This window comes from Paenibacillus nuruki (genome assembly GCF_963311185.1).
Taxonomy (GTDB): domain Bacteria; phylum Bacillota; class Bacilli; order Paenibacillales; family Paenibacillaceae; genus Saccharibacillus; species Saccharibacillus nuruki.
This window is the reverse complement of sequence record NZ_OY725677.1, coordinates 2,809,703-2,925,045: the sequence shown is the minus strand read 5'-3', so window position 1 is coordinate 2,925,045 and position 115,343 is coordinate 2,809,703. Positions and strand designations below refer to the sequence as shown.

Sequence of the window (115,343 nt, the reverse complement as noted above, 5' to 3'; positions counted from 1 at the left end):
GAATGACGATGGTTGTAGTTACTCATGAAATGGGATTTGCTCGCGAAGTCGCAGACCGCGTCATCTTTATGGATCAAGGCAAAATTGTAGAAGAAGCCACGCCGGAAGAATTCTTTTCCGCTCCCAAAGAAGAACGTGCTCAATTGTTCTTGAGTCGTTTATTGAATCACTAATTCTGTTATTTATATCCACCAATATAAAAAAAGAAAAGGGGATTTACTTATGAAAAATCAAAAAAGATACAATGTTAAAAAATTAGCGATGTTGTTAGCATGTATGGTAGCTATTGTTACAGTACTGGGAGCATGTAGCGTAACCAAGCCAACGTCCTCTTCTACAGCAAGTTCTAACGCATTATTAGATCAAATTAAAGAACGTGATAAATTGATCGTAGGCGTAAAATACGATACTAAATTATTCGGTCTCAAAAACCCATCTACAGGTGATGTAGAAGGATTCGATATTGATATAGCTCATGCTTTAGCAAAAAGTATTTTAGGTGATGCAAGCAAAGTGGAGTTCAAAGAAGTAACATCCAAAACACGTATTCCGATGCTTAATAATGGTGATATCGATATGGTTATTGCAACGATGACGATTACCGATGAGCGTAAAAAAGAAGTTGATTTCTCGGATGTTTATTTCCAAGCGGGACAATCATTGTTAGTGAAAAAAGGTAGCCCGATCAAAGGCATTGAAGATGTAACCGCAGATACAACAGTACTTGCTTCTAAAGGTGCAACATCAATCAAAAATATTGAAGAAAAAGTACCGGGTGTCAAAGTATTGGAATTTGATAATTATCAAGATGCATTTAATGCACTTAAAGCAGGTAAAGGTGATGCTTTAACTACCGATGATGCGATTCTATATGGTATGTCTGCACAAGATCCTGGTTATGAAGTTGTGGGTAAACCATTTACAGATGAGCCTTACGGTATCGCTGTGAAAAAAGGGGAAACCAAAGTTGTTGAAGCGATCAACAAAGCACTGACAGATATGAAAGCTGACAAATCATATAATGAGATTTATAAAAAATGGATTGGTAAAGAGCCAACAACCTAAATCGTGATCTGTTCAAGCGATCATTAGTAATGCATACAGAAGGTGGGCAACCGGCAATCGTTGCCTACCTTTTTTGTTTGATCATGTATACACAGGCTAAGGAGGTACAGAAAATATGTTGGACTTTTCGATTCTCACCGAGTATTTCCCTTTATATTTGGAAGGTTTTCTAAATACAATCAAAGCGAGCGTATTGGCATTGATCGGTAGCTTTTTATTAGGAACAGTAATTGCTATTTTCCGAATTAGCGGTGTAAAGCTATTGCAATGGTTCGGTACAGCATATGTTGAATTTATACGAAATATTCCTATTTTGATCGTCGTTTTATTTTTCTCATGGGGACTTCCTTCGATCGGTGTCAAATTAGATGGTTTTGCCGCAGGAACATTAGGCTTAACGGTATACACATCAGCCTTTATAGCTGAAGCAATCCGGGCAGGAATTCAATCGGTTCCTAAAGGGCAATCCGAAGCTGCACGATCTGCGGGAATGACGTATATCCAGACGATGATTCATGTGATTTTGCCACAAGCGATTAAGCTAGTCATTCCGCCGCTTAGCAATCAGTTTATCAATTTGATCAAAAACTCTTCAGTACTTACAATCGTAGCGGGTCTTGATCTGATGTACTTCTCAGACAAAATCAGTAGCGAAACGTATGTCATCTTCAGTACTTATATCTTTGCAGCGATGTTCTATCTTGTACTGACATTACCAATGAGTTATGGGGCTTCTGTATTGGAACGTAAATGGGCGAAAAATTCATAATTTCTTCTACCCTAATCGAATGAAGATAGACCTCAGAAGTCAGAGTCAGATGAACCAAAGGAGGGCAATTGATGGATTTCATAGGAGCATATTCACCGGATAACTTGCGCTTTCTTATGGAAGGGCTGAAAATAACACTTTTTGTCGCCTTTATCGCGATTATACTTAGCTTTGTGATTGGTTGTATTGTAGGAACGATTCGCTATGCAAGAGTCCCCATTTTATCACCGATATTAATGGTTATTGTTGAAGTCTTGCGTAATTTGCCATTATTGCTTATTATTTTGTTTGTACAGTTCGGTTTGCCAGAGATTGGGATCAAAATGACGATTACCTTTGGTGCTATTGTAGCGCTGACTGCCTTCGAAGCTTCGATGATCTCAGAGATTGTTCGTGCAGGGCTAACATCGGTTCCCAAAGGACAAGTAGAAGCTGCACGTTCTTCAGGGCTTACGCAAATGCAAACGTTATGGCATATTGTATTGCCTCAAGGATTACGTAAAATGGTTCCACCATTAGTGAGTCAATTTATCTCGCTTCTCAAAGATACCTCATTAGCAGTTATTATTTCGTTAGCCGAATTGGTACACAATGCACAGATTATTATGGGACAAAACTCTAATTATCCGATTCCGATCTTATTATTGATCGCTGTGATCTACTTTGTGATCAATTATGCACTATCGCTAATTTCCAAACGATTAGAAACAAAAACAGCTTAAATTCGGCAAAGATATCGACGATGTAAATCACCGGTTTCCGCAGGGAAGCCGGTTTTTGGTATGTGAAATCAAGATTTGTTATCGATTTGTAAAAGTATACAGCCTGAAAGGGAAAATGTATGATACCATATAAACAATTTCATAAACCTTTTTACCGAATGTGGAACAAACTTAAGTATGCATTGTCCTATCATCAAGTCGCAGCAGAAACCAGTTCCAGAGGAGCGGAAGGACGGATGGCGACTTTTTTTAAAAATGAAAAAATCCAGATGCTTACTGTAGCGATCGGTACAGCAGTGGCCGGTGAATTCAAAATCAATCCAGTACAAGGTGATCTATTTCGGATTGGTCTAGGTGGTAGTGCTTTTCTATTATTGATGCTACTCATGAATCGGCTTCCGTATTTGCGAACAGGGATATTTACAGCTTTAACAGTGGTTGTTTTTCGTATGATGTTGGACTTTATTTCGGCTCCGCATCTATTCTCTATAGATGAGAGTGCACGTGTGCATACATCAGCAGGTTTGTATTATATGACGTTTGCGATTGGTATGTTTTGTATTCAAAGTCGATTAACCCGAATGAACCTATTGCTGCTAAGTGGAGTAACCGCTTGTATTGATTTTGGCTCTAATACGATTGAGATGATCTGTCGCTGGATTCTTACAGGTAGTGAGATTATGATTCCAGCAACATGGGGCTATATTTTTCTAGTCGCTGTGATTCGTGGCTTTTTTACAACAGGATTATATAGCAGTATCTCGGTGAGCCAGATTCGTGCTCTTCATAGTGAACAGAAAAAGCGAATGGAACAGATGTTAGCTGTAAATGCGGGTCTATATGGTGAAGTGTTTTATTTACGCAAATCGATGGATACGATCGAGCATCTAACCAGCAGTAGTTACCGCTTATATATGGATATGAAGCGTGAAGGTCTAACCGAGTATAGTCAAAGGCAACTGAGCATTACCCAGGAAATACATGAAGTCAAAAAAGACTCTCAACGTATAGCCGCTGGATTGCTCAAATTATTTGATCAAAAATCACAGACTGCTTTATCCCTATTTGAAATACTGGATTATACCATAAGAGGTAATCGCAAATATGCGACAATGTTAGCAAAAAAAGTGACGTTTACAGCTCGCTTAGAATTGAATTATATTACTTCTGAATATATTCCATTACTGACGATACTGAATAATTTGACATCCAATGCTGTTGAAGCGTTAGGCGGAACTGGTTCGATCGAAGTGAGTGTGTGGGAACAAGGGCAAGATACGATACTCACTGTCTATGATTCGGGTAAAGGGATCGACCAGCAAGCACGTGAATTGATTTTTGAACCTGGTTTTACGACCAAGTTCGCTCAAGGTGGAAGCGCAGCTACAGGAATAGGGCTTTCTCATGTGCATGATATTGTATGTTCGCTAGGAGGAACGATCCAACTACAAGAAGCAGAAAATACAGTTTGGCAGACGATTTTTGAAGTGAAATTACCAACGTTATTGTTGAAAAAGGGGGAATAAGATGGCTTTATCTTTTTGTATTGTAGATGATGATCCAGCAACTCGTGCTATGCTTGAGAATATCATCAAAGAAAGTCAGCTTGGCGAAGTGATCGGTACAGCGCGAGGTGGAGAAGAAGGTACACGTATTATTTTGGAGACACATCCTGATGTGGTCTTAATCGATTGGTTGATGCCCGATCAAGATGGATTAGAAACGATTATGCAATTGAAGCGTCAAGGTTATCATGGCAAATACGTGATGATCTCACAGATCGAAAATCAAGAAATGGTTGGCGAAGCTTATCAATCTGGGATTGAATTTTTTATTCGAAAGCCTATTAACCGTATTGAAGTTGAATCTGTTCTTTCCCGAGTGACCGAGCATACAGAGATTAAGCACTATTTGAATGAGTTAAAATCTTCTTTGTCCAAACTCGATACACTCAGTCAGCTCTCGCCCAATACGGCGTCTTCCACATCAATAAAACCACGAACTGTAGATGATATGGTGCGACCGATTTATATGAATCTAGGCATTGTTGGCGAATCCGGTTGTGGTGATTTGACAGCGATTATGGAAATATTACTTGAACAGCAGGGAAAACCGGGTTCATTCCCACCGCTGCGACAATTGTATGAAGCCGCAGCTGGCCGTTATAAGCATACGCCGCGTGAAGTGGATAAAGAAGCTAAGGCGATTGAGCAACGTATCAGAAGAACAGTCACGACTGCACTTAATCATTTAGCATCAATAGGGCTGACCGACTACGGCAATCCTAAGTTTGAACATTATGCTCCGCTTTATTTTGACTTTGAAGATATTCGTGCCAAAATGAAAGAGATTGATGAAGAACGGGATGATGGTAAAAGCAAAGTCAGTATCAAAAAGTTTTTGCAAGTCTTGTATCTGGAAGCATTGGATCAGATGAAAAATAGATAAATGAAGAGTATGTAAAAAAGCACCTTCCGAAGAGTATAGGATTATCTAGCATATATTACGCAGATGATCCTATACTCCTTGGCAAGGTGCTTCTTTGGTAGCTATTACAGATTAAGCGTTAAGAATAAATTTCTCAATCACTTCTTTAACACCGTCTTCGTTATTGCTAGCTGAAATATAATCAGCGATATCTTTGAGCGGTTGAATGGCATTACCCATCGCTACACCTAGACCTGCAACTTCTAACATTTCATGATCGTTCCATGAATCGCCTACAGCAATTGCATCTTTTAGATCACAATTGAAATAATCAGCAAGGAAAGTAAGCGCTGCGCCTTTGGTTCCTTCTTTGTGCATAATTTCAAGGAATTGAGGTTTGGACTTGGTAATATGAACATTATCGCCAAGCAATTCACGTAAGATCGGTTGTAATTCGTCCAAGAATGCAGGATCATCAATAATTAGCATCTTAGGTGTAGGTTGCTCGATCAATTTGTTGAAATCCGGTTCGATATGATACTGAGTACCATTCAAAGTTGCATAATCAATCAAATGTTGATTCACTTCACGAGCATATAATTTATCATCAATATAGGTTTGCAAATGCAAATTATGTTCGATGCAATATTCGAATAATTTACGAGCAGCTTCGATCGGCACATAACGCTCATACAGTACTTTTTCATCCATCAAGTTTTTGACTAAAGCCCCTTGATACGTAATGATCGGTACATTAAGACCTGTTTGACGAGCGATAGCTTGAGCAGATGCATACGCACGACCTGTTGCTAGTGTAACAACCACATCTTTAGCGACAGCTTGTTCTAGGGCCGTCTGTGTAGCCGGTGTAACTTCTTTATTATCGTTGATCAGTGTATCATCAATATCGATGGCGATTAATTTATACATGTAGGTAACTCTCCTTTTATCTATCTCATTCTAGTCTTGCAAAAATACCAATCCCACAAACTCTTCTAATTCAATATTTCCAAAATAGTGCTTAATATCTGTACCTGCCAAAGCAGTCTGAACGGCACTCTCTTCATAACGCTGACCACGTAATTTGTTTTCAATATCAGCCACATCACCTATACCGAAAAAGTCACCATAGATTTTGATCTCATGAATATGACCATCTTTGATATCCATACGTAGATCAATAATCCCTACAGGGAATTTGCGAGTGTGCTTGATATTGGATTCTGGTGATTGACCATAATTCCAATCCCAATTACGATAACGTTCCGCCGAGATTTCATGGATTTTTTTCCAATCGTCTTCTGTCAGTACATATTGAGGAACTTCTGAAGGTTCTACACCAAAAATATGACGCAAAATATCGTCACGGAATTGATCCATGGTTAAAGGTCTTTCCAAAAATTCAGTAATATTAGCGACACGACTGCGTACTGACTTGGTGCTTTTTGATTTGAACTTTTCTGGATTCACTTTAAGCGCAGATTGCACATTATCCAGTTCTGAATCAAACATCAGTGTACCATGGCTAAACATCCGTCCACGTGTCGAAAATTGAGCATTTCCCGAAATTTTGCGTTCGCCCACTTGAAGATCGTTACGTCCTGATAATTCGGCATTTACGCCAAATTGGTGCAATGCTTCGACAACAGGCTGGGTAAATTTACGGAAATTATGGAACGATTGACCGTCATCTTTGGTCAAAAAGCTAAAACTTAAGTTGCCTAGATCGTGATACACTGCTCCACCACCGGAAAGACGACGTACCACATGAATATTGTTTTCTTTGACATATTCAGCGTTAATCTCTTCGATCGTGTTCTGATGTTTACCGATAATGATCGAGGGTTCGTTAATATAAAAAAGCAGGTAGCTATCATCCATTGGCAAATGTTTCAGTACAAATTCTTCGATTGCCAGATTGATGGTTGGATCGTGAATTCCCTGATTATCAATAAAAAGCATGATTCTTCCTCCGTTTGTACTCATCATTAACAGATTTTTATCAAAAAAGATGATAAATAGCCTGCTTTCTTATTGTAAACCAAACATTATGAAAATATAAGGGGGAAGGATTGAAGGGGGAGTGGTGGGAGAGCTGCGGGGATCGGTTCTTCTTGTCGTCGCTGTTGTAAAGGAATCCCTTGAATAACCGCTGGGCGGTAGGTATTCCTTTACAAAGGCGAGCGCTACGCTCTTTCAGAAGAACCGATCCCCTCCGCAACTGTGGTTAGGGAGGCAATCCTAGTCCCAGGGGAGGGAGGAGTAGAAAAGAGTAGTTAGTAAGAAGTGCGAGAAGAGATTAGATTGGTTAGGAAGTTTAAGGATGATGAAGTGGTGGATTGGCGAAGGGAAAGGTGAATAGTAAAAAAGATAAATTTAAGAGGTAAGGATACAAGAGATTGTGGTAGGGATTAGTAAAGGAATAGGAAGGATGTGACTTTTTGAGGAGAGTAGTGAAAGCAGGAGAATTATGAAAAAAAGTAGGTAGCGGTATTAGTATGAAGAAAGCCAGTATAGACTCGGGTGAGCTATACTGGCTTGGGAATGTTTTAAGTATGGAATGGGATATGAGATGGAGTTAGATTTTGAATTTGCTGACGATGTTTTGTAGGGATAGGGCTTCGTTGTTGAGTTCGCGCATGATTTCGACGTAGGCTAGCATTTCGCCGGATTGGCGGTCAGCGTTTTTGGCGATTGCTTTGACGTTGGTCAGGGATTTGTGAGTGATTTCGGCAGTTTCATCTACAGAAGCACTGACTTCTTCAGAACCGGCTGAGATTTCTTGAGTTGCCGCTGAAGCAGATTGAACCGTTTGGTTCGCTAGTTGCATCATTTCAACAAAACGATTGAATGCATCACCTGCTTGTTGTACTAATTCTGTTCCTGATTTCACTTCATTAGTCACACTATCCATCGATTCGGTGGATTTTTGAGATTCTTGACGAATTGATTCGAGTGCTTCTTCGATCTCGTAGGTAGATGCACGAGATTGTTCAGCAAGCTTGCCTACTTCTTGAGCGACGACTGCGAAGCCACGACCATGTTCGCCTGCACGAGCTGCTTCAATCGAAGCATTCAGGGAAAGCATACGGATTTGTTTGGTGATATCGCTCATTGCTACCAGAATCTCACTGATCGATTCCGAACGTTCGATTAATGTTTGTACAGATAATTTGGTGTCCATAACGGCTTTTTCAACAGATCCCATTTGAGTGACTGCTTGTTGAGCCATTTGGTTACCAGTGATTGCACTATCTGAAGCATCACCGATTTGTTCTGAAATTTCAGCTGTAGATGAAGCGATATGCTGGATACCGGTTGTGATTTCTTCCATCGCTCGTGCATTTTCAGAAGTCGTATTAGCAATCATTTCACTACCGGATTCAATACTAGTCACGGATTGAACCGATTGATCGACCATATGTTGCATTTTATTTAATCGTGTAGTTAACGCTTCTGTACCGACAGCTACTTTATCTGAGCTATCTAAGACTTGATGCACCATCGTACGTAAATTTTCGGTCATTAAGCGGAATCCACGAGCTAATTGAGCAATCTCATCATTACCTGTCATTTTGATATCTTGTTGTAAATTACCTTCTGCAACGAGGCGAGTATGACGAACAAGACGTGCAAGTGGAAGGGTGATTTTACGGCTAAATTTGTAAGCGACCCATAGACATACGGCAAGAGCAACAATAGCTACAATCACTGTAGTCCAGATCAGATTCGAAATAATGCTATTTACAAAGCTAGCATCCATACTCGCTGCTACAATTACCGAACTACCGGGTACACGATAATAGTAGGTAACTGTAGAACCAGCATCGGTCTGATAAAGATCTGTTAACAGTTTGCCATCAGTCATCGCTTTATTGATATTGTCGCTTAGTTGAACTTCTTGTTTATCTTTGAAATTTTTGGAGCTATTGGCTACTGCTTCTACAACAGCTTTGGTATCTTCAATTCGAAGTAAGTATAGGTTATCTAGTTGGTAAGCTTGAAGTTGGGTTTCTAAGTATGTTTCGATTTTCATAATTTCGCCACTGTTTCCCTGAGCGGCTTGCATAGCTTGTGTGCTGTCCATGCCTTTGATAATACCATCCATCGCAATATTCAAGACCTGACGGAATTGAGGAACTACATTTTGATTAATTACTCTTTGAGTCATAAAGAAAAAGAAAAGACTGAGTACAATACATACTGCTACTATCAGTGCAGCGAACGTCACCATAATTTTACGACTGATAAATTGATTGATTCTAAACATGCAAACTTGCCCCTTCCCATACTTGAAAAACAGTTACTTTTCTCTCATCCAACATGTAGCTATCTACAGATATAATCAAACTTTTAGCGACGTGACAAAATGTGACACAGAGTCTTATCTGATTCCCATCGAAATACGAAGCAACGTGTACAGTATTTTGAATATTTTAAGCAAAAAGAACTATATTTATTCGACTCCTCCCGGTATTCATCCTATTTCAACAGGTTTTCCTGTAAATATGACATGAATAATTGCGTATATGATCTTAAAGTACTGAGTAAAAAGATTCAAATAATTATCTATATTATATCAATCGACCACTGTTTGAATAGGTATTTTTTCATTTAATTAGTCATAAACCTAATTTTTTTCTATAAAAAGTGCAAAAAATGTAGAAAATACATATTAAAACTATCTTACAAATAACCCTACCTGTTTACTCGACATTATGCTAAAATGAAATGCGACTCAATATTCAGGTCACTACATATATATCAAAAGGGGTGTCAAAATGAATGTTTTGCTAGTTATTGTGAATATAGCTGTTCTGGTATTACTGATTGTTTTATTAGGTTGGATGCAGAAAAAGCATATTTCATTTACAAAGAGAGTATTTACTGGCTTGATTCTGGGGATTGCATACGGCGTAGTATTGCAATGGATTTATAGCCCGGATTCAGAAGTCATTTCAGATTCGATGGAATGGTTCGATCTGATAGGTAGTGGCTATGTTGGGTTACTTCAAATGGTTGTTATTCCACTGATTATGGTCTCGATCATTATGGCGATCCTGAAGCTAAGTGGTAAGCAAAATCTTGGTAAAATCAGTGGTTCTATTATAGGTGTATTGTTATTTACGACAGCGATTGCTTCAGCGATAGGAATTACAGTAGCACTTGGATTCAATCTAACGGCTCTGGATATTCCAGCAGGTGAAGCTGAACAACAACGTGGCGTGATATTGCAAGAACGTCTAGGTGATGTCGAAGATATGTCATTGCCTGCACAGTTACTAGAATTTATTCCGACTAATCCTTTTGCAGATATGACAGGATCTCGTCGTTCTTCTACATTAGCAGTCGTCATTTTCTCCGCTTTTGTTGGAGTTGCAGCACTGGGTCTTATACGCAAAAATCCAAAACAAGGTGAAATGTTCCAGAGTATGATGGGAGCGATCTACGGAGTAGTGATGCAAATGGTCACCATTATTCTACGCTTAACCCCTTATGGTATTCTAGCGCTTATCGCCAAAATGGTTGCCACGACAAGTGGTCAAGAAATACTGAAATTGATTAACTTTGTACTGGCTTCTTATGTGGCTTTGATTGCAATGTTTGTTGTTCATCTCATCATTCTAGCGATCTCAGGTCTTAATCCAATTCAATATGTGAAAAAAATTATTCCAACACTTACTTTTGCATTTACTTCTCGCTCTAGTGCAGCGACGATCCCGATGAATGTAGAAACGCAAACAAAAAAGTTAGGTGTATCGGAAGGGATTGCTAACTTATCTGCGAGCTTTGGAGCTACTATCGGGCAAAATGGTTGCGCAGGTATTTATCCATCAATGCTTGCGATTATGATTGCACCAATGGCAGGCGTGAATCCGTTAGACTGGCAGTTTATTTTGACATTAATTGCAGTGGTAACGGTTAGTTCTTTGGGTGTAGCTGGGGTTGGTGGTGGAGCGACATTTGCAGCGTTGATCGTATTATCTACCATGAATCTACCAGTAGCTTTAGCAGGATTGTTGATTTCTGTAGAGCCTTTAATCGATATGGGACGTACAGCACTGAATGTTAGTGGTTCGATGACTTCAGGTGTACTCAGCAGTAAATGGTTGAAAGAACAAAACAAAGACGTTTACAACCAACCAGATCGTGATCTCGATACTGCGGAAGCTTCATAATTCATAAATATTAATCTATTGAAGTGTACATTGAATAACAGATAAACATTCAAAAGTCTATTCCTTATCATTATGAATAAGGAGTAGACTTTTTGGGCTTTATTGGAGTGTTTGCGTTGATATGACGACTGTTATTTTCAATTCAAAAGAAGATCCATATCGATAATGACATATCATTTATGGAAAAATTAGTGATAATAGTTGGCAGCTTGCTTGCTCATATGATAAAGTAAAACAGGTTTTCAGTGATTGATCCGCGGTTCGTAACCATCCCGCGTTATCAAAACTAGGGGGAAAAGGTCATGTTTAATATATGGTGGGGTATTTTATTTGTTATCGTTAATTATGGTTTGTTTACATTATGTTATCGATTATTTGGGATTAAAGGGATGTATGCTTGGATCGGGGTTGCTACAGTATTAGCGAATATTCAAGTTATTAAAACGATTGAATTATTCGGGATAGCAACAACACTAGGTAATACGATGTATGTCAGTATGTATCTAGCAAGTGATCTATTGAACGAACGATTTGGACCGAAAGTAGCGCGCAAAGCGGTTTGGTTTGGATTTTTCACTTTAATTATGACGACGATTGTTATGAAAATGGCTTTGACTTTCAAAGTTTCTGGAATTGAAGATGCAGATAATGCACAAGTCGCCTTAACGACTATTTTCGATCAATTACCTACATTGGTAGTAGCCAGTCTATCTGCTTATCTAATCAGTCAATTTCTAGATGTACGTCTGTATACGTGGTTGCGTCAATTATTTCCTGCACCGCATCAATTATGGATACGTAATAACGGAAGTACGATGATTAGTTCGTTTGTAGATACGCTTGTATTTTGCAGTATTGCTTTCTTAGGTGTATACGACTGGCAAGTGTGGATTGAAATTTTCTTAACGACATATATTCTTAAATTTGTACTGACAGCAGCAGGAACACCATTTTTATACCTTGCGCGCAGTATGAAAGTAGCCGAAGAAGATAAGCCATTAATGATTAGTTATCAAATTGCCAAAGATAAAGAAGAACAAACCCAAGAACAAGAATGAACAAAATAAGCTCATAGCAAAAGACACGCATACCAGATCAAGTCATACGATCTGTAGCGTGTCTTTTTTGAATAGAACGTGTTAGTTAACGATCTTAATATTGAAAATAAATAGTACTCATTATACGTATTGAATAGATTAAGAGTAGCTGTCGCTTACCCGAGAACGGTTAATTCTTTAGGGAACGAGCTAAGGACTTCAACACCATCAGCAGTTACAATAACATCATCTTCGATGCGTACGCCACCAAGACCCGGAATATAGATACCTGGTTCTACAGTGAACAATACACATTCTTGTAATAGATTTTCATTTTGCCCGTGTACTGAAGGATATTCATGTGTATCCATACCCAGTCCATGACCCAGGCGATGAACAAAACGATCACCGTATCCTGCTTCAGTAATGACATCACGAGCCGCTTTATCAATTGAGGCAAAAGTAACACCGGGCTTGATCGCTTGAATAGCTGCTTCATTCGCCGCTAGAACGGTATGATAGACTTTGTTCAGTTCAGCATCCAGTTCCCCAATAGCGAATGTACGCGTGATATCAGATGCATATCCGTCTGCAAATAATCCTAGATCGAACATTAACAGTTCATTGGCTGCGATTTTACGAGTACCGGGTACACCGTGAGGAAGAGCGGTATTGGAACCAGAAAGAACCATCGTATCAAAAGCAGGCTTTTCTGCACCTACTTTTTTCATCTGGTATTCAAGTTCTGCAACCAATTCAATCTCGGTCACTCCAATACGTACGCTAGACAGACCACGACGTAATACTTCTTCAATCAATTGGATCGAATGTTTCATTCGTTTGACTTCATCCGGTGATTTACGTGATCTCATTGCATTGAGCATACTACCAATATCCTGATACGAAGTCGCTTCTAATACTTCAGACAATTGTTCATATCTCGCTACCGATAAGTTTTCTTTTTCGATACCTAGATTGCCGATACTGCCTTTGACACATTCTTTCAAACGTACATAGGGATTATCTGTATCGGTATGAGTCTCTATGCGTGATACGCTAGAAGCGCTACGAGCTTTGTCCTCATCCAGTGCAGGTAATAATAAAAAGGCTTCGTCTCCATCGGGAATAAAAAGCCCTAAAAAGCGTTCATGTGGATCACTGGCGAATCCAGTGAGATAGTATACGTGTTTGGGATCAGTAATCAATAAGCTATCTAATCCGTTCGTTTGCATATGGCCACGAATTTTGGCGATTCTGTCGTCCATGAGTGTAGTCTCCTTATCGTCTATAGAATGCATTACCAGACTATATCTATTTTAACGTGGAATATCCATTAGGACAAATAGACACAGCATTCACTTCCTTTTAATCAAATAAATAAGATCAATCCTAGACCGTTATTATTGAATGTGAAAATAGTGAATGTAAAAAAGCCTTCTCCATTATAGAGAAGGCTTTGTGTATATATTTAGTATGAAGGAAAAGTAAATTAGTGATATTGAGATAACTCTGCTTCGATTTCTCGCATTTGTTCTAAATGTCGTTGTTCATGAAGTCCAATAAATTCAGTCCATTGTTGTAAAGTCAGTGGCCCGAATATAGGATGATCCATAGTGCGATGTTCCAGCATCACTGGATCTATACTTTCGATCAATTCAGTAAACAGTTCTCGTGAACGCACCAGTCTTGTCTGCAATTCGATTAAGGTACAATGTTTATCTGCGGGTACAAGTGCTAATGGGGCAGGTGTATGACGATTACGATCCAGCGTAAGATGAAACGGAATCGACGGCATAGAAGAAGGAGCAGGATTTTCTTCATCTACTTTTATTCGCAATCGAGCAGTGATTGCCATTTCCATCAGATATAAATGTTCTAACACCTGTGCTATCGTCCATTTATCAGGCTGACTGTGCTCATTCATCACATTTTCATTTAAGGAATGGGCAAAATCCCAGATGTCTTGTCTTACTTTAATGGTGTTGGGATGAATCATATTCATGACCTCCTTGGCTATTAACCTATAAGTATATTTAAACATACTTGAGACTTTACAATCCAATCTTGCCAAATCATAGGTTTACGTTAACCCATAGGAATTGTATGATAAGAGGCGAACATAAGATGATAACTAAATCGTTAAATAAGTGCGCCGTCTACATAAAATTAGGTTAATACTAGTTAAGCGAGCGATTGAGCGAAAGGAGAAAGAATAAACCATGAGTACACACGAATACGATGATAACGAACAAAATGAACAAGCCGATGAGGATTTTGGATTTTTTGATATATATTCTGCCCAACTATTATATCGTACGAAGCCAGCTATTGATCGAGACACCTTGTATGCCAAAGTACAAGAATATACAGGCCCACTGCATACCGTTTTAGATGACCAAGGAGAAGAGCAGGAGGCACTGGCTGTATGGGAAGCAAATCCTACAGATGATCCCAATGCAGAAGCCGATCCGAGAGATCATTATCACTTTTTTCATCTCAATCATATGGTTCACTATGAAGATGGAGATTTACCAGCACAGACCGTATTGATGCCTTCTGAAATGGAGCCTCAAGCTGAATTATATACCACTGCACTGCAACAATCATGGCATTGGCCAGAAGCTTCAGAAGTGCTTCAAGCCTGTGATTATGAACTCATGTTAACGGATATGATGGCAAGAGGGCTAACACATCAGCAACGGCTACAGCTATTTAATCAAGTATTACGTGCTATACTTGAAGTTGCTCCATGTGATGCAATTTACTGGCGTAGTAGTGATAAATTGATGGAACCTACAGCTTTTTTAGCGGCTCTACAAGAAGGACAAGATTTGTATGGAGCATTGAATATTAGATTGTATAATATTCAATCTGAGCAAGAACGTCAAGAGATGGTAATGGATAGTTGTGGATTAGCTGCATTAGGTGTACCGGATGTGCAGTGCCACTTTTATGATATGAATCCAAATGAAGTTGCTGGTTTCTTAATGGATATTTCGCATTATCTATATGAACAAGGCGATATTATTACGGATGGAGAAACGATTGGACAAGATGAAGAACAGCGATGGACCTGTGAGCATCAATTTTCATTGATAGCGCCACGTAGAGTGGTGATTGATCTGAATCCGGGTAATCTCTATTATGCGGGAGTACAGGAATCCAGTCGTTCCCAAAGTCAGGAGTAGATCAAGGTTATGGAATATTACCGTTTGAGCTATGAAGAGAATGATGAGAACTATTATTTTGAGATTAATGAAGAACAGACGGTACTGCGTGAAGTAATCGAAGATGAAGAACGTTGGATTGTATCGAGTCAACGAGATGAAGAATTGCATTTCTGCCTGTATGATCAGCAGTTTGATCAAGATCTGGATCAAGGCGAGCGCAAAGATATCTCTGCTGCTGAATTTGAAGAAGTATGGCAGGAAGCAATGAAACCGTATATGAAAGATTGGGAAAAGACACAACAGATGTTTAAAGTAGGCGATCATGTTAAAGGGATTGTCGAAGTGATCTATCCGCAAGGCATTATTTTGAGCTTACCTAATGATGCACTGGGAATTATTAATGTAGGCGATTGTGTCAAAGGAATCCCGGCAGAAAGCTTATATCCAGGTCATCTGTTAAAAGCAGTCGTTGCTGGATTTGATCATGTGAATCTATGGATCAAGTTAGAGCAAGGGACGGTTGTATAGCGATCGAACCAAAGGAGGCTACTGATGGACAAACAATCGATAGAAACGTTGCAAACCAAACTGCATCAAGGATCATTACTATCTGCTTCATTTCTGCAAGATTTAGATGCTGAGTCTTATCTTGCATATCGAGATCGTGCTGATTTTGATACCGAATGGATAGGAGCATATCAGAAATTACAACGGGACAGTCTGACAGAAGCCGAGCAAGTACAGCTCACTGAATGGAGTCGATTAGCTTTTGTCCATGTGATGCAAGAAGGCGGCGATGCTGATCTAGCGGCTTATGTGAGTGACGATATGGATATGATTTTTACCGCATTTACATTAGAAGTAGAAGATCATTTTATCGATAGATTAGTCGAATCGTATATAGATGAGCGTTTACCTGTATAGTGTCAGTAGACTTGGACTGTATATGGAACGTTGTATATAGATGAGTATAAAAAATACGCCGGGATCTATTTGATCACGCGGCGTATCATTTGATTCAATACTTCGGATAACACAAGACCAAGAGCAATAGCGCCTGATATCATAGCCGCTTGAGCTGCTAATTCCATAGCGACTGAATAATCATTTTCGACGAACTTACGCATCGCATTGTAAGCAAGCCCTCCCGGAACGAGTGGAATAATACCCGCTACACTAAAAATAATGACAGGTGTTTTGTAAATGCGAGCAAAAACCTGACTGATTCCACCTACAATTACCGTCGCAATCAATGAAGCAGACACTGGAGTCAACGATTCATACAGTAGCATATAGACCATCCAGCCTAACATTCCTGATATACCACATTGTAGTAAAGAAGCTCGGGGAGCATTGAAAATAATGCCAAATCCTGCCGAAGCAATAAAGCTGGTGATTAACTGCGCCAGCATAATTCATATAACCTTCTCTCATTCTAAATTCAATAAATAAATGTCAGCACAATCGCTACCCCTGAGCCAGTGGCAAAAGCAGTTAATAGCGCATCGGCTCCTTTGGAAATACCGGATACCAAATGACCTGCCATCAGATCACGAATCGCATTGGTAATAAGAAGACCGGGCACAAGTGGCATAATCGAACCGATAATAATCTTATCCAATTGATTACCCCAACCCCAGTTGATAAAGATAGCCGCCAGTAATCCGATCAGAAAAGCCGCAGATAACTCGGCAAAAAATTTCACTTGTACCCAGCGATGTAAATATAGCGAAGCCGCATAGCCCACACCACCTGCAACCACCGCAGGTAAGAAATCAGCCCAGCTTCCTTGAAACATAATGCTAAAACATCCACTGGCAATTGCAGCAGCGATAATCCGCATACGAACACTATACTCACCGGGTGCCGCCTCGATCACTTTTAACAATTCATAAGCTTCATGTACATTCAGCTCGCCACTACTAATGCGGCGTGATACCAGATTCACCTGTGCAATCTTGTGCAGGTCTGTTGTACGTTCTGCAATTCGTATTAACTTCGCAGGGTCTGTTCCATTTGTAGAAAACATAATCACCGTCGGCGTAACATAACTATGAGATCCAGGAATCCCCAGCGTCTCGGCAATCCGAATCATTGTATCTTCTACACGATACGTTTCCGCACCACTTTGTAACATAATTTTACCGGCAAGCAAACAGGTATCCATAATTTCAAAAATCGCCCGACTGATCGTTGATGGTTGATCCAAAGCTATTCTCCGTTCTCAGCGCTTGGCAGTATAAGCGCGATTCTTCTATTCAAATCAAAAGTGATTTTTGCAGAGCAAAATATCTTACGTCCAGCGCTTGGCAATATAAGCGCGATTTTTCTATTCAAATCAAAAGTGATTTTTGCAGAGCAAAATATCTTACGTCCAGCGCTTGGCAATATAAGCGCGATTCTTCTATTTCAATCAAAAGTGATTTTTGCAGAGCAAAATATCTTACGTCCAGCGCTTGGCAGTATAAGCGCGATTCTTCTATTTCAATCAAAAGTGATTTTTGCAGAGCAAAATATCTTACATCCAGCGCTTGGCAGTATAAGCGCGATTCTTCTATTTCAATCAAAAGTGATTTTTGCAGAGCAAAATATCTTACATCAGCGCTTGGCAGTACAATCACAATTCTTCTATTATTTCATGTTACAGCATCGTATCATATTATGCTTGATTCTACACAATCATTCAATGGAAAATGTGAGGTTTATGCGAGTAATGCAGATATCATGGACAATATCCAAAATTTTTAAGCGAAAATTCAAATTTTTTGCAGAGAACATGTACCGTATTCTTTAAATAGGAGTATAATGGAAAATAATCTACATCTGATTGGAGGAAAAGAAGATGGGCGAGGTTCTTAAAGAAAGTAAGGTGCTGGAAGAAGTTTTCAAAGACGGATTTGCCTTAGAACAAGTCAAATTATGGAGAGGCCAGAGACGTAATCTTGCTTTTTATACCAAGTCTATCGGGGAACTGCGTGTGATAACCGGCAAGATTGTAGCCGATGATCCATACAGCTTGATCGAATCGACACCTTTTGTACAGACTTTCCCCACAGGTTCTTTTCCAATAGAATTATCGATTGCACGTATTACCGATCCTACAGATCGGCATAAAGATCATGTAGATGAACGCATTGCATTTGCACGCATTACCTTTAATTCCAATCCTGTAGCAAGATGGGTAGGCGCAGAGCGTGAAGTTCAAGCCGATGCTAATTTGTATCAGCTCGATGAACATGCACGTTGGGGATATGCAGTCGATTCAGGCACAGGTAGCTTTTTGGATGCTGAAGCGTATGCATGGCTTGCTTTTCAACAAGAACAAGAAAATCCTGAAGTGGCTCAAGAGTTGATGGAAGCATGGGAACTTGCAGCCGAAGAATCATATCTTCATACACGAAGCTGGCTTGTTCAAGAACTGGACAATGGACACAATATTGCACTGTTTTCTAGCGGGTTTGGCAATGGAATTTATCATAGTTATATCGGTTATGATAGTGAAGGCAATTGTGTACAATTGTTAACAGACTTTAATGTATATCCTGATTAAATCATAAAGTGAAGCCGGGTGAAGTGATTCATCCGGCTATACGTGTGTAATAAATAACATGGGTGATATGAAAGTAACCATAAAAAAGGATGTGAATGTCAATGAGTCATTTAGATCGTGCTATTATTCTTGCAACCCGAGCGCATTCCGGACAAATAGACAAATCAGGACTACCTTATATTTTACATCCATTGCGTGTGATGTTAAAAATGACTACAGAAGAAGAACGAATTATTGCTGTATTACATGATGTGTTAGAAGATACAGATGTAACCGCTCATGATCTATCTGCTGAAGGCTTTTCCGATGAAATTGTAGAAGCTGTACAAGCGTTAAGTCGTAGCGAAGACGAGGACTATCATGAATTTGTAAAGCGTGCCAAAAAAAATTCGTTAGCTCGTCCAGTAAAAATTGCTGATATTGAAGATAATATGGACCCATCTCGTATTTTGAGTTCAACCGACAAAGATATGGAACGGATCAGTAAGTATGGCAAAGCACTGGATGAATTAATGACCGAGGAGAATCCGACCCATTGAATCCACAACAAATAGGTATCTTTTTTGACGTTGATGATACATTATACGATCATTTGCAACCGCTGTTCGAAGCGTTGCAACAGGTGATTCCACAGCAACAGGAATCGTTGTCGTATAGTGATGTATATCAACGTTTTCGTTATTATAGTGAAGTATTAGTATCGCCTCAGAATCCTCAGGCGCTTCCTTTAGAAGAAATGCGTTACCAGCGCTTTATATTGACGTTAAAGGAATTTGAAATTGAGATTACGGAAGAACAAGCGAAGCAAATGCAGGCTGTATATATAGGCTCACAGTATAATATTCGTCCTTACGACGGAGTTGTAGAGTTGATTCATGAATTGATGGATCAAGGCTATACAGTTGGTCTATTAACCAACGGTCCTGCGGAGCATCAATGGAAAAAGATTTGCGCATTACATATGGATCAAGTTTTTGCGCGTGATCGAATATTTATTTCAGGTGAAGTGGGTCTAGAAAAACCAGATCCAGCTATATTTAATTATGTTAATCGGTTGACGGATACCACGCCTGAACATAGTTTCTTTATTGGCGATTCGTGGCGTAATGATGTTGTGGGTGCAGTAAGTGCTCACTGGCATATGATCTGGTTCAATGCCCGTCATGCTGCTCGTGAATCAAATCATCAACCGGATACAGAAGCCGTAAATTATACTGAAATTCGTACACAATTGTTAGCGATGATTGCCAAGCAGTTCGATTCATCGTCAATAGATTGAATTTGAAATAAGTAAATTTAAAAAAAGCAAAGACATAGATCATGTCTTTGCTTTTTTTATCTTATTCTGTTAGTTAAGAACTATTTGGAATCAGCAGGGAAGATCAGACCAAGTTGGCGACGAGCTTCGTCCATAATTTCAAACGTAATCAACGAATGTTCCCATGAATTAATACTCGATTGTTGTCTACCTTCTATAATCAGGTTCAAGAATTCACGAATCTCGTAATACATTGGTGGCTCGGATTGACTCACATTAATCTCTTCTTCATATCCTCCACGATACGTAATCGTAATTTGTTGAGGCTCACTGATCTTGTCGATGCGTACACTACCTAATTCGCCTTGAATTTCAGACGGAAGCGAAGAATCGGTGATTTTGGAATACATGACTACAGCATCCATTTCATCATAAGACAAAATAATACTGCCTTCACCATCTACACCGGATTCTAACATGACACCTGTCGCTTTCACTTCATTCGGACGACCGAACATCACTGCAAGCGGATACAGACAATAAACCCCGAGATCCATTAAAGCGCCATTGGAGAATTCAGGTTTGAACGCATTTTGGATATTTCCTTCTTTGTAAGCATCGTAACGAGAAGAATATTGACCATAATTAGCAAAATAACGGCGGACTTGCCCGATACGATACAAATTATCATGAATCGCAATATGATTCGGCATCATCGTTGATTTCATGGCTTCCATCAAAGTAACGTTATTTTGCTTCGCTGCTTCGATCATAGCAGTCACTTCCGTTACATTAGACGCCAGTGGCTTTTCACATAGGACATGCTTGCCATGATTCATACATAGAATCGCTTGCTCGGCATGAAAAGAATTAGGGCTAGCAATATAGACGGCATCTACCTGTCCACTTTCTAGCATAGCTGTAATATCTGTAAACACATGTGGAATATCATGTTTACCACCAAATTGTTCTGCTCGTTCAAGCGTACGTGAGTAAAGGGAAGTAATCTGCAAGTCATCATTACGTTGTGCAGCATCAATAAATCGCTCTGTTATAAAATTAGTGCCTATAATACCAAACCGGATCATGGAATCGTCCTCTCTATTCGTCATATATGGGTACCCCGAAATATGTACGGATACATGTATTCAATATACAATATTATACCCGAGTCACCCGTGATATGACAAAGCATGTTTGAAAAAGAAACAAGATTCATTAGAAGTATCTTATCTAGTTGCTTGATCTGAGTAAATAAACAGTGATATTGATCTTATTCGCCAATCTTTTTGTCGCATAGTAAATGAATCGTCGCCAAACAGGGTAAAATACATCATAAGATGATTTTATCAGGAGGGCATATCAGTGAATACAGAAGTGAATAAAGTATCTTGGGATCAGTCTTTACGTGAAGTGATGGAACAATTAGGTAAAGCAGAACCCACACCCGGTGGAGGTAGTGTATCTGCGATTGTAGCAGCACTAGGTGCAGCAATGACTTCGATGACCGCCCACTTTTCACAAGGCGAAGGATATGAAGACGTGCAAGTAGAAGTGGAACAAGCATTACAAGATATGGCGAAGATCAGAAGTGCTTGTGAACACTTGATGGATGAAGATATGGAATCGTTTGGACAATATATTGAAGCATTGCGACTCCCACATCGTACGGAAAAAGAACAGCATGACCGCAAAGAAACACTTCAGACGATGAAAATCCAATCGATCGATATTCCACTTCAATTAATGGAATGCTGTCTGTATGGTCTATATAGCGCTTCACCGCTGATTGAGATCTGTAATCGAACAGTGCTCTCTGATGTAGGCATTAGTCTTATTTTGTTCGAAGCGGCAGCACAGTCTTTATCGTTAACTGTACAGATTAATCTGGTGACGCTTTCCAATGAAGAACAACAACGTTATTATGAGCAACGTGCAGACCTGTTAATGCAGAAAATAAACAAACTTAAACAAACATTATTAGTACAAGTGCAACAACGTATCGTTAGTGATCATGCATAGACGATCCAAATCATCAAATGGATTTCAAATGTTAAAAAAAGCTCCAAACGGACTCACTGTACCGAAAGGGAGTCGTTTGGAGCTTTTGATGTTTTGTTACAGATTATCGTAATTGTTACCATAGGCAAAGTTAAGTTCATAATTCTGATAATAAGATAATTCTTGCCACGCATCAGGAACTTCGCAACTACCTACATACAAAATCTGCTGATCTCGAATCAACCATTCTAAGCCATGTTCTACTTCCCAATCACAATTGAGCTCTATACGAATAATCGTTTCTGTCCGTTCTGGATCGATCTCTATCGTCAGATCAACAGGTTCGATATACTGTAAAATGTCCTCTGGTTGTTGAATAGACGGACACTCTTGATCGCCTACATAATCGCAGAAGCTTTTGCAATAATCCCATGAGAATTGAAATAACTTAGCAAGGATATCCTTATCTAAATGATTGAACGTTTGAACGACTTTTTCTACGGCTTCTGTAGAAATCTCTAGATCACGAACATAGACGTTCATGTATTGCCCGAAGAGAGGGGCATAGAATTCTGCGTCCCAATCTTCTTTATGATATTGGATCTTTCGTAGAATAGCTTCACTCATAGTGACTAGACCGAACGATCTGTATTCATATTTTTAGCGTAATAGATTTCGTCCATTTCCATTTTGAGACGTTGAGTGATTTGATCTTGATCTTCTTCAGTCAATGTTTCTTTGGTATAGCCGAACAAATAATTATCCAGATCGAATTTTTTTAATTTACATTTCGTATGGAAAATATTTTCTTGATAGACGTTCACATCGATCATATCGTATGTGTCTTTGATCTCAGATGGAATGTAGTTCTGAATAGAACTAATATCATGATCGATAAAGAGTTTATGTCCATGAATATCGCGCGTAAATCCGCGTACCCGATAATCCATTGTCATAATATCAGTATCAAAAGAGTGAATGAGGAAGTTTAGCGCTTTAAGTGGTGAAATCTCGCCACAAGTAGATACATCAACATCCGCACGGAACGTACTGATACCTTCATCAGGATGATATTCAGGATACGTATGCACGGTAATATGACTTTTATCCAGATGCATGAGTACATGCTCTGGTAATGGACCAGGTGATTCTTCGAAAGAAGCGTTAGGTGCTGTCTCTACCGGACCTTCAGAGATCAACATCGTTACACTTGCACCTTGTGGAATATAATCTTGCTTCGCCACATTCAGCACATGAGCTCCAATAATATCACATACATTCGTTAAGATTTTGCCCAAACGATCTGCATTGTATTGTTCATCAATATAAGCCAAATATGCTTCACGCTCTTCTTTCGTGCGTGTATAACAAATATCGTACATATTAAAGCTTAATGATTTAGTCAAGTTGTTAAAATTATGAAGCTGAATTCGCTGTTGCGGTGTCAATCCCATTTGTATTCCCCCTCAGTGTTGATCTCCATAGAAATGGCGATAAAATGCTATTTTAACGATGATTCTATATGTCTTATTAGTATATACAGTGATGTTGTACTTTTAATAAGGAAAGAATCAAATACTTTTACTATACCCAATCTGTACATATAAAAACAGCAGGCACTAAAACCTATATTATAACATAACACTCCATATGGATATATCTGCACTAGAAAAACCGATTTTATTTTCTCTGTCAATGAAGTGTGTAAAGTGTAGAATAAAAGTAGAACGTACATCAAGCCTATATTTAGAGCGTTCTATAACAACTTTAATAACAAAAAGACCATTTCCTTTAACGTACAAAGAAAATGGTCTTTTGCTGTAACGTAAACATTCACTATCAAAATTAAGCTTGAGTCTGTGGCTTAAATCCTTCGTCTTTGAGATAGTTGCCTGCTTCACTACGAGATTCGAAAGCCATATCTAAATTCAGACCTGAATACACGCACCACATCTCATCTTCATATTTCAGCGTTAAAATATGTCCATCTTCATCGATCCATGTACCGCCTGTAGAAGTGGTAGTAGCTAATTTGAAAGAAGCTGTAGCTTCTGCTTGCTCTTTCGATTCTACTGCTTTGTGGTTATATGACATCGCTTTGATCGTTTCATCTAATAATGTGCGTAATTGTTCTTCTGAATAATCACGGATATTGACGAATCCTTTATCATCAGTTTGGTAGTTATGCAGTAGACCCGCATAAATGTAACCATTACCGTTCGGATGAATATGGAAAGCGACAATCTTTTTCTCATAGGCACTGTCTTCATAATGGAAATTCACACGACCGAGAGAAACATCTTTGCGTTGCAATTGCGGATACGATTGTAGCAGTTCAAGCTTTTGTTCAAAATTAAGCATAATTGCCTCCTGTGAGTGTTGAGTAGTGGTGATTATAACATAGATAAAAAGCGATAAGCATTAAAAAACAGGTGCAATTCAGCACCTGTTTTCGTAACAGCATACATGATGACTTATTTGGATTCAGGTGCATCTTTAAAAGGATGCTTGAAGCTTTTAGGAATATCCGTTTCGAAGCGCATCGTTTCACCTGTTACTGGATGAATAAAGGAGAGTACGCGTGCATGGAGTCCAAGACGACCCACACCTTGAGCACGAGCACCGTACTTTTTGTCACCTACGATAGGATGTCCTAGATCTTCCATATGAACACGAATCTGATTTTTGCGTCCTGTTTCTAAGCGAACTTCTAATAAGGAGTATTCTCTTGTTTTTTGCAATCGTTTGAAATGAGTGACTGCATGTTGCCCACCATTATCATGCGAGTTGGAGAACATTTTGAGCGTTTTGCTTTCTTTCAGCCAAGAGGAGATCGTTCCTTCAGGCTTTTTCACTTCGCCTTCAACAAGAGCCACATAAGTACGTTCTTCTACGCTCTCACGCCATGTGTTCTGCAATTGTTGTTGAACATCATGAGATTTGGCAAACATCATGACACCGGATGTATCTCGATCTAACCGATGAACCACAAAGATACGTTGCTCAGGATCAGTCGCACGAACATGCTCGGTTAATTGACGATAAGCAGTGACATCTTTTTCTTTATCTGATGCAATCGAGAGTAGTCCAGCATCTTTGTGAATCACAATTAAATGCTCATCTTCAAACATAATCGATAGACCGACCATAGCAGGTGCGGCAACCGGTGGTTCTTTATGAACCATCACTTCTTGACCGGGACGAAGCATATGATTGTACGCTGTAACGGTTCTTTCATTAATAATGACCTGACCACGCGCCAATATCGATTTCACCGAGTTACGGCTGATATTTGTAAGATTGTCCAGTAAAAAAGGAAGAAGTTCTGTCGCTTCTTTGACTGTATAGATCGTAGGTGGAATCGGTTTACTGCGATAGGAACCATTGCGAGAAGACGCGCTTTTCGCTTTGGATGCATGAGCGGTCGGTTTACCTTTATGACCGGATTTTGTTGGTTTTGAGCGATTTGAAGATGAATTTGAACGGGAATTATTCTTTTGCATAAGCTGTAAGCCTCCTGTAATTAACCCCTTCACTATATCATGGAGAAAGTGATCTTGCACCCGTATTTGTTAATTCTGTGCTTTTGGGCAAGATTAAGCTAAATCTAGCGCCTCCAAGTGGGGAAGAAGTGCATACGAGCTCTGCTTGTAAATGGGAAGAAATTTGCTGACAGATCGCCAGTCCTAGACCGGTCACTCCACTTTTACCTGTATAAAAGCGTTGAAAAATCTGTTGTTGCTCTTCGCTGGATAATCCTTCACCATCATCGTCGATATGAATACGACAGATCTCATGATCATCAGACACTTCAATCGTCAATTGTACTTGTGTAGCGGTATGACGAATAGCATTTTGAAGCAAATTCAGCAAGATCTGAAATACCTGTTCCGCAGCAATAGTGATCATCAGCGAAGGGCCTATTAATTGTAGCTGTATATTACGCGGTTGCGCCGCTGGTAATAGTAAATGAATCGCTTCTTCTGCCATCGTTTTGAGATCAATCGTAGTCTGTTGCCATACTTCATCGACACTTTCGAGTCGAGATAATTGCAGTAATTTCTCAACCATATGAATTAATCGCTTCGATTGAGTGGTGATAATCTCTAACCCTTGCTCTGTGGTAACCACTTGATCCTGAATCGCATACACATATCCTTGAATCGACATCAATGGTGTTTTGAGTTCATGTGATACATTTTGCAGAAATTCAATCTGATATTGATGCTGTCGTTGTAATCGATTGGCCATCAATTGAAAAGTACTGATTAATTCGCCAATTTCGGTATGATCAGCTTGTAAAAAGTGCTCGTTCGGCTGTAAATGAGGTTCATACCGACTTACCGCTTCTTTTAAACGATTCAGTGGTTGTACCATACGCCAGACAGCGAACAAAGCGATAAACAAAATAACGATAAAACTAGCGCCTATTGATAACAAAGTCGTGCGTAGTAAAGGGATATATAGTGCACGTACTGATGATAAAGGAGAATATAGAATCACGCGAAAAGGCTGATGGTTTAATTGAGCTTCGCTATACAACACTTTGCTACCATTTAACTGCATATATCCTTGATGATTGCTGGAAAAGTTTTTGAGGATTTTCCCATTGTTTTGAGTGTCGCTGGAAGTAACAATTTTATTGTTTTTATCAAGTACAAAATAGTCTGCGTAAAACAAAATGTCTTTAATAAAAAAGCGGAAATCTGTGCTATCCAATCCGTCAATATCTTGATCTTTCAAAATATGTGCTGCTTTGATCGTCTGAGCAGATAACTGCTGTTTCACTTGATTGAGTAAAATATCATCCATTAATTGCACGAAGAAAAAGACGGTAATGGCTACCGTCATCAGCATACCTACACAGAGGGACAGCAACATTTTGCCACGAATCGTTTTCATTATTCATGAATAGCGGCTTTGTAGCCGAATCCCCATACGGTATCAATCGTAAGTGTCGATTGGTATTGGACTAGCTTTTTGCGTATCCGTTTGACCAGATCATCAACCACCCGTAATTCGCCGAAAAAATCATAATTCCATACTTGCTGAATCAATTGCTCTCTACTGAATGGACGCTGTACATGGGTCGCCAAAAATAATAACAATTCAAATTCGCGTGAGGTAAAATACAATTCATTATTTTGAATGAGTACTTGCCGAAATTCTTCTGAAATGGATAGATTGCCTGCATAGACATAAGAGGTAGACGTGTCAGGTACGGTTGGGGGAGTCATATCTGCAACATTAGATAGACTGATCGAGTTGCTTGTACGTTTGCCAGTGTCGATTAAGCGTAGCATTGCTTTTACACGGGCAACCAATTCGCGTGGATTGAAAGGTTTGCTCAAAAAGTCATTGCAACCTAACTCCAATCCATTGATTCGATCCACTTCTTCACCCCGCGCTGAGATCATAATAATAGGAATACCTGTAAATGTACGAAGTTCTGTTAATAAGGTAAGCCCATCAATACCGGGCATCATAATATCCAAAATCAAACAGTCCGGATGTTCATGCTGTACATGTTCAATTAATTGTTGTCCATGCGCATACGAGAACACTTCATACTGTTCTTTGCGTAAATATTCAGAAATTAATTGCAAAATAGACGGATCATCATCGACAACAAATAGTTTGGTCATAGGGGGAACTCCTTATCATTCCAGAAATATAAATGTTCTTATTCTTAATGTAGCAGAGCGGTATATATAATATCAAAGTTCGCTAAAGCAAAAAGACAGGATCTGCTAGGCAGTCCCCGTCTTTAAGAGTGAGTTTTAGTCATAACTTATCAAGCTTGTGTTCATGAATGAAAAGAACGAGCGCTATCTAATGCATTATTTTACTTGTGTGTCGTTGTTTTAGCAGAAGATGTAGAGGCAGTTACAGGCGCTTTTTTAGCAGTAGATTTAGTAGTCGTAGCTTTGTGAGCAACGGCTTTTTTATGAGTGACTTTATGATGTGTTACTTTTTTATGATTTACTTTTTTAGCATGGTGTTTGGTAGCTACCGATTGGCTAACATGACGAGCAGCTTTGTGTTTTGGAGCTGTTGTTACTACTTTGTGTGTAGTGCCTGCTTTTTTATGAGTGACTTTATGGTGTGTTACTTTTTTATGATTTACTTTTTTAGCATGGTGTTTGGTAGCTACTGATTGGCTAACATGACGAGTAGCTTTGTGTTTTGGAGTTGTTGTTACTACTTTATGTTTGGTAGTACCGGCTGTTTTGTGTGCAGTCGCTTTTTTATGAGCGGCTTTGGTTGCTCTATGTTTGGCTTTTGTTGCTTTGTGAGTTACTTTATGAGCCGCTTTTGTCGCTTTATGCTTAGCTTTGGTCGCTTTGTGTTTGGCTTTCATCGCTTTGGCTGTTGTAGGCGTCGCTTTGGTAGTCGTTGTTACTTTTTTAGCTGGAGTTGCTGTAGTCATTGTAGAAGGTGCTGCTTTGTGAGTGGCAGTGACAGGTGTAGTGTTTTTCGGTGTAGTTGAAGTTGCTGTTGTTGGTGTAGCTGCGAATGCGCTTGTTGCGCCTCCTAATACACTAATTGTTGTTAATAATACTGCTGCATTTTTTGTCCATTTTTTCATTGGAATCACCTCTTCTTAGAATGTAAATTTATCTTATCAAGAGGTTATGTGAGAATCGTGGAATAGATGTGTGAAAAGTGTATGAAATGATAATACAGCGATAATCGTTTCTTTTTCAAAAATATAATAAAATAAAAATATACATTAAACCCATATTGTGCTATTAATTAGACACTTACTTGTATACATAACCCGTTGATAACAGCATCTGTAGTTCATAACGATCAAAAAAGGAGGGTAATAATGCAAAATCAATCTCAGTGGCGTAAAGGATGGCTATATGTATGTATCTTTAGTTTGCTTGTTATTTGTGTTCCTCAAGCGAAGACAGCGGAAGCGGCATTAGATGGAAGTGAAGGACTGGTAGGTAATCGGATTCCTGTGGGTACAACGTATACATCAAGTACGTATGATCCTACATTTGATCCTCAGAATATTGGAGATGGTGATTGGTACAGTATATGGAAAGTATCTGCAAATACAGGAATAATACAAATGAAGTTTGCCGAGGCAGTGAATCTCAAAAGTGTACAAGTCTCTACAGGTGGAATCGGAGATCGTTATGAAACGTATACGATTCGAGGTCTACAAAATGGATACTGGCGTAATATCGCTACGCGTACCTTTCATGTCACTACAGGCGGCAATCAAGCATTAACCCCTATTTCCGTACAAATAGGCTGGTATGATGGGATTAGTATTGCCGTTAGTTCTACACGTAATTGGGTGATGATGAGTGAAGTTCATCTTGTACCTACAACAACAAGTACTCCTCCAGCACAACTCCCAGCCCTCAACAAAAATGAACAAGTCTCTCTTTCTTGGAAACCGATTGCAGATGTAGATCATTATCAAATACGTTACGGTACTACTTCTGGTCAATATACAGATACAGTTACCGTAGCCTCAGACACATATAACAACTTTACCGTTCCTAACCTAGCTACAGGAGTCACTTATTATTTTGCGGTAGCAGGAGTACGCAATGGCATCCGAACGAATTATTCCAATGAAGTCGGTGGAATGCGTATACGTGGCAATCCTTTTCCAGAAAATACAGGTAAGGGTGCAAGTAGCGAATACTATCGTAATCCGGTTGAATATACCATGGATGGGGATATACTATCCAAATGGAAAACACAAAATAACAGTAAAAATGCAACGTTAAGTTATGGGATACGCTATCCATTGTATATTGACGAATTACAATTTGTGATCACTGCTCCTGTTGAAAGTGATATCACATACAAAATATATGAACAAGGACGAAATGGTAATACCTTGATCGGGCAAAAAACAGTGCATGTAGCGGGTTCTTTATCACCTGTACGTATCGAGAGTATTCCGATTGAACCGGATTGGTATCAATTACTTAAAATCGAAATCAGTTCAACCGCCGCACCAGTAGAGGTCAACGAGTTATTATATATCAGCGATCGATCTTCGATGACAGGATTACAAGCTACACCCCAAAATGGACAGGTACATCTGACATGGGATGCGGTTCCCGAAGCGGATGAATATCGAATTACGTATATGAAGCAGTACCCTGATGTGTTAAATGGTCAGACGATTACCGTTCAAGCAGATACGTATCAAGATTATACAGTGACAGGGCTTGATAATAACAGTGTACCTTATTATTTTGTTGTGAATGCTGTAATCGATGGGCAAAATCAGAACTATTCCAATCTCGTCCATGCCACACCGATGAGTTATGCGACAGGTGATCCTGTACCCAAAGGAACCATCGTCACAACTCTCGGTTATTACGATAACAAACCACCTGAAAATACGATAGATGGCGATCTATCGACCTACTGGATACCGAATACAGGTGATCATAAGAGTGGGACGATTAACTACCGTTTCCCTAAGCCTGTTCAATTAAGTGCGATTCAGTTAGTCAGTATGCTGAATGTACCGGGTAAACAAGCATTTACTATCTATGGTCTACAAGGCAACAATTGGAATCTATTATATGATGGCAAAATCCAAGCTTACTTTAATCCTTTCGGTGGAGTTCTGCCAGCTATTCCTGTACCACCCGGCAAATATGAAGGAATTATGATTTTAACTGAAACGAAAACGACATGGGTGACTTTTCAAGAATTGTTATTATTCTATGGCGCTAATACCAACGGTACGGTGCTGACTGATACGTATAGTTCTGTATCTATACCTACGGTAAGTACAGATACGTATTAATTGGAAGTCACACAGACATTCTAAAAAGGAATAGTCAATTGAAGTCAGGAATCCCAACAGTACAATAGTAATCTATCCAAAAAAAGCTGTTTTGTAGGCAATTGCGTACAAAACAGCTTTTTATTATTCGATATCGGATTTCAACTCTTTATCCAAAATGATCGTTTTGTGTAATGAATATCTAGATCGTACCCAAACGGTGATTCCGAAAAGTAAAGTGATGGCGACTGGATACAGAATCGCCCAGCCTGTAAATGGAAAAATTATGGCTGTGGCTACAAAAGAAATCCAGCTAATGATAACGCCAAATCGACTTTCACGTAATAATCGAATCCCTGCCGCACATCCTCCTAAATAGGTCAGAATAAAAGTAGCATTAGGTAATTGAATCAGTGTGGTTAAAGAGACAGTGTGGCTAGCATATAGAACAGTGATTAATGCAAAACAAACACTTAGAAAAAGAATCCCACCTACAGGTGTATTGTATCGGGCAGATAGTAGACTCATCCATTTGGGAGCATGATGTTGTCTGGATAATGCAAAAGCGACCCTAGAAGAAGCACCTACATAAGCAATAATCGTCGCTGTGCAAATAAAAATTCCTGTAACCCCTGCTAACACAGCGCCCCACGAACCTAGCAAACGACTGATTACCCACACAAGGGAAGCATCAGACCCGCCTAACAAATAACTTTGTGTCCCCACTGTCGCTAGTGCAGTCAGAAAATATAAAATTCCTACTACAATCGCAGCAATCACAACGCCACGCACAGCGGCTTTCCGTGGATCTTTAAATTCTTCGGACATATGAGAAACAGCTTCCCAGCCGATAAAGCACCAGAACAGAATGGCAGCCGCTTGACCAATACTTTTCCAACCGTGAGGCATAAATGGAGTAAAATGAACCACTTGGATCTCAGGTACAGCCGCTATAATCGCAAATGTAAGTACAGCTACAATCGAAATCACAACCGCAATCTGTATTTTGCCAGCGACTTGCATCCCGAACCAGTTCGTAATGAGCCCTGCTAATAACATCAATACAGCGATCAAAATTCGAACCGAATCACTCCATCCGATCGCAGCAGTCATATACCCTGCTCCAGTTAGGGCGGCTACAGGAGCCCCGATCGGAACCGACATTAAGAAAAACCACCCGACTAGAGCACCTGCACGTGGACCAAAGGCTAGACTGACAAAATGAGAAACGCCTCCAGCGTTAGGGAACTTGGCAGACAATAATCCCATCGACAAAGCCATCGGCAAAATCAATAAGGTCATAAATCCCCATGCTATTAGTGAAGCAGGGCCAGCCATCTGAGCGGCAAGTCCGGGAACAAGCAATACACCTGATCCTAGAACAGCTCCAATATATAGAGCAACCGCTTGAGGGAGCCCTATTGTGCGTTGCAAACCCGATGAATGAGACGTTGTCATTTTATTTTCCCGCTTTCCTTGTCATTTGCTATAGCGTAGCAGATAATAGTGTTATCGGAAAAACAGAAATTTTAAATGTGATCCATCTAAAAAACCGATGGGAGATCAAATAATGGAATCTAGACATTTATTTACGTTTCTAGTTGTGGTTGAAGTCGGAAGTTTCACACGTGCAGCCCAGCGACTAGATTATGCGCAATCCAGTATTACTGCGCAGATTCAAGCGCTTGAAGCAGAGCTGGGTACGCCTTTATTTGATCGTATGAACAAAAAGATTTTGCTCACAGATGCAGGTCGACGCTTGTTACCTTATGCACAAGAAATATCCAAAATGCATGCTCTTGCTAAAGATGCAATTCGTTCGGATGCCGATCTGTCGGGTACATTAACGATAGGTGCTCCAGAATCGCTGGCTGCTTTTCGCTTGCCGAATATTATTCGTGAATATCGCAAGCATCATCCATTGGTCAAAATTATTCTCAAACCAGGTGCCTGCGCAGAATTGCTAGAGATGATTCGTAGTGGAAGTTTAGATATCGCATTTCTATTGCAACCTGAGATGGAAGATCGTGAACTGCATATGGAGACACTGACGCATGAGAAAATGGCGATGATTGCGCCAATCGATCATCTGCTTGTAGGCAAAAAGCATATTGTACCTGAAGACTTACGCCATGAGACGATTTTGCATACAGAATCAGGGTGTACGTATCGCACATTATTCGAACAATATTTAAATAGTCATGGCATTTTTCCTGATCCTAGTCTAGAATTTTGGAGTCTGGAAGCGATTAAGCAGTGCGTGATGGCTGGATTAGGTATTTCTTTTTTACCATTAGTAGCTGTTGAGCGTGAATTGCGAGAGAACAAATTAGCACAATTAGATTGGGATGATCGTGAACAACAAGTGTACACACAACTGAGTTATCATTTGAAAAAGTGGCAATCGCCTGCTTTAGATGCTTTCTTGGAGATCGTTCATCGTCATGCAGAGAGCTGGCAAGAAGAGGCTTTTATTCATACAAGTTAAATACAGATGATTTCGAATTATGAAGGAGAGTAATCAATTATGCATAAAGTAGAACATTTAGATCATTTGGAAAAAGGGATACGCACACTGGTAGAAGAGTTTGTAGAAGCAGGTCGTCCTTCGGTTCTTCATCAAAGTATCGAAGAACGTCGTGCAGGATATCTGAGTACAATTGCTTTAGCAGGAGACAAAGCAGATATTTATGCGGTTCACGATATTACGATAGATGAGATTACTTTCCGCATCTATCAATCCGTCGATCAGTCTAATCTACCGGTATTGATCTATTATCATGGTGGATGTTTTGTCAGTGGAGACTTGGAGACACATGATCAGCAGATGCGTCAATTGGCGCTAGAGAGTCAATCGTTGGTGATTGCAGTGGATTATCGTTTAGCACCAGAACATACATATCCAACAGCACATGATGATGCGCTACACGCTGTGCATATTATTCGTGAACATCTAGCAGAGTGGGGCGGAGATACAGATCGAATCACAATCGCTGGTGATAGTGCAGGTGGACATTTGGCACTTGTGACCTGTTTACGATTGAAAGAACAGGGTGATTGGTTGCCTCAGCGTCAGATTCTAATCTATCCTATGCTGGACGCAAGCGGTACAAGCACCACGTATGCACAATATGGCAATGATTATATCATAACAAGAGATGTGTTAATTAGTGGATATGAAGCTTATTTTGGCGATTTACCTTTGGATCATCCTGAAGTCAGTCCATTATATGCAGAGAATCTGACCGGACTGCCAGAAACGTATATGTTAACTGCTGAATTCGATCCGTTATTATTTGAAAATGAAACCTTTTATCGTAAATTGTTAGAGGCAGATGTACAAGCACATTGTCGTCGTTACCTAGGTGTGAATCATGGGTTTTTCCAATTAGCCGGAATCAGTATCGCAGCCAGACAATCCTTACACGATGTAGCGACGATGATTTACCGTTAACACAAGATTCATGTGATGATCAAAAGCAGACCTGACATCGATCAGGTCTGCTTTCTTTGTGTACTTAAATATCTAGATATAAAGCTTAACGCCTTCTTGAGCAAACATAAATCGAATCATCGGACTGATCAAAGGATGCAACACGGACATATGCCCTTCACCCTCAAATACGATATGTTTTAGACGAATATCATGTGTGTTTTGGTAAGGCTTTATCTTTTCATAAAATAAGCGAGTATCATCAAGCATACTTTGATGCTCATCTGTTCCTATCGCCAGCATAAGATGGATGTTCACGTTTTGTTCGGCAAAAGTATTCTCCAGTGCAGGCAATAGATCAAATAAAATGCGATCTTTCCACCAGAAGGAAGGGCTTCCTGCAATATACGTCTGGAATAAGGATGGACGTGTGATCAATGTATATAAGGTAAAGAATCCGCCTAATGAATGTCCAAATAATCCCTGATTTTGCGGATTTACTGGATAATGGCGCTGAATCTCAGGCATTAATTCCTGTTCGATAAAGTCTAGAAAATCATCGGCTCCTCCATTGCAAGGCCATGGTGTGCCATCCGGTCGTAAGCCAGATTGAATATCAGGTACCGTCAGATCACGAAAGCGACGTTCAGATACAAAAGGTTCATCTGTAACATAACCAATACTGACAATCATGCCTGAGGGTAGTCCGCGTGGGTGACGTGTCTGCAAGCGCATCGCTTCTGCAATCGAACCGAAATAAGCATTTCCATCCACCGTATAAAGAACCGCATACCCTTCAGCAGAAGGAGGTTTTACGGGCAGATAGACAAAAATCTGATACTCTAATCCTGTCTGCTTGGAACGCATCACAAAAGTAGTTGTTCCCGGTATAGCGTAGCGATCAGACGGTGTAAGCTGTTGTGCTAGAGTAGTAGCAGAAGAAGCCGAATACATAACAGAATCATCGGAAGATTGAGGAAAAAGAAACTGTAATGCTTTGACAAAATATTGCGTCATAAACATAAGATCATGTGTACCACCGTCCTCAATATCTAACAAAAGGTGCTGATCAGGGAAACGTTTATCTTGCCATAATTGACATACCCGCAGAATATTTTTGACCATCGCTTGTTGCTCATTGTGCTTATAAAATCCTTCACGATTGCCTACAGATACATATAATCTGGACTGTGAAGCAGGTGCAGGTTGTGCTTCGATATAGTCCATTAACCCTTTGTACCAGCAGGAAGGAGAAAGCATACCCAGACGACCGAATACATCAGCTCTCCAGTACGCCGTACACATGGTCACCAATCCTCCCAAAGAACCACCGATCATCCCGGTAGATTCAGCTTCTGGCAAAGTACGATACCGCTGATCCAAATGAGGCTTGACCTGATCTGCAAGTTCATGGATATAGACCTTACCTTGCCCACCAAAATCAGGGAAGGAGGGCTTTAACGCAGGGGCAACCCATGGCGTATATTCATACGTACGTCGATCTGTATGTACTCCTACTAAAATCAATTCGGTAAGTAATCCTTCGCGAAATAAACGATCTAGATAGTTCTGACAGTTAGCGATCAGTTGACCGCCATCATGCACATACACGACAGGATAATGACGTTCAGACAAATGGTACGAAGGAGGCAAGTATACCGTCACTTTGCGTCCTAGAATATCAAGTTCATCTTTATGTTTCATAGCGTCGTATTCCTTTCTATGATGAATTTATGAAGGTGGTCTTAGACTTTACGCCGCCGACTTAACAACCAGACAAAATAAGGAGCTCCAATAATAGAAAGCACAATCCCGACAGGCAATTGAGCAGGTGAAAATAACGTCCGTCCGATAAAGTCCGCAATCAATACTAATAATGCTCCGATCACACCACTAAGTGGAAGCGCACGCCGATGAGCCAGTCCAACAAGTTGAGTTGCCATATGCGGAGCAATCAAGCCTACAAAGCCAATACTTCCAGACACAGCCACACCTGAGGCGACAAGCCCTACGCTGATAAACATCAATATCGTTCGCTTTTGACGCAAAGGAATACCCAGACTTAATAAGGTATGATCACCCAGACGCATCACATCCAGTAGACGTGTCTGATACAGTAACCATGGAAGTAATATCATCATCCATGGAAATAGAGAGATCACAAATAACCAATTAGCAGAGTTCAGACTACCTGATAACCATGAAGCCGCTTTTTCAAAATCTTGCGGGTCCATTTTGAGTGAAGCATATAAAGTAATCGCCGAGAATCCAGTGGTAATCGCTATGCCGACCAGAATAAGTCGTTGCGGATTTAACCCATTTTGATCTTTGGCTAGCAAAAAGATAAGCAGTGCAGACAAAAGACCGCCTGCAATCCCGAATAAAGGCATAAGCATAATCGCTAGATTGCCTGTCAGATCAATCTGATCGCGAAGCAAAAACATAAATAGCACAATAAACATGCCCGCTCCTGCATTAATACCTAGAATCCCCGGATCAGCCAGTGGATTACGAGTTAGACTTTGAACAACCGTACCTGCGATACCCAGCGAGATACCGATCAACAGCCCTAATACAATACGAGGTAAGCGAAATTGAAAAATGACTACGGTATAAGAAGGATCGTTTGATGTATGAAACAAAGTCGATATAACATCGATCAGTGAGAGTTTCATTTCACCATACGTTAGCCCGATACAGATCATAAGCAAGATCGCTATTATACCTACACCCATTAGGATGAGATACCGTTTTTGAGCGAACTTATCCATGGCTTTTTCCTCCTTTGCGACGAATCAAATACAGGAAAAAAGGAACACCGAACAAAGCGGTGATCACACCAATCGGTGTCTCAAATGGATAATTCACAAATCGAGATAAAATATCACAACAAGCAAGAAAAATACCTCCAAGAACGCCGGATAGTGGAATAATACGTCGATAATCAGTACCGCCGATCATTTTAGCGATATGAGGAACGATTAGTCCGATAAATGCAATTTTTCCAGCTAAAGCGACAGAGATACCAGATAGCAAAGCAACAGCGATAAAAGCAGCAAACTTAACGAGTTTGACCCGTTGCCCGAGACCTTTAGAGATCTCATCACCCAGCGATAGTGCCGAAATTGAGCGAGCGAGTAACAGCATGATAACGAAACCTACGATAGCAAATGGAATCGACAACTGAATCAGTTCAGGATCAATCTGATACAAGCGAGCGTTATACCAATAACTGATTCGTTGAGCCACATGAAAGTACATTGCTATCGCATCAGCCAATCCATTCAAAAACATACCGGTCAATGTTCCAAGAATCGCGAGTACAATTGGTGATTGTGCGCCTGGAATCAATGAGGACATCCCGAATACCAGCAACATACCAAAAGCTGAACCCAGCATAGATACGACAATCAGACTGCTTCCATGCACAGAAGGAGCAAAGATCATACATAATGTAATCGCAAATACAGACCCATCAAGTACACCGAGTAACGATGGGGAAGCCAGATCATTACGAGTAATACCCTGCATAACCGCTCCAGACATCGCCAGAAAAGCCCCGATCAATAGTGCACCGATGGCTCGAGGTAATCGAGAATGACGTATAATCTGATGATCTACATTACCAGCATCGAAATGAAATATAGCATTCCAGACATCCAGTGATGAGATATTTTTGGCTCCATATAGAATAGATAAGATCATCATTAAAATAGTAACTACCGGAGCAAGTGTGAAAATCACTGCCGGTAGTTTGTTTATTTTGTACATATTAGATTCATTACTTTCTTATTTGGATTGTAACTTGTCGACAAATGCTTGCAGAAATTGAATTTTGCTATAGGCAGTTCCACCTTGAGCCAGTGGATCGACTACATTGACAAATACATTGCCATCTTTAACCGCTTGAATACTTTGGAAAATCGGGTTATTCTGCAAATCTTCCAGTGCGCCTGTAGCATCTGGATTCTCGTCTTCAGAGAATTGGATAAACAATACATCTGGATTCATCTGAGCAAATTGTTCGATCGATATCGCTTCTTGTGATTGTGCAGATGCAACTTCAGTTGGGATAGCCAATCCTAGATCACTGTACAATACAGGATTAAAATACAAGTCAGGTCCATATAAGCAGACCGATCCTTCACGGATACGAACGAGCAAGACTTGCTTATCTTGTAGTGTAGGTTGTAACGATGTTTTAGCCTTTTCTAAGTTGGCTTTGTATTCATTAATTTCTTGAGTAGCTTGTTGTTGCTTGCCACTAATGTCACCCAAAAGATTCAAGTTCGCTTCCCAATTGGTAGCGACATGCGAATATGGAATAGTCGGTGCGATCTGTTTTAATTTTTCCAGTACCGCAGGATCGAATTTGGTCGTTCCCAGAATAATATCTGGTTTGAGTGACAAAATCTTTTCAAAGTTAGGATCAACTTTTTCACCTATCGATTCAGCTTGATCTGTAATCGAAGCGAATAAAGGCGGGAATTTTCCAGAAATAGAAATAGCCCCAACTGGATGAATATCAAGTAAAATCGAATCTTCCATCGCTTCCAAAGAACCTGTAATCACGATTCGTTTGGCTTGGGCTGGAATCGTATACGACTGATTCAAATACGTTATCGTTCGTGTAGCTGTAGAAGTGGCATCGGTAGAAGCTGTTGTAGCGTTCGCTCCTGCTGGTGTTGCTGTGGTGTTGGCACTATTGCCACATGCGGCCAATAACACAAACATGACCATCATAAGTATAGATATAGATATTTTTTTCATCATAATAGTATAACTCCCCTCGTTATCAGTGAGAAAGATTCTCAATAGCTATGATAGAGGTTATGTTTCTTCTTTTCCATAGACAATTAGCGGATCGTACATGGACTTTTGGCGGACAGATACTGGATCAGTTCTTCACGTATTCTGGTCAAAGCTATCGGAGAATATTCACGCCATGGACTGGAACTTAGAATATGCAATCGATGTTGACGAACAGCAGGAAGATCCAGCCAACGGGAAGATTGACGTAACCGATGCCAGTGTTCTAAGGTCTCCGAGTCTTGACGAATTAAAATACAGATATGCTCTACATCGCTTGCTTGTAGCTGTTCCCATGTCACTAAATCGTCTTCATTATTGTCTGTAGGTGCATCTTGAGGACGCTGTACCCCCAATTCGTGATAAACATAATCTAATAATCCTGCTGAACCTAGACTGTATAACTGCTCACGAAGCATACGAACAAATAACACAGAAGGTCTGGAATCATCTGAACGTGTGAGTAACGAGCGGGCATGAGCCGTACGCTGATCGAAGGTATGAATCCATTGCTTTGCTTCTGCATGCATATTGAGTTGATCAGCCAGTTTATACAGTCCTGTTCGCCATGATCCTTGTTGTTCTTCAGGCAATGTTATTACTTTTGCATATTGACTTAACCGATGATATTCCCATGGTTGAATAGCATGGGAGCATAGTATCCAATCAGGGTTCACTTCTTCGATTCGCCTCATTACAGCATGATCCTGCGGATCTGCATGACCATATTCCAGATGATAAGGGATATCTGCACCATATCGTTCTAGATAATAGCCTGACCATTTCGGATGTAAAGGTGCGGCATACGGCACAATATCAAGTGGCAACAAGTACCCAAGTGTAGAAACACAAGCATAAGCGGCTACTTTTTGCTTCCGCTTGTTTATGTATTGTGAAGGAGAGACTCCAGTTTCTTTTTTAAATACACGGCTAAAATAAAACTCATCTCGATAACCAACTTCATGAGCGATATCTTTGAGCTTGTAACCTGAACGAAGCATCAGTTGTTTGGCTTGCGTAAGCCGAATTTCTGTTATATAGTCATGAGCACTTTGCCCGTATGTTTTTTTGAAAACATCAGAGAAATGCTTGGCACTCAGTCCAGCGATCTGACTTAATTGTTCCAAAGTCAGCGTCTGTTCAGGATGTTCTGCTATATAGTTGCGAGCACGTACCAGCCCATCTTCAGGTTGTGAGTGATACACTGGATTGGCATGGACCGCCGTCACCATTTCAAATAGCAATTCAGTCGCATCGATCTGTGCTCGCCAACGATGTAACGCATGAGTCGAACGGAAAGCAGAGCAGATCTGCTGACATTTCGCACTAGCATATAGAAATGTAGCTTCTTCGGGTAAAGAAAGAGATTGCATATCACGAGCTAATAGTAATTGCTTCGAATCGTCTGGATGTGGAAAATACAGTTCGATATGGAGCATGGCTACCTGTGTATGGAGGTGTTCTGAAGATAAAGCAAATGTACTTCCAGCATGGCAGATATAGACAGTATCTTGTCTCATAGGATAAGGATGATTTTCACGTTTTAAGACACATTCTCCTTCAATCAGCACAAGAATAGTAAGATGTGTCGCCATAATCTGTGTCAAAGCTAATGAAGACTGAGGCTGTATATGATGAATATCTGCATGATGCAGTTGTAATAGATAAGGATGTGGTGGAGCTGTTAACGATAGTAAATCTGGAAAGTTCAATGTTGATTCTCCTTTACATATGAAAATGATAATCATTATCATAATTATTATATCAGATTGTATAAGTTGCTGAGAATTATCATGAATTCTCTGTTAAAATAGAAGGATAGATTTGAAGCAGAAGAAAGTTATATCATCACTACAGAATTAGGATAAGGAGTTTTGGCAATGAGCGTGCAAGCGCCTGTGATGCAGGAAGCACAGACTTTGTTACAGAAGTATTTTGGATATGAAGACTTTAGAGAAGGTCAACGGAAGATAGTAAATAGTCTGTTACAACGTCAAGATACCCTTGGAATTATGCCAACAGGTGGCGGTAAGTCGATCTGTTATCAGATTCCAGCGATGGTCAATGATGGAGTAACACTGGTGATCTCACCGCTGATCTCATTAATGAAAGATCAGGTCGATGCGCTGACAGCAGCAGGGATTCCTGCGGCTTATATTAATAGTACGTTAACAGGTAAAGAAGTGAATGAACGGATTCGTGCTTCACGTCGCGGAGACCTGAAGTTACTATATGTAGCACCTGAGCGATTAGAACTGGATTGGTTCCGTGAAGAAATGAACGGTGTCAATATTACATGTATCGCTGTTGATGAAGCACACTGTGTATCTCAGTGGGGTCATGATTTTCGTACCAGTTATCTTGAAATTTCACCGTTTGTGAATCAATTGCCACAGCGTCCCATCGTTGCTGCTTTTACAGCAACAGCTACACCGGAAGTGCGTGACGATATTTTGCGTTTATTGAGATTAGATGATCCGCAAGTTTTTATCACAGGGCTGGGTCGAGATAATCTAGCAATGGCGGTTATGCGTGGTACACAGCGTCGTGATTTTGTCATTGATTATGCCAAGTCTCATGATAATGAATCCGGTATTATTTATGCAGCTACTCGTAAAGATGTAGATGATCTGTACAGTCGTCTGCTTAGTAGTGGTGTAGCAGCTGGACGTTATCATGCAGGAATGAGCGACGATGAACGGGATCAGAGTCAGGAAGCTTTTATTTATGATGATATTCGTGTGATCGTAGCTACGAATGCATTCGGGATGGGTATTGATAAGTCTAACGTTCGGTATGTTATTCATTATAATATGCCCAAAAATATGGAAGCTTATATTCAAGAAGCCGGTCGTGCCGGTCGTGATGGCGATCCTAGTGAATGTATTTTGCTATTTAGTCCGCAAGATATCATGACACAGAAATTTCTACTCGAACAAAATATGCATGAAGGAGATCGCAAGCATAACGATTATCGCAAAATGCAACAGATGGTGGATTACTGTTATACGACCAAATGTCTGCGTAATGCGATGCTTGATTACTTTCATGAAGAACATTCCGGTGAACCTTGCGGACAATGTAGTTCTTGCCGTGATGCGCGCGAGTTAGTCGATATGACGATAGATGCGCAGAAAATATTTTCGTGTATTCATCGTTTACGTGAGCGATTCGGTGTATCTGTGGTTGCGCAAGTCCTTAAAGGTTCACGCAATAAAAAAGTACTGCAATACCAGTTCGATCAATTGCCCACCCATGGATTAATGTCCCATTTGTCGGAAAAAGAAATCTCAGAACGTATCAATGTACTGGCGGCAGAAGGGTATCTACTCCTAACAGAAGGACAATATCCAGTGGTGAAATTACAACCGATCGCAGCCGAAGTTCTTAAAGGACAGCGTAAAGTGATGCAACGTGCGCCACGTCCAATGGCGGGTTCTGCTTCTAGCAGTTCAAGTTCTAGCCGTAGCCGTACAACAAGCCGTAATAATGATGCTTCAGCAGTGAATGAGACGATCTTCGAGCAATTGCGCCTGATTCGCCGTGAACTGGCATCACGCGAAGGTGTACCATCTTATATCATTTTCAATGATGCTACTTTACGTGAAATGAGTGTCGTCGAACCACAAAGCGAAGGCGAAATGCTGGAGATTAAAGGTGTCGGTGAAGTGAAATTCCGTAAGTATGGTGAACCATTCCTTGCTTTTTTCCAGAAGGAAAGTTTGGAACTGGATCAAGGGCGTTACGATATGGAAGAATTCTAAATTAAACATCCAACAACCGATACTTTGTCTGGTTCAGTTTCTTTTCACAACGTATATTGAAAAGAGCTTAATCGTAACAAGTATCGGTTTTTTTGCTACATATATGTACTAAAACGAAATAGATCAAAATACATCGTAGAATCAATGATTCGGAGGAATAGACGTGCCTTTATTTGACAAATATATCGGAATAGATTACTCCGGTGCAGATAAGCCCAGATCCAAAATTAAAGGATTAGCGGTAGTGCAATCCAGTCAAGGATCAGCTGCGTCTTTAGTCTATCCATCTACTGCTCAGCATTCAGCTTCAGACAAAGAACGTTTGTGGTCGAGAGAAGAAGTCTATTTCTGGCTACGGAATCAGCTACTCTCTAGCCAAGAACGAATGATTATTGGAATCGATCATGGGCTGTCCTATCCTTTATCTGTGTTGCAACAACTAGAATTGGATCAGTGGGATGATTTTCTCAAATGGAGCAATCAGACATGGCAGACAACCAGACTTACAATGAAGCAAAGTAAAGACCAAGCTCATTACACCAATTCGACCGCTAAGCGATTAGTTGAACGCGAATTTGTACCTTCTACCAAAAGTGTCGTCGATCTGGATCGAGTCTCGGGGATGCAAGGTGCAGTCTCTTATTCCACCCATACCGGATTACCATGGATCTATAGGCTACGATACTGGCAAAAAAGACATGGAATGAACATCCACTTCTGGCCATTTGATGGTAAAATAATACCGGAACACCATCATGTGATCGTCGAAGCCTATCCATCGTTATATAAAAGAAGAATGATAACAGAACCTCATCTATTCAATGTTTCGACTTACAGTGAACATGAACGGGATGCTTATTATATTGCAGAGTGGATGCGCGAACGTGATCAAGAAGATACGTTAGCACCTTATCTTGCATTGCCTACATTAAGCCCAGCAGAGGATCAACTAAGTCTATTAGAAGGATGGGTACTGGGCTGTTTGTAGCAGACGTGATCTACATTCAACATCAGTATGGCAACTCACTGCATCGCGATATCCAAACAACCTTATGGAGGTATACACATGAATAATGCAATTCGTTTATTTACGTTAGCTTATGCAGGTGGCAACGCCTATATCTATAATTCATGGAAAAAATCATTGCAACCGCAGATTGAATTGATCCCGATAGAGCTTCCCGGTCATGGAGCACGGATATCTGAGCCTTTAGTTAGCGATACACAGAGTATCGTGAATGATATCTGGCAACACATACAACCTTATTTTCAAGACCATCGTCCATTTGCTTTTTTCGGGCATAGTATGGGCAGTATTCTTGCTTTTGAAATGATACATAAAGTGTATACCGAAACAGGACGTTATCCGGTAACAAGTCTATTTTCAGGCAGAGTTGCTCCCCATATCCGTAGTGAAAAACAATGGAGTAAGCTACCCGATCAAGCGTTTATTGAAAAAGTCATTACCCTCGGCGGAATACCGGATGTTATACTGGAACATAAGGAATTATTGGAGATGATTATTCCTGTATTGCGTGCAGATTTTAGCCTTGTAGAGCAATATCGCTATGACAGGCAGTATAAAGTATTTCCATTTCCGATCACAGTGTTGACCGGGAAACAGGATCAAATGACAACGATAGATATCGAAGCATGGAGTGAGTATTCATCGCTTGATGCGACATTTAAATCTTATGATGGTGGACATTTCTTTATTAATACTTGCGCAGAACAGGTGCTTGCCGATATCCGAATGATTTTGTTAGAGCATGAGAGGAGCTTATCGCTATGAAAGTCGTATTATCCACATTGAACGCCAAGTATATCCATACATCACTGGCGATTCGTTGTCTCAAAGCCTTTAGTGAGAAGGACTTTGATATTGAACTTGCTGAATTTACAATCAAAGATCCAGTGATGAATATTGTATCTGATTTATTTCAACGTAAGCCTGATGTAATTGGATTCTCTTGTTACATCTGGAATATTGAAGAAACAATTAAAGTGATCGATATTCTCAAAAAAGTAATGCCTGAAGTGAAGATTGTGCTCGGTGGGCCAGAAGTGTCTTACGATACCGAATACTGGATGAAGCGTGTAAACAATATCGACTTTATCGTAATTGGAGAAGGCGAAGAAACGTTCCACCATTTACTGCAAGAGATCGAAGGCGCAGGCAAGTATCATTTTGTCTATGGAGTTGCTTATCGTAAAGGTGAAGAACTGATTATGATGCCCGGTCGTCCGAAGCTTGATCTGAATGAATTGCCTTCGCCGTACCGATTTGTCGAAGATGTACCTGAACTGGCGAAGCGTGTTGTTTATTTTGAAACGAGTCGTGGGTGTCCATTTAGCTGTCAATTTTGTTTATCCAGTATTGAAGTAGGTGTACGGTACTTTGATATCGAACGTACCAAAAGCGATATTCTGTACTTGATCGAACAAGGAGCCAAATTAATCAAGTTCGTCGATCGTACATTTAATATTAAGCGTGATTATGCGATGGAAATGTTTGAGTTCTTAATTGCTAATCATAATGGATGTACCTTCCAATTTGAAATTACCGCAGATATTATGCGTCCAGAAGTGTTGGATTATCTGGCAGAACATGCACCTCCAGGTGTATTCCGCTTTGAGATTGGTGTGCAATCAACCAATGATCCAACCAACGAATTGGTGAAGCGTCGTCAGAACTTTACCAAGCTCAGTCGTACCGTAACGAAGATCAAAGAGTCTGGTAATATCGATCAGCATCTGGATTTAATCGCAGGATTGCCACTCGAAGATTATGATACATTCCGCAAAACATTTAACGATGTGTTTGCATTAGGGCCGGAAGAATTGCAATTAGGATTCCTCAAAATGTTACGGGGAACAGGGCTTCGGATCGATGCCGAGAAATATCAGTACACGTATATGGATCATGCACCGTATGAGATTTTGAGTAGCGATAAGCTGACCTTTGACGATATCGTGCGCTTGAAGCGTCTGGAAGATGTGTTAGAGAAGTACTGGAATGCACATCGGATGGATTATACGCTGAACTATCTGCTGTATAACGAATTCCAGTCGCCATTCGACTTTTTCCAAGAGTTCGGGAATTACTGGGAAGCACAAGGCTGGCAAAAGATCGGTCATCAGCTGGAAGATTTATTTACCCATTTACAAGCATTCTTAATGGATCGCCAGACCCCGCGGATGGATGTTGTACTGGGACTGATGAAGTTAGACTACTTCCTTAATCACAAATACAAACCACGCAAAATCTGGTGGGACTTCACGATGAACAAAGACCAGATGTCTAGCCATATCAGACATGCGATTCAACAACCGGAAGACTTTTCAACCGAGTTTGTCGAATTGAAATTGAATGACAAAGAACTTCACAAGCATACAGTCATGGAAGAATTACCATTCCGTCTGGATAAAATTCTTGCTGGCGAACCGTTATCAGCTAGCGAAGGACGCAGTCTGTTACTGGTAGCGTATCAACAGAATGAACAGCAAAAACCAATATTTTTCACCACTGCTTTATCGCCTAAAGGGGCAGCAATGTAAGATTAAGAAGCACCAGTTATATTGTCATGATATAGCTGGTGTTTTATTTAATTTAAAGGAGAATAAATGATTTAAAAAATAAAAGATTTGTAATAGAAATAGGGAGGATAATAATGTTTATTGAAAAAATAAAGAATTTAAATTGGAATCAGATATTAAAAGAATTTGAAAGTGCAAGTGATGAAGGTGATTTTTTTAATAAATTTACTAAAAAGTATACAAATCCATTATTGAGTGAAAGTACATATGAGAGCAAAGAAACAGAAATTTATTTCCGACTTGAGATCACTAAATATTTATTGAAAAAAGTTAGTGCATGTAACAAAGAAAAATACAAAAAAATGCACAAAGGAACTCCCTTTTACTTTTTAAGTATGTTTTATTTTTTGACTAAGCATTATGAGAAAGCTTCCTTTTATTTGAATGCTACTATTTTAGAAGATAGGAAAAATGCAGCAGATATTTGGGAAAAATATGCTGCGTACTTAATGTTTACATTAAATACAGAATTTGAACTTCAATTAGGTGAAGAAGATTTTTTTGTGAAAAGTTTAAAGAACAAACTAATACAAGAATTAAAGGAATTTAATAAGAATTGGGATTTGAATTTTAATAGCTTTATACAAAATTTTGTGGAAAATATATTAGCAGAATCAGAAAATTTTCTTGCTAAATCTTCTATTATAACAGCTATATATTCTTTTATTTTAGAGAAAGAAGAAATTGAAATTCTTATAGAAACTAGAGGAGAAATTGGAGGAAGTATAGAGCCAATAATTTTGCATCTTTTTAAGGGAACATTAATTGTCGAGTCTTTACTTAAATTGCATTATGATGGAAAAACATTAGGTAAAATTTATAATGACTCTAAATTTAAATCAAAGTATAATTTATATGATATGAAGATAAGCGCTAGTTCTTTAAATGAATTGTTAGATTTGAAATTAAAAAATAAATTAAAATTATCTTTTACTGTTGCTGGAAAAATTAGAAATACTACTGCACACAAATTAGCTTGGGATGATATATTTGATGATATAAAAAATTATAATTTTTTATACAATAATATTATGAATGCAATATTTCATGTTATTTATACTGAATACGTAAAATTTAAAAAGAGCCATTAGGCTCTTTTTTATTTATATACATTCAATTCACTAAACAGTTCAATAGCATCCTTAAATCCTTGCAAATAAATTCGACTTTCTACAATAGCCTGTAATTCAAGTTGAACATCTTCGTACATAAATGCAGTATGTTGTAGATTCTCTGGTAAAGAATTTCTCATGATTGAAAATTGTTTGTCACACTCATTACGAAGAGAAACATATGTAGATTCAACTTCTTGTAGATCAGAATATAATACTTCTAATCGTTTACGGATTAGAGGTTCAAGCATAATTTCTAAAGATTGATTTGTATTAAACATATCATCATCTCTCTTTCGTTTAACTCTATAAGGTTATTATATAACTCTGAAAGGTTTATGTAAAGTGATTATTTAACTTTATAGAGTTAATTAATACGTTTGATATTGAATAAAAGAAAAGTGAAAGATAAGATAATAGCTATGAGGGGTGAATAAAGTGCTTAAATGCAATTTGAGAATATTGATGGCTGAACATCGAATCGATGATATTACAGAATTAATGAAGTTGTCTGGACTAAGTCGCAATTCGATTAATAAGCTTTATCGAGAAGAAAATGTAGAAACAACTAAGCTAGAAACACTATTTAAATTATGTGATACATTTCGGTGCCAATTATCTGACTTGATTGAGTACCAGCCAGACCAAGAAGAAGCAGAGAATAAGTAGACAATAAAAAAAGCCATCCCGAAGGATGGCTTAAGCACGCATACTCATACGTTCCAATTTAGATTCCACTCGAAATACACGATGATTCAGAGTAGCTAGCTCAGAATCTTTTTCATGAAAATACTCATCAAACGTTTCTAACAGAGCGACAATATCTTTGGGCTGATCATTTTCAAGACGAACGACCGCAGTGTGAATATCACTGATTTTAATATTGGTTTGTACTTGATTTTTTTCTAAGTGGATCTGATTTTCTTCCAGTTTTGATTGTCTTTCTGCTAAAAGAATTTGATTCTGATTAAGTTCTTGTATGCCGTCTTTTAGAGATTGATTATCTTGATGAAGTAATAGTACATCTGTTTTGACTGACTTGATCTCTTGCAAAATCTGTTGAAGCATATGTTCCATCCATTTCCACACCTTTCAGCCCTATACATAGTACGTAAATAAATGTTTTATTGCATTATTATAACTTAATTACGTATTTTTTAAAAGAGAGAAAATAGAAATATTACTCCGGTTCCACTCCTGCCACTACCCAACGCTTGCTATACTTTTCCATCCGTGGATGTAGTGTTTTGGGTTCTTCCGTCAAAACGATTTTGAGCTTGCTAATCCATTCTTCAAATGAAGAAAACGATGCAAATAAGTTCGCCATCTCAGGAGTCATCAGTAGAAAATAAGGCGATTGATAGTGATCGACTAATGTACGTAATGCCGCTTCGATCGGGGTATACTTTTTACGTTTACCGTCCCAATTTTCAACCGTAATACTTTTACGACCAGTTTCTCTTTTCCAGGCATGAAGCCGATCTTCACGTTTGTAATAAGCGGATACCGGTTCTTTGGACATGCGTTTAACCGTCAGTTCATGCAGTGGATAGAGCACCAAGCGTGTGAACTGCATATGATCCATCGTGCGTAGTGCCAGATTGAGATCGTCATCTGTTGTATGTTCGAACGAATCGTAGTAGATTAGCGTGCCTTTGCTTTTTTCAATCACAGGTTCTTGTCCATAAGGTACAGTGGTATATGAATCGGATTTCATCAAAATGCCCCCTCATCGTAAACGGATATATGTGTATATAACCCTATTTTGTGAAATTAGACAAGTTTTAATATTGAGGTAGAATGGTAAATAGAAGTTGAATATCACCTATATGAATGGAGGATTATCATGATTAAAGGATTATATGAAGCCTTGTTACCTGTCAAAGATATGAATAGATCGCTCGCTTTTTATGAAAAGTTAGGACTAGAAATCGCTCATCATGGCGAAAGTTTGAGTTTTGTATGGATTGAAAAGGGGATCAGTTGGTTAGGCTTATGGGAAGGTGAACAAGTCCATACTCCATATCATCCTTCTTTGCGCCATATTGCGTTTCGCGTCGATTATGAAGATATCAAGCAAGCCAAAGAATGGTTAGAAACCAAAGGAATTGCTGTACGTGAAGTGTTTGGTTTTCAACCGATTGCACCGATCGTATTACCGAATAGACCTCAAGCGCATACCGCTATTTATTTCGATGATCCTGATGGCAACTTATTAGAATTTATCTGTCCTATCGAATTAGACACATCGGATCAAGAACAGATGATGTATTTGCATGAATGGGAAGAATTACAGTCCAAGCGAGGTAAAGAGTGAGCACATTTATGAATCATGATTTTAATCAATGGTTAGAGCAGACTTTTCCGCAAATGAAGTTAGAAGTGCCTTTGTTTTATAACTTTCCTTTAGGATTACGGTTTGAATTAGGAGTACCTTATCGGGGGATTGATGATCCGACTTATTTTGAACAACTTGAGCAGCGTGCTATCTCTTTATTTGAAGCTGTATTTGCTGAAAGTGAACAAGTATGTGTAATGACTTTTACCTATCAGACTGCATTATCGGATATTGAGCATATTGAGCGCAATGAAGTTCAGGTGTTAGAAAATTATCTACAACCAGAATATGTTTCACAGGTTAGTATTCACTCTGAACAACCTGATTATGATGAAGATACAGCAGAATTAATGGGATATATTCAAAGTAAATATGTATGGTGTACGATTGGTGATCTTGATTATGCAGGTATTTTGAAAGCAATTGGTTATACTGATTTTCCAGAGCGAGAAGCTTCTTTAGTAGAAAGAGTATTTTTTATAGAACCCAAGCAAGAAATTATTTTCCATATGTACGATGATCGTGGATTGGATATTGTAGGTATGCAACAAGAGTCATTACAGCGCTTGTATCACCAATATTATGATTGGCTTTTACGTTATGATTTGGAAAAGATGAATCAGGTTTTTAGTATATAAACAAAGGAGGTATTTATGAGCTATACATGGATCGGAAGTGAGCGACCTTTTTTAGATACGCCAACGACGATAGAGCAACAAGGGATACATATAGGATGGTATGGTGGCAATACAGAAGCGGGTGCGAATAAAAATGAAGATGGATTATTGGTGATACAAAGTGAAGATGGTTCTGTCAAATTAGCTGTTCTGCTAGATGCTCATCAGACAGCAACCAGTGCAGCATTGATTGTACAGACATTGCAACAGGATGAAGCTAAACTTCAAGTGATATTAGAGCAACCTGATGTATTTGACGTATTTGAAAAGTATATTGTGGACTTGTTCTCAAGTGTTGCATTTCGCCAAGCTTGTCAGCAGGTCACCGGAGAAACGTCTTGTCTAATTGTTTTGCAAAAAGAATCGTATCTCTGGTGGTTCTCGGTAGGCGATTGTATAGCATATTTGCTTCATCCCGATCTAGCTCACTGGGGACAGTATGGTCTTAATCAACGGCAATTCTATGAATGGATCGGACAGGTCAATACGTTCGATCTGGAAGTTCCTTGTTACACGATTGGCAAAAGACAATTGCGAGCAGGGCATAATATCATCGTCTTAATGACTGACGGTGTAGTCGATACGCCTGATCAGTATTTTCAACGTCCTGAACATCTGTATCAAGCATTGGTCAATGATGATAAGCTTAAGCCGAATATGCAGTCGATCTTAGACCATATTCATACCCAACGTGGAAAAGATAGCGCCACCATCATAAGCTGGGGGTATAGCAATTCTCAAGCTCCACAGATGCCATCAGATATGCCCTGAATGAAGATAAGATTCAGTGATTACTACATTCTCAACTATACTAGCGAGCAAGAATGGAGATTGTGATGAACAAACGAGCAGCAGGAATCAGCCTGATTGCCATAGCCGCATTTTTGTATGGTGTGAAATACATGAGTGCTGCGATTTGGGGATCAGGAACAAATACATGGAACAGCGATTTATTTAATAATTTTTTGAATAGTGTAGGTCAAGTCCCTTTGTATTTCAGTTGGATAGCTTTAGCGGCGGGAATTGTGTATCTATATCAAGCAGAAGTAGAAGACAATGAGCGTAAACGTCAGCTAATGACTGTTAAGAAACAGCAGGGAATCGAAGAAGAACCACAGCAAAATCCGAATTAAGTATAGTTTGAATCTTAGAGTGAGGTGGAGTACTTGCTCTTTGGTTATAAAATGAAAGACCGTTGCTATAATTGAACGGTCTTTTTAACGTAAGCTATGTTATTTTGTACAACATGATTTTAAATTAGACCAGAAAAAGCCATCCTTATACTGCCAAGGGCTTGTACTCTTCTTAAATGATGACAGATACTTCGCGTGCTTGAATATCTAATTCTTGCGCAGCTGACGAAATTTTAGTGAAGTCACTCATCGCTACTTGAATCTGTTGTTGGCTTTGTTCTACAGTTGATTGTGCTTCATTTGTGCCTTTAGCGATTTTCTCAATCTCTTGAGTAATTGAATCTACACTATCACGTACTTCAATAATTGATTTTTCAACCATGGTTGATAACTTACGAACTTCTTTGGCAACCACATCGAATCCACGTCCAAATTCACCAGCATGAGCCGCTTCAATCGCTGCATTGAGCGCAAGTAAATGAGTCTGAGAAGAAATCTCACGAATCGTCTGTACAACTCCTTGAATCGATTGTGCTTGTTGTTGAAGATTAACGAGTGTATGTTTATTTTCAGCAGAGACATCTGCAATTTTGTTGATACTTTGTAGCAGTTCTTGACTACGTTGAATCCCTTTATTCGCACGTTCGCTCATACTATCCGCCATATGTTGCAGTTCAGTCACTACATGAGTCATATGATTTTGTCTTTGAGTGATATTAGTAGCAATCTTGGAGACCCCGATCACTTTCCGGGTACTATCTTCAAAAATAGGCATATACGTAGCTTCTAGCCAGATCGGCTGACCTTGAGCATCCATACGCTCGATTTTATTTTGAAAACTTTCTCCAGACAACAGGCTTTTCCAAAACAATTCGTATTGAGGACTATTTACAAATGCAGGAAAACAAAACCTTTGATGCTCCATACCTTGCATTTCTTCGCGTGTATATCCCATCGTCCGCGCAAAAATATCATTTACATAAGCTACACGTCGATGAACATCAAACCGAATAATAGCAAGGTTATTTTCCAAAGCTTTGACGACTAAAGTATCCATTGTTTCTTGATTGTAATTTTGCACAAGTAACTCCCTCTCACAAATAAAATCATCCAATTCAGCTATTCTTTTTTTAAAAAGTAGATACGATTATAAGTAGGTATTATTTTTGGATAGAGGTAAAAAATTTATATTTATTATAATATCGACCGTTTCTAAATGTTTAATGAGCATTTAAATCATATATTTCATTAAAAGAATGACATATCGTTTGATTTGGAGGAATTATTGGAACAAGATAAAATAGTGTAGTGATATACAGTTTATATAAAGTCATGTATACTTCATTCTCGGTCAAGTCATCTTTATTATCTAGATAGCGAAAGGACGGTACATATATAATGACAACAGCAGATCAGAATCAACAAGCACAAGAGCAAATTATTCAGGACACAGCAGAATTTGTGCAATCCGTTCTTGGTGAAGATACGAGTGGTCATGATTGGTGGCATATTCATAGGGTGGTACAAATGACAGAACGGATTACAGCGGCTGAAGGAGCTAATCGATTCATTACAGTAATGGCGGCTTTACTTCATGATGTAGCTGATGAGAAGTTAAATGATTCCAAAGAAGCAGGTATGCGTAAAGTGACCGACTGGTTAGAGACTCAACCAATCGATGAACAAGATACAGAACATATTGTGGATATTATTGCTACGATGTCTTACAACGGTGGAAATAATCCTCCTGTGCGTACACTGGAAGGACAGATTGTACAAGATGCGGATCGCTTGGATGCGATTGGAGCGATCTCTATTGCGCGTGTCTTTGTGTATTCAGGGCATACGGGTCGTCCGATTCATGATCCAGCTATTCCGGTACGCACATCCATGACACCTGAACAATATCGCAATGAGAAGAGTACAGCGATCAATCATTTTCATGAAAAATTACTCAAATTAAAAGATAAGATCAATACGCCTGCTGCCCGTATTATAGCCGAAGAGCGTCACCGCTATATGCAAGAGTATGTAGATCGTTTTTATAAAGAATGGAATGGCGAAATCTAAATGTAGACATCCTATACAAAGACTTGTGCAAAGAGAATAACCTTTCACAGGTCTTTTTGTATATACAACGATATAGGCAAAAAATCATGTACACTACTGAGGTTGCTCGGTTGTTCTGTTCTTTATGAAACGGTATACTGGAAAGTAAGATCTTACCGAAAATTGATACTAAATTTTATTGTGTTTACTGAAGTACTACTTTGTTACAATACCTACTTCTAGCTGATATTATTCTTGGGAGATGGATAGTTAAAGAGATCAATCTACAAGAAATACTACACCAAGGAGAGATGCAACATGAAACGTTTTTTTGATGAATTAGGAGAACCATATAGTTTCTGGTATTCATTACATCATGGCAAACCTGTACTGGTAGAGTGCCCCAAATGTGCAGGCCCTGCCTCTATCACCGATAATGAATCAATCGAAATGCAATGTTCTCATTGTTTTTATAGTCAAACGTATCAAATAGACTATGATTATACAGCAAGCGGTGTATGTACCTTTTGTGAGCGCTGGTTTAATGAGTCAGTCACAGATAAAGGACAGCATCATCATAAAAATGTACATATTCGCTGTCCGTATTGCCAGACCACTAATCAAGTACCTCTCAACAAGAAAACATCCAACCGATATTCTTTAGGATTTGAGATTAGAGATGGGAAAGATCCATTGTTTCAACTGAACCTATATTTGCTGACCCATTATCGGGGCAAATTAATCTGGGCACTCAATCATGAACATTTAAATTATCTGATTGATTATATTTCGGCTGATCTACGGGTTAAGCCTTCTGTGTATATTAAGCGTCATGCGTCTTATCGATTACCCAAGTATATGAAAGACGCTAAAAATAGAGATGGAATCGTCAAAGCGTTACACAAGTTACAGCATAAGTACGAACATACCCATAGTATGGTGTGATGCTATTTGCCCAAAGAGGAGGAATATTCTATGAATCCACATCAACAGCACATCGTTGATTTGCATGAAAAAGGAGAATTACAGCATGCTCAGTTTGATCATTTTGTAGAGCTGTTGCCTGTGATGAATAAGATTGAAAATCAATGGTTATATCTCAATGTGAAGAAATGGGAACAGAATCCGCTGGCTACACCTATTTATTATTTTAATGAAGATTGGCTCAATGAATTGGAGTATCAAGGCGGAACCATTACGAATGCTCGTGAGGATATCTTTCCGGATTGGGTGGATGATCATGCGATACAGACATGGTTAGAATTAGCGACGTTTGAAGATATTATTGATATTTTGAGCAATACCGGGCAGACACCAACACCTGAAATGATGGTGATTGCGATTAATTATTATTATGAATACGATGCTTTTCTAGAATATGATGACGTGGTCGCTAGAATGGATAATCATTAATATTATTGAAGGAGTTGTATGGTATGAGTGAATCAGATACATATCGGTTTCAAGTAAATCTTAGTGGAATGATCAATATTTTATCCAATCATTTGTATAGTAATCCCAAAGTGTTTTTACGTGAAGTGTTGCAGAATGCAGTTGATGCTGTAACCGCTCGTTCTCAGCAAGATCCTACGTATCAAGGAAGTATCCATCTTGAATTAACCGGTACAGGTGCTGGGTCGACATTGATGATCGAAGACGATGGAATTGGCTTGACCAGAGAAGATGTGCATGAGTTTTTGGCAATGATCGGTCAATCGTCTAAGCGTGGTGGAGCAGATGCGTTTACACAAGAGACCTCATTTATCGGACGATTCGGGATTGGATTGTTATCTTGTTTTATGGTCAGTGATGAGATTGTGATGGTGACTCAATCTGCCAAAGGTGGTAAAGCACTAGAATGGCGTGGTAATCCAGATGGTACATATCATATTCGTGAGTTAGAGACAGAGTTATCTCCAGGAACCAAAGTATATTTACGTTGTAAGCCTGATTGTGAAATGTATTATGAATCGGAGTTGTTACAACAATGGATCTATGATTATGGTGCGCTATTGCCATACCCGATTACGTTCCGTGATGGACAGACTCAGCGTATTGTGAACGATCAGCGTCCGTTATGGTTAGATGATCCAGAGCGAGCACGTGGGCATCGTGAAGAAGTATTGCAATTGGGACAACGTTTACTAGGAGAGAAGTTTCAAGATTATATCCCTTTGAAGACTGCTTCTGGACGCACAGGTGGAATTGCGTTTATTTTGCCACACTCGGTCAATCTGAATGTTAAAAAATCCAATCGTGTGTATCTCAAGTATATGTTGGTATCAGAAAAAGCAGAAAACATTTTGCCAGACTGGGCGTTTTTTGTGAAAAGTATCATCTGGACCGATGAGTTACAGCCGACAGCATCTCGTGAACATTTTTATGAAAATGAGAAATTGGAACAAGTACGTCAGGAGTTAGGAGATAGTATTCGTGCTGAATTGTTACGGATGGCTGAATACGATCCTGATCGACTGCAGCGGATTATTCAATTACATGCATTATCGATGAAAGCTCTGGCGGTTGAAGATACATCCTTTTTCCAGATTATCTATCGCTGGTTGCCTTTTGAAACGACATATGGTCGCCGTAAAGTACATGAATTAATGGCAGATGGACAGAAGATGTATTACACGACAAGTCTGGATGAATATCGTCAGATTACACATGTGGCTTCTGCTCAATCATTGTTAGTGGTCAATGGTGGTTATGTGTATGATGCCGAACTGATTGCTTTACTTCCTGAAGTGTGTGCAGAAGCGCAGACAGAGCGCTTGATTCCAGAAGATGTGTCGCTTGCTTTTACCGATATTACCGCAGATGAACGTAAGCAGTATTATGAGGCTGTTCGCTATGCGGATGTGGCTTTGCAACGATTCCGCTGTCAGATTCAACTTAAACGGTTCAAGCCGGAAGATTTGCCAGCATTATTTACTTTATCGCAAGAAGCTTCTGATCTGCGCTCGATTGAAACATCCAAATCAGTCAGTCCGCTAGCATTAACTTCGGTATTGCAGAGCTTAAGTTCTTCGCTACAAGAGTCTGCTTATTCGACACTGTATCTGAATATTAATAATTCGGTCGTAGAACGTATTTTCCAAGCCAAAAACGAAAGTATGATCGTTGTGGCTATTGAGATGTTATATGTAAATGCATTAATGATGGGGCATTACCCGATGAACAGACAAGAGATGCAAGTATTAAATCAAGGAATTGTTCGCTTTTTGGATTGGGGATTATCGGCGAATAATGATCAAGGAGGACACACCGAATGAATCATCAACCAGAACAGATGAATCCAGATTTTGAAGATATTATGGATCAAGCATATAGTTTGCCGAATGGACGAGCCAAAATTGCTTTATTAGAAGAAGCGATTCGAATTGCAGATAGTCTTGGTGATGTTGAACAGGGCTATAGTGCACGTGAAGAATTAGTAGAAACATGTACTTTTAGCGGTCATCCGATGAAAGCACTGGTTGCATTCTCATGGTTACTTGGACAATTTGATCAACAACCGGATGAATACGATGATTTTACATTATTATGGTCGTACAAATGGATTCTAGATTCGATTGCTTCGTTTCCAGAAATTAACCGGGCACAAATTGAAGAATTGCTAGCTGATATGCGTAGACGTTACGAACAATTCGGATACAGTGAGCGTTCTTATTATTACTATCGCTTTTCACTACTCAAAGATTATGGTGAAGTAGAAGAAGCACAACAATTTTTGGATAAGACCAAAGCGATGGATCGTGATGAGATGAGCGATTGTGAAGCATGTGAACAACATCAATTCGTAGAGTTTGAAGTGATGAAAGGCAATGACGAGCAGATTATTCGCACAGCTCGACCTATTTTGAGAGGTCGAATGACATGTGGCGAAGTTCCTCATCTGACATTATCGAAAGTGTTAATGCCATTATATCGTCTGGGTAAATTAGAAGAAGCAGAGAAATATCAAAAACAAGGCTATCGCCTGATCAAAGGCAATCGTGACTTTGTACTTCATTCGGGTGAGCATATGTATTACCTGTTAAATATCGATCTTTTGCAGGCTTTGGAAGTATTTGAACAATGGGTTGGATTATCTTTGGATCATGAGAATCCGCGTGATAAGATGATGTTTAATGCGTATGCAGCTGTCCTGTTCAAGCGTCTGGTTGCTGATGGCAATGTGACATCTGTCAAATTACCAGCTGGCTATCCCTATCCAGAAGAAGCTAATGATTTGCCAGCTATAGCGAGTCGTCTAGAACAAATGGGACTAGAAACAGCAGGGCGATTAGATCAGCGCAATGGTAACAGCTATTATACGACGTTGATTCAGCAATTATAAATCAGGCTGTTATTTACAATTTAGATACATTCGTTCGTATTGCAGATACATGTTCTCTATATACTAAACCTAACGAATCATTGACAAAGAGGAGAGAACAGAGAATGAATAGGTCTACACGTAAAAATAACGATAACCAACAATGGAGTCGATTGCAGATATCATCAGGTCTATGGAAAATCAGTCTATTGATCGTAGGCTTGATGATCGTAGCAGGGTGTGGTAATTCTCAGCAACAAGCAACACCTACAACTTCTGGATCCACGACTCCATCTGACAATAATATTGTAGAACCGTCCGTCACAGCGTCTACACCGGCGACAGCAGAGCCACAATCTTCAGAAGAGACTATTCCCGAACAGTCAACACAAAGTGAAGATACAGACGATACGGATACCTTTTCAGGAACAACAATTCTCAAAGCTGCTAAAGAAGGCACATTGCCTGATTTGCCTAAAGGTCTAGCATTAGGATCAAGCCGTGAGACATTATTTCAATTAAAAGGGAAGCCAGAATTAGGTGATACGGATGTTCCAATGTTGAGTTATGGTACATTCGATGTGGCTTTCGATGGAAAAGACAAAATAGTGGAACTCACATCTAGTGCAGACGCTTATAAAAAGTTGAAAATGGATACTATTATCACTGAATTGGGTAAGCCTGATGAAAAAAATGATACGTCTAAAGATGTAGCTTATACAGCAGAAGCTACATATCAACTGACCAATCAAGATATTCCTAAGTATTTTCTTGTCTTTTCGTATCATACTCAAACTCAAAAGATACAATATGTTCGGTTGTATGAAGAGATTCAGTAATACACAAATAAGCAACATATAGATATAGAAAGGCACTCTTTACGAGTGTCTTTTTGTTTTGATCATAAATTGTTAAATCAACAGATAAAGAGTCAGGAGATTTCAATTGCCCCTCGATCTCAAATAAAAGTCGACTTTCCAATGAAGCCTGCTAAAATAGAATTATACATGGTAAAAAATGGGGAGTACTTTCTAGTAGAGCTGAATCAATCTGGACCGTATTCACTACCTGAAAAGTCTGATGATGATGTGCAGTATGCACTTTCTGCGACATGGAATAAAGATAACAACAGTCAGTATTATTTTGGCGTGCATATTCGTTAAGCTCAAAAAGGATCTTATTTTGTCAAAGGAGGATTTTCAATGAATTATAGTCAACGACTTCAGAATCTGGTGTTGCATTTTCAGACCGAATTGAACCGTATTCCTCAAGACGAATTCAGCGCCAAAGCGCATCCTGCCAAATGGTCTAAAAAAGAAATTGTGGGTCACTTGTGTGATTCGGCTGCGAATAATTATATACGCTTTGTCAAAATAGCTCTGTCGGATTATCCGATTCCACTTGAAGGATATGATCAAGATCGCTGGGTAGAACTGAATGATTATCATAATAGTTATGATCCATATGATGTGATTCAGCTCTGGATCAATCGTAATGTTCAGATTGCTACTGTACTGGCACAGATTCCAGAAGAAGATTATACCAAAGAAGGTATTCTGCCTTCCGGTGAAAGTGCGACACTCGACTGGTTAGCTGCGGATTATATTGAACATATGATTCATCATTTCCGTCAGATTATTGGCAATGAACGCATTGAGACGATGATTAATCAGAGTAAAAAGTCCAAAGTTGAACATAGTTAAATAACATAGTATATTCATACAGATCATATTCCTACTGTCATACAGGGATATGATCTATTTGTATTTATTTGATAAGGAAAGTAGGTTATACATATGAGGATCTCTGTGATTAAAGAATTGAAAGTAGAGGAACTTGAACCTTTGGTGCTCCAAAGTGAACAAGAAGGATTTAGACATATCCGTCGATTGGTTAACGAATATCAGTCAGGAGAAAATACATTTTCAGGTCAAGGCGAAGCACTATATATCGCCCGTGAACAAGAACAGATTGTCGGTGTCATTGGACTGAATCAAGATCCTTTTTCCGATCAATCTACAGGTCGTGTACGCCGATTGTATGTTCATCCAGACTATCGTCATCTAGGAATTGGTACGCAATTGGTGCAAAAAGTGACTTCTGAAGCAAACAAGTTCTATAATATACTGGTACTGCGTGCAGATAGTGAGCAAGCCAGTCAGTTCTATCTAGCGCTAGGATTTAAGCCGGATTCTCATGATCCACATCGTACTCATTACAAAGTATTATAATGTTCTCACATGTATAGGAGCTGATTCTGTTTTGCCGAAACAAAGAAAAAAATGGATTTTGATATTGATCTTTTTTGCACTGATTTTGAGTATGGTGGCTACTGTCCCAAGTGAAAAGTCGTATAATCAATGGTTAGCCACTCAATACAATCTAAAGTGTACAAGTGATACAGTAACGAGAGATTGTAGTATTAATGGACAAGCGATTGAATGGAAAGACAAAACAGAACGTCATTTGTTTCTTTATAAAAAAACGACAGATGAATATTCGACCAATAAAGGAAATTTGACGATCAAATCGTTAGGAATATTTGGTCATTACTTTGATATATCTTCCTCATAAAGCTGTGTATATTAGAGCGTTTACACTGCGTTGATATTTTCTATTTTTATTTACAAAAATCTGGATTGACAACGATAGTTCTCCCCCTTAAAATGACGATAAGCCACATTGGCGAAGTTGAAATGAAGAGAGGGGACTATCATGCTGCAAGTCATCCGTAGAGTGCTGGAATGGTTGTTTGTCGATAACAAACAGGTATATCAATTCAGTGATGTGTTTTGTGAAGATAGCGGGTTTGTCGTCTATATTCCTGAACAGAAATAGCAGGTAGTCTATAATCGTCTTATCGATCGATAAGCCATATGATTTTTTTGAAAATCAGCCGCAAGCATAGATGAGTGATCATCTAAGTGTTGCGGCTTTTGTAATGCTTTCTAAACATACGTATAATGAAGATATATTTAACCTACTCATACACAGAAGGGGATTATGTACATGTCAGAATTACAAAAAGCTACATTTGCCGGAGGATGTTTCTGGTGCATGGTTACTCCATTCGAAGAATTACCAGGTATTCATGGAATCGTATCTGGATATACAGGTGGACATATCAAAAATCCAACGTACGAACAAGTCAAAACAGGCAATACCGGTCATTATGAAGTCGTTGAAATTACATTTGATCCGTCATTATTTGCTTACGAGAAATTGTTAGAATTGTACTGGCCACAGACCGATCCAACCGATGATGGCGGACAGTTCCAAGATCGTGGAACACAGTATCGTACCGCTATTTTTTATCATAATGAAGAACAGCAAGAATTAGCACTTCAGTCCAAAGTAGAACTGGCAGCAAGTGGTCGATTTACACAACCGATTGTCACTGAAATTTTGCCTGCATCTGTGTTCTATCCTGCTGAAGAATATCATCAAGATTATCACAAAAAGAATCCAAAACATTATAAAGAAGATCGTGAGCAATCCGGTCGGGACGAATTTATTGATAGCAACTGGCAACAGTCTTAAAATAGCAAGAGTAAAGGAGAATAGACAATGAAAAAGTTACGTTCACTGTTTGGTAAAAAGTCAGATGACACGACTGAATCTCATGAAGAGTCTACACCAAAGACTTCCACTTCTCCAACAGAGTCTGCTACAGAACCACAGAAAGTGAATCTAGCCAATCCTGAATTTCAAGAAATGGATCGGCTGCGTGAATTGTTTCAACAAGAGAAATTTAGTGAAGTTTTGCAAGAAGTTGAACCTTATCGTTCCTCTTTAGATACGTATGTGGTGAAAGAAGCGTATGGTTTGACTGCTTTGTCTTATTTTCGATTAGAGCAATATGAACAAGCACGAGCTACATTTGAATGGTTATGCAATGAGTATGGAGATATCAATGATTGGTTTAATTTAATGACTTCGGCTATTCTGGCAGGTAAAATCGATCAGGGCATGGAAGCTTATACACAAGCCAAAGAATTACGTGCACACGCTGAAAATGATGAAGGTGTACCTATTCCGCAGATGATGTACTATGCTTGCCGTGCACTTGCAGATGCTAAGGAATATGATCGTGCATTTAAAGTATTAAATGAATTAGTTGATATCCATAAGCAACTTCATATTACAGATGACACGTTCTTATATATGCGTGGAGTGCCTATGTTACCTCATACGATGGAAGCCGCCAAAATTATTTTGACAGCTCGCAAAGATAAAATGGATATTGATACATGGTTTGCGATGTTAGATGCTTCGCTAGATGAAGAAGGCAGAGAAATAGCACGACAGACCAAACAGCAAATTATAGCTGTTCAATAAGGAGCAAAGGTGGATGAGCTATATCACTGAACTAAGAGCAGTTGTAGGAAGCAGACCTCTTATTATGGCTGGTGCTACTGTTATATTAGTAAATGATCAACAACAGATCCTTTTGCAAAAGCGTGTAGATAATCATTGCTGGGGATTACCCGGTGGAAGTATGGAACTTGGCGAGACATTAGAACAAGTCGCTAAGCGAGAACTAGAAGAAGAAACAGGTTTGGTAGCTGTGCATTTGCAGCTACTGGATATCTTCTCCGGCCCTGATCTATATTATCAATATCCGCATGGGGATGAAGTCTATAATGTTGTAGCAGCTTACGTATGTAGAGAGTATACAGGTTCACTTCAAGCGCAATGTTCTGAAGTCCAAGAATTACAATTTTTTGACCTTTTTGTATTACCACAGATGATCAATCCACCTGACCGTCCTATTATTCAATCTTTTACGCAATCATTTCTAGGGAGTGATCGTGATGCTGTCACCGAAAGGAATCCAAACGATTGAAAAAAACCATTATCGTATTGTTGCTTATTGTATTGGTTGGATGTGAAAATCAGTCTACTCCCACACAACCGGTAACAGCTAAAGTCATTCGAACACCTGATCGACCTGTAACCAATACTACTGAGGCACCCACTTCAGAAAAAGGATTAACCACAGATCTGATCGAACAGTATGAAGCCAAAGAAGCTACAAAAAAAGCGAAAAAACAACAGAAAATGATCCAATTACATGTTGTACCGAATACCGATGCTGAATATCAAAAGTTACAAGCACAGACATGGGATAATATCGTTATCGCGAAAGTGAATATAAATCAGCAAAAAGTAAGTACCGTGCGAACATGGATCGATCATTATCGTAATGGACAGTTCAAAGAACAAATGCTGTATAACAATTTTGCTATTCCAGACGGAGAAAAAGAAATGTCGATTCATTCTTATTCTAAAAGAGAAGATAATCGCCATGAGACGGTTGTGATTATGATTCAAGTGGGATTAAATTCTACCAGCTTAGAGTATACATATCTTCCAGTACATGCTTCTACATTCATGTCGAGTACCTTGTTGGATCAGCGATCAATTCCGATCAATACGACGGTTGATCTTTCTATGCGTGTCAACAATGATGGTCAACACACTATGACAAGTAGCAATCTAGCTGAAACGATCAAAAATAACAAAGAAGTATTTGTGTTACGTGCCAAATGGGTGGGGTTGTCCAAATGAATCATTCCCACCTATAATGGACAAGTCATCCGTAGAACGATGATGTAGAGGGGTTATTTATATTTTAGACAGAAAAGAGATGATCGTATGGCGTTAAACAATCCAGCACTTAGTGAAAAAGCATTTTCGGATTTTAAAGAAAGTGATTTTAAAGCAGGAGCAATGACGGTTGGCGGTACTGTTGGAAAAACAATGGTACTTCTTGCTTTGCTAATGGTTGCAGCAGTGTACACATGGTATCTGTATTATCAAGGACAAGATGTGACTGGTTTTCTGATCGTAGGTTTGATCGGTAGTCTGGTGACTTCGCTAATTACTATTTTTTTCAAAAGAGCAGCCTTTGTAACAGCACCTTTATATGTGATTTTGAATGGATTAATGTTAGGGGCAATCTCGGCGTGGACAGATTATAGTTATCCGGGAATTGTTATCAATGCGATTCTGATTACGGTAGGGACATTATTCTTGATGTTAGCGATCTATACACTACGTATTATCAAAGTCACACCAGGATTTACACTTGGCATCGTGATTTGTACGGCTTCAATTGCACTTGTTTATCTGATTGATATTATTTTAGGATTTTTTGGAATCAGTGTACCGTTTATTCATGAAACCGGTTGGATCGGCATCGGGATTAGCTTGTTTATCGTAGCGATTGCTGCACTGAACTTATTGCTAGACTTTCACTTCATTGAGACTGAAGCTCAATCAGGTGCACCTAAGTATATGGAATGGTATGCAGCATTTGGTCTAATGGTGACCTTGATCTGGTTGTATATGGAAATTCTACGTTTGTTATCTAAGCTGAATAGTCGTAACTAACGGGTAGGTAAATCTAAAGTCTTGTTCCTGATCGTAGGAGCAAGACTTTTTGTATTGTTCAGTTGAATGAAAGAGCGAACACCTTTATACTAAATCAAACCCATTATGGGTAGTGCCCAATTATTTATATAGTGCTATAAGGAAAAGATATGGAGGAGTGATGTGATGATATTAGAGGTAGCTATTTTACAAGTAAAAGCAGGTCAAACCGAAGACTTTGAGCAAAGTTTCCGTCAAGCTTCTCAGATTATATCTGGTATGAAAGGGTACATATCACATGAGTTACAATGTTGCCTTGAAGTTGACAATCAATACATATTGTTAGTCCGTTGGCAGACACTAGACGATCATACCGAAGGATTCCGCGGATCAGCAGAATATCAGGAGTGGAAGCAATTACTTCATCATTACTATGATCCGTTCCCGACGGTACATCATTATGAAATCGTAGAATCTTCTCAATCCCTATAATCAAAGGAGTGTTATATCTATGGTTCGTATAGAACAAGTTCTACCTACTGATCAGCATTTGAGAAGATTAATTCAGGCATTAGATAAAGATCTACTACAGCGGTATGATGAAGAAAATATTTATACAATTGATCTGGATCATCCTGATACCCTTAAAACTACTTTTATGGTGGCTTATGTAGATGATACACCGGCAGGTTGTGGTGCTATTCGTTCATTGGATGCAGACAGTGTAGAATTGAAACGATTTTTCGTCGACTCTACATATCGTAGACAAGGGATTGCTGGTAAAATGCTACAAGCATTAGAGCAGAGAGCGATTGAACAGGGTTGTCAATGGATTCGCTTGGAGACAGGTGCAGAACAATTTGAAGCGACAGCTTTTTACGAACGCAATGGTTATTATCGTATTCCTGTCTTTGCAGATTATAAAGATGATGGTATTAGTTTATGTTATGAGAAAAAGCTTGATTTGGATAAATAAATACTATTCCTGCGCTTTACCTGAACTTTACACAATACAGACTCCACGCTAACAATCATCGCCTATATTTAAATCGATGGGTATGACACGCCATACATAGCGTAATCGCGACAAGGAGCAGATGAAATGTTGAAGAACATAGGTAAAACGGCTTTATTGGTGGCAGGAATCAGTATTACAGCAGCGGTAGCGAGTCCGCTGGTACATGCAGCAGAAGGTTCATCCGTTCCGCTTAGACAATCGATCGAGGCTATCGGCGGCAAAATGTACTGGGACGGAGAAGATAAAGCAGCCTTTTTCCAATTGAAAAATGGAATTACAGGTTCGATTACAGTGGGTGAGAAGAAATACCGACTGGCTGGCAAAAGTGGCGTATTGGAACAAGCTGCTCATTTACAACAGGGAGCTACCTATATTCCACAAAGCTTGCTGACAATGATCACTGCTGAAAATGCCAAATTCAATGATCCTGCTGATGCTATCCCTGTATTTTCGGTTCAGCCTACAGGCGAGACAGCTGCTGTAGAGTCAGGTGAAGATGCAGCAGATGATCCAGCGATCTGGCTTGATCCATCCAACGCAGCCAACAGCAAGATTATTGCTACGAACAAAGGCGGAGGCATGTTGGTCTATGATCTGAAAGGCAAAGAGTTACAATCTTATCCTACAGGTAAAATGAACAATACCGACCTTCGTTACGATTTTCCATTGAACGGTAAAAAAGTGGATATTGTTGGTGCGACCAATCGTTCAAGCAATACGATTGATATCTTTTCGTTTAATGGTCAAACAGGCGCACTTCAAAATATCCTTGCTACACCAATCAAATCCAAAATGGGTGAAGTATACGGATTTAGCTTGTACCATAGTGTAAAAACAAACAAATACTATGCGCTTGTTTTGGGTAAAGAAGGCGAATTCGAACAATATGAATTAATGGATAATGGTAAAGGCAAAGTAAAAGGATCATTGGTACGTCAATTTAAGCTGGATACGCAATCAGAAGGTATGGTTGCTGATGATGAATATGGCACATTATATATTGCTGAAGAAGATGCAGCGATCTGGAAATACAGTGCAGAACCTGATGGTGGTACCAAAGCTTTAGGCACAGTTGATGTTGCAGATGGTCGTCGTCTCCATGATGATATCGAAGGGTTAACCCTTTATTATGGTGCAGATGGAACAGGTTACTTGATGGCTTCAAGTCAAGGTAATAATACGTATGCTGTCTATGATCGCCAGAATAACAATCCATACATCGCTAACTTTACGATTAACGATGGTAAAGGTATCGATGGCACGACAGAAACTGATGGTATTGATGTATTAGGTGCGAATATGGGTAGCCAGTATCCGTATGGTGTATTTATTGCTCAAGATGATGAGAATTTGCAAAATGGCAAAAAGCTTAATCAAAACTTCAAGCTTGTACCATGGCAGTCGATTGATGCAGGTCTACATGAAGGTGTAGAGATGACGACCAACACTAGCCCTGATCCACGAAAATTAGAAAATCGTCAATAAGGTATACATGTATCGCCATACACTGATTTATTAAATAGTTGTAGGCTTTATTTCTACACATACAGACAAAAGTATCTTTTAAGATGCTGTTGTCTGTATTTTTTTTATATTATCTATACCCATTTCTCTTCAAAGCAGATATAATCTTCAGATATAAAAAAAGATAGGAGTGAGGAACCGTGTGGGGAATCGAACATTATTGGATTTTTATTTTGTCTAGTATTTTGCTCAATATAACACCAGGCAGTGATACGATTTATATTTTAAGTCGTAGTATTTTTCAAGGGAAAAAGGCAGGGATCATGTCAGTATATGGTATTGTCTCAGGTTCATTAGTACATACATTACTTGCGGGTCTTGGACTTTCTCTTATTCTTATGCAATCTGCGCTTGCTTTTAATATTGTTAAATGGATTGGCGCTGCCTATCTGATCTGGTTGGGTGTTCGTTCGATTATGGCTCGGCACGAAGATAACCCATCGATGCAAGCTGTGGAGTCACAAAGCAATCGTAAAGTGTATTTGCAAGGCATGATGACCAATGTATTGAATCCCAAAGTTGCGCTGTTTTATTTAGCGTTTATCCCTCAATTTGTCAGCCCTGAACAGACGTATGGAGCGGTTCCTTTTATCCTGCTCGGACTTACTTTTAGCACGACCGGGATACTATGGTGTATGTTATTGGTTCTGTTTTCTAGTAAAATGGCACAGCGTCTTCAATCCAGTCGCATCTCTACATATATGAACAAGATTACAGGGAGTATTTTTATATTATTAGGTCTGAATCTGTTACGTACTTCGCGTAATGTTTCATCGTAATTCTTTATCATTTTGAAAAAAATAAAGCCGTCTCTACCTACATAGGAGAGATGGCTTTATTTGGATGTCACGGGTTGAGTAGATAGGTGTTCATTGAGCCAATGAATCACATTTGCAGTCACTTCATCACGATTGGTATCATTTAGCGTCTCATGTCGGCTGTCTGGATACAAGTCGAGCTTCACATCTTCTAACCCTAACTGAAGATATTGTTGATACAACTGCTTGACACCTTTACCATATTGTCCGACAGGATCACGTTCGCCGCTAAATAAATAGACAGGCTTATTCGGTGGAATACGCTTCATATGGTCGGGTTGGTGAATCTCTAACAACAATTCAAAAAAGTGAACATAAAAACGAACAGAAGGTAACTTCCCACAAAGTGGATCATTCATAAATAAAGATACTTCTTCAGGATCACGTGATAACCAATCAAACGTTTTACGTGGACGTGGAAGCCCTTTATTGTATGAAGCAAACACAATGATATTTAACAATAGACTACGATGTACTTGTCCACGCAGTCGTTGCTGAAGATGAGCAATCTGCTTACCTACACGGAGTAGATTACGCTTTCCATTTGTACCGGACAACATAAATCCATCATACAGATCAGGTTGCTCATACATCACCTTTTGAATAATAAAAGAACCCATACTATGTCCCATAATGAAAAGAGGCATATTCGGATGATGATCTCGAATCCACTCAGATAATTGCATCACATTCTGAGTCATCCAATAAAATCCGTTATCTCCTGGATCGCCTAAATATTCAGGCCCTGAAGCCGTTAATCCATGTCCACGTTGATCATGAGCATAGACTATAAATCCTTGCTCAGTTAGCGATTCTGCGAATCGTTTGTATCGTTTGGCAGTTTCAGACATGCCATGAGTAATCTGAACAATTCCGCGTAAAGGTCGATGATTCTGATCATCTTCTGGAAGCCATTCATATACATGGACAGCTACATTTTCAGGATCAGTCATTTTAAATGTACGTTCTAGCATCGTATTCCTCCTTGCAAATAACCTGTACAAATCTACATAATTGATGTAGATCTGTACAGGTCTATTGTTGTCTGACTTGGAACCTATAATCTAACTAATGTTAACCATTTATTCCCATTATTGAATCAAAGCTAACTAGAACTGTTCTGTCTTTTTAAGGCAAATAAGAACGAATAACCGTGCAATGACCATCTAATGTGTAGTCGCCTAAATTAGCAGGTAATAAGAAACATTGTCCACCTTTGACAGGGACACTTTCATTGCCCCATGCAATCGAACCTTCACCATCAGCGATGACTAGAATAGTAAAACTTTCTGCGGTTGTTGATAATGACCAAGCACCATCTACGACCCCTTTTTCAACAATAAAGTAAGGAGAAGCAGCGAGTTCTAACCATTCTCCAGCTGCAAGACCATCTGTTTTCATCGTCGTTGCGCCAGCACCTTCATAAGCGATGACATTGAGTGAATCTTCAATATGGAGCTCACGAGGTTTACCATCTAATCCAGGACGATCATAATCGTATAAACGATACGTTGTATCTGAATTTTGTTGGATTTCAGCAACCAGTACTCCTGCGCACAAAGCATGTACAGTACCGGCAGGAATATAGAATGTATCGCCTGCTTCTACCGAAACCTCTTGCAATGTATCTGTAATTTTATTATTCTCAATCGCTTCTGCTAAGGATTCACGAGTCACGCCTTCTTTAAGACCGTAAATGATCTTAGCACCAGGCTTCGCCGCAAGCACATACCACATTTCTGTTTTGCCGAGTTCCCCTTTAGGAAGCCCTGCATAATCATCTGTAGGATGAACCTGAACAGAAAGGTCGTCATTACAATCCAATAGTTTGATCAATAATGGAAAACGTCCGTTGACTTCAGATACACCTTTGGTACCGAACCAATCGCGTCCGAATCGTTGTCCAAGTTCAGTTAAGCTTACACCATCTAATTCGCCACCGATAACAGAAGTGGTACCATTCGGGTGATCTGCGATCATCCAGCCTTCACCGATCACGCCTTCAGGAATATCCCAGCCAAATTGTTCAAGGGCACGTCCGCCCCACACACGTTCTTTAAATTCCGGTTGAAATTGAAGCGGGTATGGATTAGTCATTATTATCTCTCCTCCAAGTGTAATAGGTATACAACTGTTCTATGTATCCCATGCCGTCTGTGTCTCCAAGCGGTCTGTTTCTATCTTAACGTGCAGATTGGAAAAATTCCAGACGCTCTCCATCAGGGCCACTAAAGAAAAAGTAGCGACTACCATTAGGAAGAGTGGTAATCTCTGCATCTAATTCTTGCAAATTTAAGGCTTGAATTCGTACATATTCTTGTTCAATATCATCTACTGCAAAAGCCACATGGTGTACTTTGCCTTCATTAGCGAGCTCACCTGTGTATCCTTCAACCAATTCGATTTCGGTTTGCAATTGATCTGGAAAAGCAAGAAAAGCGAGTTTGATATGCTCATCTATATGTCCAGCATTTTCGAGATGTTTCAAACCTATAACATCTTCATAAAAAGCAATCGACACCTCAATCGATTTTACCATAATACCTACATGCTCTAGTTTGCGTACAGCCATCAATACTCACTCCTTCAATATAATGTTACTTCCAATACAGCAGTGGATACTTATTCATGGTATTGATGATCCTTTTTTCTCAATTGCGATCAGATAAGGAGCATCTTGCCGTTGCAATTGACGATAAATAATCGATTGTGCTACAGATACTGAGAGAGAAGAGGCCCAAGCTTGTACAGCTTCTGCTTCTTCTGCTCCGCCAGCATGTCCGGGATAGAGAACAATCGTGAGTATTCCCCGAATAGCTAATAAGTCAAAAGCAGAAGCCAAAGCCGTCAATGTAGAATCTGGTTCAGTAATAATACTCAGATCCCCTGTAGGCAGATACCCAAGATTAAACATGATCACTTGAATCTTACCATGCTGAGCTTCAGGAATATACTGGCTCATTGTAGCATGACTATCCAGAATCAATTGCACAGAAGCAAGCTTAGCTTGGTCTTCCTTATCTAAACGCTCCTGTGTACGATCCAGTGCATCTTGTTGAATATCAAAGCTAAATACCTGTCCACGTCTTCCAGCGGCTTTAGCAAGCATCAGCGTGTCTACACCTGTGCCAGCAGTCGCATCAATTGCATAACCTGAATGAGCATCCAGACGTTCCAATACTAATTTATGAGCATAACTTAAAACAGACAGAAATCCCATATCAAAGTGCTCTCCAATATTTGCTTTGCCATGTGTCCCGTTGCTTCAATTCATCATCAATCCCGTTAAGAACTTCCCATTTTCGCAGACTCCACATCGGCCCGATCAATAGATCACGAGGTGCATCTCCTGTAAGACGGTGCACGATCATCTCTGGTGGTAAAATTTCAAGCGTATCTACGATCAACTTAATATATTCGTCTTTTTCCAAAAAGCGTAATAATCCCGCTTCATACTGCTTAACCATCGGTGTTTTGCGCATAAGATGGAGCAGGTGAATTTTGATGCCTTGTACATCCATTTGGGCTACAGCACGACCGGTATCTAACATCATTTCATGCGTTTCTTGAGGCAGTCCGTATATAATATGAGCACAGACACGGATACCACGAGCACGTAACTTGGCGACCGCTTCTTCATAACATTGGCTATCATGAGCACGATTGATCAGCTCTGAAGTAGACTCATGAATCGTTTGTAATCCCATTTCAACCCATAGATAAGTACGTTCATTCAATTCAGCCAAATAATCGACTACATCATCAGGTAGACAATCAGGACGAGTCGCTATTGATAATCCGACCACACCGGGTTGCTGCAAAATAATTTCAAAGTACTCACGTAATTGTTCGACAGGAGCATATGTATTTGTATACGCCTGAAAATAACCAATATACTGAGCATGAGGCCATTTCTGATGCTGACGATCACGAATATAATTAAATTGAGTGACCAGATCATCACGACGACTGCCTGCAAAATCTCCTGAACCGCGAGCACTACAGAATGTGCAACCCCCTTTGGCGATTGATCCATCACGATTGGGACAGGTAAATCCAGCATCTAAGGTGACTTTGAATACTTTATTTCCAAATTGTTCACGCATTTCGGTATTCCACGTATGGAACCTTTTATCACTCCATAATAAGGGAGTGGAGGTAGCTTGAGTTGTAAGCATAGTGAAGCTCCTTCGATCGTTCTTGATTACGATATTTAAAGTATGAATCATACGTCTAATTCAGGTTATATTGTAACAAACATTTTTATTTAAAAGATAGCGGCAGGTGACGAACTTCCAAATATTATTCACAAAATAAATGTTTTAAAAGTAAGGCTCGCTTCATTCGATTAAAAAAGGGGTAATCATTGTTAGAAACAACTTAAAAGCTTTATTTTTTCATAGTTTATTACAACAAATCATTTAATTTTTGAGCAAAAAATGGTAGACTATGATTGCTAAATTTGTTGGACCCCAATTCCAAATATAGAGAAAAGGATTTTCTAATCTGCTTGCAGAGAAGGGAGATCCTTTTTTCCTGTTTACAGATAGATATGCAGATAAATGCTTTACTTTTTCTCATTTCTTCGTCACAATAATGCCTTAGTAGTAGGATAACTATATACACCATTGAAATCGGAGGAACGACATGCGTTTACGAGGTAGAAAAGGAATACGTGAAGGATTGGAGCAGCAGGAAGATTTAGTCGTGCTGAATCCTGAACAATATAAAGGAAAATGGCAAGAACGTTTCGATAATGATCTACCGATTCATGTTGAATTTGGCATGGGTAAAGGAAGATTTGTTAGCCAGATGAGCGTTAAGCATCCAAACGTCAATTATATTGGATTTGATATGTACGATGAATTGGTACGCCGTGCCAGTGAAAAAACAAGAATAGCTTGGGAAGAAGCAGAGCGTGGTGAACCTACAACGATTCAGCTAGCCCGTGCGAATATTGAGAAGATTGAAGAGGTTTTTGCACCGGGTGAGATTGAGCGAATCTATCTTAATTTTAGTGATCCATGGCCGAAAAAGAAACACGGTCGTCGTCGCTTAACACATCCACGCTTTTTGGAAATGTATTGTAAATTGTTAAATGCTCGTGGTGAAATTCATTTCAAAACCGATTCTGAAACATTGTTTGAGTTCTCTTTGAATTCATTTGCAGATTATGGTCTACAAATGACCAATTTGAGTCTGAATCTTCATCGCGATGGGATCAATGAAGAGCATGTGATGACAGAATACGAAGCTAAATTTATGGGTAAAGGCATGAATATTCATCGTTGTGAAGTACTGATCGGTGAAGAAGTATTGCGTGAATATCAAGCGATGCGTTTAGATAAATATTGATTTATACCACAAAAAAAGTAAGGTCTTATCCAGCGACTTAGGATAAGACCTTACTTTTTTCTACCATTTCAGCAATACTATGGGCACTTTGCGTTGGATTATAACGATCAATCTGAGCTATATTTTGCTTACGTTGTTCTACCACAGCATCATAATCATTGATCAACAATTCCATCCATTCGGTAACCACATCAATCGATGTAATCGGTTCTCCCCAACCTTGTTGCGTGAAATACTGAGAATTTTTTTCTTCTTGTCCGGGTAAAGGATTATAGAATAACATCGGGATCGCTTTGGCTAATCCTTCTGTACATGTCATTCCTCCCGGTTTGGTTACAAGAAGATCCGAAACTTCCATCAATTGATCAATTTCATTGGTGTATCGAATCAAATGAATATTAGGATGATTAAAGTTCACATTCTGCTCAGCTTTGCGATACGCTTTATCATTGTTACCAAAACAAAAAATAAATTGGATCTTATCACTGAAGCTGGTGAGATACGCATTGACCACATCATCGCTCATCAATCCCCAACCACCGCTCATCACTAACACAGTCGGCATATTTTTGAGTCCAAACTTCTGTTGAAATTCGACTTTGCCTGTATGTTCCCAGAACTTAGGGTGGACAGGAATACCAGAGACTTCGATTTTCTGAATAGGTACACCACGCTGTATTAATTTGGAACGTACATCAGGTGTAGAGACTAGATAACGGTTCACTTCTGGACTCACCCATGTTCCATGAGCATCGTAATCTGTAATGACCATACATAATGGGGTACGCAGCCCTAAACGTTTAAGCCGTGAAATCACTGCTCCGGGAATCGGATGCGTACATACAATCACATCTGGCTTTAACTGCCGAACAACATTATGAGTATGTGTATAGAAAAGACGATGCAAAGCTAGCGTAGCTAGCCGATTGATCGATTTTTTGTATTGGCTACGATACATCATACGCACAAGTCTTGGTTGCGAGATGACCGTTTTTTTGTATGCGGTTAGGATCAATGGAGCCACTTTAGGATTAAGGAAACTACCGAGTTCCAGTACCTTAGTCTGAATATTCGGCGAGATTTTGCGTAAGCTACTCGCTAATGCATAAGCAGCCTGTGTGTGACCCGAACCAAAACCTTCCGACAAAAGCAGCACTCTATATTTTGACACGTCCAATTCACCTTTTCTGCAAGGTATTCTCTAATAAAATGGAGTAGAGGAAGGATAAGTATTAATCCTTCTCTGTAACACTACTGTAACAATCCGGTAATATTGCTAGAATAGCTTTTTTATGGCCATAATGCAAATGTACCCATCGCTACCGATGTTCCGATCGCAGCTCCCACCAGTACATCTGAAGGATAATGTAATCCCAAGTACATACGTGATACAGCAACAATCAGTGCGAATGGCAACAGCAACAGAATCATGAGTGGATCTGTCAACATAAATGGAACAGTAACAGAAAAGATCGCTGTCGTATGTCCTGATGGAAACGAATGGTCTGTTAATGGATTGCGGAACGTAATCGTTTCTGGGATAGCCAGATAAGGACGAATACGTGGGTACAGCTTTTTGACGATAGCTACAGGGACATGGCTAATGGCTAATGCTACAGCAGCTTGAAGTCCTGCGCGGCCCCAAGGTGCGGGTGCAAATTGCCATACCGCCAGAGTAGCTATAATGGTGAATGTCGCTCCGCCTAGATTTGTTAAGTAATAAAAGAAAAGATTTAAAAACTTATTATGAAGTCTTGAGTTAAACCATCTGAAAATGTGTTGCTCCATCGTTTGTAGGCGAATAAGAAAATGACGCATGAGAGACCCCCGTATTAATTGCCAATTTTCGGCTTATATTCATCATATTTTTATTCAGTACGCTTTTCAAGCTTTATAACGTTAACAGAGTGTTAAAATAGATACAACTTTTGTAAGTTACCCAATAGTTTAAACCTGATTTGCAAAATAATCCAAAAGTATTTCTTATTACCCTTACCCGAGAATGGCTAAAGTCATTCACATCGAGTTCAACCAATATGTAAATCGTTATCAATAAGATGGTTCAACCTAATTAAATACGTTTAAAAATTCAAAGAAATACAACCACAAGCTTCACAGTCACCATAGCTCCATTATTGATCCTCATACAAATCAAACACCATTAGCAATAAAAATAAGCAAATAGAACATAAACAGGCATAAAATGGCGTTAAACCTTGTTCTGTAACATTTATTGCATATAACTGGTCGTAATTCCATGGTTTTTAACCGTATACCCTCTTTTAGAATTTTGACAAATCCACAAAAAATGTGCAAAATCTTAATGTCGCTTGTAATCGTTTTGTAACATAACTTTAATGTTCGTCATAGTATAATCATCTGGGGTGAAAAGTTTTAAAGCGACTCATGCTAAAAATTAAATTTAAAATGTGACGTCTTGAAATTAGTGATCTAGAGAAAAAGAGTGAATTTGTTATATTGGGGTTTTAAAATTTAAGGAGGTTCACAGTTATTATGGGAAACGTTATTGATGCTATATTTATCGTGCTCCAGGTTATGCTGGCAGTTATCGGTGTATATCAGTTTTCATTCTCGCTATTTGGAATTGTTAAAAGGAAAAAAAGACCGGATCATGCTCCACAGAAATCATTCGCGGTACTTGTTGCAGCGCATAATGAGGAAACCGTTATTGGAGCACTAATGGAAAATCTAAAAAATATGGATTATCCGGCTGAATTATATGATGTGTTTGTTATCTGTGATAACTGTACAGATGGTACAGCAGATATCGTACGTAGTCACGGAATGAATGCTTGTGTACGTACTAATCCAGCAGAACGCGGTAAAGGATACGCGATCGAGTGGATGCTAAGAGAATTGTGGAGTATGCCTCGTCAGTATGATGGTATCGTTATGTTTGATGCTGATAACTTGGCAGACCACAGATTCTTGACAGAAATGAACAACGACATGTGTGAAGGTGCACGCGTTATTCAAGGTTATATTGATACAAAGAATCCAGAAGATTCTTGGATCACTGCTGCTTATGGCGTATCTTACTGGTACATCAACCGTCTATGGCAATTGTCCCGTCATAATTTGAATATGGCGAACTTCCTTGGTGGTACAGGAATGTGTTTTGAAAATGAACTATTGAAAGAAATCGGCTGGGGCGCAACAAGTCTTGTAGAAGATTTAGAATTTACAATGCGTTGTGCAGAAAAAGGAATTTACCCACGCTTTAGTTATGATGCAAAAGTATTTGATGAAAAGCCGTTAACATTCAAAGCTTCTTCTCGTCAACGTTTGCGTTGGATGCAAGGTCACTTTACAGTAGCTCGTCGTTATTTCTTCCCGCTACTATGGAAAAGTGTAAAAGAAATGAGTATTATCAAATTCGACTTGGCACTGTATAGTGTCAACGTATATATTGTTTTAGTTACATTCTTAATGACTGCGGCAATGTGGATTGATACAGCTATTCTAGGTGGACCACATATCGCTACAATCTATAACTACTTGCCAATGTGGGTAGCTATTACAGCAATTGGTGCCAATGTTGTTACTTTTATTCTTGCAATGGCATTAGAAAAAGTGAAGTCTTGGAAAGTATATCTATACTTGTTGTTATTCCCAATCTACGGTCTATCTTGGTGGCCAATTACGTTCTATGCTTTCTTCACACAAAACAACAAGCAATGGAGTCACACTCAACATACGCGTGTTGTACGTTTGGAAGAAGTACAAAGCAAACAAGGTTAATAACCATGTAATGCAATATAGCTACAATTAAAAAAGACCGATATAACAGCTAAGTTGTTATATCGGTCTTTTGTTTATACATGGCCTATAACATAATTTCTACTATAATTAGATAGATGGTTTATGTAATAGAATGTGATAAATACGATGAGTCTAAATGTATGTTTGATAGGCATTTAATTTATTTTATAAAAAGGGTTGTATATATCAAATAGATATGATACAATATTTTAGTACGTGATTGAGAATATATAAAGTAGAAGCTTTGCTTCTCACCTGCCCGATAATAGTCGGCTGGTTCATTGATCTGAGATTTATTGACAAGATTTGTCTTGTTATGGATATTAGCTGATCAAGGGATGCGGGTGACTAGACCTGCATCCCTTTTTAATTTGTATATTTATTATAGTTGCACGATCATAATATGGAGGTGGAAAGTTATTAGTAAAGAACATATGATCAATGACGAAATCCGGGTTAAAGAAGTACGCCTGGTTGGTGCTGAAGGTGAACAGATCGGAATTACGCCTACTCGTGAAGCATTGCAGATGGCAATCGATTTGAACATGGATCTTGTAAATGTAGCTCCACAAGCGAAACCACCTGTATGTCGTATTATGGACTACGGTAAATTCCGTTATGAGCAACAGAAGAAAGAAAAAGAAGCACGTAAAAACCAAAAGATCGTTGATCTTAAAGAAGTATGGTTCCGTGCTAACATTGAGGAGCATGATTATCAAACTAAACTCCGCAATGTTGTAAAATTCTTAAAAGATGGCGACAAAGTGAAATGCTCGGTCCGCTTCCGCGGTCGCGAAATTACACATGCAAGTATTGGTCAAAAAATATTGGATCGTGTAAAAGTTGAAGTTGAAGAACTTTGCACAGTTGAGCGCCAACCAAAATTAGAAGGCCGCAGCATGATCATGATCTTGGCGCCGAAAAATTAAAAGGGGGATATTAAAATGCCTAAAATGAAAACTCATAGTAGTTTAAAAGGACGCTTCAAAATTACAGGAACAGGTAAAATCAAACGTTATAAAGCGTTTAAAAACCACTTGCTTTCTCACAAATCCAAACGTCAAAAACGCGTTTTGGGAACAAACCCGTTGATGTCTAGCGGCGATGTAAAACGTTTGAAACAACAATTATCTAATCTTAAATAATTTAATTTACTGGGAGGTTTACTGATATGGCAAGAGTGAAGGGCGGATTCGTCACACGTCGCAGACATAAGAAAATTCTTAAATTAGCAAAAGGTTACTTCGGTTCCAAACACCGTATTTTTAAAACAGCAAAAGAGCAAGTTAACAAATCTTTGGTGTATGCTTACCGTGACCGTCGTCAGACAAAACGTAACTTCCGCAGATTGTGGATCGTTCGTATTAACGCAGCAGCACGTATCAACGGATTGTCTTACAACAAATTGATGCACGGTCTTAAATTGGCTGGTGTTGATATTAACCGTAAAATGTTAGCTGAATTGGCTGTAAATGATGTTAACGCGTTTAACTCATTGGCTACTGTAGCTAAAGAAAAAATTAACGCATAAGATTTATTCTTCTGTGTTGCATAAAGAGCCGTCGGATGATCCGGTGGCTCTTTTTATACGCAAATTATTCTAAAAAGTATACATAGTAATAAAACATAACACATAAATAACAGTTTAACGCATTAAAACGTAAAACGTGTAAAGACTATGAACGATAATGTTACACGAGATTAACATTAAATAGTATATTTTTACATAATAAAGCGCTTTCAGAAAATAAAATCGTAAATTAATTAACCAATAGTAATTTAAATAGTAGATTTTCTTACCACTTGATTGTATAATTTGTTCATCGACTGTTAAATCTGCACCTATAACGAATATTGAGCTCGATAAGGGTAAAAATGTTCGTATCCAGACAGAGAGGCAGCAGATCATAGCTTATACTTCTAAGGGGGAAAAAGATTCATGAAGAAGGCGTACAAACTTTCACTCATTATGTTGCTAGCATTTTCATTGGTACTAGCAGCTTGTGGGAACAAAAGCAACAGTACTGACAACGCAGGGAGTGGCGATGCTACAGGCGGAGCAGCAAAAAGCGATGTTAAAATTGGTATGGTAACTGACGTAGGTGGCGTAAATGATAAATCATTTAACCAATCTGCTTGGGAAGCTCTTGAAAAAGTAAAAACTGAAAGCGGAGCAGAAGTGAAATATCTGCAAAGTAAATCCGATCAGGATTATATTCCTAACTTGAATCAATTTGTAAAAGGCGATTACAGCTTAACTTGGGGAATTGGTTTTAGCTTAGCAGATGGTATTGCTACTGTAGCTAAACAAAACCCAGATGCAAAATTAGCTATTATTGATAGTGTAGTTGATGCTCCTAACGTTAAATCTGTAACATTCTCTGAAAACGAAGGTTCCTTCTTAGTAGGTGTTGTAGCAGGTAAAATGACAAAATCCAACAAAATCGGATTTGTCGGTGGGGTAGATAGTCCATTGATCAAAAAATTCGAAGTTGGTTTTAAAGCAGGTATTAAAGCAGTAAACCCTGATGCTGAATTGCTTGTAAACTACACAGGTGCATTTGATAAGCCTGATCTAGGTAAAGCAGCAGCAGCTACAATGTATAACGATGGCGCGGATATCATTTTCCATGCTGCTGGTGGTACAGGTACAGGCGTATTTAATGAAGCAGCTTCCCGTTCTAACTCTGGTCAAACAGCATGGGTTATCGGTGTAGATAAAGACCAATCACTAGAATTTGGTGATAAAGTGACTTTAACTTCTATGGTTAAACGTGTAGACGTTGCTGTAGAGAAAGTATCTAAAGAAGTCGTAGACGGTACATTTGCTGGTGGTACAGAAGTATTGGGACTTAAAGAGGATGGCGTAGGCTTAGCAGATACTTCTTCCAAAAACGTTCCTGCTGATGTAATCAAATTGGCTGATGAATACAAAGCTAAAATTGTTAGCGGCGAATTGACTGTTCCTAGCGAGTAATTTCTTTTTCATGATGAAATGTTCTTAAATAAATAACAAACAACAAGGCTGGTTAACAGATACTAGCCTTGTTGTCACGTTTACAGCCGGATGGCTCAGTATAATGTTGATTGTCGTTTGGGAAAATACGATGTTTTTAGCTTTCGGTAATAGACTGTTAATCATACGTCTATGCCAATCAATACGCTTATAAGGGTGATCTCATGGGTGCAGCAACCCCTGTGGTAGAGTTGAAACAAATAACAAAAGTCTTTCCTGGTATTATTGCCAATGATTCTATTAGTTTTAAGCTGCACAAGGGAGAAATTCATGCTCTGCTAGGTGAAAATGGTGCAGGTAAATCAACATTGATGAATGTTGTATTTGGTTTATATCAGCCTGAAGAAGGTAGTATCGAAGTTAATGGAGAACCTGTGATCATTGACAGTCCTAACAGAGCGATTGAGCTCGGGATTGGTATGGTGCATCAGCACTTCAAACTCGTTCAACCATTTACAGTTACTGAGAATATCATTCTGGGTTCAGAACCGAAAAAAGGAACCCGAATCAATTATAAAAAAGCGACCGAAGAGATTCGCCAGCTTTCCGAACAATATGGTCTACAAGTTAATCCAAATGCCAAAATCCATGATATTTCAGTAGGTATGCAGCAACGGGTAGAAATACTGAAAACATTATATCGTGGTGCAGAAATTTTGATTTTCGATGAACCCACAGCCGTTTTGACCCCTCAAGAAATTTCAGAATTAATGGAGATTATGAAGCGTCTTGTGGCTGAAGGCAAATCAATTATTCTGATTACACATAAGCTTAAAGAAATTATGAAAATTGCCGACAATGTAACCATTATTCGTCGTGGTAAAGTAGTCGACACTGTTAAAAAGTCAGAAACGACTCCACAAGAATTAGCTGAGAAAATGGTCGGTCGTAATGTTACGTTCAAAGTCGACAAAAAGCCAGCTGAACCTGGATCTGTAGTATTGGAAATGGCAAATATCGTTTCTAACAACAAAGAAGGTACTGCGGTATTACAAGGCTTGAATCTACAAGTAAGAGCTGGAGAAATTCTAGGGATTGCTGGAGTAGATGGTAATGGTCAAAGTGAACTGATTGAAGCACTTACCGGTCTAAGACATGTGTATGGTGGTACGGTAAAATTACTAGGTCAAGACATTACGAATATGTCTCCTCGTAAAATTACAGAATCAGGCGTATCTCATATTCCAGAAGATCGTCACAAACATGGTCTGGTACTCGATTTCTCTGTAAGTGAGAATATGGTACTGGAAACGTACTATAAGCCTCCATTTAACAAAGGCGGATTTTTGAACTTTGATGCGATTGATAAGCATGCTACACGTTTAGTTGAACGCTTTGATGTGCGTACACCAAGTATTGCTACTCATGCACGTTCACTATCCGGTGGTAATCAGCAGAAAGCGATTATTGCGCGTGAAATTGATAAAAATCCTACATTAATGATTGCTGCTCAACCTACTCGTGGGCTGGATGTCGGAGCGATTGAATTTGTTCAGCAACAATTGATTGCACAACGTGATCAAGGTAAAGCTGTATTGTTGATCTCTTTTGAATTGGATGAAATTATTAATGTATCTGATCGCATCGCTGTTATTTATGAAGGACAAATTGTAGGCGAAGTGCTACCAGAGAAAACCAATGATCAGGAATTAGGCTTGATGATGGCAGGAAGCACCGCGAAGAGAGGTGCAGCACATGAATAATATTCTCAAAGCTATAACCAAAGATTCGTTTGTATTACCAATTGTAGCGATTATTATGGGACTCATTTTGGGTGCGATTGTGATGTTGATTGGTGGATACAATCCGATTGATGCTTATTCTGCATTGCTGACCCGTGTATACGGTGATCCGTATGATTTCGGTGAAGCTATTCGTGAAATGACGCCTTTGATTATGACAGGTATGGCATTTGCTTTTGCAGCGCGTGCAGGATTATTTAATATCGGCGGAGAAGGACAGTTTCTGATTGGAATGACAGCTGCTACAGTGGTTGCTGTTCAATTACACGGTCTTCCTGCTTATATTCATGCACCGCTTGCGATTATCGCAGGAGCTATCTTCGGAGGGCTATGGGCGGCTATCGCTGGTTTCCTCAAAGCGGTTCGAGGAGTAAACGAAGTTATCTCATGTATCATGTTGAACTGGATCGGTCTGTATCTAGCCAACTTTGTGATTAATCACTTTATGTTGTTACAAGGGCAAAATCGTTCTGAAGATATTCAACCAAGTGCATCGATTGCGATCATGTGGTTATCTGAAATGATGGGTAATGCTCGTGTACACTGGGGAACAGCCATTGCTTTGGCTGCTGCTGTATTCTTCTATGTATTTATGTGGAAAACGAAACAAGGGTACGAACTGCGTGCTGTTGGTTTCAACCAGGATGCTTCCAAATATGCAGGGATGAACGTGAATCGTAATATTGTAAAAGCGATGTTTATCAGTGGTATGTTTGCAGGTCTTGCAGGTTCTTTTGAAGTATTAGGCGTATTCCAATATCAATCGGTTATGGCAAGTTCGCCAGGTACTGGATTTGATGGAATTGCAGTTGCTCTTATTGGTTTGAATAATCCATTTGGTATTATTCTAGGTTCAATTCTGTTTGGTACTTTAACGTATGGTTCAGCAGGTATGAGCTTTAGCGCTGATGTTCCACCAGAGATTGTTCGTATTGTTATCGGAGCGATTATTTTCTTTATTGCAGCACAAGGCATTGTACGTTGGGTCTTAAAGCCTTTTTATGCAAAACGTAAGAAAGAGAAGGTGTTGTAATGGACGTGTTGACTATTATTGGACAGCTTATTAATACGACGCTAGTCTTTGCTACAGCACTTATCTTTACATCTTTAGGCGGTATCTTTTCAGAGAAATCTGGGGTAACCAATCTAGGGTTAGAAGGTTTGATGATTTTTGGTGCATTTGCAGCGGGGGTAGCAGGTTTTTATGCTCAAGATGCAGGATTAAGCGGCTTCGGTGCTGCTTGTGTCGGTGTGTTGGCAGCGATGGTATTTGGAATTTTAGTTTCTCTTATCCATGCGGTTGCTTCGATTACATTCAAAGCTGATCAGGTTATCAGTGGTATCGTTATTAACTTTTTAGCGGCAGGTAGTACATTGTACATGGTTAAATTGTTATTTGACGGTGCGGGTGAAACAGGATTGATCTCTGGATTTGATAAAGTGAATATTCCTTATCTATCTACGATTCCATTGATTGGTGATGTCTTTTTCCATGCGTACCCTACCACTTATTTAGCAGTAGTAGCTGTGATTGTGACTTACTTTGTTTTGTACAAAACACCATTTGGTCTACGTCTACGTTCTGTTGGGGAACATCCAAGTGCAGCAGATACCGTAGGGATCAAAGTAAATCGGTTACGTTATATCGGAGTTATGCTGAGTGGAGCGCTTGCTGGGATTGGTGGAGCAACAATTACACTCACAACCACAGGTACATTTTCACATAATACGATTTCAGGGCAAGGTTATATTGCGATTGCAGCGATGATCTTTGGTAAATGGAATCCATGGGGAGCATTTGGAGCGGCTGTATTCTTTGGTCTTGCTCAAGCGGTGCGTAACTATGTACAGCTATTTGCCTGGACACAAAGCATTCCGCAAGAAGTAATCTACATGTTGCCATACGTATTAACGATTATTGTATTGGTTGCAGCAGTAGGACGTTCAAGTGCGCCTTCTGCACTCGGACAGCCATATGATCCAAGTAAACGTTAATAAGATCGCTAAACGATTATTTTTAGATAATTGAATCAAGTCGAAGTTTGGATTTTTCCGAGCTTCGGCTTTTTTTATCTCTATCTTGTATGCAATAAAAGATATTTAAAATAAAAGATTGAATTTTATATAGATCATTGTGAGCGATTGAAGGAGCAGAAAAAGAAAAAGGAGATACATAGGCATTCTAACTCTCAAGCAAGCTAAACAGCATTTTTTCCAACTTTTAGTGCTTATTAGACAAATATTTCTTTTACACTATTTAATACGTTTGTTCTTAAGTGACATAATACATAGTTAATTACTAGGTATAATATGTTTTGTGAAAATGCTATAAAGCTTGCTATAATTACTTTTCTTAAGTATGTAACAAATGATATGTCAAAATCAGATTGTAAAGAATGACAAAAAAGAAGTGTTGACTCTATCGAAAATGAATCATATAATATTCCTAAATCATTTGAGTCGCTGACAAGCGTAAGCGGCAGTAATCATTGAATACTATGTATCGGCAATGAAGAGGACGAAGTTTTAAGGGCTCTTTTGTCCAGAGAGTGAAGCATTTGGTGTAAGCTTCATCAGAATCCCTTATATACGAGCTCACCTCGGAGCTGTTTTCCTGAAAGGCATATGCAATAGTTATAAATCGTATTGATTTGTATCTTACCCATATGATTATTAGGGAAAATCGTAAGGTCTACGTTACAGACGACAAGTAAAGTCTTAATCTACTTTACTTTATGAGGCGTACTTATGCTGTGAAGCTGTGCGCAAATATGGGTGGTACCACGGAAGCTTAGCCTTTCGTCCCTCAATAACAGATTTTTCTGTTTGAGGCGGCGAAAGGCTTTTTTGATGTCTTTCTTCCAGTTATAACAGAAAATCTGTACTGTTCATCCCAAGCAGCATAAGGGATATCGTTCATTTGCCAATGTAAGATTGATGTGAATTTTTGGGAGGAGGATGACTAATGAGCACGAAAATACCTAATGTGCAGTCAACAGAAGAATTACGTGAGAAATGGATGAAACCGGAAGTGATTACAGGTTCGGAAATGTTACTTCGCAGCTTACTACTTGAAGGTGTAGATTGTGTCTTTGGCTATCCTGGTGGAGCTGTATTATATATTTATGATGCTATGCATGGATTTGAAGATTTCAAACATTTACTAACACGTCATGAGCAAGGTGCTATTCATGCAGCAGATGGTTATGCTCGTGCTAGTGGTAAAGTTGGCGTGTGTATCGCTACTTCGGGTCCAGGAGCAACGAATCTGGTAACAGGTATTGCAACAGCGTATATGGATTCAACACCATTGGTTGTGATTACCGGTAACGTAGCTACTACATTGATCGGTACGGATGCTTTCCAAGAAGCAGATATTACAGGGATTACAATGCCAATCACTAAGCATAGTTATCTTGTTCGTGATGTAGAAGACTTGCCAAGAGTGATTCATGAAGCTTTCCATATTGCCAATACAGGTCGTAAAGGTCCAGTATTGATCGATATTCCTAAAGATGTATCGGCAGCAAAAGCATTATTCAAACCACATACAGAACCGGTGGCTATGCGTGGTTACAATCCAAGAGTTACGCCTAACAAATTACAATTGGATAAATTGCATCAAGCGATTACTGAAGCAGAGCGTCCATTGGTTCTTGCAGGTGGTGGAGTTGTCTACTCTGGTGGACATGAAGAATTGTTCAAGTTCATTACAGCTACAGGTATCCCGATTACTACAACTTTGCTAGGTCTAGGTGGATTCCCAAGTGGTAATGATCTATGGATCGGAATGCCCGGGATGCACGGAACTTATACTGCTAATAATGCAATTCAACAATCTGACTTACTGATTAATATCGGAGCACGCTTCGATGATCGAGTAACAGGTAAATTAGATGGATTTGCACCACATGCCAAAATTGTTCATATCGATATTGATCCTGCTGAAATCGGTAAAAACGTAGCCGTTGATATTCCTATCGTAGGCGATGTGAAAACTGTATTGGAAATGCTCAATGTTAATGTACCTCATGCAGCAAAAGCAGATGAATGGCGTGCAAAAGTAGCAGGCTGGAAAAAAGACAAACCTTTCCGCTATGATGATTCAGAAGAAGTGTTGAAGCCGCAATGGGTTGTAGAAATGTTAAATGATACAACGAATGGTGAAGCGATCGTAACAACCGATGTAGGACAGCATCAAATGTGGTCTGCACAGTATTATCGCTTTAACCAACCTCGTTCATGGGTAACGTCCGGTGGACTTGGAACAATGGGCTTTGGTTTCCCTTCAGCAATTGGTGCACAGATGGCTAATCCAGAACGTCTGGTTATTTCGATCAATGGTGATGGTGGCATGCAGATGTGTTCACAAGAATTAGCGATCTGCGCTATTAATAATATTCCAGTCAAAATTGTTATTTTGAACAATCAGGTGTTGGGTATGGTTCGTCAGTGGCAAGAATTGATCTATGATAACCGTTATAGTCATATCGATCTTGCAGGAAGCCCTGATTTTGTAAAATTAGCAGAAGCATATGGCGTAAAAGGTCTACGTGCTACGAATAAAGAAGAAGCACAAGCAGCTTGGAAAGAAGCTATGGATACACCGGGTCCTGTCGTTGTTGAGTTTGTGGTCAACAAACATGAGAACGTGTATCCAATGGTTACTCAGGGATCTACCATTGATCAAATGTTAATGGGGGATGAAGAATGAATATCATGAAGCATACTATCGCAGTTTTAGTAAACGATCAGCCCGGCGTTCTTCAAAGAGTCTCAGGACTCTTTGGCCGTCGGGGATTCAATATCGAAAGTATCACTGTAGGTCAATCGGAAGAAGTGGGCTTGTCACGTATGGTTATTGTGACTACAGGCGGCGAGAAAACACTAGAACAGATTGAAAAGCAACTATACAAAATTATCGATGTTATTAAAGTTATTGACCTTAGCTCAAAACCAATGGTTACAAGAGAACTGGCATTGATTAAAGTAAAATCAGAGCCAGCAGAACGTCCAGAAATTATGGGTGTTGTGGAAACGTTCCGTGCATCTGTTGTTGATATCGGTCCAAATAGTCTTATGGTTCAAGTTGTAGGGGATACGCATAAAATTGATGCTATGCTTGAATTACTGAAGCCTTATGGTATTCGTGAACTTTCCCGCACAGGCGCGACAGCGATGATACGCGGTAACGTATAAAAGATTTATTTTTTCCGGCAAGAGCGGGTAATTTGAAAAGATAACTGCTAGATAAAATACAATTTGGATAGGGTTGTCTTTTGAAATACCCGCTCTTGTCAGAGGGTTGCGTACTATGTACTATCGGTCTATACCGAAAACCAGCTTCATACATTAGAGGAGGAAGAAAAAAATGGCTATAACAACTTACTACGAAAATGATGCAGAATTGAACGTATTGAAAGGTAAAACAATCGCAATTATCGGATACGGAAGTCAAGGACATGCTCACGCACAAAACTTGCGTGACAGCGGATTGTCTGTAGTTATTGGTCTTCGTGAAGGTAAATCTTTTGACAAAGCAAAAAATGATGGTTTTGAAGTACTATCTGTAGCAGAAGCAACGAAACGTGCAGACCTTGTACAAATTTTGATGCCTGATGAAACACAAGCAAGTGTATACAAAAGCGACATCGAAGCAAACTTGAAACCTGATGCTGCATTACTATTTGCTCACGGATTCAATGTTCACTTTGGACAAATCATAGCTCCAGAAGGTAACGATGTATTGCTAATCGCTCCTAAATCTCCAGGACACATGGTACGTCGTACATATGAAGAAGGATTTGGAGTACCTGGCCTAATCGCTATTCATCAAGATGCTACAGGTTCTGCTAAAGAAATCGGTCTAGCTTATGCTAAAGGTATCGGTTGTACACGTGCAGGCGTTATCGAAACTTCATTCCGTGAAGAAACAGAAACTGATTTGTTCGGTGAGCAAGCAGTATTATGTGGTGGCGTAAGTGCATTGGTTAAAGCTGGATTCGAAACATTGACTGAAGCAGGTTACGCTCCTGAAATGGCATACTTCGAGTGTCTGCATGAATTGAAATTGATCGTTGACTTGATGTATGAAGGTGGCTTGTCCACAATGCGTGATTCCATCAGTAACACAGCAGAATATGGTGACTATGTAACAGGTCCTCGTATTGTTACTGAAGATACGAAAAAAGCAATGAAAGAAGTATTGTCTGATATCCAACAAGGTAAATTTGCTCGTGACTTTATGCTTGAAAACCAATCCGGTCGTGCATTCTTGACAGCGACTCGTCGTAACGAATCCGAGCACCAACTAGAAGTAGTAGGTAAAGAACTTCGCGGTATGATGCACTGGATCAAAAAATAAAGAATTTTAATCTATAACGTTAGACCGTCTATGACGGTTGTATTGAAGTAAAAGGTAGAGTGAAGACCGGTATGTAGTAGGGAATAGGAATATATATGCCTTACTGCATACCGGTATTTTTTTCAAAAAAACAAGGAGGTGCGATGATGCGCAAAATTTATATTTTTGATACCACATTGAGAGATGGAGAACAATCGCCGGGAGTGAACTTGAATACTCGCGAGAAAGTAGAGATTGCTTATCAACTCGAAAAGTTGGGTGTCGATCGGATAGAAGCTGGATTCCCGGCAGCATCGCCTGGAGATTTGGCAGCGGTTAATGCTGTAGCACGTGCAGTCAAAAATGCAAGTATCATTGGTCTGTCACGAGCTAGAGAACAAGATATCGATGCGGTACGCGAGGCACTGAAAGGTGCGCAAGATCCGTGCCTACATCTGTTCTTGGCGACTTCACCGATTCACCGTCAGTATAAGCTTCGTATGGAAAAAGAACAGGTTAAAGATACAGCACGTTCAGCTATTCGCTATGCACGCCAGTATTTTGACAAAGTGGAATTTTCATTGGAAGATGCAGGACGTACAGAGTATGACTTTATGGTGGAAATGGTAACGATGGCGGTCGAAGAAGGCGCTTACGTGGTAAATATTCCAGATACGGTTGGCTTTTTGACACCTTATGAATACGGCAATATTTTCAAACATCTGAAAGAAAATGTACCTAATATCGAAAAAGTACAATTGAGCGCTCACTGTCATGATGATCTAGGCATGGCAACAGCGAATGCATTAGCCGCAATTTTGAATGGTGCGGATCAGATTGAAGGTACGATTAATGGGATCGGTGAACGTGCTGGTAATACATCGTTAGAAGAAGTAGCGATGGCACTGGAAACACGTCAGGATTTCTTTAATGCCAAAACAAGCTTGACCCTTTCGGAAATCGCACGTACAAGTCGTTTGGTGAGCAAATTGACAGGTATGGTCGTCCCGGGGAACAAAGCTATTGTTGGAGCTAATGCATTTGCCCATGAATCTGGTATTCATCAAGATGGTATGTTGAAAGAGAAAACAACCTATGAAATTATGAGTCCAGAAACGATAGGCTTTAAAGCAACCAAGTTAGTGATGGGTAAACACTCAGGTCGTCATGCATTCCGTGAACATTTGATTGAACTCGGTTATAACTTGGAAGAAGAAGCATTGAATGAAGCATTTGCTAAATTTAAAATTTTGGCAGATAAGAAAAAAGAAATCTCGGATGATGATCTATTCGCCTTGTTAGAAGAACGTCTTGCAGATGCACCTGAATTGTTCCAATTGGATTCGTTGTTTGTTTCCTTTGATAGTGAAGGTTCTCCAACAGCGAAGATCCGTTTGTCGACATCCGATGGTGAAGTACGTGAAGAAGAATCTAGCGGTAACGGTTCTGTGGATTCGATCTACAACGCTATTGATAAAGCTTCACAAGAAGAAGTGAAGCTAGCAGATTACTCGATCAAAGGGGTAACACAAGGTAAAGACGCACTGGGTGAAGTTCATGTAGCACTTACTCAAGATGGTATTACTGCGCAAGGTCGTGGCGTGAGTACAGATATTCTAGAAGCCAGCGCACGTGCTTATGTAGACTCTTTGAATCGTCTTGTCGAAAAGCGTAAAACATACGGTAGACGTGATAATATTTCGATGATCTAAAAAAGATTTACAAAAAATAATCATTTAGGTTGTAAAAAGACTGTTATTTTTTACTTTATATAATGAAAGACCTTTTAACCACACTGTTGTAAATGACAGTGTGGTTATTTATTTAGCAGAAGTAGAGTGAAAAGTAGAAATGTAGTCAGTCGCCCAGTTCAAATTATATTCAATCAGAGGAGGAATACAGTATGACTTGTCAAGGTAAAGACTTGCCTATCGAAGTAGTAGATACCACCGGAATTGTTCAGTATGATATTGCTTCTGCAACCAAGGGAGGCACTCGCCGTTTAATGGTAAGTGATAATCCTGAGACATTGAGTGAAGCCAATTTTCCTGTACGTCATGGTACATTATGGCATGATGTTGTGCAGACGAATAACAAAACAGTACAACATCGCATTTTTGCATGGCATTACAATGTGCTTAAAGATCCAGTTAAAGTGGGTATTACGCTTGAAAATAAAGCAAATCATGGCGCTCTTCGAATTACATCGATTGCTCGTGAGTATCGAGTTGGTGGAGATGACGTAAATTGGATCAGTGATATTGGTACTTGTATTTCAAGAGCGACACTTGGAGGAACAGCAGATCAACGTACTGCTGAAAATCCATTGATTAAACAGTTGCAATCAGGCTTAATCGAAAGCTTTATTGTACCACCGGGTAAATTGCTTGGATTTATGTATGACTTTACGGTTGAAAGTACAGACAGTGGGCAGATCAGTTACGAAGTACGTACAGTCGCTTCGCGCGATACAGCATATGATCTGACATTAATTAAGTCAGCTCCGTTACCGCTTGCACCACAAGCGCATCCGCGTGGCAGTTGGAATTTCTCAGAAACCAATGCGATCACACCTGTATATACAGTAGGATCAGCACGTGTTATTTATCCAACGGCTACCAAGTTGAAAAAAGATGGAACATTGCCTGCGGATCAACTATTTACAGCGGTTAATAGTGAATTACCTACTTCTCTTGATAATCGTGCTCAATTCGGAGCTGTATACAATGTCACTGTTCCTGTAAATAACCCGTCTTCACAAGCACGTACGATCAAAATTTCACTAAATCCACGTGGTGGTAGTTATGGTGGTGCTGTTCGTAAAGATGGGCAGACTTACGGTGTGCCTTTAATGCGTACCAACACACAAGCATGTCCTGTCTATACGGTTAATGCTCCTCCCGGAAATAGTAAATATACGTTTGCTTTGATGATTGCAGGCGCTTCGTCTACACCGCTAGGTATTTTGGTAGAAACATTATAAAATATATCAAATCCAAAATGGTGTATGAGAGTCATCCGATAGATTCGTATGAATAGTAACAAAAAAGCTCTTCCTTTGTCTTTGCAGACACTTAGGAAGAGCTTTTTTTGATCAAAATAATGATTTACCGAATAACTGTCTACACAATGATGATTTTCTGCATCATCTAAATCATCCAAAAGAAATAATTGCATTCATCTTAGGATGATCTAGTTTGAGAGAGTAGTTGTTATTACTGCCTTTATATCATCATACATGTATATTAAAAACAATTACTTTATGTTGAAAAGCAAGATTTACCAAGCGTATGCTTTAGGAGCTGCTCCACCTGGACCCGGGAAAATTTCATCCAAACGAGTCATTGTAGCTTCATCTAGCTTCACATCGATAATACGTAAAGAACTTTCAAACTGTTCTGCTGTACGTGGTCCAATGATTGGAGCAGTTACTGCTGGATTAGCAAGAACCCATGCTAAAGCGACCACATCTTGAGGCTCGCCTAGTTCTTTACATAGTTCAGCGTATTGCTCTAGTTGTTCTTTATGTTGATCCACTCTTTTGGCATCTCCACCACTGCGTGAACCTTCGATTTTTTGTAGTGCATTACGTCCCAATAATCCGCCATCCAGTGGACTCCAAGGAATAACGCCTAATCCAAGCGCATGAGCAGCAGGAAGAACTTCCAATTCAGGTTGACGACATAATAGACTATATTTATGTTGCTCTGAAATTAAACCTAAGAAATTACGGTTTTCAGCAGCTTTTTGAGCGATTGCGATATGCCATGCTGCAAAGTTACTTGAACCGACATAACCGATTTTACCTTGTTGAACAGCGACTTCGAATGCACCCCATAATTCATCCCAACTTACATTGGTATCAATATGGTGCATTTGATACAATTCAACATGATCGGTTTGTAAGCGTTTGAGAGAACCTTCAAGATGACGACGAATTTTGTAAGCTGATAATCCACCATCGCTATTAGGGCCATCTAAATCTTTATGCATTGTGCCATATACTTTAGTAGCTAGCACCACTTTCTCACGACGATTACCGCCTTGTTTGAACCAACGTCCGATAATCTCTTCTGTTGTTCCAACACCTACTTTAAATCCGTATACATTGGCAGTATCAAAAAAGTTGATGCCTGCATCAAGAGCAGCGTCCATAATTCGGAATGATTCTTTCTCATCTGTAACAGGTCCAAAATTCATCGTGCCCAAACAAATACGGCTGACCTTTAACCCTGACTTACCAAGATATGAATAATCCATAATATGCACTCCTCTGTTTTTAAAATATTGAACTGCATAACCAAATGCGCTCTTGTATTATTTTAGACCTTGTATCTGTGAACAGCAAATTTCCTTATCCAATATTTGGTACAAATTCCTATGTTGCTATAGCATATAATAATACGGAAGTGAAGATGAGTATATCAATGGTTTGTCAGATAGCTTATCCATCTAATTACAGATCATTTGATATCGATTTATGCCGTAGTAAAATCTATCAATCTATCTATGAAAAGAAGCTTATAGGATTTGCCTATGAAGGTCATAGTTTGTATATCTTGGCTAAGACCTGACATGTATGATAAAACTGTGTATAGGTGAAATGAACGAACTCAACATAAAAGGAGACTTCTAATATGACAGACGTAAAAAAAATCGCAGTAATTGCCGGTGACGGTATCGGACCAGAAGTTGTAGCAGAAGCTGAAAAAGTATTAAAAAAAGCAGAAGAACTATACGGATATTCTTTTGAAACGGAACATGCTTTATTTGGCGGAATCGCAATAGATGAAAAAGGAACACCACTTCCAGAAGAAACACTAGCGATTTGTAAAAGTGCAGACGCTGTATTGCTTGGAGCTGTCGGCGGACCGAAATGGGATAACAACTCTAAAGAACTTCGTCCAGAAACAGGTCTTCTAGGGATTCGCAAAGCTTTGGGACTATTTTCTAACTTACGTCCAGCGGTTGTATTCGATTGTCTGAAAGAAGCATCTACACTCAAGCCAGAAGTGCTTGAAGGAACAGACTTGATGGTTGTTCGTGAATTAACAGGCGGCATTTATTTTGGAGAGAAGCTAAGAAGACAAGGTGAGCATGGGGAAGAAGCTGTAGATACATGTGTATATAATGTAACTGAGATTGAACGGATCACACGTCAAGCTTTTGAGATTGCTCAAAAACGTCGTAAGAAACTAGCTTCTGTAGATAAAGCCAATGTACTTGAAACGTCTCGTTTATGGCGTGAGACAGTTAACCGGATTGCTCCTGACTATCCAGATGTAGAACTAGAGCACGTATTGGTTGATAACTGTGCGATGCAATTGCTTCGTCGTCCATCTAGTTTTGATGTGATCGTGACTGAAAATATGTTTGGTGATATTTTGAGTGATGAAGCAGCTATGTTGACAGGATCGATCGGAATGTTAGCTTCTGCGTCTATGGGAGATAGCACAGATGCAGGTAGCTTTGGATTGTATGAGCCGGTACACGGATCAGCACCTGATATCGCAGGACAAGGATTAGCAAATCCGATTGCAACTATTTTGTCTGTAGCGTTGATGTTCCGTCTAACCTTTAATTATGCAGAAGCAGCAGATGCTATTGAAGCAGCAGTAGCTAAAGTATTAGATGAAGGTCATCGTACAGCTGATATTGCTGTTGATAAGAGCAAGGCATTATCCACTTCACAAATGGGTGATTTGATCGTAGCAGCCATGCAGAAAGCATAATCTACCTTTTATGATTTGTATAAGCAGAATGAAGTTGCAAAATGTGATCAAAGTGTGAATAAAGCTCTCTTCGCTAGAGCCAGAAGACATTAAATTGTACGAAAAAATCCTTATTTAGAATTATTATAATAAAGTATCTCTTCTAATCTTGACTTTGATTTGGGTCGATGATAACATTCTTGTCATAGCGTTTTAGAGTTATGATAATGATAGGAAAGAAAAGTGTTTGTTAGCTTTTCTTATATAAAAGGAGGAATACTGGATTATGGCAGATCGTTTAGTAGGTAAACAAGCACCAGATTTTAACATGGAGACCGTTTCTGGTGACGGTAAAGATTTTGGACGCGTTCAATTGTCCGATTACAAAGGTAAATGGTTGGTATTTTTCTTCTATCCACTAGATTTCACTTTTGTATGCCCTACAGAAATCACTGCACTTAGTGATGCAGCAGAAGAATTCAGAGCATTGGATACTGAAATTGTTGGTGTAAGTACTGACTCTATTCACAGTCACAAAGCTTGGATTAGCACTGCTCCAGAAAACAATGGTCTAGGTCAATTGAACTTCCCATTGGCTTCCGATATTACGAAAAAAGTTGCTTCTGATTATGGCGTATTGATCGAAGAAGAAGGCGTAGCACTTCGCGGTCTATTCATCATCGATCCAGAAGGCGAATTGAAATATGAAGTAGTTAACCATAACGATGTAGGCCGTAGCGTAGAAGAAACTCTTCGCGTATTGCAAGCTCTACAATCCGGTGGACTATGCCCTATGAACTGGAAACCAGGACAAAAAACTTTAGTTACTTCTTAATATAAGAAAAAGTAATCTATTTTGCCCCTTCATTCGTATATTCTACGAATGGGGGGGTTTTGTCTTCTCCCAAAAAAGTGTAGAATGGACACAAGCTGGTTAATAATCATTCACAATCAATTATTTTGATGATATTGGGGTAAGGTTGAAAATCATAGAATAATGTATGGAGGGTGAGCAACATGAGCTTTTGCTGTGGCGGCAGTATGATAGGTACGAAAGGGACGTTAAAACATTTTCGAACCCAGGTTCATAATGTTCCCCTACTCGTATGTCCTGTATGTGAGCGTGTTGAAGTTCACTACAAAGTAGAAAGTGAATATGAGATTTTGGCTGAGTATGCGCATGGAGACGGTACACCTGAGATCGATTTTCAGGACTATGTTATGGAAGATGAAGCGACCATGTTCGAGAACTGCGTGAATATGGAAGAAGATGATCCTATGACTATGGTTCAAAGTCAGATCGATATGGGGCTGGATTTGCTTGCTGTAGCCAAAAAGATCAATGATGAAAAATGGGAACGTGATCTGAAAAGACGCCTTGCTGTCATGAGTCTACGTCGCTCTCGTCTTCAACACAAGTAAGTTATAAATGTAAGCCATAATTGAATATATTAAAAAGGAGAAGCGATATCAAGCTTCTCTTTTTTGCATTTTATCCAAATCAAGGTATGATAAAACGAGATAAGTAGAGAAAGGAAGATCAATACGATGGATACATATACAGTTCAACATTTAGCGAATCGACTTCAACAACAAGTAGGTAAAGTGATCGTAGGGAAAGATCATGAGATTCAATTGCTACTCACGGCTTTATTTGCTTCCGGTCATGTATTGATGGAAGATGTGCCAGGCACAGGTAAAACAATGCTTGCCAAAACACTAGCGTCAGCGATGAGTTGTCATTTTCAGCGGATTCAGTTTACGCCAGATTTGTTGCCTTCTGACCTTACAGGAATTCACTTTTTTAATCAAAAAGAAAGCGAATTCACGTTTCGAGCAGGGCCTTTATTTGCCAATATTGTACTGGCGGATGAGATCAATCGTGCAACACCACGTACTCAATCCAGTCTACTTGAATGTATGGAAGAACAGCAGATTAGTGTCGATGGAGAGACGATGAAACTAGAACATCCTTTTATGGTGATTGCCACTCAGAATCCGGTCGATAATCAAGGAACGTTTCCATTACCCGAAGCACAGATGGATCGATTTATGTTGAAAATGTCGATGGGTTATCCTTCAGCAGAAGAAGGTGTTGAGATTTTGCGTCGAACAGCATCATCTTCATTAGTGAACAAAGAAGTAGCTATAGAATCTGGTGAAATGACTACTTTCGAACAAGTCAGTCGTGAGCAAATTATTGAAGCCAGAGAGCAATGTCAGGCAGTGACTATTCACCATGACTTGTTAAGCTATATTGTTCGTATTGCAGAAGCAACCCGTGAGCATCAAGAGATTGCTCTAGGGGCCAGTCCGCGGGCAACACAAGCCTTACTGCGAGCTGCTCAAGCCTATGCGGCTATACAAGGCAGAGATTATGTATTACCCGATGATATTCAGACAATGGCTTCGCCGGTATTGTCTCATCGTCTCGTATTCAAAAATAGACATCAAAATGATAAAAATAAAGCACATGTATTGATTCAATCGATTTTGGACACTGAAGTTGTACCGACTGAAGCTAATCTGGAAAGTAGAGTGAAGTAAATGGAGTTTTTCTGGCTACTTCTGATTGCTGGAGTCGTTGTATTGCTTCAAGCTCTAGTCCTAGGCAGACGATCTCTTCGGCAGATTGATTATGAACGCAAATTATCTCGAAGTCACTGTCATGTGGGCGATGATATTGAGATGATTGAGATTATTCAGAATAAGCGCCGTATTCCTGTACCCTGGCTCCGATTAGAATCGATTTTACCTGCGGGGTTCCAATTTGGACATCAAGCAGAGACAGCGATCAGTGAAGGCACGCTATACCAGAATCATACCAGTCTGTTTAGCTTATCTGCGCAGACACGTATTACACGCACACATCAGATTAATTGCCGACAACGTGGTGTTTTTCATATGGATAGCGCTTTAATGAGTGCCGGCGATGTATTTGGACTTGCTCGTGCCAATCGTCCACTACGTATTGAGACCCGTATGACTGTCTATCCTGCTTATACAGCGATAGATGACATGCCAGAAGCTTATCGAAGCTGGCAAGGAGAAGTCGAAGTGAGACGCTGGACAAATGAAGATCCTTTTTTGATTACAGGAGTGCGAGAATACAGTTCAGGTGATCCGATGAATCAGATTCACTGGAAAGCGACAGCACGTACAGGTCAGTTACAAGTGTATCGTCAAGGGTATAGTGCTGATCCAGAAGTCATGATTCTATTCAATATTGAAATCAATGAACAGATGTGGAGAGTCGTAACAGAACCGATGGTAGCAGAGTATGGTCTGAGTTGTTGTGCAACGATTGCTGCTGATCTCATTGGTAAAGGAATGAAAGCAGGATTTGGACACAATGCGATTATAGCGACAGAAGATGAGCAAGATGCCCGGATTCTACCTGCTTATGGCAGTGAACAATTATCTGCATTACTTCAATGTATGGCAGAAGTACAATTAAAAAGCAGGCAGCCATTTCATGAATTTTTACAATCTTTTGTACCCCAATCCAGTCAGGAAAATGAACCTATCCACAAAATGGATATTTTAATCGTCACTCCGCATGTATCTCAACCGATCAAGCAGGCGATTACGATATTAGAGCAGGCGGGGTCAACAGTTAGTATTTTGAATGTACCTGATATAGAGCAGTTGAAGAAGTCCCACTGGAATCAGAGTGTATACGATAAACCAAGCAGGAAGGTGAGCGGATGACAACTCAGGATTCTTCCAAAGCAGTAGGCTATTCGATCTCTAGTTACTGGCAACCTCTTACTTATATGCTGGCAGAAGTAGCGGCATGCTTTCCTATTCTTGTTCTGCTAGATGGATATTTATTTCATACGGATCAACCTGTTTTATGGGCATTGTGGCTTCTATGTGCAGGGGGGCTAGGTATTACATTACGTATCGCTGTCAGACGATCTGCTGCCCAATGGAAAACGATAAGCTGGTTTGTAGTATGGATCATTATAGGAGCCTTGGTATGTTGGATGATACTAAATCATGTAAGTTGGACATCTATATGGATAGCCAGCATAAGTCTATTAGTCGTCGGATTATTCCGTGGCAATATGCTAGTGATGGGCGATTGGGATCGGTTATTTCCATTAACATTACAATTGATTTTGCTGATCGTAGCATGGATATTTTATGTGATTACAGGTTCAGCGGGTGATCTGTCATCTGCGCACTTTTCTATTTATATCGCAGGTATGGTTCATTTATTTGCTATTCTTATGCGGTGTGGTGCACGTCAGATTAACTATTCGGTATGGGAAGATGGATTTCCAATCGCAGCATTACAGTTGGTTATCCGTCGAAGTCGGCGCTGGACATGGATCTTAATAGGAGTCATTGCTATTATTGGAGGCAGTACACAATTATCTATGATGCTGAGCTGGTTGTGGCAGAAGATACTTTCTCTTTTTCAATCTAATGAAACAGCTGTACCTAGTCAAATGATTGAGCCGATGAACCCGCCACCTTTGTTACCACCAATGGATCTACCTGAGCAAAGCCCATCTATTCTGGACCCTGCTTGGATTGAACGAATCGCTCAGATCATTATGATTGCTGCGTTAACCGCTTTTATGATTGGCGTAGGGCTATTTATATATCGTCTAATTCGTAAGTATGGCCCACCACTCTGGCGATGGTTATTGCGTATTCTGGGGATCGAAAGTGCTATTCCTTTACCGGCTGAGGAACCATCTGCTGGATATGTAGATCAGACAGAGAAGATTCACTCCAAACCATCGCCTTTCCGCATTCCTTTGAAAAGAAAAGTACCGGACGATCCTGCTGAGCGAGTTCGTTATCATTATGAAAAATTGATTCGTCGTGGACTCAAACAAGGTTTAGATCAACATCAAGGCGATACACCGACTATACTTGGACGCAAAATGATTCATTTAAATAAAAAAGAGACATCGATGGATTCTGAACAGCGTATATCTGTATTGATTCGTTGGTACAATCAGATTCGTTATGGCGCTAAGTCTATAGATGCCGAAGAACTGAAAGTCTGGGAGAAAAAAGATTGAATATTTAATGAATTTATTCATGTGAAGCTTTAAAGCGTGTTAGAAAATTCTTTACTTTTAAAGGATGCTTACAGTATCATGGAGAGAATGAAAAGGCTGAAAGGAGATTAACAATGAAACTTAATCCAAGCAAAATTGTAGACTGTACGATTCGTGATGGAGGTCTGGTGAATAACTGGGATTTCAGCGTAGAATTTGTACAAGATTTGTATAAAGGTCTGAACGAAGCAGGTATAGAATATATGGAGATTGGTTACAAAAACTCTCCCAAACTACTTAAAGGTGCAGAAGCAGCAGGTCCGTGGCGCTTTCTAGACGACGATTTCTTGCGTACGGTTATTCCTCAAAAAGGAACAACTAAATTATCTGCGCTTGTAGATATCGGTCGTGTAGCTGAAGAAGATATTTTGCCACGTGAAGAAAGTATGTTAGACCTTATCCGTGTAGCTTGTTATATCAAAGATGTAGACAAAGCTCTTCAATTGGTACAAACGTTCCATGATCGCGGATATGAGACAACAATCAATATTATGGCTTTATCTAATGTAATGGAAAATGAATTGCTAGAAGCTTTTGAATTGATCAACGAAAGTGTAGTTGATGTTGTTTATATTGTAGATAGCTACGGCAGTCTAGATTATAAAGACATGCTTTACTTGGTAGATAAATTCAAAACCAACTTGCCTAACAAACGTCTGGGTGTACATACCCATAACAATATGCAAATGGCGTTCTCTAACACTCTTGTAGCAGCAGAACATGGTGTTGAATTACTAGATGCTTCTGTATACGGTATGGGACGTGCCGCAGGTAACTGTCCGACTGAATTGCTAGTGACTCATTTAAAAAATACCAAGTATACATTGCGTCCAGTCTTAGAAATGATCGACAAGCATATGATTGCTTTGCGTGAAAAAGAAGAGTGGGGCTATATCATTCCTTATATGATCACAGGATCATTGGATGAGCATCCACGTTCTGCAATGGCACTTCGTGCTTCAGATGACAAAGACAATTCTGTTGATTTCTACGATAAGTTGACGACTCCAGAAGTAAGCTTTGATTCTTCTAAAGGCAATAAGTAAAACTAGCTAAAAGAGCATACTGAATATAGTAAAAGAGCAATCTCCAGTTAGTATGGAAGATTGCTCTTTTTGTATATATTTTTCTAAGTAAAGATCCATTTAGGATATTTTAAGATTGAGAATATTCTTCAACATATGAACGTGTACCTGTCTGTTCATGATAATAGACTCGATATGTTTTACCATCGGCAGGATCGACAAAGACTTCAGAAGTAGGATGTGAATGCTTGAGGATATCATCTTGTTGTTGGGAAGAGCGTTGCTTTCCTTTATATCGTTTATCAAAAAAGTACCAGCTTATTAAAAGAAGAGCCAGGAAACCACCAATTTGTAAAGTAAAATAGATAGCTCCTACATTAAAAAAACTCATGTGATCGGCTCAATGGTCACAACCGTACCATAAGCAACAATTTCACTCATACTACTACCGATATCGCCACTATCGAATCGCATCATCACTACTGCATTACCACCCATGGTATGAGCGCTTTCAACCATTCGATCTAATGCCTGACGACGACCATCTTCGATCATTTGAGTATATTGCTTGATTTCACCACCGACTAATCCTTTAAAAGAAGCCATAATATCGCCACCTATTCCACGTGCACGCACAACGACACCAAAAGTCGAGCCCAGAACGTTAGTTACTCGGTAACCGGGAATATTTTCAGTCGTTACAATAATCATTTCGATCACTCCCATCTGATTGATAAAGCGTATACTATACTTTTTATATACGTAACGCGATCTGAAACGATACATAAATAAAAGAAGTTGCAAGATAAAATTGAATATGATATATTATATCTTGTCGTTAAGAAAGCCTAATGACTTTCCAAACGTGACCTCGGGATGTAGCTCAGCTTGGTAGAGCACCTGGTTTGGGACCAGGGGGTCGCATGTTCAAATCGTGTCATCCCGACCATCCATTCATGCGGGTGTAGTTCAATGGTAGAACTTCAGCCTTCCAAGCTGATAGCGTGGGTTCGATTCCCATCACCCGCTTACCGAAATACCAAGAGGAAGTCTTTGCATAAGCAAAGGCTTTTTTTGTTGTATTAGTATCATAATATGAATAAGTGTTAATATCATTATAAAAACACAGTAAGGATGATAAAAAATGAGCAATATAACAAAACTAGCGAAATTAATTAAAATGACTGGAGATCGTGCTAAATTAGATGCCAAAATGAATAATACTTATATTGTATATAAAAATAAAAATGGTCATATTGTTAAAGAATATATTGATGGAAATATTGTCTTAATTCATAATGAAGAATCATCTTATGAATAATTTCAAACCTACAATGTACGTTTTTGCTGGAAACAATGGTAGTGGTAAAAGTACAATTCGTAATTTGATTGTAGATCAAATTGGAATCAGTATTAATATAGATCCAGATGCCTTAGCAAGAAAAATAGATAGTGAACATCCAGAAAAGTATAGAATGTCAGCAGGAAAAGAAGCCATTAAACTTGCTAGAGATTGCATAGAATATAATCGTGATTTTTCAGTAGAAACTACTTCATCATTTAATTATGATTGATAATAGCGAATCTTCTGGTGAGATTGTATTAGAAATCATAGAGAATAAGATCGTTTATCGTTCTGCTGAAATGCCGAAATGGGTGAAAGATATCGAACCACACTTGAAAAATTAAATATTAATCACATCTAAATTTGGTTTTTCTCCAAAATTTTGTTATACTGTCGTTGTCAGCGGTAATGATACACCTTATATTTTTTAAGCTGACCATTCTGAAGAAATGAGAGGGTCCTATTGTCCAATGAAGTAAACATACGAATTTCCCTACGAACTGCACAGGATAGAAGCAGGCAGACAGCTCAAGCGGCTGATGCAAACGGGATACGTATGTCCATGGATAGCAATAGGAAACTGTTATGATAAACAGTTCAGGATGAAGATGGTTTTACTTTGAGGATTAACGATGTCTTAGGCTAGCAAGAGACATGAATAATCGTAAAGTAGAAGCACTATACATTTATATCCTTTTGCTTATTTTACATATGGATGATGAACGATCTGACGTTAGCATTATCAACCGCGAGGGCATCTGCTCTGGCGGTTTTTTTATGATTTCAGAGAGGATGATGTTCAATGACAACCATCGTAAAAGTAAGCAATTTAGCGAAAGACTGGAATGGAAAACGAATTTTTGAACAAGTGAATGTACAAATAGAAGCAGGTGAGCGTTTAGCTCTTATCGGTGAAAATGGAAGTGGCAAAAGTACACTGATCCAACTGCTGATGAATCATACTGAATGCACAGAAGGCAAAATCGAACGATTTTTACCGTTAACACAGTGGGATTGGATGAGACAGCAAGATGATGCAGAGCATATTGGGCAAGGATGGACTACTTTAGAAATAGCTCGTCAAGGGAAGCCCGAGTTATGGGATTTGCGTCAGCAACTAGATGAATTAGAACAGCAACTTCAAAATATTTCGGTTGAACAACAAGGTGAACTTTACAATGAAGTGCTAGAACAATATGGGAGTACGTTAGAAACGTATGAAAAAAACAACGGATTCCTATGGGAGATTGAAGTTGAAAAGCAATTGACAGTGATCGGCATTGCTTCAGAGCTATGGAATGTACCTTATACTCAGTTAAGCGGCGGTCAGAAGACCAGAGTACGTCTAGCCTCTGTGTTAACACGGGATACCCAGTTATTGATCTTGGATGAACCGACCAATCATCTGGATACCGAAACGATGGAATGGTTAGAAAAGAGATTACATCAGTATACAGGTACACTGTTATTTGTATCCCATGATCGAGAATTTGTAGATCGGATGGCAACGTCTGTCTGTGAATTAACTTCTACAGGAATGACCAAATATAAAGGTGGATACCGTGATTACCGTGAACACAAACAGCGTGAGTTACGAGCGCAGGAATCACTATACAAAAAGCAAGAACAACAGCGCAAAGCATTACAAGAATCGATTCGCAATTATCAACAGTGGTTTGAACAGGCTCATCATGCAGCAGGGAAGCAAAGTGAAGTAAAAATGGCTAAAAGCTATTATAGAGACAAAGCGAATAAAAATATTTCACGTTATCACGCCAAAGAAAAAGCACTGGAACGGTTAGATACCGAAAGTGTGCAAAAACCGCGTGCTACGGACAAAATGAATTTTGAACTAGAAGCTAGTGAGTTTAAAGGGCATACGTTGATTCGGTTGGATGATGTAAGCTTTGGTTATTCAAACCATTCAGATCAAGAAGATCAGCATAGTGATTATAGCAAACACGCTTTAATTCAACATCTGGATATGAATGTACAACGTGGCGATCGGATAGCGATTACAGGGCCGAACGGCTCGGGCAAAACAACATTGATCAAGCTACTCCTCGGACAATTACAACCTTCTAGCGGTGAGCTGTGGCATCATCCAGCATTAAATATAGGTTATTTTTCTCAGGAACTGGAAGGGTTACCTTTAGAAATGACATTACTGGATAGTCTATTGGTATTACCAGCGATGACACGAACAGAAGCACAGACGATTCTGGGTTGCTTTTTATTCCGTGGAGAAGATGTGTACAAGCAGATTGGTCATTTAAGTATGGGAGAACAGTGCAGAGTGGCATTAATCCGTTTATATTTTGGTGGTGCTAATGTATTAATTCTAGACGAGCCGACCAACTATCTCGATATCGCTGCCCAAGAAGTGATCGAGTCTGCGTTAGAACAGTATACAGGAACGATTATTATGGTTTCTCATGACCGGATGTTAGTTCGGCGATTAGCGATTCGTCTGTTGAAGCTGGAACGTGATCGTCCATATCAATGGTTTGAAGGCACTGTAGAAGAGTATGAAGCTGCTCAGGCACATCAGCAACAAGAAGTGCAAGCAGGTGGGGTAGAAGCGAATCAACAGCGTATGATGCTTGAATTGCGTCTATCTCAGTTATTATCTGGACTTGCCGATCAGAAAAAGACGAATCCTTCTATATCTCGATCAAGCGATCATTTGCCTAATGCTACACAATCGATTGAGAATCTCAACTTGGAACAGAACGGTAATGATCCAGTCTGGCAAGAAATTCAATCGTTGCGCAAAGAGTTAGCGTCCTATTCGTCTCAGTCTTAAATAAATAGAAAGTTCTTTTTGCATAACAATCGTTGACGGGAAGGCTGGTTATTTGTAAAATAGTGAGTATCTATTTTCACTATGACATCTGCAACGAAAGAGAAGAGTAAACAGTACTGTCGTACAGGGAGAAAATGCCATTAGATTGAGAGCATTTTTACAGAAGCAGACTGTTGAAGTTCACTCTGGAGCAGCGTTCTGAAATATAAGTGAGCTGTATGATTAAGCTGATCTATAGATTAGGAATAGCCGGTGTAACGATCCGTTATCGTCGTTTCGAGCGAGAAGCTTATAATCTACATGTGATTGATTTAGAGGAGACTCTATATTGAGATACAGATTATAAATTTCTAACAAGGGTGGTACCACGGTCTTTTCGTCCCTTAAGGGGAGAGAAGGCCTTTTTTTGTTGTTTTAATAAGGTTTACACACTGCGTGATAGGAAGAAAGGGGCTTAACAACGATGAGCGAAATCGTCCAAATGCAAGAACATTTGCTTGCTTTGAAATCCGAAGCACTGGAAGTATTAGAAAAAGTAGCCACACCGAAAGAACTAGCAGATCTACGTGTTAAATACTCTGGTAAAAAAGGAGCTTTAACCGAAGTTTTACGTGGTATGGGTAAGCTTAGTGCTGAAGAACGTCCTGTTGTGGGTCAAGTTGCTAATGAAGTGCGTGAAGCGATCGAAGAAGTGATCAATCGCAAACAAGAAGAATTTGTACGTGCAGAGACGAACGAACGTCTTGCTGCTGAAAAAATCGATGTAACATTGCCTGGTCGTGGATTGCCACAAGGCGGTATCCATCCGATCAACAAAGTAATCGAACAAATGGAAGATATTTTCCTGGGCATGGGATACAGCGTAGCTGAAGGTCCTCAAGCAGAAAGTGATTATTATAACTTTGAAGCATTGAATTTGCCGAAAAATCACCCTGCTCGTGATATGCAAGATTCTTTCTATCTGACCGATGAATTGTTGATGCGTACCCATACTTCTCCTGTGCAGATTCGTGCGATGGAAGCGGCTAAAGGAAAAGCACCTTTGAAAGTGATTTGCCCGGGTGCTGTATATCGTCGTGATGATGACGATGCGACTCACTCTTTCCAATTTTTCCAAATCGAAGGATTGGTGATTGATAAAGGGATTCGTATGAGTGATCTTAAAGGAACATTACTTCAATTTGCTCGTGAAATGTTCGGAGAGTCTACTGAAATTCGTTTGCGTCCTAGCTTTTTCCCTTTCACAGAGCCTAGCGTAGAAGTTGATGTTACCTTTGTGAAAAAGAATGGTGAACGCATCTGGATCGAAGTGTTAGGTTGCGGTATGGTTCATCCTAAAGTGTTAGAAATGGGCGGTTTTGACCCTGAAGTATATAGTGGATTTGCATTTGGTATCGGCGTAGAACGGATAGCTATTCTAAAATACGGCATTGACGATATTCGTCATTTCTACAGTAACGATATGCGTTTCCTCAAACAATTCTCACGTATCTAATATAAAGGAGTGAATAGCAGTGAAAGTATCTACACAATGGCTGTCTCAATATGTTTCTTTGGATCAAGTCACTCCAGAAGAACTAGCAGAGCGCATTACACGTTCTGGAATCGAAATCGATAGCGTTGAATACCGTAATCAAGGGATTACAAACGTTGTTGTTGGTTATGTGAAAAGTAAAGAAAAGCATCCAGATGCAGACAAATTAAACGTCTGTGTAATTGATGCCGGACAAGGTGAAGACTTACAGATCGTATGTGGTGCTAAAAATATCGATGCTGGACAAAAAGTTCCAGTCGCTCTTGTAGGTGCTAAATTACCGGGCGGTATGGATATCAAAAAAGCCAAGTTGCGTGGCGTATTATCTCAAGGGATGATCTGTTCTGCCAAAGAACTAGGTATTAACGATAAATTACTTCCTAAAGATCAACAAGAAGGTATTTTGGTTCTACCTGAACATACAGAAATCGGTACACCGATTGTAGAATTACTTGGCTTGGACGATGCTGTACTTGATTTCGATCTAACACCGAATCGTTCTGATTGCTTGAGTATGCTAGGTGCGGCTTATGAAGTAGGCGCTATTCTAGGTCGTGATGTACAATTGCCAGAATTGAATTTTGTAGAAGCTGGTGATGCAGCGGCAGATCATATTTCGGTAAACATTGAAGCGACAGAGCAATGTAGTCACTTCTCAGCTCGTTATATCAGCGGGATCACAGTTGGAGCTTCTCCACTATGGTTACAAAACCGTCTGATTGCAGCAGGGATTCGTCCGATTAGTAATATTGTCGATATTACCAACTTCGTGATGTTAGAATACGGACAACCTCTACATGCTTATGATGCAGACAAATTAAATCAAGGTGCAATTGAAGTACGGATGGCACGTGAAGGTGAAGTTCTTAACACATTAGATGATCAAGAACGTAAATTAGATGATCGTATGTTATTGATTACAAGTGGCGGACAGCCTGTAGGCCTTGCTGGCGTTATGGGTGGTGCTGATACAGAAGTGACAGCCTCTACAGTCAATATTTTGCTAGAATCTGCTAAGTTCGATGGTGGAACAATCCGCAAAACATCACGTCGTCTTGGGCTTCGTTCAGAAGCGAGTCAACGTTTTGAAAAAGAAGTCGATCCGTCTGCGGTAGTACCAGCGCTTAATCGTGCAGCTGAATTGATCGTTCGTTATGGTCATGGATTGATTCACGAAGGTATTGTAGAAGAAGTGGTACAAGTAGCAGAAGAGAAAACACTTCAGTTGTCTTTGAGCAAATTAAATCGTTATTTAGGTACAGAATTGTCTTTACTTGAAATTAAAACGATCTTCTCCCGTCTTCAATTCCCTTATGGCGATGTAGCACAAGACTTATTAGAAGTACGTGTTCCTACACGTCGTGGTGATATTGTACGCGATGTAGATTTGATCGAAGAAGTAGCTCGTTTATATGGATATGATAATATTCCAACGACTTCGATTGAAGGCACAACAACACCAGGAGCATTGACCAAGTCTCAACGCTTACGTCGTACTGTGCGTCATTTGCTAACTCATGGTGGATATCAAGAAGCGATCACGTATTCGTTCACACATCCAGCCAAAAATGATCTGTTCCCACAATTGCGTGGAGAGCAACAACAGGTTGCTCTTGCGATGCCGATGAGTGAAGATCGTAGTGTGCTACGGAGTACGTTGATTCCGCAGTTGTTAGAAACAGCTTCATTTAACCGCAATCGTAAACAGGAAAATTTAGCTTTATTTGAAATCGGAAGTGCGTTCTTCAGTTCTGAGCAAGAATTGACTCGTCAACCGACAGAAGTTCCTTTGCTTGGATTGCTACTTACAGGTAGACGCCAACAAGCACAATGGAATACAGGTAACGAACGTGTCGATTTCTTTGATCTTAAAGGTGCACTCGAAAGTCTACTTCAATATCTAGGACTACAATCACTGATTACGTACAAAGCAGATCAACCACAAGGATTCCATCCAGGACGCTCTGCCTCTGTATATTTACAAGTAGGTAGTCAGCAACAATGGATTGGTGTGATTGGACAGATTCATCCTGATATTCAGCGCGAATCCGATCTTGAAGATACGTATGTCGCAGAGATTCAATTGGCTCCATTGTATGAAGAAGCCGATGAGAAAATCGTATACAGCGAATTGCCACGTTACCCTTCAGTACAACGTGATATTGCTGTTGTAATCAATGAAGAAGTAGCAGCAGGAGAATTACTAGCTTCTATTCGTTTGACAGCGAAAGAATTGTTAGAAACGGTACAAGTCTTTGATGTGTACACAGGCGACCGTGTAGGCGAAGGTAAGAAGAGTGTAGCGATTGCGATCGTATATCGTCACGCTGAGCATACCTTAACAGATGAAGAAGTAACGGCTGTGCATGATCAAGTATTGACTGTATTATCTGAACAATTTGGTGCAGAACTACGTAAATAATACATTTTGCTCTATAATCATACTGCTTAGATTCCCTACTTAAATGACTCTGTTATTAAAGAATCATGTTTGTTAGGGACTATAGCAGGAATTGACAAGGGTCGCATCGAATAACAATCGATGTGGCTTTTTTGTCTACATCCAACTAGAATAAACAGAAGAAGTAAAGGAGGGCACGATTGTGACGACACCCGAACGCATTAGAGTAAACGTGGATATTTATGGAACAACTTATAAATTAGTTGGCACGAGTGCCGATTATATGAGACAAATTGCTCGTTATGTAGACGAGCATATGAACGATATATCGCAAGCCCATTCTCATTTAGATAAAGCCAAATTGGCTGTATTAGCAGCAGTACACATGGCAGAAGAATCAATTAATGCTCAAGTGAACCAATCCGAATTTGATCAAGCGATTGCAGAGCAACAGCGTTTAAATACAGAATTAGAGCAACTACAGACCGTACAAGCACAACAACAGGAATTAATACAGAAATTGCAACAGGAAAATAAACAACAAGTCAGTACTAATGAACAGTTGCAAAAGAGTGTTAAAGAAACATCGGCTCAATTGACACAGACTCAGCAAAAGCTGACGTCGACAGAAGGACAAAACAAACAATTACAACAACAAAACCAAGAACACAAATTAAATAATGAACAAATACAGCATAAATGGAAAATAGCAGAAGAAGCACTTCAAAAAGCATTGAAGTCGAATGTAGATCTAGAGCAGAATCTGCAACAAACAACAGAAAATTTACGCAGTGAGATTAACCTTTTGACTGAAAATGAAGAAGTTGCCAGTTTGCGAGTGATGGAGTTAGAAGAGCAAGTACAGCTTTTACAACAACAACATGATCGTATTCAACAAGATCATGCCGAACTGGAGGAAAATAATAACCGCACATTAACTGAATTAAAAGCGTTAGAAGAACAGCAACAGCTACTCACTAAAGAATTGTCTGAAGCGCAAGAAGAATCAGAGACATGGCGTGAATTGTCTGTACAACAAGAACAAGAGTTGCAGACTGTTCAGACAAATCTATCTACTGTGCAAGAGCAACAACAAGGATTAGAACAACAACTAAATACGTCTCAACAAGAATTGACACAGGTACAAGAGCAATTGAATACAGCGCAACAAGAAATAGAATCATCCAAAGAGGAATCGAATCGCTGGTATGAATTGGCGCAACAACAAGAGCAAGAAGTACAGAAAGTACAAGCCGAATTAACTCAAGTTCAAGAACAACGTCATACGTTAGAAGAACAAGCGAATGCTGCCAAAGAACAAATCTCTATTTTGCATCAACAATTAGCAGATGCCAAAAACGAAGTATCTGCAACCAAGCAAAGATTGGAAACGTGGCGTGAACTATCTGGTCAACAAGAACAGGAAGTTGCACGTATTCAAGCCGAATTATCTGAAGCACAAGAACAGCAAGTGGTACTCGAAGAGCAGCGTTTGGTAATCGAAGAACAACTGGGTGAATTGGAAGAACAGAAGTCAGAACTGGATCAGCAGTTAACAGAACTACGACAAGAAAATACAACGATCCAAGAAGAAGTATCTACATGGCACGAATTATCTGAACAACAAGAACAAGAATTACAGACTGTTCAAGCCGAACTGGCACAGGTACAAGAACAATATACAGCTCTGCAACAGCAGTACGATACTGTGCATGCAGAACATGAATCTTTACAAGCAACAAGTGAATTATTACGAACCGAGCATGAATCACTACAGAATCAAGCACAGACTTTACAAGAACAACAGACTCAGCTGAATGAACAATTATTTACACTTCAAGAAACATTAACACGGACGCAAGAAGAAGCACGTACATGGCGTGAATTATCGGGACAACAGGAACAAGAAGTGACTGATGTTCAAGCCGAATTAGCTCAAGTGCAAGAACAATATACAACATTACAACAACAGTCTGATCATATCCAGACCGAGCGTAATGATCTGGAAAATCAAGTGCATGTACTGGAAACAGAGCAGTCCGATCTACAGCAACAACTAGTAGAACTCCAAGAAACATTAACAGTAACGCAAGAAGAAGTTAGTACTTGGCATGAGTTATCTGCTCAACAAGAACAAGAAGTGACTCAAGTTCAAGCCGAACTAGCTCAGGTGCAAGAACAATATACAGCATTACAGCAACAGTCTAATCGTATCCAGACCGAACGTAATGATCTGGAAAATCAAGTGCATGTACTGGAAACAGAGCAATCGAATGTACAGCAACAACTAGCTGAACTACAAGCTACATTAACTACTGCACAAGAAGAAGCGACTACTTGGCGTGAATTATCGGATCAACAAGAACAAGAAGTAGCTCAGATGCAAATGGAATTATTAAATAGCCAAGAACAACGGGTATTGTTGCAACAGCAGTATGATGCTGCACAAGCAGAATATGAAGCTATGCAAGCGCAAGTGCACACATTAGAAGAACAGCAATCCGATCTCAGTCAACAATTAGTAGAGATCAAAGAAACATTAGCTGTTGCTCAAGAAGAAGCAGATACATGGCGTGAGCTATCTGGACAGCAAGAGCAAGAAGCCCAGCGGATTCAATCGGAATTAGTAGACACTCAAGAACAAGCGCGTACAGCAGAACAACAGCGAGCACAGTTAGAAGAGCAACATATCGCTCTGAATCAACAACTTCAGCAGACACAGCAAGAGTTGATCAGTGCACAAGAAGAAGCAGACACGTGGCGTGAACTGTCTAACCAGCAAGAGCAAGAAGTAGAGCAGGCTCAAGCCCAATCGTCTCAAATTCGTGAGCAGGTTGAGCAGTTGGAAGAGCAGTTGCGTGCACTGGAAGAACAACGTGCTCAACTGGAAACACAGCAATCGACACTGCATCAACAATTAGAAGGCATCCAACAACAGCTGACAACAGCCGAAGAAGAAGCGACAACATGGCGTGACCTTTCTACTCAACAAGAAGAGGAGGCTCATCGTCTTCAGGCTCAATTAACAGCGGCTCAAGCCGAGCGTGAGAATTTGGAAGAACAACTACGTGTGAATGAAGAGCAACGTCAGATGTTGGAATATCAATATCAGGACTTGGAAGAATTGCAATCGGAGCGTATTCATCAGTTGCAAGAATTACAGCAACAGAAATCGACGATTCAAGAAGAGATGGAAATGTGGCGTGAGCGTGTTAGTGAACAAGAAGATGAGCTGAATACAGTACAAGCACAATGGTCACAAGAACAGCAACATCATCAAGATGCACAAGCTCAAGTAGCAACATTGAATCAAGAATTGGTTTCTTTACAAGATAAGCTCGGGCAACAAGAGCATATTTTGCAAGAAGCGAATACCCATATCGATCAATGGAACAACCGATATACTCAACTGGAAGAAGATTATCGGACAGTGAGTCGTAATGAAGAAGGATATTTGGAAGAAATCGGGCGTTTAGAACAGCAAAGTCATCAGTTGCGTCAAGAGTTAAATGAATGGCAACAACGTATTCAGGAGACAGAACAAGTTCAACAACAGCAAGCCCAACAGATTTTACAGTTGGAACAACAAGAACGTGAATGGCTTGAACAGCAAGGACAACTGTCTACAGTAGAAGCGCAGAAGTCTGAAGAAATGCAAGAAATTTTGCAACAATATGAAGTGTCTTCACATCAATTGAGATTGGTTCATATTGAACTGGAAGATCAGCGTGAAGAGAAAGAACGTATTATCCGTGAACTTGAACAGCTTCGTGAACAGCATCATCGTTTGGAAATTGAGTACAATGAATGGATGGAATTGATCGAGCAGGATCAGAATTAGATAGCAAAATCCCTTTCTGCTTATCACTACGTATACTGGTGTAGTGAAACAGAAAGGGATTTTTTGGCTACTAAAATGAGTTCAGTCGATTAAGCTTCATCTACGATCAATTTGGCAACCATTGTGCTATGACCAGAACCACACATAATCGAGCAAGCAATATCGAATTGACCTGCTTCTTGTGGAGTGACGGTTGCTGTTGTATTTTGAGAATCAAGATCGACATTGAGAGCAGGAATCATCACGCCGTGATTACCTTGTACACTTTCAAAAACGATCTGTACAGGTTGCCCTTTTTTAACATGGTATTCTTTTTGATCAAATGCATAATTAGTCGCTTTGATCATCAATTGTTCTGTACCATCCGCAGGCGCTACGCCGGTCTCGGTGACACCGCTTTGTGGTGGATTAGTAGCAGACTCATTTTTTTGACCACAAGCAGATAAAAGAACCATAACAGCGATCATCATACTGACGATGATTAGTGTTCTTTTATAATGACTCATTTTGTGATTAGGGTTAGACGGTGTATACATGTATTATTCCTCCTATAGTGATATATGATGATAGTTGTTCGTAATATTCATAAATAGTATAACTCTGATCTACATAAAGAGTAACCGATATGATCAAAATTTAAATCAAATATGGCTAAATAAAGAAATGATAAGTCTAATGTATCATTTGGTATTTAAGTATTTTGTGAATATTTGGTCTAGATGTATAATAAGAAGTAGTGCATTATATTATAAAGTAATTTGTTAGTTAGAGGAGTGTCATTACGTTGAACGAAAAAATATTCCATACCATGCAGTATGGTCAAATTTTGAATACATTGTCTTCACATGCAGCCACTTCGATCGGTAAACGTACAGCGCTGGCGTTGCAACCGGATACGGATTTGGAGCATGTCAAAAAATTACTTCAAACGACGGATGAAGCGACATTAGTAGATCGCCTCAAAGGAACACCGCCTTTTGGTGGAATCGTTGATATTAGTGCGGCGGTTAGTCGTGCACGTATAGGTGGAACACTGAATCCAAGTGAATTATTAGGCATTGCAAATACAATCATGGGTGGTAGACGTGCACGTCGCCATGTTGAGATGGTACATGAAGAAAATCCTGTACCGATGCTAGCTGATCTAGTAGAACTGATCTCCGATCAACGTCCACTGGAAAAAGCGATTCGTGCTTGTATCGATGATTCTGCTCATGTGATGGATTCTGCAAGCCCTGAACTTGCCGCAGTACGTCGTGAACTACGCTCAGGCGAAGTTCGTATTCGGGAGAAGCTGGATAGTATGATCCGTTCTCAAAGTGTAGCCAAAATGTTGCAAGATCAATTAGTCACCATTCGTGGCGATCGCTTTGTCATTCCGGTCAAAGCGGAGTATCGTGCTCACTTTGGCGGTATCGTTCATGATCAGTCGGGTTCAGGAGCAACATTATTTATTGAGCCTGAAGCGATTGTAGCGATGAACAATAAGCTACGTGAAGCGAAGTTACGTGAAGAACGTGAGATCGAAGTGATTTTGCAGAAACTCACTGCGCAAGTATCCGATCAAGTTGAATTGCTGAATTATGATATTGATATTTTGGCAGACCTTGACTTTATTTTTGCCAAAGCTAAATTAGCTCGTTCGATGGACGCTACAATGCCGAAGATGAATGACCGTGGATTTTTGAAATTAAAAAAAGCACGTCATCCATTGATTCCGCTTGCTCATGTGGTACCTACGGATCTGGAACTGGGTAACGAACATACCAGTATTATTGTAACCGGGCCGAATACCGGTGGTAAAACAGTAACCTTAAAAACAGTCGGATTACTCAGTCTGATGGCGATGTCTGGTCTATTTATTCCAGCAGATGAAGGTAGTCAATTATGTGTGTTTGACGCAATCTATGCAGATATCGGTGATGAACAAAGTATCGAACAAAATCTGAGTACATTTTCAAGTCACATGACCAATATTATTTCAATTCTAGAACATATGACACCGAAAAGTCTGGTGCTCTTTGATGAATTGGGAGCAGGAACCGATCCCGCAGAAGGTTCAGCATTGGCGATTGCGATTTTGGAATATATTCATTCTCAAGGTTGTCGTATGATTGCTACGACTCACTTTAGCGAATTGAAAGCTTATGCTTATGATCGCAAAGGCGTGATTAATGCGAGTATGGAATTCGATGTCAATACACTTAGCCCTACGTATCGCTTATTGATTGGTGTACCGGGACGTAGTAATGCATTTGCTATCGCTTCACGCTTAGGATTATCTGAAAAGATTCTCGATGTGGCTCGTGGTGAAGTGGGCGAAGAAGATCAACGTGTTGAAAATATGATCGCTTCTCTCGAAAGCAATCGTCTGAGTGCTGAAGAAGATCGTAATACAGCAGCAACGTTACGATCGGATATGGAGAAATTACGTGGTCGTTATGAGCGTGATCTTGCCAAATTAGAAGAACAACGTGATAAACGTCTGGAAAAAGCCGATGAAGAAGCACGTGAAATTATCGAAAAAGCACGCAAAGAAGCCGATGAAGTGATTCGCTCTTTACGTCAGCTTGCTCAAGAAGAAGGAGCAGCTGTGAAAGATCACAAGCTGATTGCAGCTCGTAAGCAATTGGATGATGCGACTCCAGGGCAACGTACTAAGAAGAAATCAACGTCTTCAACCGAAGCGAAAAAAGTAAAACCACTGGGTCCTGGCGATGATGTTATGGTCTATAGTCTGAATCAACGTGGACATATCGTAGAATTATCAGGTACCAAAGAAGCTGTCGTACAAATGGGTATTTTGAAAATGAAAGTAGCATTAAGTGATCTAGAATTAGTGCAGTCAGCCGCTACGATCAATGCACAGCCCCAGAAGAAAGCAACAACGATCAAACGGTCACGCGAAGATAATATGCGTTCTGAGCTAGATCTACGGGGTGCGAATGTAGAAGAAGGATTAATGGAAGTGGATCGTTTTCTAGATGAAGCTTTTTTGGCTAATCTAGGGCAAATCTATATCATCCATGGTAAAGGCACAGGCGTACTGAGAACAGGGATTCAAGATTTCTTACGTCGTCATAAGCATGTCAAAAGTTTCCGTACTGGTGAATATAACGAAGGCGGTAACGGCGTAACTGTAGCCGTATTGAAATAATCCGGCTGAAACCATTGCAGCGTTCATGCGTAATGAATAGAAATGTCTGTAGATGATTTCAGTACCGGAAGGGGCTATGAGGTAGCGTGAAAGATTATATTGATCCGATGCTTGCACATCCGGTCGGGATGATGATCGGTTTTTTCTCGGTAGCTGTACTACAGCTTATCGTATTTTTATGGTGTTTCGAAATGGTCGCCAAATATAAGTGCTGGGATGAAATAAGACGCGGTAATGTAGCTGTCGCGATGGCAACAGGCGGTAAGATTTTTGGGATTTGT

General features: G+C 39.5%; 114 protein-coding genes, 2 tRNA genes, 1 pseudogene and 1 other annotated feature (2 of these 118 running past the window's edge). Of the genes and pseudogenes, 81 read left to right on the top strand and 36 right to left on the bottom strand.

Going from position 1 to position 115,343, the window contains the following annotated elements; genetic code table 11:
- The 6 genes from RCP16_RS13120 to RCP16_RS13095 all read left to right on the top strand — a co-directional run.
- On the top strand, positions 1 to 173 hold the end of the coding sequence (locus tag RCP16_RS13120) for an amino acid ABC transporter ATP-binding protein (RefSeq protein WP_069327181.1). It extends 556 nt beyond the left edge of the window; only the last 173 of its 729 coding nucleotides appear in the window; the start codon falls outside the window, past its left edge; its stop codon occupies positions 171 to 173.
- Between the two features lie 49 nt (positions 174 to 222).
- Positions 223 to 1,065: a glutamate ABC transporter substrate-binding protein gene (locus tag RCP16_RS13115; RefSeq protein ID WP_308640489.1), complete on the top strand. Its 843-nt coding sequence runs from the start codon at positions 223 to 225 to the stop codon at positions 1,063 to 1,065.
- Between the two features lie 115 nt (positions 1,066 to 1,180).
- Positions 1,181 to 1,834, top strand: coding sequence for an amino acid ABC transporter permease (locus RCP16_RS13110; protein WP_069327183.1), 654 nt, complete (start codon positions 1,181 to 1,183; stop codon positions 1,832 to 1,834).
- A 71-nt stretch (positions 1,835 to 1,905) separates the two neighbouring features.
- Positions 1,906 to 2,556, top strand: coding sequence for an amino acid ABC transporter permease (locus RCP16_RS13105; RefSeq protein ID WP_204825178.1), 651 nt, complete (start codon positions 1,906 to 1,908; stop codon positions 2,554 to 2,556).
- A 158-nt stretch (positions 2,557 to 2,714) separates the two neighbouring features.
- On the top strand, positions 2,715 to 4,082 hold the full coding sequence (locus tag RCP16_RS13100) for a sensor histidine kinase (protein ID WP_308640488.1): 1,368 nt from the start codon (positions 2,715 to 2,717) through the stop codon (positions 4,080 to 4,082).
- A gap of 1 nt (position 4,083) precedes the next feature.
- Positions 4,084 to 5,004 (top strand): response regulator, encoded by a 921-nt coding sequence (locus RCP16_RS13095; protein WP_308640487.1) that lies wholly within the window; start codon positions 4,084 to 4,086, stop codon positions 5,002 to 5,004.
- A gap of 111 nt (positions 5,005 to 5,115) precedes the next feature.
- On the opposite strand, the gene RCP16_RS13090 is transcribed toward RCP16_RS13095, so the two are convergent.
- From RCP16_RS13090 to RCP16_RS13080, 3 genes are all read right to left on the bottom strand, one after another.
- Positions 5,116 to 5,913: a Cof-type HAD-IIB family hydrolase gene (locus RCP16_RS13090; protein ID WP_308640486.1), complete on the bottom strand. Its 798-nt coding sequence runs from the start codon at positions 5,911 to 5,913 to the stop codon at positions 5,116 to 5,118.
- A gap of 30 nt (positions 5,914 to 5,943) precedes the next feature.
- Positions 5,944 to 6,945, bottom strand: a complete 1,002-nt coding sequence (lplA, locus tag RCP16_RS13085) for a lipoate--protein ligase (protein WP_308640485.1) — start codon at positions 6,943 to 6,945, stop codon at positions 5,944 to 5,946.
- A gap of 616 nt (positions 6,946 to 7,561) precedes the next feature.
- A complete protein-coding gene (locus RCP16_RS13080; RefSeq protein ID WP_308640484.1) occupies positions 7,562 to 9,253 on the bottom strand; it encodes a methyl-accepting chemotaxis protein in 1,692 nt (563 codons plus the stop codon).
- Positions 9,254 to 9,764: 511 nt separating this feature from the next.
- Here RCP16_RS13080 and RCP16_RS13075 point away from each other — a divergent pair.
- Both RCP16_RS13075 and RCP16_RS13070 read left to right on the top strand, forming a co-directional pair.
- Positions 9,765 to 11,162, top strand: coding sequence for an L-cystine transporter (locus tag RCP16_RS13075; protein WP_308640483.1), 1,398 nt, complete (start codon positions 9,765 to 9,767; stop codon positions 11,160 to 11,162).
- A gap of 302 nt (positions 11,163 to 11,464) precedes the next feature.
- The gene (locus RCP16_RS13070) at positions 11,465 to 12,220 is read left to right on the top strand and encodes a queuosine precursor transporter (protein ID WP_273593482.1); all 756 of its coding nucleotides are present in this window, start codon (positions 11,465 to 11,467) and stop codon (positions 12,218 to 12,220) included.
- A gap of 155 nt (positions 12,221 to 12,375) precedes the next feature.
- Here RCP16_RS13070 and RCP16_RS13065 read toward each other — a convergent pair whose 3' ends face one another.
- Positions 12,376 to 13,464, bottom strand: a complete 1,089-nt coding sequence (locus tag RCP16_RS13065; protein ID WP_069327191.1) for a M24 family metallopeptidase — start codon at positions 13,462 to 13,464, stop codon at positions 12,376 to 12,378.
- A 224-nt stretch (positions 13,465 to 13,688) separates the two neighbouring features.
- Positions 13,689 to 14,195, bottom strand: coding sequence for a DinB family protein (locus tag RCP16_RS13060; protein ID WP_069327192.1), 507 nt, complete (start codon positions 14,193 to 14,195; stop codon positions 13,689 to 13,691).
- Positions 14,196 to 14,418: 223 nt separating this feature from the next.
- Between RCP16_RS13060 and RCP16_RS13055 the strand changes: the two genes are divergently transcribed.
- From RCP16_RS13055 to RCP16_RS13045, 3 genes are read left to right on the top strand one after another with little or no spacing between them, the layout of a single operon-like run.
- Positions 14,419 to 15,387 carry a DUF4261 domain-containing protein gene (locus RCP16_RS13055; RefSeq protein ID WP_308640482.1) on the top strand — a complete coding sequence of 323 codons (969 nt, stop codon included), beginning with the start codon at positions 14,419 to 14,421 and terminating at the stop codon, positions 15,385 to 15,387.
- 9 nt (positions 15,388 to 15,396) lie between these two features.
- Positions 15,397 to 15,897 carry a hypothetical protein gene (locus tag RCP16_RS13050; RefSeq protein WP_069327194.1) on the top strand — a complete coding sequence of 167 codons (501 nt, stop codon included), beginning with the start codon at positions 15,397 to 15,399 and terminating at the stop codon, positions 15,895 to 15,897.
- A 24-nt stretch (positions 15,898 to 15,921) separates the two neighbouring features.
- Positions 15,922 to 16,293 (top strand): immunity protein PIM1 family protein, encoded by a 372-nt coding sequence (locus RCP16_RS13045; RefSeq protein WP_069327195.1) that lies wholly within the window; start codon positions 15,922 to 15,924, stop codon positions 16,291 to 16,293.
- A 65-nt stretch (positions 16,294 to 16,358) separates the two neighbouring features.
- On the opposite strand, the gene RCP16_RS13040 is transcribed toward RCP16_RS13045, so the two are convergent.
- Both RCP16_RS13040 and RCP16_RS13035 read right to left on the bottom strand, forming a co-directional pair.
- Positions 16,359 to 16,781: a threonine/serine exporter family protein gene (locus tag RCP16_RS13040; protein WP_069327196.1), complete on the bottom strand. Its 423-nt coding sequence runs from the start codon at positions 16,779 to 16,781 to the stop codon at positions 16,359 to 16,361.
- A gap of 29 nt (positions 16,782 to 16,810) precedes the next feature.
- Positions 16,811 to 17,536 (bottom strand): threonine/serine exporter family protein, encoded by a 726-nt coding sequence (locus tag RCP16_RS13035; RefSeq protein ID WP_137222498.1) that lies wholly within the window; start codon positions 17,534 to 17,536, stop codon positions 16,811 to 16,813.
- A 102-nt stretch (positions 17,537 to 17,638) separates the two neighbouring features.
- Between RCP16_RS13035 and RCP16_RS13030 the strand changes: the two genes are divergently transcribed.
- The 4 genes from RCP16_RS13030 (at position 17,639) to RCP16_RS13015 (ending at position 20,198) form a co-directional block, all read left to right on the top strand.
- Positions 17,639 to 18,163, top strand: a complete 525-nt coding sequence (locus tag RCP16_RS13030; RefSeq protein ID WP_308640481.1) for a hypothetical protein — start codon at positions 17,639 to 17,641, stop codon at positions 18,161 to 18,163.
- Between the two features lie 48 nt (positions 18,164 to 18,211).
- Positions 18,212 to 18,919, top strand: coding sequence for a DUF4241 domain-containing protein (locus RCP16_RS13025; protein ID WP_083243431.1), 708 nt, complete (start codon positions 18,212 to 18,214; stop codon positions 18,917 to 18,919).
- Between the two features lie 101 nt (positions 18,920 to 19,020).
- Entirely contained in the window at positions 19,021 to 19,458 is a 438-nt protein-coding gene (locus tag RCP16_RS13020) for an HD domain-containing protein (protein ID WP_308640480.1), read from the top strand.
- A complete protein-coding gene (locus RCP16_RS13015; protein WP_308640479.1) occupies positions 19,455 to 20,198 on the top strand; it encodes an HAD family hydrolase in 744 nt (247 codons plus the stop codon). The genes RCP16_RS13020 and RCP16_RS13015 overlap by 4 nt, the downstream gene beginning before the upstream one ends.
- Before the next feature lie 80 nt (positions 20,199 to 20,278).
- Here RCP16_RS13015 and RCP16_RS13010 read toward each other — a convergent pair whose 3' ends face one another.
- Complete coding sequence (locus RCP16_RS13010) at positions 20,279 to 21,265, bottom strand: Gfo/Idh/MocA family protein (protein ID WP_069327200.1); 987 nt, start codon at positions 21,263 to 21,265, stop codon at positions 20,279 to 20,281.
- Between the two features lie 277 nt (positions 21,266 to 21,542).
- Here RCP16_RS13010 and RCP16_RS13005 point away from each other — a divergent pair, with 277 nt between their 5' ends.
- On the top strand, positions 21,543 to 22,199 hold the full coding sequence (locus RCP16_RS13005; protein ID WP_308640478.1) for a cyclodeaminase/cyclohydrolase family protein: 657 nt from the start codon (positions 21,543 to 21,545) through the stop codon (positions 22,197 to 22,199).
- A 96-nt stretch (positions 22,200 to 22,295) separates the two neighbouring features.
- Here the strand turns inward: RCP16_RS13005 and RCP16_RS13000 are convergent, their stop codons facing one another.
- The 7 genes from RCP16_RS13000 to RCP16_RS12970 form a co-directional block, all read right to left on the bottom strand.
- Positions 22,296 to 22,805, bottom strand: a complete 510-nt coding sequence (locus tag RCP16_RS13000; RefSeq protein WP_308640477.1) for a DUF6985 domain-containing protein — start codon at positions 22,803 to 22,805, stop codon at positions 22,296 to 22,298.
- 5 nt (positions 22,806 to 22,810) lie between these two features.
- Positions 22,811 to 23,632 (bottom strand): adenosylmethionine decarboxylase, encoded by an 822-nt coding sequence (speD, locus tag RCP16_RS12995; RefSeq protein ID WP_069327202.1) that lies wholly within the window; start codon positions 23,630 to 23,632, stop codon positions 22,811 to 22,813.
- 391 nt (positions 23,633 to 24,023) lie between these two features.
- Positions 24,024 to 24,539, bottom strand: coding sequence for a hypothetical protein (locus RCP16_RS12990; RefSeq protein ID WP_137222140.1), 516 nt, complete (start codon positions 24,537 to 24,539; stop codon positions 24,024 to 24,026).
- Between the two features lie 113 nt (positions 24,540 to 24,652).
- Positions 24,653 to 25,681, bottom strand: coding sequence for an RluA family pseudouridine synthase (locus RCP16_RS12985; RefSeq protein ID WP_308640476.1), 1,029 nt, complete (start codon positions 25,679 to 25,681; stop codon positions 24,653 to 24,655).
- 37 nt (positions 25,682 to 25,718) lie between these two features.
- A complete protein-coding gene (locus RCP16_RS12980; protein WP_308640475.1) occupies positions 25,719 to 27,080 on the bottom strand; it encodes a HAMP domain-containing sensor histidine kinase in 1,362 nt (453 codons plus the stop codon).
- The gene (locus RCP16_RS12975; RefSeq protein ID WP_069327205.1) at positions 27,080 to 27,823 is read right to left on the bottom strand and encodes a response regulator transcription factor; all 744 of its coding nucleotides are present in this window, start codon (positions 27,821 to 27,823) and stop codon (positions 27,080 to 27,082) included. Before RCP16_RS12975 ends, RCP16_RS12980 begins: the two co-directional genes overlap by 1 nt.
- Before the next feature lie 200 nt (positions 27,824 to 28,023).
- Positions 28,024 to 28,767 carry a hypothetical protein gene (locus tag RCP16_RS12970; RefSeq protein WP_308640474.1) on the bottom strand — a complete coding sequence of 248 codons (744 nt, stop codon included), beginning with the start codon at positions 28,765 to 28,767 and terminating at the stop codon, positions 28,024 to 28,026.
- Between the two features lie 243 nt (positions 28,768 to 29,010).
- Between RCP16_RS12970 and RCP16_RS12965 the strand changes: the two genes are divergently transcribed.
- Complete coding sequence (locus RCP16_RS12965) at positions 29,011 to 30,975, top strand: fibronectin type III domain-containing protein (protein ID WP_308640473.1); 1,965 nt, start codon at positions 29,011 to 29,013, stop codon at positions 30,973 to 30,975.
- 123 nt (positions 30,976 to 31,098) lie between these two features.
- Here RCP16_RS12965 and RCP16_RS12960 read toward each other — a convergent pair whose 3' ends face one another.
- Complete coding sequence (locus RCP16_RS12960) at positions 31,099 to 32,412, bottom strand: APC family permease (RefSeq protein ID WP_308640472.1); 1,314 nt, start codon at positions 32,410 to 32,412, stop codon at positions 31,099 to 31,101.
- Between the two features lie 112 nt (positions 32,413 to 32,524).
- Between RCP16_RS12960 and RCP16_RS12955 the strand changes: the two genes are divergently transcribed.
- Together RCP16_RS12955 and RCP16_RS12950 are read left to right on the top strand one after the other, a co-directional pair.
- Positions 32,525 to 33,442: a LysR family transcriptional regulator gene (locus tag RCP16_RS12955; RefSeq protein WP_308640471.1), complete on the top strand. Its 918-nt coding sequence runs from the start codon at positions 32,525 to 32,527 to the stop codon at positions 33,440 to 33,442.
- Between the two features lie 39 nt (positions 33,443 to 33,481).
- Positions 33,482 to 34,408, top strand: coding sequence for an alpha/beta hydrolase (locus tag RCP16_RS12950; protein WP_308640470.1), 927 nt, complete (start codon positions 33,482 to 33,484; stop codon positions 34,406 to 34,408).
- A 72-nt stretch (positions 34,409 to 34,480) separates the two neighbouring features.
- Here RCP16_RS12950 and RCP16_RS12945 read toward each other — a convergent pair whose 3' ends face one another.
- The 5 genes from RCP16_RS12945 to RCP16_RS12925 form a co-directional block, all read right to left on the bottom strand.
- A complete protein-coding gene (locus RCP16_RS12945) occupies positions 34,481 to 36,091 on the bottom strand; it encodes an alpha/beta hydrolase (RefSeq protein ID WP_308640469.1) in 1,611 nt (536 codons plus the stop codon).
- Between the two features lie 41 nt (positions 36,092 to 36,132).
- Complete coding sequence (locus RCP16_RS12940) at positions 36,133 to 37,158, bottom strand: FecCD family ABC transporter permease (RefSeq protein WP_308640468.1); 1,026 nt, start codon at positions 37,156 to 37,158, stop codon at positions 36,133 to 36,135.
- Positions 37,151 to 38,158 carry a FecCD family ABC transporter permease gene (locus RCP16_RS12935; RefSeq protein WP_069327212.1) on the bottom strand — a complete coding sequence of 336 codons (1,008 nt, stop codon included), beginning with the start codon at positions 38,156 to 38,158 and terminating at the stop codon, positions 37,151 to 37,153. Before RCP16_RS12935 ends, RCP16_RS12940 begins: the two co-directional genes overlap by 8 nt.
- An 18-nt stretch (positions 38,159 to 38,176) precedes the next feature.
- Positions 38,177 to 39,157, bottom strand: coding sequence for an ABC transporter substrate-binding protein (locus tag RCP16_RS12930; protein WP_308642483.1), 981 nt, complete (start codon positions 39,155 to 39,157; stop codon positions 38,177 to 38,179).
- Positions 39,158 to 39,243: 86 nt separating this feature from the next.
- Complete coding sequence (locus RCP16_RS12925; RefSeq protein ID WP_308640467.1) at positions 39,244 to 40,908, bottom strand: AraC family transcriptional regulator; 1,665 nt, start codon at positions 40,906 to 40,908, stop codon at positions 39,244 to 39,246.
- Between the two features lie 168 nt (positions 40,909 to 41,076).
- Here RCP16_RS12925 and recQ point away from each other — a divergent pair, with 168 nt between their 5' ends.
- The 5 genes from recQ (at position 41,077) to RCP16_RS12900 (ending at position 47,648) form a co-directional block, all read left to right on the top strand.
- Positions 41,077 to 42,960, top strand: a complete 1,884-nt coding sequence (recQ, locus tag RCP16_RS12920) for a DNA helicase RecQ (RefSeq protein ID WP_069327214.1) — start codon at positions 41,077 to 41,079, stop codon at positions 42,958 to 42,960.
- Between the two features lie 163 nt (positions 42,961 to 43,123).
- Positions 43,124 to 43,948 (top strand): hypothetical protein, encoded by an 825-nt coding sequence (locus RCP16_RS12915; protein ID WP_308640466.1) that lies wholly within the window; start codon positions 43,124 to 43,126, stop codon positions 43,946 to 43,948.
- A gap of 78 nt (positions 43,949 to 44,026) precedes the next feature.
- Complete coding sequence (locus tag RCP16_RS12910; RefSeq protein WP_069327216.1) at positions 44,027 to 44,752, top strand: thioesterase II family protein; 726 nt, start codon at positions 44,027 to 44,029, stop codon at positions 44,750 to 44,752.
- Positions 44,749 to 46,518, top strand: coding sequence for a B12-binding domain-containing radical SAM protein (locus RCP16_RS12905; protein WP_137222167.1), 1,770 nt, complete (start codon positions 44,749 to 44,751; stop codon positions 46,516 to 46,518). The genes RCP16_RS12910 and RCP16_RS12905 overlap by 4 nt, the downstream gene beginning before the upstream one ends.
- A gap of 113 nt (positions 46,519 to 46,631) precedes the next feature.
- Positions 46,632 to 47,648, top strand: coding sequence for a hypothetical protein (locus tag RCP16_RS12900; RefSeq protein WP_308640465.1), 1,017 nt, complete (start codon positions 46,632 to 46,634; stop codon positions 47,646 to 47,648).
- An 8-nt stretch (positions 47,649 to 47,656) separates the two neighbouring features.
- Here RCP16_RS12900 and RCP16_RS12895 read toward each other — a convergent pair whose 3' ends face one another.
- Complete coding sequence (locus RCP16_RS12895) at positions 47,657 to 47,950, bottom strand: hypothetical protein (RefSeq protein ID WP_308640464.1); 294 nt, start codon at positions 47,948 to 47,950, stop codon at positions 47,657 to 47,659.
- 157 nt (positions 47,951 to 48,107) lie between these two features.
- Between RCP16_RS12895 and RCP16_RS12890 the strand changes: the two genes are divergently transcribed.
- Positions 48,108 to 48,338: a helix-turn-helix domain-containing protein gene (locus tag RCP16_RS12890; RefSeq protein ID WP_308640463.1), complete on the top strand. Its 231-nt coding sequence runs from the start codon at positions 48,108 to 48,110 to the stop codon at positions 48,336 to 48,338.
- A gap of 30 nt (positions 48,339 to 48,368) precedes the next feature.
- Here RCP16_RS12890 and RCP16_RS12885 read toward each other — a convergent pair whose 3' ends face one another.
- Together RCP16_RS12885 and RCP16_RS12880 are read right to left on the bottom strand one after the other, a co-directional pair.
- A complete protein-coding gene (locus RCP16_RS12885; RefSeq protein ID WP_308640462.1) occupies positions 48,369 to 48,746 on the bottom strand; it encodes a hypothetical protein in 378 nt (125 codons plus the stop codon).
- A gap of 103 nt (positions 48,747 to 48,849) precedes the next feature.
- A complete protein-coding gene (locus RCP16_RS12880; RefSeq protein ID WP_308640461.1) occupies positions 48,850 to 49,386 on the bottom strand; it encodes a hypothetical protein in 537 nt (178 codons plus the stop codon).
- Positions 49,387 to 49,515: 129 nt separating this feature from the next.
- Between RCP16_RS12880 and RCP16_RS12875 the strand changes: the two genes are divergently transcribed.
- From RCP16_RS12875 to RCP16_RS12860, 4 genes are all read left to right on the top strand, one after another.
- On the top strand, positions 49,516 to 49,986 hold the full coding sequence (locus RCP16_RS12875) for a VOC family protein (RefSeq protein ID WP_308640460.1): 471 nt from the start codon (positions 49,516 to 49,518) through the stop codon (positions 49,984 to 49,986).
- A gap of 8 nt (positions 49,987 to 49,994) precedes the next feature.
- Complete coding sequence (locus tag RCP16_RS12870; RefSeq protein ID WP_308640459.1) at positions 49,995 to 50,645, top strand: DUF3885 domain-containing protein; 651 nt, start codon at positions 49,995 to 49,997, stop codon at positions 50,643 to 50,645.
- Between the two features lie 15 nt (positions 50,646 to 50,660).
- Positions 50,661 to 51,455, top strand: a complete 795-nt coding sequence (locus tag RCP16_RS12865) for a PP2C family serine/threonine-protein phosphatase (protein ID WP_308640458.1) — start codon at positions 50,661 to 50,663, stop codon at positions 51,453 to 51,455.
- Positions 51,456 to 51,520: 65 nt separating this feature from the next.
- On the top strand, positions 51,521 to 51,817 hold the full coding sequence (locus RCP16_RS12860) for a hypothetical protein (protein WP_308640457.1): 297 nt from the start codon (positions 51,521 to 51,523) through the stop codon (positions 51,815 to 51,817).
- A gap of 172 nt (positions 51,818 to 51,989) precedes the next feature.
- Here the strand turns inward: RCP16_RS12860 and RCP16_RS12855 are convergent, their stop codons facing one another.
- On the bottom strand, positions 51,990 to 52,898 hold the full coding sequence (locus RCP16_RS12855) for a methyl-accepting chemotaxis protein (RefSeq protein WP_371748095.1): 909 nt from the start codon (positions 52,896 to 52,898) through the stop codon (positions 51,990 to 51,992).
- A 317-nt stretch (positions 52,899 to 53,215) separates the two neighbouring features.
- Here RCP16_RS12855 and RCP16_RS12850 point away from each other — a divergent pair, with 317 nt between their 5' ends.
- The 20 genes from RCP16_RS12850 to RCP16_RS12755 all read left to right on the top strand — a co-directional run bounded on the left by RCP16_RS12850 (position 53,216) and on the right by RCP16_RS12755 (position 67,883).
- The gene (locus RCP16_RS12850) at positions 53,216 to 53,887 is read left to right on the top strand and encodes an HD domain-containing protein (protein WP_308640456.1); all 672 of its coding nucleotides are present in this window, start codon (positions 53,216 to 53,218) and stop codon (positions 53,885 to 53,887) included.
- A 297-nt stretch (positions 53,888 to 54,184) separates the two neighbouring features.
- Positions 54,185 to 54,811 (top strand): hypothetical protein, encoded by a 627-nt coding sequence (locus RCP16_RS12845; protein WP_308640455.1) that lies wholly within the window; start codon positions 54,185 to 54,187, stop codon positions 54,809 to 54,811.
- Between the two features lie 30 nt (positions 54,812 to 54,841).
- Positions 54,842 to 55,279 carry a DUF7716 domain-containing protein gene (locus RCP16_RS12840; protein ID WP_069327225.1) on the top strand — a complete coding sequence of 146 codons (438 nt, stop codon included), beginning with the start codon at positions 54,842 to 54,844 and terminating at the stop codon, positions 55,277 to 55,279.
- Between the two features lie 23 nt (positions 55,280 to 55,302).
- Positions 55,303 to 57,141, top strand: coding sequence for an HSP90 family protein (locus RCP16_RS12835; RefSeq protein WP_308640454.1), 1,839 nt, complete (start codon positions 55,303 to 55,305; stop codon positions 57,139 to 57,141).
- The gene (locus RCP16_RS12830; protein WP_308640453.1) at positions 57,138 to 58,208 is read left to right on the top strand and encodes a hypothetical protein; all 1,071 of its coding nucleotides are present in this window, start codon (positions 57,138 to 57,140) and stop codon (positions 58,206 to 58,208) included. Before RCP16_RS12835 ends, RCP16_RS12830 begins: the two co-directional genes overlap by 4 nt.
- Before the next feature lie 104 nt (positions 58,209 to 58,312).
- Positions 58,313 to 59,026, top strand: a complete 714-nt coding sequence (locus RCP16_RS12825) for a DUF4309 domain-containing protein (protein ID WP_308640452.1) — start codon at positions 58,313 to 58,315, stop codon at positions 59,024 to 59,026.
- Positions 59,027 to 59,194: 168 nt separating this feature from the next.
- Complete coding sequence (locus RCP16_RS12820) at positions 59,195 to 59,350, top strand: hypothetical protein (protein ID WP_308640451.1); 156 nt, start codon at positions 59,195 to 59,197, stop codon at positions 59,348 to 59,350.
- A gap of 39 nt (positions 59,351 to 59,389) precedes the next feature.
- Positions 59,390 to 59,890, top strand: a complete 501-nt coding sequence (locus RCP16_RS12815; RefSeq protein ID WP_308640450.1) for a DinB family protein — start codon at positions 59,390 to 59,392, stop codon at positions 59,888 to 59,890.
- Positions 59,891 to 59,995: 105 nt separating this feature from the next.
- Positions 59,996 to 60,418, top strand: coding sequence for a GNAT family N-acetyltransferase (locus tag RCP16_RS12810; protein WP_308640449.1), 423 nt, complete (start codon positions 59,996 to 59,998; stop codon positions 60,416 to 60,418).
- Positions 60,419 to 60,449: 31 nt separating this feature from the next.
- Entirely contained in the window at positions 60,450 to 60,761 is a 312-nt protein-coding gene (locus tag RCP16_RS12805; RefSeq protein WP_137222191.1) for a hypothetical protein, read from the top strand.
- Between the two features lie 141 nt (positions 60,762 to 60,902).
- A complete protein-coding gene (locus RCP16_RS12800) occupies positions 60,903 to 61,025 on the top strand; it encodes a hypothetical protein (protein WP_273593517.1) in 123 nt (40 codons plus the stop codon).
- A 171-nt stretch (positions 61,026 to 61,196) separates the two neighbouring features.
- Complete coding sequence (gene msrA / locus RCP16_RS12795) at positions 61,197 to 61,727, top strand: peptide-methionine (S)-S-oxide reductase MsrA (protein ID WP_069327232.1); 531 nt, start codon at positions 61,197 to 61,199, stop codon at positions 61,725 to 61,727.
- Between the two features lie 27 nt (positions 61,728 to 61,754).
- The gene (locus tag RCP16_RS12790; RefSeq protein ID WP_273593518.1) at positions 61,755 to 62,525 is read left to right on the top strand and encodes a tetratricopeptide repeat protein; all 771 of its coding nucleotides are present in this window, start codon (positions 61,755 to 61,757) and stop codon (positions 62,523 to 62,525) included.
- Positions 62,526 to 62,538: 13 nt separating this feature from the next.
- Positions 62,539 to 63,033, top strand: coding sequence for an NUDIX hydrolase (locus RCP16_RS12785; protein WP_069327234.1), 495 nt, complete (start codon positions 62,539 to 62,541; stop codon positions 63,031 to 63,033).
- The gene (locus tag RCP16_RS12780) at positions 63,030 to 63,758 is read left to right on the top strand and encodes a YgaN family protein (protein WP_308640448.1); all 729 of its coding nucleotides are present in this window, start codon (positions 63,030 to 63,032) and stop codon (positions 63,756 to 63,758) included. Before RCP16_RS12785 ends, RCP16_RS12780 begins: the two co-directional genes overlap by 4 nt.
- Positions 63,759 to 63,845: 87 nt before the next feature.
- Complete coding sequence (locus RCP16_RS12775; RefSeq protein WP_137222195.1) at positions 63,846 to 64,583, top strand: Bax inhibitor-1/YccA family protein; 738 nt, start codon at positions 63,846 to 63,848, stop codon at positions 64,581 to 64,583.
- A gap of 165 nt (positions 64,584 to 64,748) precedes the next feature.
- Complete coding sequence (locus tag RCP16_RS12770; protein ID WP_273593519.1) at positions 64,749 to 65,054, top strand: antibiotic biosynthesis monooxygenase family protein; 306 nt, start codon at positions 64,749 to 64,751, stop codon at positions 65,052 to 65,054.
- 19 nt (positions 65,055 to 65,073) lie between these two features.
- The gene (locus RCP16_RS12765; RefSeq protein WP_308640447.1) at positions 65,074 to 65,538 is read left to right on the top strand and encodes a GNAT family N-acetyltransferase; all 465 of its coding nucleotides are present in this window, start codon (positions 65,074 to 65,076) and stop codon (positions 65,536 to 65,538) included.
- A gap of 126 nt (positions 65,539 to 65,664) precedes the next feature.
- A complete protein-coding gene (locus RCP16_RS12760; RefSeq protein ID WP_308640446.1) occupies positions 65,665 to 67,065 on the top strand; it encodes a phytase in 1,401 nt (466 codons plus the stop codon).
- Between the two features lie 179 nt (positions 67,066 to 67,244).
- The gene (locus RCP16_RS12755) at positions 67,245 to 67,883 is read left to right on the top strand and encodes a LysE family translocator (protein WP_308640445.1); all 639 of its coding nucleotides are present in this window, start codon (positions 67,245 to 67,247) and stop codon (positions 67,881 to 67,883) included.
- A 56-nt stretch (positions 67,884 to 67,939) separates the two neighbouring features.
- Here the strand turns inward: RCP16_RS12755 and RCP16_RS12750 are convergent, their stop codons facing one another.
- From RCP16_RS12750 to mnmL, 5 genes are all read right to left on the bottom strand, one after another.
- Positions 67,940 to 68,896, bottom strand: coding sequence for an alpha/beta fold hydrolase (locus RCP16_RS12750; protein ID WP_308640444.1), 957 nt, complete (start codon positions 68,894 to 68,896; stop codon positions 67,940 to 67,942).
- Positions 68,897 to 69,050: 154 nt separating this feature from the next.
- Positions 69,051 to 70,019, bottom strand: coding sequence for a type I phosphomannose isomerase catalytic subunit (locus tag RCP16_RS12745; RefSeq protein WP_069327240.1), 969 nt, complete (start codon positions 70,017 to 70,019; stop codon positions 69,051 to 69,053).
- A gap of 85 nt (positions 70,020 to 70,104) precedes the next feature.
- Entirely contained in the window at positions 70,105 to 70,494 is a 390-nt protein-coding gene (locus RCP16_RS12740; protein WP_308640443.1) for a VOC family protein, read from the bottom strand.
- A gap of 54 nt (positions 70,495 to 70,548) precedes the next feature.
- Positions 70,549 to 71,142 carry a tRNA 5-(aminomethyl)-2-thiouridylate-methyltransferase MnmM gene (mnmM, locus tag RCP16_RS12735; RefSeq protein ID WP_308640442.1) on the bottom strand — a complete coding sequence of 198 codons (594 nt, stop codon included), beginning with the start codon at positions 71,140 to 71,142 and terminating at the stop codon, positions 70,549 to 70,551.
- A 1-nt stretch (position 71,143) separates the two neighbouring features.
- Positions 71,144 to 72,100, bottom strand: a complete 957-nt coding sequence (mnmL, locus tag RCP16_RS12730) for a tRNA modification radical SAM protein MnmL/YtqA (RefSeq protein WP_308640441.1) — start codon at positions 72,098 to 72,100, stop codon at positions 71,144 to 71,146.
- Positions 72,101 to 72,569: 469 nt separating this feature from the next.
- On the opposite strand from mnmL, the gene trmB reads away from it, so the two are divergent.
- Positions 72,570 to 73,277: a tRNA (guanosine(46)-N7)-methyltransferase TrmB gene (gene trmB, locus RCP16_RS12725; RefSeq protein WP_137222215.1), complete on the top strand. Its 708-nt coding sequence runs from the start codon at positions 72,570 to 72,572 to the stop codon at positions 73,275 to 73,277.
- Between the two features lie 37 nt (positions 73,278 to 73,314).
- Here the strand turns inward: trmB and RCP16_RS12720 are convergent, their stop codons facing one another.
- Positions 73,315 to 74,448 (bottom strand): MGDG synthase family glycosyltransferase, encoded by a 1,134-nt coding sequence (locus RCP16_RS12720; RefSeq protein ID WP_069327245.1) that lies wholly within the window; start codon positions 74,446 to 74,448, stop codon positions 73,315 to 73,317.
- A gap of 119 nt (positions 74,449 to 74,567) precedes the next feature.
- The gene (locus RCP16_RS12715; protein ID WP_069327246.1) at positions 74,568 to 75,095 is read right to left on the bottom strand and encodes a phosphatase PAP2 family protein; all 528 of its coding nucleotides are present in this window, start codon (positions 75,093 to 75,095) and stop codon (positions 74,568 to 74,570) included.
- A gap of 696 nt (positions 75,096 to 75,791) precedes the next feature.
- On the opposite strand from RCP16_RS12715, the gene RCP16_RS12710 reads away from it, so the two are divergent.
- The 13 genes from RCP16_RS12710 (at position 75,792) to RCP16_RS12650 (ending at position 91,144) form a co-directional block, all read left to right on the top strand.
- Positions 75,792 to 77,039 (top strand): glycosyltransferase family 2 protein, encoded by a 1,248-nt coding sequence (locus RCP16_RS12710; RefSeq protein ID WP_069327247.1) that lies wholly within the window; start codon positions 75,792 to 75,794, stop codon positions 77,037 to 77,039.
- 455 nt (positions 77,040 to 77,494) lie between these two features.
- A complete protein-coding gene (gene infC / locus RCP16_RS12705; protein WP_069327248.1) occupies positions 77,495 to 77,989 on the top strand; it encodes a translation initiation factor IF-3 in 495 nt (164 codons plus the stop codon).
- A 15-nt stretch (positions 77,990 to 78,004) separates the two neighbouring features.
- Positions 78,005 to 78,205, top strand: a complete 201-nt coding sequence (rpmI, locus tag RCP16_RS12700; protein WP_069327249.1) for a 50S ribosomal protein L35 — start codon at positions 78,005 to 78,007, stop codon at positions 78,203 to 78,205.
- 26 nt (positions 78,206 to 78,231) lie between these two features.
- Complete coding sequence (gene rplT, locus RCP16_RS12695) at positions 78,232 to 78,591, top strand: 50S ribosomal protein L20 (protein WP_069327250.1); 360 nt, start codon at positions 78,232 to 78,234, stop codon at positions 78,589 to 78,591.
- Positions 78,592 to 78,999: 408 nt separating this feature from the next.
- Complete coding sequence (locus RCP16_RS12690; RefSeq protein ID WP_137222218.1) at positions 79,000 to 80,037, top strand: BMP family lipoprotein; 1,038 nt, start codon at positions 79,000 to 79,002, stop codon at positions 80,035 to 80,037.
- A 203-nt stretch (positions 80,038 to 80,240) separates the two neighbouring features.
- Positions 80,241 to 81,779, top strand: coding sequence for an ABC transporter ATP-binding protein (locus tag RCP16_RS12685; protein WP_308640440.1), 1,539 nt, complete (start codon positions 80,241 to 80,243; stop codon positions 81,777 to 81,779).
- Positions 81,772 to 82,851 carry an ABC transporter permease gene (locus tag RCP16_RS12680; protein ID WP_069327253.1) on the top strand — a complete coding sequence of 360 codons (1,080 nt, stop codon included), beginning with the start codon at positions 81,772 to 81,774 and terminating at the stop codon, positions 82,849 to 82,851. The genes RCP16_RS12685 and RCP16_RS12680 overlap by 8 nt, the downstream gene beginning before the upstream one ends.
- Positions 82,851 to 83,813: an ABC transporter permease gene (locus RCP16_RS12675; RefSeq protein WP_069327254.1), complete on the top strand. Its 963-nt coding sequence runs from the start codon at positions 82,851 to 82,853 to the stop codon at positions 83,811 to 83,813. Before RCP16_RS12680 ends, RCP16_RS12675 begins: the two co-directional genes overlap by 1 nt.
- A gap of 970 nt (positions 83,814 to 84,783) precedes the next feature.
- On the top strand, positions 84,784 to 86,532 hold the full coding sequence (ilvB, locus tag RCP16_RS12670) for a biosynthetic-type acetolactate synthase large subunit (protein WP_069327255.1): 1,749 nt from the start codon (positions 84,784 to 84,786) through the stop codon (positions 86,530 to 86,532).
- On the top strand, positions 86,529 to 87,017 hold the full coding sequence (gene ilvN / locus RCP16_RS12665) for an acetolactate synthase small subunit (RefSeq protein WP_069327256.1): 489 nt from the start codon (positions 86,529 to 86,531) through the stop codon (positions 87,015 to 87,017). Before ilvB ends, ilvN begins: the two co-directional genes overlap by 4 nt.
- A 172-nt stretch (positions 87,018 to 87,189) precedes the next feature.
- The gene (ilvC, locus tag RCP16_RS12660) at positions 87,190 to 88,182 is read left to right on the top strand and encodes a ketol-acid reductoisomerase (RefSeq protein ID WP_069327257.1); all 993 of its coding nucleotides are present in this window, start codon (positions 87,190 to 87,192) and stop codon (positions 88,180 to 88,182) included.
- Between the two features lie 146 nt (positions 88,183 to 88,328).
- Entirely contained in the window at positions 88,329 to 89,873 is a 1,545-nt protein-coding gene (locus RCP16_RS12655) for a 2-isopropylmalate synthase (protein WP_069327258.1), read from the top strand.
- 191 nt (positions 89,874 to 90,064) lie between these two features.
- Positions 90,065 to 91,144, top strand: coding sequence for a hypothetical protein (locus RCP16_RS12650; protein WP_137222223.1), 1,080 nt, complete (start codon positions 90,065 to 90,067; stop codon positions 91,142 to 91,144).
- Positions 91,145 to 91,440: 296 nt separating this feature from the next.
- Here the strand turns inward: RCP16_RS12650 and RCP16_RS12645 are convergent, their stop codons facing one another.
- Positions 91,441 to 92,421, bottom strand: coding sequence for an aldo/keto reductase (locus RCP16_RS12645; protein ID WP_069327260.1), 981 nt, complete (start codon positions 92,419 to 92,421; stop codon positions 91,441 to 91,443).
- A 377-nt stretch (positions 92,422 to 92,798) separates the two neighbouring features.
- On the opposite strand from RCP16_RS12645, the gene leuB reads away from it, so the two are divergent.
- The 7 genes from leuB (at position 92,799) to RCP16_RS12610 (ending at position 99,999) form a co-directional block, all read left to right on the top strand.
- On the top strand, positions 92,799 to 93,893 hold the full coding sequence (gene leuB, locus RCP16_RS12640) for a 3-isopropylmalate dehydrogenase (protein WP_069327261.1): 1,095 nt from the start codon (positions 92,799 to 92,801) through the stop codon (positions 93,891 to 93,893).
- Between the two features lie 265 nt (positions 93,894 to 94,158).
- Entirely contained in the window at positions 94,159 to 94,707 is a 549-nt protein-coding gene (locus tag RCP16_RS12635) for a peroxiredoxin (RefSeq protein WP_069327262.1), read from the top strand.
- Positions 94,708 to 94,889: 182 nt separating this feature from the next.
- On the top strand, positions 94,890 to 95,294 hold the full coding sequence (locus RCP16_RS12630; protein WP_137222228.1) for a hypothetical protein: 405 nt from the start codon (positions 94,890 to 94,892) through the stop codon (positions 95,292 to 95,294).
- 126 nt (positions 95,295 to 95,420) lie between these two features.
- Positions 95,421 to 96,419 (top strand): AAA family ATPase, encoded by a 999-nt coding sequence (locus RCP16_RS12625; protein WP_308640439.1) that lies wholly within the window; start codon positions 95,421 to 95,423, stop codon positions 96,417 to 96,419.
- Positions 96,420 to 97,583 (top strand): DUF58 domain-containing protein, encoded by a 1,164-nt coding sequence (locus tag RCP16_RS12620; RefSeq protein WP_308640438.1) that lies wholly within the window; start codon positions 96,420 to 96,422, stop codon positions 97,581 to 97,583.
- Entirely contained in the window at positions 97,580 to 98,914 is a 1,335-nt protein-coding gene (locus tag RCP16_RS12615) for a hypothetical protein (RefSeq protein WP_308640437.1), read from the top strand. The genes RCP16_RS12620 and RCP16_RS12615 overlap by 4 nt, the downstream gene beginning before the upstream one ends.
- Positions 98,915 to 99,027: 113 nt before the next feature.
- Entirely contained in the window at positions 99,028 to 99,999 is a 972-nt protein-coding gene (locus RCP16_RS12610) for an aldolase catalytic domain-containing protein (RefSeq protein ID WP_069327267.1), read from the top strand.
- Between the two features lie 109 nt (positions 100,000 to 100,108).
- Here RCP16_RS12610 and RCP16_RS12605 read toward each other — a convergent pair whose 3' ends face one another.
- Positions 100,109 to 100,369: a hypothetical protein gene (locus RCP16_RS12605; protein ID WP_137222236.1), complete on the bottom strand. Its 261-nt coding sequence runs from the start codon at positions 100,367 to 100,369 to the stop codon at positions 100,109 to 100,111.
- Entirely contained in the window at positions 100,366 to 100,689 is a 324-nt protein-coding gene (locus RCP16_RS12600) for a YbjQ family protein (protein WP_069327269.1), read from the bottom strand. Before RCP16_RS12600 ends, RCP16_RS12605 begins: the two co-directional genes overlap by 4 nt.
- Positions 100,690 to 100,850: 161 nt before the next feature.
- On the opposite strand from RCP16_RS12600, the gene RCP16_RS12595 reads away from it, so the two are divergent.
- From RCP16_RS12595 to RCP16_RS12555, 9 genes and pseudogenes are all read left to right on the top strand, one after another.
- A tRNA-Pro gene (locus tag RCP16_RS12595) sits at positions 100,851 to 100,927 on the top strand.
- A 9-nt stretch (positions 100,928 to 100,936) separates the two neighbouring features.
- A tRNA-Gly gene (locus tag RCP16_RS12590) sits at positions 100,937 to 101,007 on the top strand.
- Between the two features lie 115 nt (positions 101,008 to 101,122).
- The gene (locus RCP16_RS12585) at positions 101,123 to 101,299 is read left to right on the top strand and encodes a hypothetical protein (RefSeq protein WP_175425155.1); all 177 of its coding nucleotides are present in this window, start codon (positions 101,123 to 101,125) and stop codon (positions 101,297 to 101,299) included.
- A pseudogene (locus RCP16_RS12580) lies at positions 101,292 to 101,531 on the top strand (hypothetical protein); the annotation flags it as partial. The gene RCP16_RS12585 and the pseudogene RCP16_RS12580, both read left to right, overlap by 8 nt.
- Positions 101,532 to 101,544: 13 nt before the next feature.
- Complete coding sequence (locus RCP16_RS12575) at positions 101,545 to 101,667, top strand: hypothetical protein (protein WP_308640435.1); 123 nt, start codon at positions 101,545 to 101,547, stop codon at positions 101,665 to 101,667.
- Between the two features lie 458 nt (positions 101,668 to 102,125).
- Positions 102,126 to 104,129: a ribosomal protection-like ABC-F family protein gene (gene abc-f, locus RCP16_RS12570; protein ID WP_308640434.1), complete on the top strand. Its 2,004-nt coding sequence runs from the start codon at positions 102,126 to 102,128 to the stop codon at positions 104,127 to 104,129.
- Between the two features lie 84 nt (positions 104,130 to 104,213).
- Positions 104,214 to 104,516, top strand: a binding site (T-box leader).
- A 94-nt stretch (positions 104,517 to 104,610) separates the two neighbouring features.
- Entirely contained in the window at positions 104,611 to 105,624 is a 1,014-nt protein-coding gene (gene pheS / locus RCP16_RS12565; protein ID WP_069327295.1) for a phenylalanine--tRNA ligase subunit alpha, read from the top strand.
- A gap of 19 nt (positions 105,625 to 105,643) precedes the next feature.
- Positions 105,644 to 108,085, top strand: coding sequence for a phenylalanine--tRNA ligase subunit beta (gene pheT, locus RCP16_RS12560; protein WP_137222240.1), 2,442 nt, complete (start codon positions 105,644 to 105,646; stop codon positions 108,083 to 108,085).
- Between the two features lie 181 nt (positions 108,086 to 108,266).
- Positions 108,267 to 111,905 (top strand): hypothetical protein, encoded by a 3,639-nt coding sequence (locus RCP16_RS12555; RefSeq protein WP_308640433.1) that lies wholly within the window; start codon positions 108,267 to 108,269, stop codon positions 111,903 to 111,905.
- Positions 111,906 to 111,994: 89 nt separating this feature from the next.
- On the opposite strand, the gene RCP16_RS12550 is transcribed toward RCP16_RS12555, so the two are convergent.
- A complete protein-coding gene (locus RCP16_RS12550) occupies positions 111,995 to 112,441 on the bottom strand; it encodes a cytochrome c oxidase subunit II (protein WP_245703465.1) in 447 nt (148 codons plus the stop codon).
- A gap of 248 nt (positions 112,442 to 112,689) precedes the next feature.
- On the opposite strand from RCP16_RS12550, the gene RCP16_RS12545 reads away from it, so the two are divergent.
- On the top strand, positions 112,690 to 115,062 hold the full coding sequence (locus tag RCP16_RS12545; protein ID WP_308640432.1) for an endonuclease MutS2: 2,373 nt from the start codon (positions 112,690 to 112,692) through the stop codon (positions 115,060 to 115,062).
- A 107-nt stretch (positions 115,063 to 115,169) separates the two neighbouring features.
- A protein-coding gene (locus RCP16_RS12540) for a DUF350 domain-containing protein (protein ID WP_137222510.1) crosses the window boundary here: on the top strand, positions 115,170 to 115,343 show its 5' end (the start). It continues 225 nt past the right edge of the window; only the first 174 of its 399 coding nucleotides appear in the window; its start codon is at positions 115,170 to 115,172; its stop codon lies off the right edge, out of view.

Bases quoted from the DNA above. Each gene is read 5' to 3' on its own strand.
- RCP16_RS12850 (WP_308640456.1), top strand. From the start codon at position 53,216: ATGACAACAGCAGATCAGAATCAACAAGCACAAGAGCAAATTATTCAG.
- RCP16_RS12635 (WP_069327262.1), top strand. From the start codon at position 94,159: ATGGCAGATCGTTTAGTAGGTAAACAAGCACCAGATTTTAACATGGAG.
- mnmM (WP_308640442.1), bottom strand. From the start codon at position 71,142: ATGGGATTTCTGTCTGTTTTAAGTTATGCTCATAAATTAGTATTGGAA.
- RCP16_RS12585 (WP_175425155.1), top strand. From the start codon at position 101,123: ATGAGCAATATAACAAAACTAGCGAAATTAATTAAAATGACTGGAGAT.
- RCP16_RS12620 (WP_308640438.1), top strand. From the start codon at position 96,420: ATGGAGTTTTTCTGGCTACTTCTGATTGCTGGAGTCGTTGTATTGCTT.
- RCP16_RS13105 (WP_204825178.1), top strand. From the start codon at position 1,906: ATGGATTTCATAGGAGCATATTCACCGGATAACTTGCGCTTTCTTATG.
- RCP16_RS12905 (WP_137222167.1), top strand. From the start codon at position 44,749: ATGAAAGTCGTATTATCCACATTGAACGCCAAGTATATCCATACATCA.
- RCP16_RS13055 (WP_308640482.1), top strand. From the start codon at position 14,419: ATGAGTACACACGAATACGATGATAACGAACAAAATGAACAAGCCGAT.
- lplA (WP_308640485.1), bottom strand. From the start codon at position 6,945: ATGCTTTTTATTGATAATCAGGGAATTCACGATCCAACCATCAATCTG.
- RCP16_RS12625 (WP_308640439.1), top strand. From the start codon at position 95,421: ATGGATACATATACAGTTCAACATTTAGCGAATCGACTTCAACAACAA.
- RCP16_RS12930 (WP_308642483.1), bottom strand. From the start codon at position 39,157: ATGAAAAAAATATCTATATCTATACTTATGATGGTCATGTTTGTGTTA.
- infC (WP_069327248.1), top strand. From the start codon at position 77,495: ATGATCAATGACGAAATCCGGGTTAAAGAAGTACGCCTGGTTGGTGCT.
- RCP16_RS12950 (WP_308640470.1), top strand. From the start codon at position 33,482: ATGCATAAAGTAGAACATTTAGATCATTTGGAAAAAGGGATACGCACA.
- RCP16_RS12710 (WP_069327247.1), top strand. From the start codon at position 75,792: ATGGGAAACGTTATTGATGCTATATTTATCGTGCTCCAGGTTATGCTG.
- RCP16_RS12980 (WP_308640475.1), bottom strand. From the start codon at position 27,080: ATGAAAACGATTCGTGGCAAAATGTTGCTGTCCCTCTGTGTAGGTATG.
- RCP16_RS12690 (WP_137222218.1), top strand. From the start codon at position 79,000: ATGAAGAAGGCGTACAAACTTTCACTCATTATGTTGCTAGCATTTTCA.
- RCP16_RS13060 (WP_069327192.1), bottom strand. From the start codon at position 14,195: ATGATTCATCCCAACACCATTAAAGTAAGACAAGACATCTGGGATTTT.
- RCP16_RS12550 (WP_245703465.1), bottom strand. From the start codon at position 112,441: ATGTATACACCGTCTAACCCTAATCACAAAATGAGTCATTATAAAAGA.
- RCP16_RS12630 (WP_137222228.1), top strand. From the start codon at position 94,890: ATGAGCTTTTGCTGTGGCGGCAGTATGATAGGTACGAAAGGGACGTTA.
- RCP16_RS12875 (WP_308640460.1), top strand. From the start codon at position 49,516: ATGATTAAAGGATTATATGAAGCCTTGTTACCTGTCAAAGATATGAAT.
- RCP16_RS12845 (WP_308640455.1), top strand. From the start codon at position 54,185: ATGAAACGTTTTTTTGATGAATTAGGAGAACCATATAGTTTCTGGTAT.
- RCP16_RS12655 (WP_069327258.1), top strand. From the start codon at position 88,329: ATGCGCAAAATTTATATTTTTGATACCACATTGAGAGATGGAGAACAA.
- abc-f (WP_308640434.1), top strand. From the start codon at position 102,126: ATGACAACCATCGTAAAAGTAAGCAATTTAGCGAAAGACTGGAATGGA.
- RCP16_RS13110 (WP_069327183.1), top strand. From the start codon at position 1,181: ATGTTGGACTTTTCGATTCTCACCGAGTATTTCCCTTTATATTTGGAA.
- RCP16_RS12615 (WP_308640437.1), top strand. From the start codon at position 97,580: ATGACAACTCAGGATTCTTCCAAAGCAGTAGGCTATTCGATCTCTAGT.
- RCP16_RS13065 (WP_069327191.1), bottom strand. From the start codon at position 13,464: ATGGACGACAGAATCGCCAAAATTCGTGGCCATATGCAAACGAACGGA.
- RCP16_RS13080 (WP_308640484.1), bottom strand. From the start codon at position 9,253: ATGTTTAGAATCAATCAATTTATCAGTCGTAAAATTATGGTGACGTTC.
- RCP16_RS12940 (WP_308640468.1), bottom strand. From the start codon at position 37,158: ATGGATAAGTTCGCTCAAAAACGGTATCTCATCCTAATGGGTGTAGGT.
- RCP16_RS13095 (WP_308640487.1), top strand. From the start codon at position 4,084: ATGGCTTTATCTTTTTGTATTGTAGATGATGATCCAGCAACTCGTGCT.
- RCP16_RS13020 (WP_308640480.1), top strand. From the start codon at position 19,021: ATGAGTCATTTAGATCGTGCTATTATTCTTGCAACCCGAGCGCATTCC.
- RCP16_RS12605 (WP_137222236.1), bottom strand. From the start codon at position 100,369: ATGAGTTTTTTTAATGTAGGAGCTATCTATTTTACTTTACAAATTGGT.
- RCP16_RS12985 (WP_308640476.1), bottom strand. From the start codon at position 25,681: ATGCAAAAGAATAATTCCCGTTCAAATTCATCTTCAAATCGCTCAAAA.
- RCP16_RS12740 (WP_308640443.1), bottom strand. From the start codon at position 70,494: ATGGCTGTACGCAAACTAGAGCATGTAGGTATTATGGTAAAATCGATT.
- RCP16_RS12960 (WP_308640472.1), bottom strand. From the start codon at position 32,412: ATGACAACGTCTCATTCATCGGGTTTGCAACGCACAATAGGGCTCCCT.
- ilvB (WP_069327255.1), top strand. From the start codon at position 84,784: ATGAGCACGAAAATACCTAATGTGCAGTCAACAGAAGAATTACGTGAG.
- RCP16_RS12680 (WP_069327253.1), top strand. From the start codon at position 81,772: ATGAATAATATTCTCAAAGCTATAACCAAAGATTCGTTTGTATTACCA.
- RCP16_RS12830 (WP_308640453.1), top strand. From the start codon at position 57,138: ATGAATCATCAACCAGAACAGATGAATCCAGATTTTGAAGATATTATG.
- RCP16_RS12895 (WP_308640464.1), bottom strand. From the start codon at position 47,950: ATGTTTAATACAAATCAATCTTTAGAAATTATGCTTGAACCTCTAATC.
- speD (WP_069327202.1), bottom strand. From the start codon at position 23,632: ATGGGATTGACACCGCAACAGCGAATTCAGCTTCATAATTTTAACAAC.
- RCP16_RS12685 (WP_308640440.1), top strand. From the start codon at position 80,241: ATGGGTGCAGCAACCCCTGTGGTAGAGTTGAAACAAATAACAAAAGTC.
- RCP16_RS12835 (WP_308640454.1), top strand. From the start codon at position 55,303: ATGAGTGAATCAGATACATATCGGTTTCAAGTAAATCTTAGTGGAATG.
- RCP16_RS12865 (WP_308640458.1), top strand. From the start codon at position 50,661: ATGAGCTATACATGGATCGGAAGTGAGCGACCTTTTTTAGATACGCCA.
- RCP16_RS13045 (WP_069327195.1), top strand. From the start codon at position 15,922: ATGGACAAACAATCGATAGAAACGTTGCAAACCAAACTGCATCAAGGA.
- RCP16_RS12885 (WP_308640462.1), bottom strand. From the start codon at position 48,746: ATGGAACATATGCTTCAACAGATTTTGCAAGAGATCAAGTCAGTCAAA.
- RCP16_RS12900 (WP_308640465.1), top strand. From the start codon at position 46,632: ATGTTTATTGAAAAAATAAAGAATTTAAATTGGAATCAGATATTAAAA.
- RCP16_RS12610 (WP_069327267.1), top strand. From the start codon at position 99,028: ATGAAACTTAATCCAAGCAAAATTGTAGACTGTACGATTCGTGATGGA.
- RCP16_RS12645 (WP_069327260.1), bottom strand. From the start codon at position 92,421: ATGGATTATTCATATCTTGGTAAGTCAGGGTTAAAGGTCAGCCGTATT.
- RCP16_RS12775 (WP_137222195.1), top strand. From the start codon at position 63,846: ATGGCGTTAAACAATCCAGCACTTAGTGAAAAAGCATTTTCGGATTTT.
- RCP16_RS13115 (WP_308640489.1), top strand. From the start codon at position 223: ATGAAAAATCAAAAAAGATACAATGTTAAAAAATTAGCGATGTTGTTA.
- RCP16_RS12575 (WP_308640435.1), top strand. From the start codon at position 101,545: ATGATTGATAATAGCGAATCTTCTGGTGAGATTGTATTAGAAATCATA.
- RCP16_RS12715 (WP_069327246.1), bottom strand. From the start codon at position 75,095: ATGCGTCATTTTCTTATTCGCCTACAAACGATGGAGCAACACATTTTC.
- RCP16_RS12765 (WP_308640447.1), top strand. From the start codon at position 65,074: ATGGTTCGTATAGAACAAGTTCTACCTACTGATCAGCATTTGAGAAGA.
- RCP16_RS12990 (WP_137222140.1), bottom strand. From the start codon at position 24,539: ATGCTTAATTTTGAACAAAAGCTTGAACTGCTACAATCGTATCCGCAA.
- RCP16_RS12935 (WP_069327212.1), bottom strand. From the start codon at position 38,158: ATGTACAAAATAAACAAACTACCGGCAGTGATTTTCACACTTGCTCCG.
- RCP16_RS12880 (WP_308640461.1), bottom strand. From the start codon at position 49,386: ATGAAATCCGATTCATATACCACTGTACCTTATGGACAAGAACCTGTG.
- RCP16_RS12840 (WP_069327225.1), top strand. From the start codon at position 54,842: ATGAATCCACATCAACAGCACATCGTTGATTTGCATGAAAAAGGAGAA.
- RCP16_RS12770 (WP_273593519.1), top strand. From the start codon at position 64,749: ATGATATTAGAGGTAGCTATTTTACAAGTAAAAGCAGGTCAAACCGAA.
- RCP16_RS12870 (WP_308640459.1), top strand. From the start codon at position 49,995: ATGAATCATGATTTTAATCAATGGTTAGAGCAGACTTTTCCGCAAATG.
- msrA (WP_069327232.1), top strand. From the start codon at position 61,197: ATGTCAGAATTACAAAAAGCTACATTTGCCGGAGGATGTTTCTGGTGC.
- RCP16_RS12910 (WP_069327216.1), top strand. From the start codon at position 44,027: ATGAATAATGCAATTCGTTTATTTACGTTAGCTTATGCAGGTGGCAAC.
- rpmI (WP_069327249.1), top strand. From the start codon at position 78,005: ATGCCTAAAATGAAAACTCATAGTAGTTTAAAAGGACGCTTCAAAATT.
- RCP16_RS12945 (WP_308640469.1), bottom strand. From the start codon at position 36,091: ATGAAACATAAAGATGAACTTGATATTCTAGGACGCAAAGTGACGGTA.
- RCP16_RS12790 (WP_273593518.1), top strand. From the start codon at position 61,755: ATGAAAAAGTTACGTTCACTGTTTGGTAAAAAGTCAGATGACACGACT.
- RCP16_RS12975 (WP_069327205.1), bottom strand. From the start codon at position 27,823: ATGACCAAACTATTTGTTGTCGATGATGATCCGTCTATTTTGCAATTA.
- recQ (WP_069327214.1), top strand. From the start codon at position 41,077: ATGAGCGTGCAAGCGCCTGTGATGCAGGAAGCACAGACTTTGTTACAG.
- ilvC (WP_069327257.1), top strand. From the start codon at position 87,190: ATGGCTATAACAACTTACTACGAAAATGATGCAGAATTGAACGTATTG.
- RCP16_RS12760 (WP_308640446.1), top strand. From the start codon at position 65,665: ATGTTGAAGAACATAGGTAAAACGGCTTTATTGGTGGCAGGAATCAGT.
- ilvN (WP_069327256.1), top strand. From the start codon at position 86,529: ATGAATATCATGAAGCATACTATCGCAGTTTTAGTAAACGATCAGCCC.
- rplT (WP_069327250.1), top strand. From the start codon at position 78,232: ATGGCAAGAGTGAAGGGCGGATTCGTCACACGTCGCAGACATAAGAAA.
- pheS (WP_069327295.1), top strand. From the start codon at position 104,611: ATGCAAGAACATTTGCTTGCTTTGAAATCCGAAGCACTGGAAGTATTA.
- RCP16_RS12750 (WP_308640444.1), bottom strand. From the start codon at position 68,896: ATGCTAGAACGTACATTTAAAATGACTGATCCTGAAAATGTAGCTGTC.
- RCP16_RS12745 (WP_069327240.1), bottom strand. From the start codon at position 70,019: ATGACTAATCCATACCCGCTTCAATTTCAACCGGAATTTAAAGAACGT.
- trmB (WP_137222215.1), top strand. From the start codon at position 72,570: ATGCGTTTACGAGGTAGAAAAGGAATACGTGAAGGATTGGAGCAGCAG.
- RCP16_RS13100 (WP_308640488.1), top strand. From the start codon at position 2,715: ATGTGGAACAAACTTAAGTATGCATTGTCCTATCATCAAGTCGCAGCA.
- mnmL (WP_308640441.1), bottom strand. From the start codon at position 72,100: ATGCTTACAACTCAAGCTACCTCCACTCCCTTATTATGGAGTGATAAA.
- RCP16_RS13025 (WP_083243431.1), top strand. From the start codon at position 18,212: ATGGGCGAGGTTCTTAAAGAAAGTAAGGTGCTGGAAGAAGTTTTCAAA.
- RCP16_RS13010 (WP_069327200.1), bottom strand. From the start codon at position 21,265: ATGATCCGGTTTGGTATTATAGGCACTAATTTTATAACAGAGCGATTT.
- RCP16_RS12820 (WP_308640451.1), top strand. From the start codon at position 59,195: ATGGTAAAAAATGGGGAGTACTTTCTAGTAGAGCTGAATCAATCTGGA.
- RCP16_RS13070 (WP_273593482.1), top strand. From the start codon at position 11,465: ATGTTTAATATATGGTGGGGTATTTTATTTGTTATCGTTAATTATGGT.
- leuB (WP_069327261.1), top strand. From the start codon at position 92,799: ATGACAGACGTAAAAAAAATCGCAGTAATTGCCGGTGACGGTATCGGA.
- RCP16_RS13040 (WP_069327196.1), bottom strand. From the start codon at position 16,781: ATGCTGGCGCAGTTAATCACCAGCTTTATTGCTTCGGCAGGATTTGGC.
- RCP16_RS12650 (WP_137222223.1), top strand. From the start codon at position 90,065: ATGACTTGTCAAGGTAAAGACTTGCCTATCGAAGTAGTAGATACCACC.
- RCP16_RS13090 (WP_308640486.1), bottom strand. From the start codon at position 5,913: ATGTATAAATTAATCGCCATCGATATTGATGATACACTGATCAACGAT.
- RCP16_RS12955 (WP_308640471.1), top strand. From the start codon at position 32,525: ATGGAATCTAGACATTTATTTACGTTTCTAGTTGTGGTTGAAGTCGGA.
- RCP16_RS12825 (WP_308640452.1), top strand. From the start codon at position 58,313: ATGAATAGGTCTACACGTAAAAATAACGATAACCAACAATGGAGTCGA.
- RCP16_RS13050 (WP_069327194.1), top strand. From the start codon at position 15,397: ATGGAATATTACCGTTTGAGCTATGAAGAGAATGATGAGAACTATTAT.
- RCP16_RS12965 (WP_308640473.1), top strand. From the start codon at position 29,011: ATGCAAAATCAATCTCAGTGGCGTAAAGGATGGCTATATGTATGTATC.
- RCP16_RS13035 (WP_137222498.1), bottom strand. From the start codon at position 17,536: ATGGATACCTGTTTGCTTGCCGGTAAAATTATGTTACAAAGTGGTGCG.
- RCP16_RS12860 (WP_308640457.1), top strand. From the start codon at position 51,521: ATGAACAAACGAGCAGCAGGAATCAGCCTGATTGCCATAGCCGCATTT.
- RCP16_RS13075 (WP_308640483.1), top strand. From the start codon at position 9,765: ATGAATGTTTTGCTAGTTATTGTGAATATAGCTGTTCTGGTATTACTG.
- RCP16_RS12970 (WP_308640474.1), bottom strand. From the start codon at position 28,767: ATGAAAAAATGGACAAAAAATGCAGCAGTATTATTAACAACAATTAGT.
- RCP16_RS12785 (WP_069327234.1), top strand. From the start codon at position 62,539: ATGAGCTATATCACTGAACTAAGAGCAGTTGTAGGAAGCAGACCTCTT.
- RCP16_RS12800 (WP_273593517.1), top strand. From the start codon at position 60,903: ATGCTGCAAGTCATCCGTAGAGTGCTGGAATGGTTGTTTGTCGATAAC.
- RCP16_RS12675 (WP_069327254.1), top strand. From the start codon at position 82,851: ATGGACGTGTTGACTATTATTGGACAGCTTATTAATACGACGCTAGTC.
- RCP16_RS12600 (WP_069327269.1), bottom strand. From the start codon at position 100,689: ATGATTATTGTAACGACTGAAAATATTCCCGGTTACCGAGTAACTAAC.
- RCP16_RS12815 (WP_308640450.1), top strand. From the start codon at position 59,390: ATGAATTATAGTCAACGACTTCAGAATCTGGTGTTGCATTTTCAGACC.
- RCP16_RS13000 (WP_308640477.1), bottom strand. From the start codon at position 22,805: ATGAGTGAAGCTATTCTACGAAAGATCCAATATCATAAAGAAGATTGG.